Genomic DNA, 115,343 nt, shown 5'->3' with positions numbered 1-115,343 from the left:
GCGGCGCGCGGCCGACATGCTCGACCGGCTCGGCGTGCCGAAGGCCGAGGAGCGGCTGAGGGCCTATCCGGGCCAGTTCTCCGGCGGCATGCGGCAGCGGGTCGTGATGGCCGCCGCCCTCGTCGCCGAGCCGCGCCTGCTCATCGCCGACGAACCGACGACGGCCCTGGACGTACGGGTCCAGGAGCAGGTGCTCGACCTCATCGAGACGATGTCACGCGAGATGAGCCTGTCGGTGCTGTTCATCACGCACGACCTCGCGATCGTCGCCGGGCTGGCCCACCGCGTCGCGGTGATGTACCGGGGCCGCCTCGTGGAGTGCCGGCCCGTCGACGAGCTGTTCGAGAACCCGGAACACCCGTACACCCGCGGGCTGATCGGCTCGATCCCCCGCCTCGACGCCGACCCGGACGTCCGGCTGCGGACGGTCGAGGACTTCATGGCGATGGAAGGGCCCACGGCATGAGCAGAGTGTTGTTCCAGGTCGACGGCCTCTCCAAGCGGTTCGGCTCCGGCCGCCGCGCACACCAGGCGCTGGACGACGTGAGCTTCGAGATCGCCGAGGGCGAGATCGTCGGCCTCGTCGGCGAATCCGGGTCGGGCAAGTCGACGATCATCCGCTGCCTGATCGGCCTCGAACGGGAGGACTCGGGCAGCATCCGCTACGACGGCATCGATCCGGCCCGGCCGGGCCGCGGCGAGCTGCACCGCTACCGCCGCGAGGTGCAGATGGTCTTCCAGGACCCGTACTCCAGCCTCGACCCGCGGATGACCGTGAAGCAGCTGCTGGAGGAGCCGATGCTCGTCATGGGCGGCTTCTCGGCCCGCCACCGGATGGAACGCATCCTCGACCTGCTGCACCTGGTCGGGCTGGACGCCGAGCATCTGGGCCGCTATCCGAGGGACTTCTCCGGCGGCCAGCGGCAGCGCATCGCCATCGTGCGCGCGCTGGTGGTCGGGCCGCGCGTGCTGCTGTGCGACGAGCCGGTCTCCGCGCTCGACGTCTCGGTGCAGGCCCAGGTGCTCAACCTGCTCAAGGACATGCAGAAGCAGCTCGACCTGACCGTGCTCTTCGTCTCCCACGACCTCGCGGTCGTGAAGTACCTGTGCAGCCGCATCGTCGTGCTCCATCACGGCCGCGTCGTCGACTCCGGCAGCGTGGCCGAGATCTACGACAGCCCGCGCGCCGACTACACGCGCGCGCTGCTGGAGGCCGTGCCCGTCCCCGACCCCGGGTACGAGCGCAGCCGGCGGGAGCTGCGCAGGCAGCGGGCGGAGGCGGCGCGATGACCCGGATCGGCGCCGACGTCACGTTCTCCGGCGGCTCCTCCCGGCTGGGCGCGGACCCGTTCGCGACCCTCGACGCCGTGGCGGAGCTCGGGTTCGAGGGCATCCTGGTGCGCACGGCCGACGAAGCCTTCCCCGGCCTCGACCGGGACGTGATCGGCGCGTTCGCCCGCGCGGCCCGGGACCGCGGCATGTTCGTCCAGCTCGGGCTGGGCAAGGTCAACCCGTACATGACCGCGGAGCTGCCGGGCGTGCGGGATCTCGGCGGCGGCAGCTATCTGGCCGGCATGGAACGGCTGATCCGCCTGTGCGCCGAGCACGGCTGGACCGAGGCCTGGACGGCCACCGGCGGCTTCAAGGACTACCCGGGGCTGCTCGCCTTCGACCGGTTCCGCACCGACGTGGACTGGGCCGACCAGCTCGACGCGACCGGCGACTTCCTGCTCGCGCTCGCGCCGGTGCTCAGGGAGCACGGCGTGCGGCTCAACGTCGAGACCCACGAGGAGATCACGACCTTCGAGATCCTGCGCCTGATCGACCGGGTCGGGGACGACGTGGTCGGCGTCTGCCTCGACCCGGCGAACCTGGCCGTCCGCGGCGAGCTCGCCGGGCCGGCCGTCGAGCGGGTGGCGGCGTACACCCACATGACGCATCTGCGCGACGCGATCCTCGCCGACGCCGGGGAGGGGCTCTCCCGGTTCCTCATGCCGATCGGCCAGGGGATGACCGACTGGCCGCACCTGCTCGGCACGCTGCTGCGCGCGCAGCCGGACATCGACCTCGTCGTCGAGGGCGTCGGCGGCACGCGGGCGGAGATGTCGCTGCTGCCCGGCGACCCGCGGTGGTGGCCGGCCCATCCCGACATGACCCGGGCCGACCTGGCGGCGCTGCGGTCGCTCGCGGCCCTGCACACGGCCAACGCCGCCGCCGGCGTCTGGCCGGACCTCGGCGAGCTGCGCGGCCGCGGCCCGGAACTGCGCGCGTTCCTCGGCGAGTCGCTCACCGAGCTGCGCGCGCTCCTCGACTCCCTCGACCTCCCCAGCTCAACCCTCGCCAGTGAAGGAGAAGGCACCACATGCACGAACCCGAGGTCCTGAACGGCCTGGCCTCCGCCGTCGCCTGCGACGTGGTGTACCCGGGCCGGCCGGGGTACGAGTCGCTGCGCCGCGTCTGGAACGCCGACATCGACCGGCGTCCGGCGGCGATCGTGCGCTGCACCCGCACGGCCGACGTCGCGGACGCGCTGCGCTGGTGCGTCGAGAACGCCTTCCCGCTGACCGTCCGGGGCGGCGGGCACAACCTCGCCGGGACCAGCGTCGCGGACGGCAGCGTGCTGATCGACACCGGCCTGATGCGCTCGGTCTCCATCGACACGCAGGCGCGGACGATCACCGTGGGCGCCGGCTGCCGCTGGGGGGACGTGGACCGCGCGGCCGAGCCGTACGACATCGCGCTGCCGGCCGGCGTCGTCTCCCACACCGGCGTCGCCGGTCTCACCCTCGGCGGCGGCATGGGCTACCTGTCGCGCATGTTCGGCTCCACCGTCGACTTCCTGCGCGAGGTGGAACTCGTCACCGCCGACGGCCAGGTGCGCCGCGTCGACGCCGACAGCGACCCCGACCTGTTCTGGGCGCTCAAGGGCGCCGGGCACAACTTCGGGATCGCGACCGAGTTCGTCTTCGATTACGTCGACCTCCCCGGCCTCGCGACCGTGCGCCTGGCCCTCTACCCGGCGCGGGCGCGCAAGGAGGTGCTGCGGCTGTTCCGCGAGCAGGGCCCGGCGATGCCGGACAACGTCGGCACGTACGTGCGGCTCTACCGCAGCCCGGAGTACTGGTCGCAACTGCCGCGCGAACACCGCGGCGAGCCGATCGTCTCGGTGGCGACCGTCACCTACGGCGACCCCGCCGACGAACCGGCGCTCAGCGCGCCGATGTTCCGGACCGGCGAGCCGATCTACCAGACGGTCCGCTCCATCCCGCACGTGACGCTGCAACACGCCACCGACGACGAGTTCCGCTACGGCATCGCGCACTACTGGCGGCACGTCGCCTTCGGCGAGCTCCCCGACGAGCTGCTCGACCTGGCCATCGAGCACGTCGACGCCTACCCCGGGCGTTCGCTCAACTCCAGCTCGTTCATCACGCACCAGACGATGTGCCCGTTCGAGCTGATCGCCGGCCGGCTCACCCCGCGCGACCACGCCAACGACTCCACCTCGGGCATCCACTCCCGCTGGGCGGGCAACATCGGCGCCGACTGGGAGCACCCGGACGAGCGGGCGGAGCTGGTGGCGTGGGTCAAGCGGTTCTCGGCCGCCGTCTCGGAGTGGGAGAACGGCAGCTACGTCAACTTCACCTCCGAGCAGGAGGACGAGGGCGGCGCCCGCGAGATCTACGGCCCCAAGTACGACCGGCTGGTGGAGCTGAAGCGCCGCTACGACCCGTTGAACGTGTTCGCCAACGGCCTCGTCGACCTGCGGCCCGCCGGCGCCGGCCGCTCGGCTGCGAAGTGACGCGACCATGCTGAAAGTCGGCGTCGACAGCACCAAGTTCCCGCACGCCCCGGGCAAGGAAGCCGTCCGGCTGCTGGAGCGGGCGGCGGCGCTCGGCCTGGACGGCGTGTTCTTCCGGTCGGTGCTCGAACTGAGCGGGCGCCTCGACCCGGCGGAACTGCGCGACGCCGCCCAGGCCGCGCAGGCGCTCGGCCTGCGGGTCGAGGCGGGGGTGGGGAAGGTGAACCCGTTCGCCAACCCCGAGTCGCCCGCGATCCGCGCGCTCGGCGACGGGGACTACCTCTTCGGCCTGCGACGGATGATCACCGCCGCCGCGGACGCGGGCATCCGGGAACTGTGGACCGCGACGGCGAACTACCAGTTCCGCCTGAACGGGCTGTACGCCTGCGACCGCTTCCGCACCGACGTGAGCTGGCCACGGCAACTGGCCGCCATCGAGCGCTTCCTCGGCAAGGTCGCGCCGGTCGCCCGGGACGCCGGCGTGCATCTCGACATCGAGACGCACGAGGAGATCACGACGTTCGAGCTGGTCCGGATCGTGGAGGCGGTGGGCGCCGACGTGCTCGGCATCACCTTCGACACCGCGAACGTGCTGGTGCGCTGCGAGGACCCGGTGCGCGCGATGCGCCGCGCCGCGCCCTACGTGCGCGCCACCCACGTCCGCGACGCCGCCCTGGCCTTCACCGACGAGGGCATCGGCCGGTTCCTGCTGCCCGTCGGCCAGGGCGTGATCGACTGGCCCGCGCTGCTCGCACCGCTGGCCGGCCGCGACGTGATGCTCTCGATCGAGGGCATCACGGACAGCCGCGCCGAGATGTCGCTGCACGTCGACGACGAACGCTGGCTGCGCGGGCATCCGGATCTCACCGCCGCCGAGGCGCTGGAGGTCGTCCGGCTGACGCGGGCGTACGAGGCTCGGGCGGCCGCCGGGTCGGCGCCGGACCTGCGGCGGCTCAGGGCGCCCGTCACCCCGGACGAGCCACTCGAATTCATCAGGGAGAGCGCGCGTCGCCTGCGCGAGCTCGTCGCGGCCCTCCCGCCGTCACCCACAGAGAGCGAAGCACGCACATGAGCGACACCCTGGACGAGATGACCGCCACGTACCCCACCCTGAGCCTGCGCGAGCGCGACCGCCGCTGGGCCTCGATCCGGGCGCTGCTGGAACGCTCCGGCCTCGACGGAGTGGTCGTGTTCGGCTACGGCCGGGACTCCGCGGACTCCTACATCACCAACGAGGCCACCCACTCGGTCGTGCTGTTCCCCCGGACCGGCGACCCGCTGCTGCTGGTCGGCGACGTGCCCCTCGGCCGCTTCGACGAGCCGGGCGCCCGCTGGGAACGCTGGGTCGAGGACTGGACGCCCGGGGACCGGCTCGCCAACCTGGCCGCCGCCGTGCGGGACCGCGGACTGCACGGCGCGGCGCTCGGCGTCGTGGGGCTCACCAGCCGATTCGTCGGCGACTGGTCCGGAGTGATCCCGTTCGGCGAGTGGACGCGCGTGCTCTCGCTGCTTCCCGACGTCACCTGGGTCGACATCTCCGGCGAGTACGAGTCGCTGGCGCTCGTCAAGAGCCCCGAGGAGCAGGTCCTGCTGCGCCGGGCCGCGGCGCTGGGCGAGGCCGCCTGCGCGGCGTTCGTCGGCCAGGCGCGCGAGGGCGCGAACGAGCACGAGATCGCCGCCGCCTCCTTCCAGGCGGTCATCGCCGGTGGCGGCTGGATGCGCTGGCCGTTCATGCTGGAGCGCGCGGGACGGTCCGGCTTCGCCTGGAACATCCCCGAATGGTTTGGCATGGGCGGCGCCCCGCACGTGCTCCGGCGTGGCGACACCATCGCGGCGGAGATCTTCGCGTTCTACGGAGGCATGGAGTCGCAGCAGCAGATCGACGTATGCGTCGGCGAGCCCGACGCGCTGCTGCGGGAGCTGGAGGAGGTCTGCCGGGAGTCCTACGAGGCGGGCCTGGCCGCGCTGCGCCCCGGGCTCCGGTTCGCCGAGCTCGCGGCGGTCATGGAGGAGCCCCTGCACCGCTCACGCACCTGGAACACCGGCCCGATGGTGCAGACGGTCTCGCCGCTCTACAACAGCGCCACCCGCCTGCACCCCGAGGTGGACCCGGCGCTGTCACACCTGGAGAGACTGCCGGGCGGCATGGGACTCGACGGCGACTTCGAGATCACCGAGGGCCACGCCTTCGCGTTCGAGCCCAACGCGCTGCGGGACGGCAGGCGCGTGTGCATCGGCGGCACCGTGCTGCTGACGGCGTCCGGCCCGGAGGAGCTCAACACCATCCCGAACCGGCTGAACGTGGTCGACTGACAGCGCCGGAGCGTCCGGCCTCGATTCGGAGGCCGGACGCCGCCGGTCCTGTCGCGTCAAGGACGCAGGGCGGGCACGAGCCGCCAGTCGCGCTGGAACACCAGGTTGTGCAGGTCGGCGGTGGCGATCGCCCGCAGGACGGGGACCAGCTCCGCCGCCTGCCCGGCGTCGGTGACGTTGAGCGGCCACTCCCCCACGGTGGCTCCCCGCAGGTGCGGGTGGTGGAAACCGGCGCCGTAGTGGGCGACCAGCGTGATCGGCGCGACGGCCGCCGCCCGCTGCTCCGGCCACGACAACGACCAGGTGGCGAAGCTGCCGCCCGCGGCGTCGTCCTGCGCGCCGGTGGCCTTGACGGTGCCGGAGCCCAGCAGGAGGTGCCGGTCGAACTCGGCCAGCACCTGCCGCGCGGGCGCGTCGAGGAGGGTGGCGGCCTGCCGGAAGGCGTCCTGCTTGCCCTGGCGGGTGGCGTGCCCGGCGTGGGTGCCGTCGCGCAGGTCGGCGAAGTGGCGGACGAGAGCCTCAAGCGGGGCGGGCGGAACGTCGAGCTTCATCGGAGGTCCTTTCGCCGGTCGGACGGGGTGAGCCCGCGCAGGGCACGGGCGAGCAGAGGGAGAAGGGGACGGTCGGGGCGCAGCACGTCGCCGTGGACGGCCCCCGGCGGGCGCAGGAGCCGTACCGGGACGCCGTCCTCGCGCAGCCGGTGCGCGTACGCCTCGACGTCGTCGTGCACGGGGTCCTCGCGCCCGACGGCGAGGACGGCGGGCGCGACCCCGGCCAGGGTGGGCGCCTCCCAGTGCGTCGCGTACAGGCGGGTGCCGTCGGCGTCGCGGACGGCGGCCGGCCGGTCGCCGCGCCAGGCGCGCCAGGCCCGGCGCAGCGGCTCCGCCTGCGGGAAAGCGGCGGGCGACCGGTGGTAGGACGGGCCCGCGCAGTCGGGATCGAACGGCGGGTAGGCCAGCACCTGCGCGGCCAGCGGCAGGCCGCGGTCCCGGGCGGCCAGGGCGGCGCCGGCGGCGAGCGTGCCGCCCGCGCTGTCGCCGCCCACCGCGAGCGGCACCCCGGCCGCCTGTCGGTGGGCCCAGCCGAGAGCGGTGAGCACGTCCCGCACGGCGTCGGGGTGGCGGTGACGCGGCGCGAGCCGGTAGTCGACGCTGATCACCGACCAGCCGGACCGTTCGGCGAGGGCCTCGGTGGCGTGGTGCCACGCGGCGGCCGAGCCGCGCTGCCAGCTGCCGCCGTGCGCCCAGACCAGCAGCCCGGCGGGCGGACGGCCCTGCGGCAGATGGACCCGGACCGGCACGGGAGGCGAGCCGGGCAGGACGAGCCTCGACCAGGACGACTCCCGGAGCTCGGCGCGGACGACCGGGCCGCTGCCGCCGGCGGCGTCGGTCACGGGGGTCGCCGGGCCGGTGAGCTGAAGATCCATGATGTGCTCCGTGACGACAGGGGAAGGGCGGGTCAGGCGTGCGCGCGGTCGCGCCGGCCGCGCAGGAAGAGCGCCGCGACGAGCACGCCGAGCAGGACGAGGGCGGCGTTGACCGCGATCGCGACGGTGACGCCGTCCAGGACGGCCGCGCCGGTCACGGCCCCGGCCGTCACGGCGGTGACGATCGCGGACATGATCGGGGTGCCCATGGTGATGCCGATCTGCTGGGACATCGAGGCCAGCCCGGTGGCCAGGCCCTGCTCGCGGTCGGGCAGGCCGGTGGTGGCGGTGACCATGAAGCCGACGATGACCAGCATGTTGCCCACGCCGCCCAGGAAGGTGGCCGGCAGCAGCAGCCCCATCGAGGCCGAGGTGCCGCCGAGGAGCAGCAGGGCGGCGGTGCTGACCGCCTGCAACAGCCCGCCGCCGACCAGCACGGTCATGGTCGAGGTACGGCTGATCGCCCTCGGGGCGAGCAGGCCGCCGGCCACGGTGCCGAGACCGAGCACGCCGAAGGACAGCCCGGCGGCCAGGGCGGTGAAGCCGAGGGTCTTCTGCAGGTAGAGCGTGAGCAGGTACACCAGGGACGTCTCGGTGACGAAGGCGAGCAGGCCGATCAGGTTGCCCCAGGCCACGGTCGGCTTGCGCATGACGTGCAGCGGCACGAGGGGCTGGGCGGAGCGGCGTTCGACCAGGTAGAACAGGCCGAGCAGGACGGCGCCGGCCAGCAGCCCGGTCAGGGCCAGGGGGTCGGTCCAGCCGCGCTCGCCGGCCTGCGTCAGGCCGTAGACGACGCCGAGCAGCCCGAGGGTCACGCTGAGCGCGCCGGGCAGGTCGATCCGGGGACGTTCGGCGGGCCGGGACTCGGCGATGACGGCGGGCGCGACGAGGAGCACGGCGAGGGCGACGGGCACGTTGATGAAGAACGCCCAGCGCCAGGAGAGCAGGTCGGTCAGGACGCCGCCGAGCACGGCCCCCGCGGTGAACCCGGCGGACATGAGGGCTCCGTTGAGGCCCAGCGCCTTCTGCCGCAGCGGCCCTTCGGGGAAGGACGTGGTGAGCAGGGCGAGCCCGGCCGGGGTGGCGGCGGCGGTCGCGAGGCCCTGGGCGATCCGGGCCGCGATGAGGATCTCGGGGGTGGGGGCGAGGCCGCCGGCCAGCGAGGCCGCGCCGAGGAGCGCCAGGCTGCCGAGGAAGATGCGCTTGCGGCCGATCAGGTCACCGATGCGGCCGAAGAAGAGGGTGAAGCCGGCCGCGCTGAGGGCGAAGGCGGTGGCGATCCACTGGAGGCCGCCCAGGGAGAAGCCGAGGTCGTCGCCGATGGCGGGCAGGGCCACGTTCAGGATCGAGAAGTCGACGGCCAGCATGAACTGGGCGACCAGGAGCACCGCGAGGACGAGGCGCAGGCGGCCGGTCAGGTGTCGTGGCGGGGTCTGCCGGGCGGATGCCGGCAGGGGTGTGGTGGTGGTCATGGCAGGGCTTTCTCTCGGGCGCGCCGGTCGGCACGCCGCCGTAAACGGTTCCGTAGTTCCGTTAAGATGAGAGGAGAGTAGCACCACAATCCGCGTTAAGGGAACTGTGGTGCCGATAAGAGGTCTGCGAGAAGGAGTGCGTCATGGCCGCCGTTCCACCGCCCGGTGCCGTCCGTCCTGGTGGGCGTACCGCCCGGGTCCGCGAGGCCGTCCTCCAGGCCGCCGGCGACACGCTGGCCGAGAAGGGCTTCTCCGGGCTCGACCTCGGCGACATCGCCCGTCTGGCGGACGTCGGGAAGACCACCGTCTACCGGCGCTGGGGCACGCCCGGCGCGCTCGCCGCCGACCTGCTCAAGGACATGGCCGAAACCTCACTCCCCCGCGCCCGCAACGGCAGCGTGGCGGAGGACCTGCGCGACAACGCCCGGCTGGTCGTCAAGACCCTCACCGACCCCCGCCAGGGGCGCCTGTTCAAGGCGCTGATCGCCGCCTCGCTCTGCGACGAGGAGGCCGCGCGGGCGCTGCACCGCTTCTACGCCGTCCGCATCGAGGAGTGGTCCGGGTGCGTCACCGACGCGATCGGGCGCGGCGAACTGCCGTCCGGCGCCGACCCGCGCCGGGTGATCGCCGCCGTCTCCGCGCCCCTGTACTACGCCCTGCTCAACACCGGGGAGGCCCTCGACGAGGCCGCCGCCGACCGGGCCGCCGCGGCGGCGCTGGCGGCGGCCCGCGCCGGGGCCCTCTGACCCGCGGCGGCTGCGCCCCTCCCGCGCCCGGCCCGGTCAGAAAGGAACGCGCCTCAGCGCGGGGCGCCGAGGACGCAGAAGTCGTTGCCCTCCGGGTCGGCGAGGACGATCCACGGGACGTCGCCCTGCCCGACGTCGGCCGGCGTCGCGCCGAGCGCCCTCAGCCGGGCCACCTCGGCCGCCTGGTCGTCGCCGCGGTACGGCAGCAGGTCGAGGTGGATCCGGTTCCACACGGTCTTCTCACCGGGCGTCGTGCGCAGGAACTCCAGGTACGGCCCGACCCCCTGGGGTGAGCGCAGCCTCGCGTGGTCGTCGGTCACCTCGTGCACGGTCCAGGCGGCCGCCTCGCCCCAGAACCGGGCCATGGCCCGCGGGTCCGCGCAGTCGACCACCACCGCGGCGATCGGGCCGGTGTCCCGGTAGATCTCCCGGGGCTCCAGCACGCAGAACACGTTGCCCTCCGGATCGGCCAGAACCGTCCACGGGACGTCGCCCTGGCCGACGTCGGCGGGCCGCGCGCCCAACTCCTTCAGGCGCGCGACCAGCTCCGCCTGATGGGCCTCGGAGGTGGTGGCAAGGTCGAGGTGCAGGCGGTACCGCACCGTCTCGGGGTCGGGGACGGCGACGAGGTCGACGCAGACGGCGGCCGGGTCGGGCCAGGAGAAGCCCACGGGTTCCACGTTGGTCACACCGGGGCTCTCGCTGGAGAGTCCCCAGCCGAGCGCCTGCGCCCAGAACCGGCCGAGCGCCGCGTCGTCCCGAGCCTTGACATTCACCTGAACAAGCCGCAACCCCATGCGGCTCACCCTATGCCCGACGACTCAACCCGGATGAACCACGGCAACCCGGGACGCGCGGGTCGCGACGACGGCGGCCGCCGTGGCCATGAACACGCAGAGCGGCGTGTAGAGGAACAGGTTCAGCCAGTAGAACGGGGTCGCGGTGTCCGCCCCGATGCCGAGGATCCAGACCAGGCCGGCCACCGCGCGCACCAGGGTCCCGGCGGCGACGGCTCCCGTGACCAGACGGGCGGGCAGACCGCCCCGGCCCCGGGAGCAGGTGAGCACCGCCGCCGCCCCGGTGCCGAGCACGACGACGAGCGGCACCAGGACGCGGGCGGTGAAGGGCACCTCGAAGTTCAGCACCGCCAGGGAGAGTGATCCGACCTCGCGGGCGGGCCAGGTCCGGCCGGTCAGCCAGTACAGGTGGGCGGTGGCGTCGGCGAGCAGGACGGAGGCGGTCAGGGCGCCGAGGCGTGAGGTCTTCATACCCGGCAAGAGTCGGCGAATCCGGCAATGGTTCCATGGAACCTTTCGCGCCTCGCCCGCCTCTGGATGGACATGAGCTGGCCTGTTTCCGACCTGGACCCCGTACGGCGCCTGCGCGCGCTGGCCGCGGCCATCCCCGGGGCGTCCGTCGCCGAACGCGTCATCCCCGCCCCCCTCGCGACGGTCTGGGCCGTCGTCAGCGACCTGGAGAAGGAGTTCGGCGCCTTCGAGCCCGACATGCGGCACATCACCGTCGAGCCCGCGCGTCCGGACGGCCGCCTCGTGGCCAGGGCCCGCAGCCGGTACGGCATGCGCGCCCGGTTCGACGTCGATTTGCGGCCGGGCTGGTGCTGGATGCAGAGCCGGTTCCTGCTCGTCGGCGTCGCCGCGACGGCCGTGCCGGAGGGGACCCTGGTCGCGCAGACGGGCGGGGTCCGCGTCCCGGGCCGCGCCGCGCTGCTGCCCTGGGGGGTGCGGGCGGCCGGGGAAAGGGCGCTGGCCAGGCTCGCGGCCCGGGTCGCCGGGGACCGGTCATGACGGCCGCCCTGGTGGCCGCCGCCCAGCGGGGCGACACGATGGCCATGAACGACCTGCTCGCCGAGCTGACGCCGTACCTGGGCCGGATCTGCGGGCCCATCGCCCTGGACAGCGGGCCCGACGCCGTCCAGGAGGCCCTCATCGCGATCTTCCGGCATCTGCGCGACCTGCGTGAACCCGAGGCCCTGCTCGGCTGGGCCCGGGCGATCGCCGTGCGGGAGGCCGTCAGGATCGCCCGGCGCGACGGCCGCGCCGGCCCTGCGGAGCTGGCCGAACCGCCCTCGCCGCACGACGTCGAACGCGCCGTGGACGTCCGGGACGTCCTGGAGCGCCTGTCGCCGGAGCACCGGGCGGTGCTGGTGCTGCGCGACCTGGAGGGGGTGCCGGAGGAGGTCGCGGCGCGGATGTTGCGGGTCCCCTCAGGGACGGTCAAGTCGCGGCTGCATCGGGCGCGGTCGAGCTTCCGCCGGGCCTGGCAGGGCTGAGCTCGACGCGCCGCCGGGATCGGGGGTCGGGCGCCACCGGTCACGGCCGTCCGCGGAACACCGTGTCACCGGGGCTTCTGGACGTCGAAAACCGTGTCACCGGGGCCTCTGGACGCGGAATACCGTGTCACCGGGGCTTCTGGATGTGGAACTCGTTGTCGTCCGGGTCGAACATCAGGAGCCGGCCGCCGTCGTCCTCGCCGGAGGCGCGCTTCGCCCCGAGCGCGATCAGGCGGTCGACCTCCGCCTCCCAGTCGGCGTCGGCGGGCAGCGCCAGCTCGAACGACAGCCGGTTCGTGCCCGTCTTCGGGGCCACGGGAGGGCCGCCCCAGGTGAGCTTCGTGCCGCCGTCCGGCGACTGGATCGCGGTCTCCTGGTCCTGGTCCCAGACCAGCGGCCAGTCCAGCGCCGCGCTCCAGAAGTAGCCGACCTCCTGGGTGCCGTCGCCGGCCAGCGCTCCGATGACGCCGGTGCCGGCGAGGAACCTGTTGCCCGCCTCGATGACGCAGAACTCGTTGCCGTCCGGATCGGCGAGCACGACATGCCCCTCTTCCGGGAGCTGGCCCACGTCGATGTGCTTCCCGCCGAGTTCCAGGGCCCGGGCCACCGTCCGCCGCTGGTGCTCCGGGGAGGTGCTCGTCAGGTCGAAGTGCGCCCGGTTCTGGCCGATCTTCGGCTCTTGACTGGGCAGGAATCGCACGCGGAACCCGGCGGGGCCGGGAGGCAGGATCGCGCTGTCACCGTCAGGACCGTCGGCCTGCTCCCATCCCAGCAGCCCGGACCAGAACCTCGCCAGATCCGCGGGACGGGTCGCGTTGAAGCAGATCGCGAACAGGTGACTGGTCATGCCGCACGTACCTCCTGATCCGCCGACGGCGCCGCGCCCTCGGCGCGCACAGCCTAGGCGGGGCCGTGCGGCACCGCATCCGAGTTTCCGGCGAGCCCCTTTACAATGTAGATCATTTGCTGCGCCGCCAGGCCGTCCCCGTGCCGGGCGGGGTTCCTACCGCCAAAGTTGACGATCTTCTCAACCCATGGGCTGACGCCACCGTCATGCCGCGGGTCCTACCGTCTTGGCAGCTCTCGGCATCGCCGCGTCCCGGGCCGTCCCGGGGCCCCGTTATGCCTCCGATCAGGGCCGCAACCGAGGAGCACCCGTGAGAAGACGTTGGAACGCGGCACTCGCGAGCGTGCTCGCGTTGTGCTTTCTGACCGTTCCGTCCAGGGCCGACGCCGGTCCGGCCGGGCGGGCCGCGCCCGAGCCGGGGCCGCACGTGACCGAGACCGAGGCGGCGGCCGAGGCCGTGCGCGGTGGCCGGCCCGTCGAGGTGCTCGGGCTGCGCGGCGAGGCCCGCGAGGTGTACGCCCAGCCGGACGGCGGCTTCGTCGCGACCGAGCACCTGTTCCCCGTCCGCACGCTCAAGGACGGCGCCTGGGTGCCGGTCGACACCACCCTGGTCAAGGCGGACGACGGCTCGGTGCGCCCGGCGGCCTCGCCTGTGGGCGTGCGGCTGTCGGGCGGCGGCGACGACGCGATGCTGGCGATGACCAGGGCGGGCCGGACCATGTCGCTCACCTGGCCGGGGACGCTGCCCGCGCCCGAGCTCCAGGGCGACACGGCGCTGTACCGCGGCGTGCTCGGCCCGGACGTGGACCTGCGCGTGCAGGTGACCGCGAGGGGCGCCTCGCACGTCCTGGTCGTCAGGACCCCGGCCGCGGCCCGCGATCCCCGGCTGCGGCGGCTGCGGTTCGGGCTGGTCACGCCCGGCCTGCGGGTGTCGGCCGACGCGCGGGGCCGCCAGTCGGTGACCGACGCGGCCGGCGGCGGCGAGCTGTTCACGGCCGCGCCGCCGCGCATGTGGGACTCCAGCGCTCCCGCCGGGCTGCTGGCCAGGTCCGGAGCGGTCGACGACGGCCTGCGCGCCGCCTCGGCCGCCGCGCCGGGCGACACCTCCAAGGTGGCCGTGATGCCCGCCGCCACCGGTGACGGCGCGCTGACCCTCACGCCGGACCAGGGCATGCTCACCTCGCCCGGAACGGTCTTCCCGGTCTACATCGACCCGGTGTGGTACTCCCCCGGCGAATCGGCCAACCTCATGGTCTCCAGCGGCGGATGGGAGGACTACGGGTTCAAGGAGGAGGGCATGGGCCGCTGCCCGATCAGCCTGCCGCCCGCGGGCGCGTACTGCGGCAGCTCGTTCGTCAAGCGGCTGTTCTACCGGATGCCGACCAGCCGGTTCTCCGGCAAGCAGATCATCTCGGCGGAGTTCTCCGTCAAGGAGACGTTCGCGCCCTCCTGCGACGGCCGTTCGGTGCACATCTACCGGGCCACCGGGTTCGGCACCACGTCCACCTGGAACTCCACGAAGGACAACTGGGCCGACTACCTGACCTACCGGGACGTGGCCAAGGGCCGTACCGGCTGCCCGGCGGGCGACGTGGTGTTCAACGTGCTGAGCGCGGTCAAGGCCGCCGCGTCCAAGGGCTGGTCGGCCACCACGTTCGGGCTGCGGGCCGGCCACGAGGACGACGAGTACGGCTGGAAGCGCTTCGACGGCGACGCCGTCCTGCGCGTGTACTACAACACCCCGCCCCCGCAGCCGAAGATGAGCCAGCTCCGCTCCAGCCCCGGCGGCCCGTGCGCGGTGTACGGCAAGCCCACGGCGGTCAACCGCATCCCGATGATCTACGCGGACAACCTGACCGACGCCGACAACAGCGGCACCGAGGGCGAGAAGCTGAGCGCCGAGTTCGCGGTGGTGTGGACGGACGCGCAGGGCGTGGAGAAGAACTGGCACACGACGACGCCGAAGAAGCAGTCGGCCGCCGGCTCGAAGAAGTCGTCGTTCTCGGTGCAGATCCCGTCCGGGCTGATCCCGGTCGGCGCCGGGTTCAGCTACATGGTGCGCACCTACGACGGCGCGGCGTGGAGCCCGTGGAGCTGGGCTGGCTCGGCGACCGCCTGCTACCTGCGCTACGACCCGACCGCGCCGCGCACGCCGCAGGTCAGCTCGTCGGAGTACCCGGCGCTCAACCCCGACGATCCGGACGCCGTCGCCCGCGACGGCGTCGGCCGGTACGGCGGCTTCTCCCTCGCCTTCGACCCCGAGGTCGTCAAGTTCGCCTACGCGCTCAACACCACGCCGGACCCCGCCTCGGCCCAGGCGCGCACCGCCAACCCGCAGGTCGTCCGGCAGGCGCCCACCAGAGCGGGGATCAACACCCTGTATGTGACCGTGTGGGACGCCGCCGGCAACTTCTCCATCGGCGACCACAGCTTCTGGGTCAGCGAGGGCGCGCCCGAGCAGGTCAGGCTCAAGCTCGACGAACCGGCGGGCGCGACCGCGCTGACCGGTGAGACGCCGGGCGTGGCGGCGCTGACCGGGGCCGGCGCGACGCTCGGCGCCGAGGGCCGGACCGGCCGCGGCCTGCGGTTCGACGGCCTGGGCGGCGGTTACGCGGCGACCTCCGTCCCGCTGGTGCGCACCCGTGAGGGCTTCACGGTCTCGGCGTGGGTGCGGCTGCGCAGGAACGACGGCTACTACAACGTGCTGGCGCAGGACGCGATCACCCAGAGCGGGTTCCAGCTCGGCGTGGACCCGGCCCCCAACGGCTGGGTGTTCAAGACGCCGGCCGGCGACGTGCGCGGCGGCAGCGGCCCGTGGACCAGGGCCGGCGCGCCCGTCCTGCCCGAGCTGGACACCTGGACCCACCTGACGGGCGTCTACGACGCCACGGCCAAGGTGCTGCGCCTGTACGTCAACGGCACCCGGGTCGCGGAGACCCCGGTGACGTCGGTGCTGGACGCCCAGGGCGCCTTTCAGCTCGGCCGCAGCCTGTACGACGGCGGCTACGCCAACTGGTGGCCGGGCGACGTGGACGAGGTCGCCGTGCTGCGCAGGGCCGTGTCCGACGAGGAGGCCGCGGGCCTGGCGGCCGGGACCGTGCCGCAGGGCGCGGCGGCGGTGTGGCGGATGGAGGAGCCGGCCGGCGGCTCGCGCGTCTACGGCGAGAGCGCCCCGCCGACGGCCGCGGCGTCCGGCCTGACCCTGGGCGTGCCCGGCCAGGTCGGCACGGCCGCCCAGTTCAACGGCTCCACCGGCTACGCGGCCACGGCCGGCCCGGTCGTGGACACCGGCGGCACGTACTCCGTCTCGGCGTGGGTGCGGCTGCCCGCCACGCTGCCCGCCAAGGACGTCACCATGGTCAGCCAGGACGGGATCACCCAGAGCGGCTTCTACCTGAAATACCGGGCGAGCACCAACAAGTGGGGCTTCATGGTCACCGCGGCCGACGCGACGTCCCCCACCACGGCGACGGTCTACTCGGCCGCCGCGGCGGTCCCCGGCCAGTGGACGCACCTGGTCGCCGTGCACGACGCGGTCTCCAGGAAGCTGCGCCTGCTCGTCAACGGCGTCGACAGCGGCAGCGTGGACATGGCCGAGCCCTGGCGCTCCACCGGCGGCCTGCAACTCGGCCGGGCCAGGTGGAACGGCGTGATGGGCGACTACTGGCCGGGCGCGCTCGACGACGTGCGGCTGTTCGACCGGGTCGTCTCGGCCGAGGAGGCCAGGACGTTGTTCACCGTCAAGTCCGACGTGTCCGGACGCTGGCGGGTCAACCAGGCCGCCGGGACGCCGCCGGTCAGCGCGGACTCCGCGCCGGTCGCGGCCGGGCACCCGCTGACGCTGTCGGGCGGCGCGCGGATCGTGACCGACCCGGGGCTGAGCGTCGTCACGCCGCCGTCCGGGCAGGTGGCGGGGGCGCTCGACCTGCCGGGCGGCGACGGCGACTACGCCTCGGCGTCCGGGGCCGTGGTGGACACCGCCGCGAGCTTCACCGTGGCGGCCTGGGCGCAGACGGCGGGCGTGCCGGCCAGGTCGATGACCGTGCTGAGCCTGGGCGGCGCCGCCAACAGCGCGATCACCGTCCGCTTCGACGCCGCCAAGGGCCGCTACGTCCTGGACGTCCCGAACAAGGACGGCACGGGCGCGAGCGTGGCGACGGTCGAGCACTCCTCCTTCCACCAGAGCGGGTTCGGCGACTGGGACCACCTGGCCGTGGTCTTCGACGGCTTCGACAGCCGGGTCTCGCTCTACGTCAACGGCGTGCTGGAGGCCGCGGCGGAGGCGCCGACGGTCTCCTACCGGGAGGGCACCCGCGTCTTCGCCCCGATCTCCTCGCTGCAACTGGGCCGGGCCAGGAGCGGCGGCGCGTACCCGGCGGGACAGAACTGGGCCGGCCAGATCGACGACGTGTGGGTGCTGCGCGGCGCGGCGACCGACGACGAGGTCGCCTACCTGGCCAATCCGACCGAGATCGACGAGCTGTGAGGGAGGGCGCCGTGACGAGGTCAAGGCGTGCCGTCGGCATCACGACGGCGTTGACGCTGGCGGCGGGCCTGCTGGCCGCCTTACCGGCCGCCCCGGCGGCCGCGGACCGGGCCGCCGCCCCCAAGGACCCGGACAGGGTCGTGGCGGGCGGGCCGGTCAAGGCCAGGCCGCGCGTCCTGGACGCGTCGGTCGCCCGTCCCGCGCCGCCTCCGGTGGTGCGCTGGCCCGAAGCGGGCGTGGTGGAGGGCTCCCCCCAGGCGTCCCCGGGACTGTCCGCGGGGGCGTCCCGGGACGCCGGGGGGAAGGGTCCGCTGCGGATCTCCGGTGCGGCGCGGGCGCGGGTGCTCGACCGCGCGGCCGTGGCGGGGACCGGGCTGGACGGCGTGGTCTTCGCGCTGGAGCAGCCCGCCGGCGACACCGTGGACGTGCGGCTCGACTACTCGGGCTTCGCCGCCGCCTACGGCGGTGACTACGGCTCCCGGCTGCGCCTGGTCGGCCTGCCCGCGTGCGCGCTGACCACGCCGGGCCGGGACGAATGCCGCACGGTCCGGCCGCTGACGGCCGTCAACGACACGGCGGCCGCCACGCTGAGCGCCCAGGTGCCCGCCGCCGAGACCGTGCTGGCGGCCACCGCGCAGAGCGGCGGCGAGAAGGGCGACTACAAGGCGACCTCGCTGGCCGCCTCCGACACCTGGCAGGTGGGCGCCCAGTCGGGCGACTTCACCTGGTCGTACCCGATGCGGATGCCGCCGGTGCCGGGCGGGCTGACGCCGTCGGTGGCGCTGTCCTACAGCTCCGCCTCGATCGACGGCCGCACCTCCAACGGCAACAGCCAGCCGTCGTGGGTGGGCGACGGCTTCGAGCTGTGGCCCGGCTACATCGAGCGCCGCTACAACTCCTGCGAGGACGACAAGGCGCCCAAGAACACCACCTGGAACATCTACCCCGGCGACCTGTGCTGGGGCTACGACAACGCCACGCTGAGCCTGAACGGCAAGGGCGGCGAGCTGATCCCGGCCGGCGACGGCACCTGGCGCACCAAGGGCGACGACGGCACCCGCGTCGAACGGCTGACCGGCTCGGGAACCGCCAACGGCGACGACGACGGCGAGTACTGGAAGGTCACCACGACCGACGGCACCCAGTACTTCTTCGGCCTCAACACGCTGGCCGCCGGCAAGCCGCAGACGAAGTCGGCCTGGACGGTCCCGGTGTTCGGCGACGACGACGGCGAGCCGTGCCACAAGTCCGACTTCAAGGACTCCTGGTGCCAGCAGGCCTGGCGGTGGAACCTGGACAAGGTGGTCGACACCGACGGCAACGCGGTCGTCTACTTCTACGAGCAGGAACGCAACCACTACGGCCGCAACCTCAAGGCCGAGGACGAGACCCCGTACGTGCGCGGCGGCCACCTGCGTTACGCCGAGTACGGCCTGCGCGCCGGCGACCTGTTCCCCACGCCGGCCCCGGCGCGGGTGGAGTTCACCACCGCCGAGCGGTGCATGCGCGAGACGGCCTCCGACTGCGCCGAGGCGGAGATCAAGGATCATCCGGACTACTGGCAGGACGTGCCCTGGGACCTGCACTGCGACGAGGGCCAGAAGTGCGAGGAGGACCACGGCACCGGCTCGCCCACGTTCTGGTCGCGCAAGCGGCTGGTCAAGGTGACGACGAAGGTGGCCAAGGCCGACGGCAGCGGTCACCGCGCGGTGGACTCCTGGACGCTCCAGCACGCCTGGGGCATGGCCGACGTCGACCGCCAGCTGCTGCTGACCTCCGTCGTGCACACCGGGCACGCGGGGGCCGCGCCGGTGACCCTGCCGCCGGTGTCGTTCGTGTACACGCAGCTGCCCAACCGCGTCGACAAGCTCGGCGACGACCTCGGGCCGTTCGTGAAGAACCGGCTGGGCACGATCTACAACGAGTACGGGGGCGTGCTCGACGTCAACTACTCGGCCGCCGACTGCACCACGTCCGACCTGCCGTCGCCGCAGACGAACCGGCGCCGCTGCTTCCCCGTCTACTGGATGAAGACCAGCGGCGTGGACGACCATCCGACGCTGGACTGGTTCCACAAGTACGTGGTGACGCAGACCGTGCAGACCGACCTGACCGGCGGCGCGCCCGACCAGGTCACCGCCTACGACTACTCGATCGGCCGGCCCGCCTGACACTTCGACGACGACGACGGGCTGACGCCGGAGAAGTACAAGACGTGGTCGCAGTGGCACGGCTACGACAAGGTGCGCGTCATCTCGGGCGCGACCGGCCCGAACCCCGGCCAGGTGGACCACTGGTACTTCCAGGGCATGGACGGCGACCGGCTCGGCCCGGACGGCGGCCGCAAGGACGTCGACGTCTCCGACGGCGAGGGCGGCTCCTCCCCCGACAGCGAGGCGTTGCAGGGCTTCGAGGTGCGGAAGGTCACCTACGACCGGGCCGGCGGCACGCCGGTGGAGAAGGTCGTCACCTCGCCCTGGTACCAGCGGACGGCGAGCCGTACGCGCTCGTGGGGGACGGTCTCGGCCTACCTGTCGGCCCCGCGGACCACGCGGACGCTCACCGCGCTGGACGGCGGCCGCTGGCGGGAGTCGAAGACCGCCAACCTGTCCTTCGACGACGTGACCGGCCGGGTGCTGCAGGTCGACGACCAGGGCGACGTGGCGCTGGACACCGACGACGTGTGCGCCACCACGACGATGGCGGCGCGCAACACCGGCGCGTGGCTGGTCGACGCGGTCGCCGAGGAGCTGAAGGTGGCCAGGCGCTGCGGCGCGGCCGTGGACTACACCAAGGACCTGGTCTCGGCCACGCGCACCGCCTACGACGGCGGCGCGTACCGCCAGGCCCCGAGCAAGGGGCGGGCGACCTCGGCGGACAAGGCGTCGGCCGGCGGCACCACGGCAGCGGCCCTGGCGTACGTCTCCGACACCAGGACCTCCTACGACGCCTACGGCAGGCCGACCGCCGTCGTCAAGGTCGACCACACCTCCTCCCCGGCCGTCGAGCGGCCGACCACCACCGTGTACACCGACACGCAGGGCCTGAACACCCGCACCGCCGAGACCGGCCCGCCGGCCACGCCGGGGGTCCCCGGCTCGGCCATGACCACCGCCAAGGACCTCGACCCCGCGTGGGGCAGCGCCGTCACGACCACCGACGCGGGCGGCAAGACGGTCACGATGGCGTACGACGCATTGGGCCGGCTGGTCAAGGTCTGGACGCCCGCCCGCGGCACCGGCCAGGTGCCCGACCGCGAGTACGCCTACCGGGTGGCCGCCGGCCAGATCACCGCCGTCACCACGAAGAAGCTCGACCAGGACGGCGGCCAGGAGACGTCGGTCTCGCTGCTGGACGGCTGGCTGCGCGCCCGCCAGACCCAGGACGCCGGCCCCGGCGGCGGCCGGCTCGTCTCCGACACCTTCTACAACGCCCAGGGCGCCGTGGACCGCACCTACGCCTCCTACTTCGCCGACGGGCCGCCCGCGCCCGCGCTGTTCGGCGTGGCCCAGACCGGCCAGGTCGAGACCCAGACCGTGTACACCTACGACGGCCGCAACCGCAAGACCGCCGAGATCCTGCGGGCCGGCAACAGCGACACCGGCGAGCTGTGGCGCACGACCTTCGCCTACGGCGGCGACTGGTCGCGGGTGACACCGCCCTCGGGCGGGGTGGTCACCACGACCGTCACCGACGCCCGCGGCAGGCGTTCGGAGCTGCGCCGCCACCGCCCGGACGGCGGCTACGACTCGACGTTCTACACCTACACCGGCGGTGACCGGCCTGCCGAGGTCAAGGGGCCGGGCGGGCACGTGTGGCGCTACACCTACGACGTGCGGGGCCGCAAGACGAGCGAGCTGGACCCGGACAAGGGGCTGACCACGTTCGCCTACGACGACCTCGACCGGCTCGTGCAGTCGGTGGACGCCCGGGGCCAGAAGCTGACGCTGACCCTCGACGGCCTGGGGCGCAAGACCGCCCAGTACGACGGCGCCGGCGTCAAGCTGGCCGAGTGGACGTACGACACCGTGCGCAAGGGCCAGCAGGCCAGTTCCACGCGCTGGTCGGGCGGCGCCGCCTACACCAAGAAGGTGGACTTCTACGACAACCTGAACCGGCCGACGCGGACGACCGTGCTGGTACCCGCCGCCGAGGGCGCGCTGGCCCCGGTGGGCGGATACACCTTCTCGACGGTCTACAACCCCGACGGCACGCTGCAGTCCACCGGCAGCCCGGCCGCGGGCGGCCTGCCCGCCGAGGTGATCGCCGCCTCCTACGACGAGCTGGGGCGCCCGCTGACCGCCTCCAGCAACCTGTCGTCGTACGTGGTCGGCACCGACTACAGCAGGACGGGCAAGCTGCTCGCCCAGCGGCTGGACACCGGCGCCGACGGCAAGCAGGTGGACTTCACCTACTCCTACGAGTTCGGCAGCCAGCGGCTGCGCACCCTGACCACCGTCCACGAGGGCGCGGCGGGGGTGGACCGCAGCGAGACCTACGGCTACGACGACGCCGGCAACGTCACGCAGATCGCCGACGCCTCCAGGGACGGCGCCGACAACCAGTGCTTCCGCTACGACCACCTGGCCCGCCTGACCGAGGCGTGGGCGCAGGGCTCCGGCGGGTGCGCGGCCGACCCGGCCGCCGCCGTCCTGGGCGGGCCCGCGCCCTACCACGACGCCTACACCTACGACGCGGCGGGCGACCGTACGGGCGAGACCCGCTACGACGCGGCCAACCAGCCGTCGGCCACCCGCGCCTACACCTACGCGGGCGACGACGGCGCCGCGGCGGGGCTCAAGGGGCACCAGCTCGGCGCGGTCACCCAGACCGGACCGGGGGCCCGCGCCGAGAGCTACGCCTACGACGCGGCCGGCAACACCACCACGCGCCGGATCGGGACCTCCGCCCAGACCCTCACCTGGGACGCCGAAGGCGAGCTGGCCAAGGTGTCCGACCCGGGCAAGGGCGAGACCTCCTTCGTCTACGACGCCGACGGCGGCCGGCTGCTGCGCCGCGACCCCGGCGGGACCACGCTGTACCTGGACGGCATGGAGGTGCGGCTGAACAAGGGCGCCACGGCCACGGTGGCCACGCGCTACTACACGCAGGGCGACCAGGTGGTGGCGGTCAGGAGCACGACCGGCGTGACGTTCCTGGCCGCCGACCGGCACGGCACCGGCGAGGTGGCCATCGACGCCAGGACCGGCGCGGTCGTCAAGCGCCGCCTGACGCCGTTCGGGCAGCCGCGCGGGAGCGCCGCGGCGGGCTGGCCGGGCGACAAGGGCTTCGTCGGCGGAACCGTCGACGTCAGCACCGGCCTGACCCACCTCGGCGCCCGCGAGTACGACCCGGACACCGGCCGCTTCATCTCGGTGGACCCGGTGTTCAACGCCGACAACCCGGCGCAGCTCAACGGCTACGGCTACGCCGAGAGCAACCCGGCGACCAACAGCGACCCCTCGGGCGAGTGCAGCCCGGAGGGCGGCTGCGCCACCAACCCCTGCCACCCGACGGGCGGCTTCTGCGGCGGTTTCGACGGCTGCGGCGGCACGTGCCCCCACCACCCCGACGTCTCCGGCGGCGGCAACTACGTCCCCCGCTCCCCCGGCGAGCCCGAGCACGGCGGCTACCGGACGTGGAAGAGGACGCTCAAGCGGGTGCTGAAGATGATGAAGGTGCTGGCCGAGTACGACGCGTTGACCGAGGGAGCCTGCGTGGCGGCCTGGACGCTGACCTGCGACACCTGGCGCCACTACCGCGGCAAGAGCGGCAAGGACTTCATCGTGGACCCGTACCAGATCTACTCCGACAACGAGGGCATCGGGAAACGGGTGGACCAGGTCATGCGGAGCATGGCGAAGAAGGCCATCGCCAAGTGCCGCGCGGCGACCTGCGAGCTGACGTTCGACTCCTTCTGGAAGAGCGCCCACGTCAGCGGGAAGGACAAGGACACCTACTACACGCTCGGCGGCAGCATGTTCCGCGCGGACGGCAAGTTCCTCATCGAGAACGGCGACAACCCCAAGAAGCGCGTCATCACCGCGCAGTACACGCTGCGCATGCACAAGGACTGGAACTTCGACCCCAACGACGCGGCGTCCGTCCCGATCCTGAACCGCAAGGCGAACTTCCGGGGCTTCTACGAGATGCACCTGCTGGGTTACGCCCGTGAGTTCGTCCTGCGGGGCAGCACGTCCATGAACCAGTCCTGGCATCAGTAGCGGGCGGGACTGCAACTTCCGCGGCAGTCGATGTCCACCCCCGGTTTGATGCGCCGGGGGTGGCGCCGGGGTTAGCGTGACGGGTGCCCTTCACCCCCTCGTCCCTTCTCCGGCGGGTGGTCGCGGTCCACCCGCTGCTGCTCGACGGCGCGGCGGCCCTCACGCTGGTCGTCGGCACCTGGCTGTGGGAGGTGTTCGAGCCGGGCCGGGGCCGGCCCGGCGACGGCCTGTCGATGGGCCTGACCCTGCTGGTCAACGCGCCGCTGGCGCTGCGCAGGGTGGCGCCGGTGCCGGTGCTGCTGGTGTCGGTGGGCGCGTCGCTGGTCTACCACGTGCTCGGCTACCACCACGGGCTCAACAGCATCGGCCCGCTGGTGGCCCTCTACTCCGTCGCCGCGCACCGGTCGTGGGCCTGGTGCGTGGCCGGCTCGGTGCTGGTCGTCACCGAGTGGACGTACGCCTCGGGGCAGCAGCCCGGCCTGGCGATGTGGTCGGCTCTGGCGCAGTCGGTCCTGGTGGCGGCGTGCGGGGTGGGCGCGGGGGCCAGCGTACGGCTGCTGTCGGAGCGCACCGCGCAGCTGGCCGACCTCGCCGCGCAGCTCCGCGCCGAGCAGGGGGCCACCGCCCGGCGGGCCGTCACCCGCGAGCGGGTGCGCATCGCCCGCGAGCTGCACGACGTCGTCGCCCACCACATGTCGGTCATCTCCGTACAGGCCGGGCTGGGGCGTTACGTCGCGCTGAGCGACCCGGCCACGGCCCACGCCACGCTGGGGGTCATCGCCGACACCAGCCACGAGGCGCTGACCGAGATGCGCCGGCTGCTGTCGATCCTGCGCATAGAGGCCCACGACGACGACGAGGGCCTCTACGCCACCGCGCCGGGCCTGCTCGCCCTCGATCCGCTGGTCGAACGCATGCGCGCGGCGGGCGTCGGCACCGAGCTCACCGTCGAGGGCCGCGCCCGGCCGCTGCCGCCCGGCCTCGACCTGTGCGCGTACCGCATCGTCCAGGAGTCGCTGACGAACGTCCTCAAGCACGCCGACCCCGGCCGGGTCGAGATCCGCATCGGCTACGGTCCGGCCACGCTGACGTTGCGTGTCAGCAACGACGGCGCCGCCGTCGAGGCCGGGGGCCGGGGTTCCGGTGGCCACGGGTTGATCGGCATGACTGAACGTGTCAGGCTCTACCAGGGTTCGATCACCGCCGGGCCGCTGCCCGAGGGCGGGTTCGAGGTGCTGGCGACCTTCCCGCTCCCCACACCCGGTGAGGGCGATCGGCCGCCGTGACGACCGTGAGGCAGGTGCGAGATCAAGGTTCTCGTGGTCGACGACCAGGTGCTCATCCGCGCCGGTCTGGCCGCGCTCCTGCGCGCCGCGGGCCTGGAGGTGGTGGGCGAGGCCGCCGACGGCGAGGAGGCCGTGCGCCTGGCCGCCACGCTCAGGCCCGACGTGATCCTCATGGACATCAGGATGCCGGGCATCAACGGCCTGACCGCGACCGAGCGCATCCTGGCCGCCGCGCACGACCCGCGGCCCAAGGTGCTCATCCTGACCACGTTCGACCTCGACGAGTACGTCTACAACGCGCTGCGCCTGGGCGCCGGCGGCTTCCTGCTCAAGGACACGCCGCCCGAACGCCTGATCGCCGCCATCCACACGGTCGCGGCGGGCGACATCCTGCTGGCCCCGGCCGCGACCAGGCGCCTGATCGAGGCGTTCACCGAACCGCCCGCCCCGCTGCCCTCCCCCTCCCTCGACCGGCTCACCGGACGCGAGACGGAGGTGCTGCGGCTGGTCGGGCACGCATTATCGAACAAGGAGATCGCCGAACGGCTGTCGGTGAGCGAGGGCACGGTCAAGACGCACCTCAACCGGCTGATGGCCAAACTCGGGCTGAGCAGCCGCGCGCAGGTGGTAGTGGTGTCGTACGACTCCGGCCTCGTCCGTCCCGGGCAGTCCTCGCCCCGCCGGACGACCCCCGAGGCCCAGGGGCCGGCGGATCGCACGGACGGCCGGTAGGTTGCGGACCGCGACAGGACGCGCCGCCGGTCTTGCGGCCGAGGCCGGGGTTGTGGACCCTTGGACGGTGGCCGACAGCGTCGACGCGGTGTGCGATCACCCGTACCGGAGTTCCTGGATCCACCGCATGGCCAGACCGAGCCCGGTGGTGTCCGCGTCCACCGACGCGATCCCGAGGAAGGATCGCCTGGAGTGGTGGGCGCACCTCGCCGCGCACGAGGTCGTGCCCACCGCGCTGTCCAGCGAGCACGCCGACGACTTCCACGGCCGGGTGCAGTCCATCGACCTGTCGCAGGTGCGGGTGGGCGACTTCACGATGTCGCCGCTGAAGGGCCGGCGCACCCCGGCCCACATCAGCCGGCACGATCCCGAGGGCTATGAGCTCTTCCTGCTGCACGGCAACGCCAACCGGCTGCGGCAGCGGGGCAACGAATCCCTGTTGCAGGCCGGCGACATGTCCTTGTTCGACACTTCCTCGCCGTACGTGACCGAGTTCCTCGACGGTGACCGGCCGACCCGGGTGACGCTCCTGTTCCTGCCACGCGAGGCGCTGCCGCTGACCCGCGGCCAGCTGGAGCCGTTGCTGGCCACCAGGCTCCGGGCGGCCACCGGCTCAGGGGCGCTGCTGGCCCGCTACCTCACCGGCCTGCTCGAACACGCGAGCGGCTGCCACCCCGCCGAGCTGCCCCGCCTCGGCACCATCGGCGTCGACCTGGCCGCCGCCTTCCTGGCCGGACGCCTCGACGCCGGCCGCCAGCTGCCGGCCGAGAGCCGGCACCGGATGCTGGCCGCGCGGATCGACGCCTTCATCGACCAGCATCTCGGCGATCCCGACCTGGGGCCGTCGAGCATCGCCGCGCACCACCACATCTCCGTACGCACCCTGCACGCGCTGTTCGAGCAGCGGCACGAGACCGTCGGCGCCACCGTTCGCCGGCGCCGGCTCGAACGTTGTCACGCCGACCTGGCCGACCCGCGGCTGCGGGACCTTCCGATCGGCGAGATCGGCATGCGCTGGGGCTTCAGGAACGGCGCCGAGTTCAGCCGCGCGTTCCGCACCGCCTACGACCTCAGCCCGCGGGACCACCGCCGCCGGTCGCTGGCGGGCCACGACGACCACGACGGCCGGCCCGCCGGGGAAGCTCAGCGGTCGGCGAGCTCGCGGTAGGTGTCCCGGACGACCATCAGGCGGTCGCGGCGGAACCGGGGAGGCTCGGCGGCGCGCACCTCCCGCCCGCGGGCGGACCAGAAGGCCTCCGCGGGGACGTCGTCCTGCCCCTCGGGGATGAACTTGAGCACCTCGTCCATGGCCGAACGAGCCATGGAGAGCGCCCGGCGAGCGTCCTCCGGATCGTCGGGGACGTTACCGGCCGTGAGGTCGGCCAGCCACATCCACTCCCCGGCGTCGAGCAGCTCGGACGGCTCCGCGCCGCCGAACGTCGGCCAGCCGACCGGCATGACCTCGCGCCTGGGCAGTGAGAACAGGTACTCCCGCGCCGCGCCGCAGTCGTCGCAGGCACCCGACCAGCACGTGGCCAGCGAGCCTTCGACGCTGACCACGCCGCTGTCCCACTCGGTCTCCACCGAGCCGCACCGGCAGGGATTCAGGTCGAGGTACACGAGAGCCTCGTCGCGGGTGCGGGCAATCGGCCGATCCGTCACACGGGCAACCTACAGGGAACGCGGATCAACCCACTAGGGTGTCGCCATGCAGGCACCGACCGCGTTCGAGGAGCGGCTCAAGGAGGCGCACGACCGGCAGGACCTGTCCACCTGTCTCGCGCTGCTGCGGTACGCCGACTTCGCCTGCCCGGTCGGCGACGCCGCCGCCAGAGGTGACGAGCAGGTCGCCTGGCCGACGTTCGCGGGGGCCGATCGTGTGTGGGTGGCGGTGTACACGTCGGAGGAGGCGATGCGGGAGGCCACGGGTGGCGCCGTCCGGCACTGCCGGGTGCTGTCGCTGGTCGAGCTCGCGGCGGGCTGGCCCGACCCCCGCTGGGGGCTGGCGGTCAACCCGGGGCTCGAACCGTCGTTCCTGCTGGAGCCGGGCACGGTCGCGCGGCTGGCGGTGCCCACGCTGGAGCAGGACCTGGTCGCCGAGCCCGGCCACGGCGTCCCGATCGTGCAGAAGCTGCTGGAGGTGGCGCAGATCCAGGAGTTGCTGGACAGCGAACGGCCGCGCGTGTCCGGCTACTGCCACCACGCGCTCGACGTCGAGCACATCGCGACTCCGTCCGTGCTCGCCGACGCGCTGCTCCAGGACGACGCCCTCACCGCCGAGGGCGCGGTCAACCTGCTGCGCTGGCCGGCGGTCGGGGTGGAGCTCTACCGCACCCCGTACGGCGGGGTCGACGAGAGGGGCCGGACGGCGATGGCCGGCTGGGTGGTCGAGGAGCCGCCGTTCGTCGGCACGGGCCTGGTGCCGAACCCCGCCGAGACCATCAGGGAGTACAAGATCGACGGCATCGGCCTGCCGCACGGCGCCGAGATCGTGGAGCTGGCCGCCGACGGCAGGGAACGCACGCGGGCGCGGTACGACGCCGACCGCTGCCGGTGGCTGATGGTGGAGGACGAATGAACCCCGGCTCCTACCGCGTCCGCTGGGCGGGCGCCGACCACGAGGCGTCGCCGGACCTCGTCGACGGCGTGCTCTTCATGCGTCTGTACGCCCCGGAGCCCGCCGACGGCTTCGAGGAGGTGGCGCCTGGCCGGTACGTACGCGCGGTCCCGGCGGCCGACTGCGCGGCGATCTGGCACCTGACCGTCGTCTGCGAGTGGCGTGGCGCCCCCTTCCTGGTCCGCGCGGCGCGCCAGGAGGAGTTGCTCATCGAGTACCTGGGCGCGAACGCGCCGCACGCCGCGGAGCTCGGCCTGGAACGCGTCGAGCGCGGAGTGCACCGTGCCTGGGTGCTGCGGGACGAGGTGTCGGCGCTCAGCGAGAAGGCTGTGGCACTTGTCGGCATCTGATGAACAACAAGGCTGTTGATCTCTTTCAGGCCAGATGATGTTGTTGTTATATTCACCCCAGTTAGGGGGTGGGCCTGATGGAAGACGCGGACGTGGTTGGCCTCCAGGCCTACGCCGACGAGTTACGCGAGACCTTCATGCGCATGCAACGCGAGGCGAGCGATCTCAACGCCAAGGCCCAGGCCATCCGGGTCACCGAGAAGTCCGACGACGGGCTCGTCTCGGCCACGGTGAGCGTCCGCGGCGAGCTGATCAGGCTCGATCTCGACCCCCGGCTGTACCGCCGGCCCAACGCCAGGGGGCTGGCCGACTCGATCACCGACACCATCCGGCGGGCCACCGCCAAGGCCCTGGAGGAGCTGGTCGAGCTCTTCGAGCCCGTGGTGCCGCCCGAGCAGTTGCGCGCCCATCTGGAGGGCGACCTGGAGGCCGTGCTCGATCAGTTCTCCGGCCCGCTGCCGGGAGAGAGACGCCGCCGATGAGCGCCGACGACCGGGCGGACGTGCACATCCGCGAACCGATCAGCAACAGCCTGAACCAGTGGGACGCCATGGCGACCGACCTGAGCACCGCCTGGCCGGCCATCGCGGCGCGGATCCGGGCGTTGAACGCCGCCCACCCCCAGGGCGACGGGCCGGACGGCCAGTCCTTCAGCAAGCAGTACCTGGCGGGCGGGGGTCCCGAGAGATTCCTGCGCGACACCGATGACCTGATCAAAGAGATCTCCGGCTCCGGGCCGCTGCTGCGCGCGACGGTCTCCAACACCCTCACCACCGAGCAGGCGATCGACGTGGGCCTGTCGAACGCCTACCGAAAAGCATGATGGCGGGCAAAGGCGACGTCACCACCGCGACCGACGAGGCCCGGAAGCCGGCGGGCGGCACCGGCGCGTTCGACGGCGGGATCGCCACCAAGGACGTGGAGCCCGTCTGGCAGACGGAGGCGCTGCCCGGCTGGGTGGTCCACCACCTGGTCCCCCTGCTGACGGCGGGCCAGAGCTGGCCGGAGGGCAGCGAGAGCAAGCTCTGGGAGTTACGCGTCGAGTACGTCAAGCTGATGAACCTGCTCATCAGCACCCTGGACCCGACCTCCGCCACGGTCCAGACGTTGAACGGCAGCCTCCAGTCGCCCGCCAAGCCGGCCATCTTCAAGCGGCTCGCCAAGCTCTACGACGACAAGGCCGGCGTGGTCGCCAAGGCCCAGGAGTCCTTCTCCTACGCGAAGATGGTCGACAACTTCGCCCGCGAGACCCAGTACACCAAGCTGTCGATCAACGTCGCCTTCTGGATCGCGGTGATCGCCGCGTTCATCGCCCTGATCGCCGCCGGCTTCTTCCCGCTGGCCAGCCTCATGCTGCGCAGCGTGGGCGCGGCGGGCGGGTCCAGGATCGCCCTGATCATGGAACGGCTGGCGCTGGTGGCGGCCAGGTCGGGCCCGGTCGCCGCGAGCGGCCAGATCTCCAAGCTCGCCGGAGCCGGCGCGGGCCGCTTCTTCAACGCGGCGCTGGCGGCCGAGCTGTTCGAGGAGATCTCCGAAGAGCTCGTCATCGACCTCACCACCCAGTACCAGCAGATCAGGATGGGCACCCGCGACTCGCTGGACTGGAAGAAGGTCAAGGCGGCGGCGATCGGCGCGGGCGCCGGCGCGATCGCGGGCACCAAGCTCGGCGATCCGATGTCGCGCTTCGCCAACGACCTGCCCGGCATCTCGCGGCTGAACCGGATCGCGGGCGACAACCGCGGCGTCGGCAACGCGTTCCTGCGCTTCCCCGGACGCGCGCTGAACACCGGCCTGAACAACATGGTCGCCTCGCCCGCCGGCAGCATCGTCGCCAACTACGCCGTCTACGACCAGTTCGCGCTGCCGGGCGCGGAGGGCTTCTACGGCGGCTTCCTCGGCGGCGCGGGACGTACGAACACCCTCAGCCCGACCAACCTGGAGGTCCTGCACGCGGCCGTCACCCCGGTGACCTCGCTGAGCGGCGTGTTCAACGAGGCGATGGCGGCCCAGCGGAACGCGTCCACCATCACGACGGCTCCCGGCCTCGGGGACCTCTCCTCCGTCCCCGGCCCTCAGACCGGTTCGCCCGACGCCGGCGGGAGCCCGGTGTTGCCGCAGGGCGACCTCTCCGGCGGGGGCAGGCGGGACCGTACGAGCACGGTCACCGAACCGGCGGCGCCCCAGCAGCCCGCACCGAAGGCAGCCCGAGCCGTCCAGACGCCGGACGCCGCCCCGGACACGCCGCAGGCCCCCCGCCCCCAGCACACCAACGACACCAAACCCCGCCAGGACGCCCCCACCCCTCAAGTTCAATCCCAACCGCAGGCCCAGCCGCAGGACCAGCAGGACCGATCGCAGGACCCGCGCCCAGACGCGCGACCGGCGTCCCAGCCGGCCGCGCAGGACGCCTCCCCCGCCGCCGATCAGCAGGCCGCGCCCACGACGGACCAGGCGCCCGCCGAAACGCCGCACACCTCCCCCGGCTCGGACACCGCCGCCTCCCAGACGCCGGCCACCACCCCGGACACGACCACCACCCCGGACACGACCCCCGCTCCGGACACGACCACCACCCCGGACACGACACCCGCTCCCGACCGGACCAGCGGCACCTCCGACACGTCCGGCGCCCCGGCCGAGAACACCACCCCGGCCGAGAACACCACCCAGGACAGCACCGGCACCCCCGAGACCGCGCGGACCGGGGGCCCGCAGAGCGTCGGGGAGCCCCGTACCGCCGAACCCGCTCCGGTCCCGCAGGACACCGGCACCCTCACCACGGCCGAGACGGCGGCCGCCCCCGGCCCCACCCCGCAGACCCAGGCTGACCCCACCCCCGCACCCGCCCAGCAGCCCGCCACCCCCGGCCCCTCCCTGGTCACCAGGCTGATCGGCGCCGTCCGCCGTACCAGGGACGCCCATGCCCTCGTGAGCGGGCGTCCCGTCAAGCGCACCAGGTTCGTCGCGAACGGCCGCGAAAGCGGCGTGCCGGCGCTCACGGTGGCGGAGGCCAGGGCGGCGTTCGAGGTCGAGGTCCTCGCCTCCGACCTCGGACCTGAGGTCACCGGCATGCGCTGGACCGCCGCCGACACGCTCGTGGTCGAGGTCACCGGTCTCCCCGACCAGCGGTTCACCTTCACGGTGGGCCGCGTCACCCGCAGCCGGCTGGGCCGGACCGTGCTGTACGCGAACGGCGAGAACAGGGTGCGGCTGGCACCTGGCGTGGCCCCCGACCAGGTCGCCAGGCTGGTCCTGCACGAGATCGCCGACACGTTGCACGCCAGGAACCAGCCGCGCCAGGGCCTGATGCGCCGCCTGATCACCCAGCCGAACGAGCGCGACGAGTGTCTCACCGCCCGCCGTCGCGAGCTGGTGTTCCTGACCCGCCGGATCGGCGAGACGAGCGGCATCGAACGGTCCGTCATGGAGGCGGAGCGGGACGCCGTACGCAGGATTCTGGAGGCTCACGGCGAGCTGGAAGTGGGCGAGTCGCGACCGGCGCCGGCCCGTCAGTCGACGAACGACCTGATCGACCTGCTGATCCGCCACGACCAGGCCGTCGCCCAGCTCGAACAGGATCTCGACCAGGTGCTGGCGCAGCAGATCGACCGGCTCCTGCGCGTGGAGTCCGACCTCCGGCTCCTGGCGATGACGGTCACCGACATGGGCACCTCCTCGCTGCTGACGGCGGCGTCCCAGGCGAGGGCCGCGTACGAGAGCGCCCAGTCGCTCGTGCACACCGCGGGCGCTCCCGGCAGGAAGGGCACCGAGTTCGCCAGGGCGCTGCACGCGGCCCACCAGCTCCGCCTGCGGTACGAGGAGCAGGCCGACCCGGCCGTCTTCGTTCCCGCGCTGCCCCAGGCCGCCGAACCGGACGTGCTCGGCGCCCACATCGCCGCGCTGCGGGCGGCCGCCGACGAGCTCACCAGCCCGGCGCGACGTTCACCGGGCACGGCGGCGGAACGCCGGAGCGCGGCCGACTCGGCCGTACGGGCCGCCGAGACGTACCAGTTGCTCCTCGACGAGACGGTTCAGGCGCGGCGCATCCTGATCGCCCCGCCGCACGAGCTCGCCTCGCAGCTGCTCCGCCTGGGCGCCACCCACGAGGGGTACTACCGTAAGCTCACGACGCCGGACCTGCTGACGAACACGCGCGACGCCCAGGCCATCGACGCCACGCTCGGCGACCTCCTCCAGCGCGTGTCGGACCGGCGGGCCGCCGCCACGGCGCTGCGTACCACCATCGAGGGGTTCGACGGGGTCGTCAGGGCGCAGCGCGCGGCGGTACGCGCCTACAACCAGGCGGCGAGCACGCCGTACGTGCTCGCCGCGGAGGCCCTGGCCGCGCGGGACCTGGAGGGCGCACGGAGGTGGCGGGCCATCGCGGCGGAGCTCGCCCGGCTCGGCGCGCTGCACGAGGCGGCCGAAGGCCTGGCGATCGCCGCCCGCGACGCCCACGAGGTGCTCGCCGACTTGCTGAAGGGCGTGGCCTCGGGAGAGCCGGTCGACCACGCCGCGCTGAACGCCGCCGCGCGAGCGGCCGCCACGGCCATGGAGGCGTACCAGGATGCGGTAGCCGCGCTGCCGCCCGCGACACCGCCCGCCCTCTCGGTGCCCGAGCCCCCGCCCACCGCGCTGTCGGAGCTGAGGGCGGAGGTCGAAGCGGAGGAGAGGAGGCTGGAGGCCGCCTGGGCGCACAACCTCGAACTCAGCAGCCGTCACCGGCACCATGCCGAAGAGTCCTGGGATAAGGCTCGGGAGGCCTGGAATCACGCTTTCCAGCACGGCCTGGACGAGGACGACGGCGCTCCCGAGCGCGCGCGTCGGCAGGTGCTGGCCGCCGAGCAGGCGGAGTCCGCCGCCAGGTACCACACGCGGGCAGCCGAGCGGTACGCGGCCGCCGCGATCGCCGCGAACCAGGCACTTGACGCCACCGACGCGACACTGACCGCCCTGAACAGGGTGAACAGGCCGGACAAGCCCAGAACGCTCCAGGTCGAAGTCGCCCTCCAGGAGATGCGGAGCCGATCGGACGCCTACGACTCGGCACACCGGGAGGCACTGCCGCCGCCGCACGCCCTGCTGGCCGCCTACACCGCCGGCCCGATCGCCAACCTGGCCCCGCTGACCGAGCTGGTCAACAAGCTGCTCACGGACCAGGGCCTGTCCGCACGCTTCTCCCAGGAGGAGCTGAGGCGGGCGATCCGCCAGGCCTTCCAGACCGCGCTCGCGCCGGACGGCCTGCTGCTGCGCCTGAACGGGACCGCGGGCGCGGAACTGCGGATCCGGTTGACGCTTGACGACCTCATGGAGGTGGTGAAGCCGGCCGCATCCCACTCCGAGACCATGCTCGGACAACTGCCGCAGGGTGGCGGCAGGGCATCCGCCACCGGCCGCCGCTCCAGGGGGTTGACCTTCGACCGGGACATAATGGACCTGGGCCGGCATTGGATGCGGAGTACGCCCTGGGAGACCCTCCACCACATCGCCGACCACGGTGTCATGAGGCTCAAGTGGAGCAGGAGCGGCGCTCACTCCGTCTCCACCTCGGCTCAGGACAACTGGCTGGGCGGCAACGTCGAGGACAATCGCGGCACGGCCACCATGTTCACCGCCAGGGCGAGCTGGAGCGTGGAACTGCGCACCGCGTCCGGCACCCCGGTGACCGCCTCACCGCCCGCCGGGGAGACCACGCGTCAGAGCCTGTGGCTCTCGCACGCCTATCTCCTCGATCCCAGTGACCAGCCCCTCCAGCTTCCCGAGGCCGACCGGCGGCGCTCCCCCTTCCCCGAGCACGTCGTCGTCAGCATGACCGGCCTGCTCGATCTGGCCGAGCGGGTGACCGGGCGGCTGCCGAAGGTCATGCGCAGCCCCGTCGCCCGCGACCAGGTCGTCACGGCGATCACCGAGGACCTGCCCGGCAACCTCGGCACGGCCGTCAACGATCCGGCGGGGCTGCGCCGGACCATCATCGTGAACGGCCGGATCCACGGCGTGATGACGATGCGCACGACCGTGTTCCCCGGGGACACACGTGTCGGCGGCCCCAGCACCAAGCACCACCAGGAACGGCTGCGCGTCGGATCCTCCCACGCGGGCCAGAGCCATTCCGACAGCCACGACACGGCCCTCGGGGGTGCCGTGGGGTGGACCTCGCAGACGGCCGACCAGACCGGTCAGCACCACCCTGCATGGGAAGCCACCCTCCGCGGCGATGTGGACAGAGCGGCATCCGCGTCCACCGGCGTGACCGGCGTGGCCATCCATCCGAGCGTGCATCGATGGGCGGGTGAGACCCAGGGCTACCTGCTGAACATGGTGCACACGGTGACGATCCAGATGGACGGTCAGGACCCGGTCACCCTCGTCTCCGACCCGAGCACCGGACTGTTCCGCATCCCCGAACCGGACGCCTACCGCTACGGCCTGCCGGTCGACCCGGCAGCGGAGATCGGGCGCGACGCGGACGGCAACGTCGTGCTCAGAGGCGATCCCGCCAAGGTCGATCCGCCCGGCAGAGTCGGCGCGCTGCCCACCTGGTACGGGACGGGCGAGAACCAGACGCGCGGCGCGGGCCCGGCGCTGGTTCAGCGGATCACCGGCATGGACTCGGTCCGGGAACAGGTCGAGAAGTATCTGCGCCGCGAAGGCGTGTTGCCGAAGCTCAGGAACGGCGTCCCCCACTACTCCCTCGACGCCTCGGTCAGGGCGAGTCAGATGGCCAACGAGCAACTGGTCGCCGAGCAGTTCTCCGCCGAACGCCTGGAGACCGGCTACGACCAGGCAGCCCAGGCGGGCCTGATCGTCAACCTGGTCCACCACAGCCCCCTCGGCCCGGCCGAGCACTACACCCTGCGGATCAGCCTGAGGCAGGACTTCGGCAACGCCGTCTACGAGGGGGTGACCGGCGCCGAGCCGGTGGTGAACCTGGACATCGGCTCCGACACCTACACCTCGTCCCGGAACCTGACCGGGTCGTGGGGAGCGGGACTGGGAAGCGGCCTTTCCCTGAAGGACGACCCCGGCCTCGATCTCGGGGGATCCAACCTCTCCGCCGGCCTCGGCCGGAACCGCCAGGTGGAGCTCACGACGGGCAGCACCGTCAACCAGGTGAAACTCCTGGAGGGCACCGGGCAGAGCGCGGTCTTCCGCATCCCGCACGTCGTCCAGGTCGAGCGGCTGACCGGGGCGAACCCCGTACCGATCGTGACGGAGGGACGGGCCGGGGACGCGCGGATCGTGCTCCCCTCCGACCTGCTCCCGCTCGCGCTGTCGTCCGACGGGCACCCGCGTCCGCCGGGGCCGCGGCACCGCACCTCGACGTCGGTGCTCCGGCGGGCCACCGTCGCCCACCTCGACGTCGGCGACATCGCGACGACCGTCGCGCATCTCGACGGTTCGCTCGACCGCGGCTCGCCCGCGTTCCAGCACCTCGCGGCGTTCTTCAACGTACGCAGCCTGGTCAGCCACCCCGAGGTGTTCACCACCGGCCACCGGACCGGGGTGGACCGCCAGACGGCGAAGGGGACGGCGCGGCACCAGCCGGTCAGCCTCCGCCTGACGCAGGGCCAGTCGCGCTTCCTGTCCGCCACCGACATCCTGGTCGGCGACATCAACCTCACCCTCAGCTCCCAGAGCAGCACCACCCGGATCTCCAGACCGCGGGACGTCGAGGGATCCATGGGAGTGCCGGCGCCCGGTGAGCGGGCGGAGGAGGGGAGCGGCACCACCTCATGGGGGCGTACGACCTCCAACGAGCGGAAGCTGATCTCCGGCCCCGAGCGACTGACCATCGACACGGGCAGGCACTACGCCTTCGTGATGGACGTCGCCGCGGAAGTGACCGTGGGTTCCGGCATCGGCGCGAAGACGGTCACGCGGAACGACGGCACCGCCGTCTACCTGGTCGCCGAACGTGACGCGCTCGACCTGTACGCCAACGAAGAGGTGGAGCTGCCGCTGCACCAGCTCGCCGACGCGGCCGAACGGGTGATGAACGGCGACCTGAAGCTCGGCCGCCGGGTGGCGGTCAGGTTCATCACCCGGTACCTGCAGGACCTGGAAAGCGCGAGGACCGCCCATCCGTCGGGTGTCCCGGGCCTGACCACCCTGCCCGGCGTCCCCCTCAGCCGGGGGCACGACACCGGCAGGGCCCTCGCCGCGCTCCTCGAACTGTTCTCCTCCGAGACGCTGGCCGAGATGATGCCGCCGGGGGTTCCGCCGGGCCGGCCCGGCGAGACGGACGCCGAGACCATCGACCGCATGCTGAGCCGGCCGGAGTTCCACCACCACGTCAAGGCGCAACTGGAGGCGGCCGCCCGGCGGCTGGAGAACGGCGAGGTGGCCGCCGTGCTCGCGCCGCCGTACCAGGACGCCATCGGCATGAGCACCGTCAAGGGGGTCAGCCTCCATCCGGAGGACCGGCCGGGCGCCGAGGTCGAGCTGCTGGAAGAGATCAAGGAGGCGGTCGAGGCGGTGGCTCCGGGCGCGCTCGCCCAGGACACCGAACTGTGGCGCGCGCTGTCGGCCGACTTCTCCGGCAACAGCTGGCTGGGCAAGATCGACACTCTGCTCGATCCGGACTCCCCGCCCGCCGAGTACACCGTCAGGGGCGACGGGCTCACGGACACCCTTGAGGTCACCGTACGGGCCGTGCTCGGCGATGACGTCCAGTATCGGGGCGAGGTCTCCGACGTGGGGCAGATCCTCCAGCTCTACACCATGCACGAGGAGAACGTCTCCGAGTCCTCGGCGCTGACCGGCACCTTCGGCGGCAAGGACACGGAAGACGACATGGAGTCGGGTTCCGTGGGCACCGACCGCGGACGCGGCGCCTCGGCCGCGAGCAACCTGCAAGAGACCCGGGTGCAGCGGGCGGCCTCGTTCGAGGGGACCAGGGCGGAGGTGCGGCAGGGCATCAGGCTCGTGGTCGACGTACGGCGGGTGAGGTCCACGTCGCCTGTGGCGGACGCGTCGCTGGTGGCAGAGGTTTCCCGGCGCGTCTCGGGAACCATCGACCGGCTCGTCCCACCCGGCATGGTCGCGCGCGCGGGCACCGCTCCGCAGCCCGCCGTGGCCGATCCGCGCCCCTTCCCCGTGCCCGAGAACTTCATGGTCGAGAGCACGCGGGTGAAGGACCTCGCCAAGGCCGTCGAACGGCACCTGAAGGCGACGACGGGCCGCGACCTCTCCCTCCGGGAGTCCCGTGCGCTCGCCCGGATCCTGACGGGCAGCAACCGGAACGTCAACTTCGAGCTCATGACGGCCGAGGACGGGCTCATGGTGCTCGAAGTGCCGCTGGCGCACCGCAGGGTGGCGCGCGTGCACGTCGGAGCGGTCTTGTCCGAACCCGTGACCATCGCCCAAGGTCACAAGGACTTCGAGATCGGGCAGGTCGACCGCAGGCAGTGGGGTACGTCCGCGAGCGCGGACCGTACCCGGTGGTTTCCGGCCGGGTTCTCCGGCGGGAGCAAGGACATAGGGAGGTGGCTCCCGTTCGGCCTCAAGTTCGGCATGGGCGGGAGCTACCGCAGCCAGGGCGTCGACGGCGCGTCCGTCGGCGGCGGCAACCGCAGGGAGACCAGCGTCTTCGAGAAGGCCGACAGCAGCTCGGTCAGGTTCCGGGTCGACTACACCGTACGCGTCGAGGTCTCGCCGGCCCAGAAATCCGGGCAGAAGCCGCCGCAGGAGGCCGTCCGCGTCGCCACGGGCCACGCCGATGTGATCGTCTTCGACGAGGTCATGCGGGAGCTGGCCGGACAGGCCGAGAACCCGCCGCCGGTCGCCGGCCACGAGGCTCCCGGGCCGGTCGCCCCCGCTGCCGCCGCCCTGCCGGGGCCGGTCGGCTCGGGGACCGGGCGGCCCGTTCGTTCGTACGGGGAGCTCAGGCAGGCGCAAGTGGACGCCCGCGATCGGAACGAGACCGTCCTGGTCACGCTCCGGCCTCCGTACGGGCCGCCCCTGACCTACGTCGCCACCCCCGACGGCCGCCTGACGGCGCAGGGGGACGACGGAGGATTCGGGCGGCGCTTCGCCGGACTGCCGTCCTCCCTGATCGCGGTGGCCGAGCAGCACGGCATGGACCTGCTGGCCCTGCACGAGCGCACCACGCCGAGGACGGACACGAACCCCGCCGCCTCCGTCGACCCCGCCGACCCCGCCGGACGCCCCGAGCGGCAGGCGGAGGCGGATCAGGCCCCCAGCCTCGCCGAGCACCTGAGGAACGAGCTGAGCAGGCGCGGCATCCTGCCGGCCGCGGATCCGGCGGCCTGGCCGGCCAAGAACAAGCCCGACGACGCGGAGAACGGGCCGGGCGGCGCGCCCCGTCACACCCACGCCTCCCCGCTCGACTCCGCGTTCGTCGCCGACGGCCGCCCGGCCGACGAGGGCGACCTCACCGTCGACGAGGCCAGGCAGGCGTTCAACAACGAGCTGCTGCTGGAGGACTTCGGCGGCGTCGCCGGCGCCTGGCGGGTGATCTGGGACGGCGGCGACACCCTCGTCCTGGACTCCGCCCTGCTCGGACAGGTGCACTTCAAGTTCCAGGTGGGGCCGGTCGAGGGCGGCTACCTGGGCGAGACCACGGCGACGAACACCGGCGAGCGGGGCGATCCGCACCTGGTGACCCTGGCTCCCCGCGTCGCCTCCGACCAGGTGGCCCGGCTCGTCCTGCACGAGATCAGCGACGTGCTCCAGTTCCGTACGGCAGGCGAGCACACGCACCCGCACACGCCGGGAGAGGCCACGCGCGACGAGTGCGTCACCGCCCGGCGCAACGAGCTGCGCTTCCTGGAACGCAAGCAGCGCGAGGCCCTGGCGGCGGGCGACACCGCGGCCGCGGACCGGCTGGCCGTCGAGATCGCCGCGGTGGAGGCCGACCTCGCCGCGCGCACCGGCCCCTCGCACCCCATCGACGCCCTGATCAACTGGACGGAAGAAACCGACACCCAGGAAGCTTCAGACCCCCGAACCGCCCCGGAGACGGAGTTCCTGGGCATGCCGAGTGATCCGGAGCTGGCGGCTCTGGGTGTCCGGGGCGAGCCGGAGCCCCTCGGCGCGAACGTCTCCAAGGTGATGCTGGCCGACGGCTCCCCCGCCCTTCTCCTTGAGGAGTCCACCCCCCAGAGCAGGAACCTGACCCTGCTGATGACGCAGCTGGCCCACCGCCTGGGCCTGGTCGGCCCCGCCAGGGCGGCCGGCGACCGGCACATCCTGATCGACTGGACACCCACCGCCACCTCCGCCGGCTTCCTCGGCACCCGCGAGGCGGTGCTCGCCGGATACCTCGCCGCCCTGGCCGACATCACGCCGCTGGTCACCAGACCGGCCCTCCACGTGCTTCCGACCAGCCGCCCGCTGCTCGACCTGTTTCTGCGCGAGGACGCCTCCGGCCGCCGCGACTGGGCGAGCAACCCGCTGTCCCCCTCGGACGTGCGGGTGCTGGGAGCCATGCTGGAGACCGCACGCGAGGACTTCGCCCGGATGGGCTTGGAGTCCCACTACGACGAGATCGTGCGACGGCACCAGGGCCTCGCGGGCGGGCCGTTCGCCGGGAACGCGGTCGGCCTGGAGAGCGTGGTGGCCGCCGTGCCTGGGGCCGAGCTGCCCCTCGCCCGTGTCGCGCCGCTCAGTGCCATGGACCAGGGCCCGTCCGCCTCGCTGACGGGCCTGGGCCCGGTTGCCGAGGGCCGGGCCATCAACGCGGCTCGCCGCCTCCGCGTCAACGTCGAGCAGACCGTCAAGCAGGGCGTCCCGTCGGAGCGGGCGTCGGCCCTGGGCGACGTGGTGACGTTCGCCGACGGGTCCCGCGCTCTCAGGATCCCCCTCAGCGACGCCCCGGAGGTCCTCGTCCGCGCGCTGGCCAGACAGGCGCTCGGCCTCGCCGGCCCGGCCCTGCACCTCGACGAGGACGGGTACGTGTGGCGTACGTTCGGCAGCGACGCGCTGCGGGCGAGCGTCGCCACGGGCGTCTCCCGCGTGCTCGACGTGCCGGGGTCACACGGGCGGACGACCGAGGTGGTCTTCGGCGACGGCCGGCGGGCCCTGCGCCACGAGTTCCCGACCCGCGCGGCGGCGGACGAGCACGAGGCCAGGCTGGAGGAGGCGTACGAGGCCGGTGACGGCCTGCCCGGCGCGCATCGGGCCACCCCCTACGTCCTCTACGAGGAGCTCCGCCGGCCGGCGGAACCCACTCCCGAGACGCAGGCCCGCCTGGCCACCCGGGCGCTGTACACCTTCCTCGCCCACGGCGAGCCCTTGGACCACGCGACACTGCGACGGCTGCTCGACGTCAACCCGCTGCTCGTCCTGTTCGGTGAGGCGGGCGACTGGGAGTTCCGGGGCGGCGCCCCGGTCCTGGCCCCCGGTGACGTCGCCCGGGTCACCGCCGCCTTCGAGGCGCTGCGTGACACCTTCGGCGCGCTCTCCCTCGGCGACCGGTACGAGCGCTTGCTGAACATGCTGAGCGAGTTCACCGGCTCCGACGACGCGAGGCTGATCCCGCTGGCGTTCTCCGAGGACCGGACGACCGTCGAGTATCGCGCGCCCGCGTGGCGGCCCGCACCGGGAACGGGCCCGGTCCTGGGCGACCTCCTGCGGAACGATCACCTGGCGCGGGTGATCGCGGAGAACCGGACCGACGTGATCTCCCGGGCCGACGCCGAGCTGGCGGCACGGGCGAGCGCGGAAGGGCACGTGTTCGCCCGGGTTCCCGCCGGCCTGGTTCCCCGGGGCATCCTCGCTGGGGAAGAGTTCACCGTGGACACCTTGATCGACGGTGTCGACGACGCCGGCCATCTGGCCGAGGGCCCCCACGGCACGCGAGTGACCATCCTGGCGTCCGACTACGTACCGGTCGCGGACGTGTCGGGCAAGCCGCATCACGCGCTGTTCAGGTCCGGCGCCCGGTTCACCGTGACGGCGGTGATGACCGCCGACAACGGTGAGGTCCATTACTTCCTCAAGCAGCACCGGGCCCAGGAACGAACGGGACCGGTGGTCACGCCGAGGATCGGGCTCACCGATGAACTGGCCCGGGACATTGCGCACCATCTCCGGCGGAACGCGGTCACCCCGACCGCGGCGGGCCTGCGCGTCCGCAGCGGCCTGGCCGACGGCGCGGCGAAGCGGCACACGGTACGGCCCGTCGAGGGCGCCTTCGTGGTCGAGGGCCGCTACTCCCGGCGGGGGTTGATAGTCGACGACCGGCTCCTGCGGGCCGAGGTGGTCGCGGCGATGCTGCTGTGCTCCCCCGACCTGCCGCAGGACGCCGCGATCATACTGGCCGGCCCCCATGACGGGACGACGGCCTTCGCGCAGGAGCTCGCCTGGTACACCGGACGGGTCGTGCTGGCCGCGGATGGAGCCGTGGAGACCACGTCTCTGGGCAACCTCCATGTCGGGAACGCCGCCCAGCCATCGGCGCAGTTCCGGTTCTTCCTGCCCGGCGACACCTCGGCGGTGGTCGGGGAGCAGCTCAGGGCCTGGCTCGGTCCCGAGCTGGCAGCAATGCCGGAGGATCCGCGGGCCAGTCGTACGGTACGCAAGGGACACGTGCGTCCCGTCCCGCTTCTGGCGGCCGTCAGGCCCGTCGAGTCGCCCGGCCCGGTGTCCGCGCCACCGCTGAGCGCCCGGCACCGGGACCTGATCTCCGAGCATCGCCGCGAGGTCAACGCGGGCATCTGGTATCGCGACGAGAGCTCCGCGGTCATGCCCACGGCCGATCCACGCCTGCTGCGACGTTCCAACGGCGTCATCGACGTCGCGATCGCCGGTGACGGCACCGGTTTCTTCATAGGCCCCGAACGACTCAGCGCGGCCGACCTGGGCACCATGCTCGCCCACGACCCGCGCGTGCTCGCGCAGCCCGACGCGTGGATACGCATCCTGGGCTGCGAGACGGCCCGCGACCCGGCGGTGCTCCAGGAACTGGCCGACCTCACCGGCCGGTCGATCCTGGCCGGCAACGAGATCGTCTACATCGGCGCCGACAGGCAGGCTCACACCGCGACCGTGCAGGGATACGACGCGGACGGGCGGCCGGTCTTCCCGTTCAACGACGACGGCCAGTGGTTGCAGGCCCACCCGTCCAGGAGGGTGACGCCCGCCACGCCCTTCGCCGTCCCGGCGCCGTCGCCCGTCGTCGAACAGCGTCGCCTGCCCCAAAGCGCCGTCGACGAAGCGCTCGCGGCCGATCCGCACGAGTGGGAGTTGTTCGGGGAGCAGGGCAAAGACGGCACCGTGGAGCACCTCACTCTGCGGGACGGCACCAAGATCGTACGGAAGCGGACAGGCATCCCCGAAGCCAGGGCCGAGATCCTCGGGTCACTGGTGGGACGACTCATCGGCGCCACAGTCCCCATCGTCGTCGCGCACCCGACGGACCCACGCACGGTCTTCATGGAGTACATCCACGGCACGCACCCCGCCGTCGGCAGGACGGACACGCGCGCCAAGCGCAACGCGATCCTGCTCGAACTCCTCGACCTGTTGATCCTCAACAACGACCGGCACCTGAACAACCTCTACGACACGGGCTCCGGTCTGGCCGGCGTCGACACCGGACGCGCCTTCATCGTGCCCCGCGTCGATCCCGCACGCGCCGCCTTGGTGACCGGCACCGACACCAGCTCCGTCCCCGCAGTCGGCAAGACTCTCCGCGGCAACTTCGTCGCGACCGGACCCGACAACCGTCCCGTATGGGTCGACAACCCACTGAGCCGGCAGGACGTGGACTTCCTCACCGACGTCATGGTGTCGCTGGCTCCCCATTACCGGGACAGCGGCTTCATTCCCGCCTACGAAGAGGCGCTCAAGAGGCTGTACCACATCGGGATGCACGCCAAGGGCGAGATCTCGCTGCTGGTGCCGCCGGCGCCGGCGCCGGCCCGGGTCCAGAGCCATTTCGGCTGGGACTTCGACGACCACGACGAGGTCGTCGAGGACGTGACCCGGCGGCTGGCGGCCGGCGAGGACGTCGCGTCCGTCGTGCCGTACATGACGCGAGACGCGATGGCCACGGACGTGGCCTTCGGGCTGGAGCTGGAGTTCGCCCACGCGGGCGAGACCATGGACGTCCGGGCCGACGACGTGCGCCTGATGGCCGCCGAGCTCCACCGGGCGGGGCTCGCCGCGAGCCCGGAGGTGTTCGGTCACCACAAGGCCCCCGACTCGATGAGCGGCCGGCCGTACATGGAACGGGAGGCGAACCCGCGTCTCATCGCCGGCGAGTTCGTCTCCGGCATCCTCCGGGACACCGAGCGGACGTGGGCGGAGCTGGCCCGGATCACCGAGATCATCAAGTCCCACGGCGGCGAGATCACCCTGGCGACGGGCGGGCACATCCATGTCGGCGCCCCGGGTCTCGGCACCGACGTGAGGGCCATGCACCGGCTGCTCACGCTCTACTACGGCTACGAGGACATCCTGTTCCGGCTCGGGCAGGACCCCAGGGAGCCCTTCGGCATGCACCGGCCCTACCGGCACTGCGCGCCCAACGAGGTCACCGGCGGCACCGAGCGCTCGACGGAAGAGCTCCGCGAGGTCCACCGCCGCCCCTCCGCACTCAACCTGGCCCATGTCATCGGCACGGCCGACGATCACGTGGAGTTCCGCCACAACGACGGGCACCTGGATCCCTCGTTCATCCAGGCCCGGATCAAGCTCGTCGCCGCCATCGTGGACTACGCGCGCAACGGCGAGGAGCACCTGCCCGCGCGGGAACAACTGGGCACCCACCTCGAACACGACCGGGACCCGCGGCGGGACGCGGCCTCCTTCATCGAGATGGTGAACACCCTGTTCCCCCGCCAGGCCGACAAGGAACAGCTGACCGCCCTGTTCGCGATCACGACATGGCAGCCGGCCTCGGACGACGGACGATGGTGAGCGAGATGAGCGTACGCGTCAGGAACACGTCGGCGGCCGAGGCGCCGCCGACACCCCCGGCCAGGGCCGACGGCACGCCGTACGCCTACGAGGTCATCGACGGCTGGTGGCGGATCTACGGCGACGAGCCCGCCGAACTGATCACGGAGCTGATCCCCGGCTATGCCGGCACCCTGGAGGACAGGGAACGTTACGCGCTCGCCGCCGCGGCGCGGCTGCAGGCCGGGCTGGCGGCGGCAGGACGGTTCGGCGACTGCACGGACGGAGAGCGTGAGGTGATCCTGACCGACCGCGCGCGGATGCCCCTGGTCGAGCACTGGACCGCGGCCGTGCCGCTCGTGCTCGTCACCACGCTCTGCCCGCCGCCAAGGCCCACCGGGGAGATCGTCTGGATCGACCCCACGGACGACCTCTCCTTGTTGTCGAGTCTCGGGCAGGCGGGGTTCGTCCAGGTGAGCGGCGCATGAGCACGCTCAAGGTGGTCGTCATCGCCTCCGGCACGGTCATCGGCAGGGTGACGCGGGCCGGGGACCAGGTGGAGTACAGCTCGGCCGACGTCCGGTCGTTGATCGAGGCGATGGCCGCCGCGCGGGAGTGGAGCCCGGCCGAGGCGTTCGACGGGTTGCGCGGCTGGAGCGACGGCTACGTGGAGATCGTTCCGGAGATCTCGGTGGCCAGGGTCTTCGACGGGGTCAGGGACGGCGTGCCGTACTTCCTGCCCGACCGTCCGCGGGTGCGGGACCCGCGGCTGGTCGACTACCTGAGGGCCGGCGCGGCCGTTCTCTCCACGGCGAATCTCGACCTCGATCGGCTCGACCCGGCGCGCGGCGCGGTGGTGCCGCTCAGCTTCCGGACCGACGGCACCTGGGTCTGGACGGACACCGTCACCTACTACCTGGAGGAGCACGGCATCCGGCCGGACGAGGAGCTCTGCGCGCACATCGTGGCACAGGACTTCCGATGTCCGGCGGTGAGCCAGGCCGTCGCCGCACGCACGCTGCGGGAGCTGCGCCGGTCCTCTGCGGGTTAGCCGATTCTGCCGGAGACGGCATCGCCCGGGTCGTTGCCCCAGACGTCGTCGTCCTCGTGCAGCCAGGTGCTGTTCTCCTTGTCCTCCGACTCGTGCGCGCCCCCGCCGGACATCGGCATGAACGGCATGCCGCTGCCGATCGCCGACGCGGACCTGGAGGTGAGCGGAAGGCCGCCCGGGCCGGTCAGCAGGTTGCCGCCGACACCGGCACCGGTGCCGTTGCCGCTCCCGGTGCCCGTGAACGGGTTGGGGGAGCCCCCCTTCGGGACGGACGTGTCCGAGCCCCAGCCGGCCGGGCGCTGGAAGTCCTCCAGGGTGGTCGTCGAACCGGGAACGTCCGGCAGGCCGCCCATGCCCGGGGTCCCGGCGGCGGTGTCCGGGCCGGCGCCGCCGCTCGGGTACGCGCCGGTCCGGTCGACGCCGTCCGGGCCGCTGCCGCCCGGACCCGCGACGCCGGGGTAGGTTCCGTCCGGATCACGGCCGTCCGTGCCGGGAACGTCGGTCCCGGACTCCGGGGAGCCGCCGCCCGTGTCGAGGGTGTCGTCTGGCACGCCGGACGGGCCCGTGTCGTCGGACGTGATGTCGTCGAAGTCGAAGTCGTCGGCCCCCGGGTCGCCGCCCGGATCCTTGTAAGGGGTCGGATCGATCTTGTAGTCCTCCTTCTCACCGCCCGGACCTTCGTCGGCAGCGGGGACGGTGGGCGGCTTGAGGTCGGGCACGACCTTGCGGAGGCTGGCCGGCAACTCCTCGAAGACCTTGCGCAGGTCATTGTTGAGCAGCCGCAGGTGCTGACCGGCGAGGTGGTTCTGCGAGCCCAGTTCGAGCCCCTTGTCCATCGTCATGTACACGCCGGGGAAGTCGTCGTCCCAGGTTCTTCCGTCGGATTGGCTCCAGGCGCCGAACTTGTGGTTCACGAAGTTCTGGTGTTCCTTGAGCCGCTTGGCGAGCCCCTCCAGCGGCCCGCTCATCGCCCTGAACTTCGCCGCCAGCTCGCGGATGGTGGCGTGCAGGGTGCGCAGCGACTGCTGCGCCTCCACCGACGAGGCCCCCTCCCAGTACTTGGCCATCTGGGTCGCCCCCGAGACCAGGGTCTCGTTCATCGAGGTGAGCCGGTCCGCGGCCATCCGGTAGGTCGCCGCCGCGGTCTCGAGGGTCTGCGGGGTGAGGTCCGTGATCAGGTCCTTGACCGCCGCCACGCTTTGGTGGGTGTTGACGGAGAAGGACACGCTCCCGGCGGGGCGCATCGCGTGGTCGGCTGTCAGGTCTCCTGCCATCCCATGTCCTTGCTCACCGCGATCGCCGCGTCCGCCCGCTTGTAGTTGCCCGCGCCGGCGTCGATGAGCGCGAACGCGAGCGCCAGCTTCTGGTTGACCTCGTGGTACACCTGGGTCAGCCCCTGGTGGCTCTGCTTCAGGGTCGCGGCGAAGTTCCTGCCGCCGTCCCAGCTCTGGATCCTCTCCAGTGGCTCGGCGAACGTGTTCAGCAACTGGCCGAGCTGAGCCACGTCAGGACTGGACCCCTGGCCGGCGTTCCTGGGCGACCGTTGTCCGGTCGGGTCGCTGCCGTAAACCTCCGGCAGCTTCTCCCAAAAGGCGTTGGCGACCTTTTCGAGTTCGGTGGAACTGTATTCGACGCCGTCCCTGTCGGCGACCAGACCCGGCCAGCTCTGCTCCAAATGCCAACCATTGTCGGTTGGTGCCATGACAGCCTCCCGCATGTGGTTGATCAAGGAGCCTACTAGTCTCCTCAGCCGTATAAAAGCGTGATATCCACCCTCGTTAAATTTCTTTCGGAACCTGCGTAACATTGTCCGTCATGCAGACCCGAAAGGATCTCTATCAGGCGCACAAACTGATGACCCAGCGCCTGGGACTGGCACTGCTTCAGGGCGAGCCGGACCTGCCCGAGTCCCCCATGCGGCGGTACAACGTGGCGACGTTCGCCGGCATCCTCCTGCTGGTGCTGATCACGGCCGGGTTCGGGATCTGGGGCATGCTCAGCCCCGGCGGCGCCACCAAGCTCAAGGAGGCGGGCCAGCTGCTGGTGGAGGAGGAGACCGGCGCCTCCTACGTCTACAACCAGAGCGACGGCAAGCTCCAGCCGGTGGAGAACTACGTCTCCGCCAGGCTCCTGCTGGACAGCCAGGAGATCAAGGTCCGTACGGTGTCGGCGGAGTCGCTGGCCGGCTTCGCACGGGGGCAGAAGGTCGGCATCTCGGGCGCGCCCGACTCGCTGCCGAAGCCCCAGAAGCTGGTCAGATCTCCCTGGACGGTCTGCGTGGTCGAACAGCAGGACGCGACAGGGGTCCGCCGTCCGTACGTCACGCTGCTGGGCGGGATCGACGTCGGTGGCACGCCGGTGGGCACCGACGCGCTGCTCGTCGACGACGGGCAGCAGAACTGGGTGTTGTGGAACAACTACCGCATGCTGGTCAGGAGCCCGCGCCGGCTCACCGACCAGGCGCCGCGCCGCGTGCCGATCTCCTGGGTGAACTCCATCCCCGCGGGCCCCGACTTCGCCGCGCCGGCGATCGCGCAGCGTGGCAAGCGGGTGCCGGGCCCCGGCGGCTCGCCCGCGCGGGTGGGGCAGGTCTTCACGCCGGCCGCCGTCCCGGGGGTGCCGGAACGCTGGTACGTGCTGCTCGCCGACGGCCTCGCGCCCGTCACCCACACGCAGGCGACGCTCCTGCTCCAGGACCCGGACACCAAGATCGCCTACGGCCGCGGCCGGGTACGCCCGATCGCCGTGGACGCCGCCACCGTCAACGCCGCCAAGATGTCGGCCCTCCGCCTCCTGGGCGGCGGGCTGCCGACCACCATGCCGCGCTTCCGCGCCCCGGCGGCGGACGCCCCTCTGTGCGCGGTGTACGCCGACACGGTCAGGGGCTCGGTCCGGGCACGGCTGACGACCGGGGCGACCTTGGCCATCCCGAAGCCGCCGAGCAGCGGCAACCCCGACCGCGTCGACCAGGTGCTGCTGCCGCCCGGCGGCGCGGCGCTGGCAGGTCAGCTCTCGGGTGAAGGCCAGATCGACGCCATCCACGAGTACTCCCTCATCACCGACGAGGGCAGACGATTCCGGCTGGCCTCCCCCGACCTCGTCGGCACGCTGGGCTACGACGCCGCCCAGGTGGCGCCGGTGCCCGCGCATCTGCTGCGGCTCATCCCGGAGGGCCCGCTCCTGGACCCCGCCGCCGCGCGGAAGCCCGTCGGGGAGACGTCGTCCGAACGCCTCCCCGGCCGGTCCTGAAGCCTGTCCGCTCAGGTACGGGGGAAACCGGCCTGCGTGTCCTGCTTGGGCATCAGCGAGTGGGTCTCCACGCTGTACTCGAGCGCGGCGGTGCTGAACTCCGGCAGGTCGCCGGACTTCAGGGTGTCGAGCTCGTTCGGTATGCCCTTCATCGTGGGGAACAACTTCCCGCTGGCCTCGGACTGCTGGACGGCCTGGTAGAACAGGGTGCCGAGGACGGTGACCGCGATGCCGTGCTTGATCAGCACCTTCTTCATCGACGTGGTCGTGGTCCTGCTGACTTTGAGGTCGAGCGCGTGGGCGATGAAGTTGCCGTAGACGCTGTGGCGAAGCACCAACAACGTCATGGCGTAGAGCACCAGGTATCCGGCCACGCAGACGCAGGTGAGCGCCCCCACGTGGTACAACTTCGCGGTCTGGTCGACGGCCTCGCCGGCGCTGTTCCGCGTCGACCTGAGAGTGTTCAAGGATTTGGTGAAGTCGTCGTACGCCTTGTCGAACTGCTCCCGTGCCGTGCCCTCCCAGGTGGCCCCCGAGCCGGTGAGCGTGGCCCGCAGCTCTTTGAGCTGCGCCTCCAGCGCGTCCAGTTCGGACGTCGTCCCGCCGTTGTCGGTGGTGCGCCAGGTCTTGGACGACGCCGACATCTGACCCGGGTCGGAGACCATGAGCCCGATCATGAGCACGATGTAGTAGGCCCATGGGCGCCTGATCAGTAACGCCGCACCCGAGGCGGTGGCGGCCGCTTTCCAGTAAAGGCCCTTGTCCGCCTCGTAGCTCATCTACGTCTCCTTGCCGATGATCTCGGGGGCGATGTCCTCGTCGTCCTCCCAGACGCCCTCGTCCTCCGACAGCAGCGAGCCTTCCTGCCGGTCGCGTTCGTCGAGGCCGTTGCCCGAACCGGCCATCGGCATCATGGGCATCATCGGCATGCCGCTGCCCATCCCCCCGGACGTGCCCATGCCGGGCACTCTCGGACCGGCGGCGCCACCGCCCGAGCCCGCGCCGTTGCCGGTCGGCGACCCCCATGTGGTCCCCGGCCGGGTGCTCAGGTCGGTCAGGTTCGGGTTCGGCTTCCCGTTCAGGGCCCTGGGGTCGTACGACGACAGGCCGGTCGTGTCCCGCGGCGAGTTGATCGCCGAGTCGATGTCGGGGACCTTCATGTTCGGATCACCGGCGCCGGACAGGCCGGAGTCCGGCCGGTCGATCCCCGGCAGGTCGGTGCCGGGAAGGTCGCTCCCGGGCCGGTCGGCGTCCGGCAGGCCACCGTTGGGCAGGTCCGTGCCGGGCAGCTCGGTATCCGGCCGGTCCGTGACGGGCAGGTCGGCGTCCGGAAGGTCGCCATCGGGCAGGTCGGCGTCCGGCATGTTCAGGTCCGGCGATTCGGGCATCTTCGGGGTCGGCACTCCGCCGCCGGTCGGGTCGTAGTCCTGGTCCTTGCGGTACAGGCCGGCGTTCTCCTCCTCGGCCTTGTGGTAGTTGGCGTCGGCCGCCTTCAGCGCGGCCTGCCAGCTCTGCAGCGCCTTCTTGCCCCGCTCCAGGGCGGTGGACTGGGCCGAGATCGCCCTGTCATGGGCCCGGGTGAGCCCGTAGCCGATCACGCCGAAAGCGGGGAAGGGCACCCCCATGTGGCCGGACTTGGCCCGCAGCGCGTCGATGATCGCGGTCTGTCCGTTGATCTGGCCGCTCGCCGCGTTGAGCGCGCCGTCCGTGAAGGAGATGCCCGACGACGGCAGCGGCACCTGGGTGCTCATCGGGATGCCGTACTGGCCGTAGGGCTGCTGCCCGGTCGGCTGCTGCCCGGTCGGCTGCGCGCCGGCGCCGTTCTTCTGCTGGTCGCTCACCTGATCACCGGATCCGTCACGTCATGGTTGCCGTTCCAGGCCGACCTGTCCTCCGACAGGTACGTGGTGCGCTCCAGGTCTCCGCCCGCGTCCCCGATCGGGCCCGCGCCGCCCGTCATCGGGAGGAACGGCGTGCCGGACAGGCCCGCCGCACTGCCGCCGCGCATCACCCCGAGCCGCCCGCCGGGTGTGTACGCGCTGTTCGGCGAACCGATCACCGACGGCACGGGCTGGTTCGTCGCGACCGGCGCCGCAGTCGTGTTGGGGGTCACCACGAGAGGAGGACGCTCGCCGACCGTGGGCTGGTAGGCCGAGCTCTCGGTCCGGACCGGGTCGGCCTCGGGCGTGGCGTCGTCGAGCTCGGTCCTGTCCTGGGCGCCGATCACCGGCGGGGTGGTGCCGTCCTCCGTGCCCGTGCCCGTGTCTGTGCCTGTGCCGGTGTTGCCGGCCTGGTCGCCGGGGTGTTGGCCAGGTGCGTCCCCGCTGGCGGGCTGCTCGCCGGGGGGCGTCCCCGGAGCGGCGTCGTCCTCGCCGTCCGGGGGGATCTGGTCCGGCGCGCCCGGGTCGCCGGCGCCTGTCGTGCCCCCCTCGCCCGTGCCCGTCCTGTCCGGGGCGCCCGCGCCGGTCGTGGGCGACTCGCTCCCGCCCGTCCCGCCGTAGGCGACGCTCGTCGTGGCGAGCGGGCCGCCCGGGACCGTGACGGCCGGCAGCTCGTAGGTGATGTCGTACGGGACCGAGCCGAGATGCAGGTCGCGGATCTTCTCGTTGAGCTTCCGCAGCGCCGCCTGCGCCCGCATGTTCTCCAGCAGGGCGACGGCGTTGGCCTCGTCGTCCCCCTGCCGGTCGAGCCCGTACAGCGCCCGGTGGACCCGTACGACCTCCTGGACGTCCGGGTCGTTCTTGTCCAGTTTGATGCCTTCGACCTCGGCGATGGCCACGGGGATGGAGTCGGCGTAGCCCTCCAGGCTGCGGCCCATCTCCGCGAGTTTGTGTGCCAGCTCGTTGCCGGTGGCGTACAGGAGTTCGAGCGCGATGCGGGCCCGGTCGGCGTCCGGCCCCTTCCAGATGGTGAGGATCCGGCCCGCTTCGTCCTCGATCCCGACGACCGCGTTGAGGACCGCCTCGGCCGTGCTGATGTAGGTGGATCCGGCGAGTTTGACCAGGTCCGGCTGTGACGTCGCCAGCAGGCGCTGGATCTCCGCCTTCGGATGGACCTCCGTCTCGCCGGAGGGGACCTGGTCGCCCCGGAGGACGAGCGTCTTACGCCTGGAGCCGGCGCCGGCCATGGTCACCCGCCCTCGTTCCGGGTGTCCGCCTCGGCGTGGTTGCCGGCGCTCGCCTCGATCGCGGCGATGACGCTCTTGTACGCCTCCACGAACTCGGCGTAGACCTGGCCGAACTTCTGCCCCGCGCCGTCCCTGCCCGCGGTCGAGCCGAACACCTTGGCGTCGATCCACTCGCCGAACTGGGCGGCGCCGGGCTGGACGTCGGCCAGGGTGCGCCCGCTGACGCCCGGCTTCTCCATGGCCTGCAGATTCTTCGACAGAGCCTCGGCGATCGACCGCATCACGGAGGGTTCGTGCACCCTGCCGTCGCCCTGGAACTTGTCGGCCGTGTGCGCCGGGATGCCCAGCGGGTCGGTTCGTGGTTCGGGTTCCTGGTTGCCCATCGGCTCACCCCTGCTGATACGAGACCCCGGTCACCACGTGGCCGCGGCGACCGGGAGGCGTAGGCGCGTCAGTCCGTCCAGATGGCGATGTTGCGCCGCTCGGCGGCCTCGTAGTTGCCCTTGGCGATGTTGACCGCGGTGGCGGCCTCGAAGAGCTGCCTGCCCATGGCCCGTTCGTGGGCGTCCCACTGGTCCTTCTTGGTGTTGAAGAACTGCTCGGCCTCGCCTTCCCAGCTGGCGGCGAGCTCCTTCTTGATGTCGGCGAACAGGTCGTCGGTGACCTTGTCGAGCTCGGTCACGACCTTCTTGAGCTCCTCGTAGGCCTGCTCCATGCTGCCGAACTTGACGTATGTGTGATCATCGGGAACGGTCACTGGGATCTCCGTGGCGTCGGCCGGCTAGTTGCTGTTGATGACGTTGTCGATCCGGCCCGTGAAGCCGTCCCTGGCCAGGGACCCCGACAGCTCCATGTTCTCGTCGGCGGCGTTCCGGTAGACCCCGGCGCCCATGTTGAGCCGGTCGTGGATGTCCTCAAGGATCTTGATCACGGCTTTGAACTCGACGTCCCACTCGTCGAGGGCGTGGCTGAACTTCTGGGCCGCGCCGCCCCGCCACCCCTGGGTGGTCAGGTCGCCCTTGATCGTCTGAACGCGCTGGCGCATGCCTTCGATGTACTGCGCGGTGTCCTCGCAGTACCCGGCAGCGTTGGTCAGCTGCGTCGGACTTGCTCCGTACAGTGCCACTGGACCTCCGAGTGGACATTTCCTTGTCTCGCATACCGGTTGGCCGACATGAAAAAGGCGAACCCTGCGAAACAACATCGACTCGCATGTTAACCACCACCCGTCCCAGCGATCACAACCGTCCGGTCGCCGAGAAGAAATCTGCGCTCAATGCCAAAACATTCTGCGCTCTGTGCTAAAGACGCGAAGAACCCGGCATCACAGGATTGCCCCTCGGACAAATCGCCTTTCGACTCCTTCGGAGCTGAAGAACGTGAGAATCACGAAGAGAATGGCCGGTGCGGTCATCGCGACCGTGCTCGGCACGACGGCGGTCCTCACCGCCACCACCGCCTCGGCGTCCCGCCAGGCGGCCGAGACGCCCGCCGTCGTCTGTGGCCCGGGGTACACCGTCCAGCGCCAGGCCGCGTTCGCCGGCGGCGTCGCCTACCTGCTGTACAACCCCGGCAAGCAGAACGCCTGCGCGGTGACGTTCAAGACCAAGGACGTGGGCACGCGCGGCATGGTCTGGTCCGCGGTGGACGTGAAGGGCGCGGGCGTGGTGAAGAACGAGGAGATCACCCCGCTGCACACCGTGCCGGTCTACCACGCCGCGCCGACCGGGTCCTGGGTGAAGTTCTCCGGCGGCGTCAGGACCGCCGACTCCGGCGGCGCGTACGAACGCATCGGCTGAGACCCGCGGGCGGGCCCGCGACGGCCGACCTGTACGGCTGACCGTTCACGCGGTTAGTGTTTCTGATCATTTGGGCGGGTCACAGGCTTTGGGGGCGCGGATGGCCGAGTTCGGAAGCATCGACAGCCTTGTCAACTGGACCACGGCCGAGGACTCGGCGGTGACCGAGCGCATGTCCGCCACGGTCGTCACGAGCGACGGAGACACGGGTGAGCCCGGACAGGTCGCTCCTCTGACGGCCGTCGCCGGCCTCGGACGGGAGCCGTACGTCCAGGAGGTCGCGGACGACGGCGAGCACCGGCCGGACGACGGCGCCGTGGAGCCGGGGAACCCGGGCGACCTCGTCGAGATCTCCGGCGACGGCACCCCACCCGAGCCACACGATCCGCCCTCCACCGACCCGACGGACCCCGCCCGCGAGGACACCCCGGCCACCGAGGACGACCCGGCCACCCAGAGCCCGCCCATCCTGGAAACCAGACCTTCCGACTCCACCCCCTCGGATCCCTCCCCCGACCCCGAGACGCCCACCCCACCCGGCGACTCCGAGACACCCGGATCGACCGCGCCGGGGCCGCCCGCCGACTCCGAGGGCGCCGGCACCCCCGACGCCGAGCGCCCTCCGTCGCCCACGACCCCCGACCGGCCCGAGGGGACCCCGTCGTCCGGAGAGCCGACGCCCGACCGGCCGGCCGCGACCACCCCCGAGGACACCGCGAAGGCGCCCGACGTCGCGAAACCCCCCACGGCCACCACCCCCAAGGCGGACGACCCCGAGAAATCCCCCAAGGCGACCACCCCGGCGGGCGGCGGCGGCGGGATGCCGAGCGGCGCGACCCCGGACCCCACCGCCGCCACCCCCACCACCCCCGCCGCCGCCGCGAACAAGGACGGCTCAGGCAGGGAACGCCCCCAGGACCCGAAGGCGACCGCGCTGAGCGACGGCGGCGTGTCCGGCGACTGGCGCAAGGCCCGCCCGGAGGCCATGGAACGGCTGGGCCAGAGCCTCGCCCCGACGCAGGCGGGGGGTACGCACACGCCGGGAGACCGGTTCAGGGCGGTGGAACGCATGGTCAGAGGCGCCACCCCCGGCTTCCCGGGCTTCGGCCTGGTCGGGAAGTTCGCCTTCGACGGCGCCTACGACGCGGCCCGCAACTCCGCCGCCGACTACCTCAAGCACGCCAAGAACCAGCTCGGCCGCTGGCAGACCCAGCTCAACGAGGGCGCCAAGGTCATCAGGGACGCCAACGCCAAGAGCACGCCGAAGAAGTAGGGACCATGGACCAACACCGCAACGGCACGAACCTCTACACGATGGCCGTGGCCTTCTGCAACGCGGGCGCCATGATGAAGACCAACGTGGCGCTCTCCGTCGTCTGCAAGATGTGCGCCGCGCTGATCGGCACGATGTTGTCCAGCCCCGAGGACATCCGCGGCACGGCCCACGAGGTGCGCGCCGCGACGCACGAGGTCGAGCAGGCGAAGGAGAGCGTACGGCAGCTCATCGCCGGGGTCTCCAGCCAGGACTGGGAGCAGATGGCCCGGCCCGAGATGGAGAAGGTGGCCGAGAGGTTCACCCTTGAGGTGGCCAAGACCGGCGGCGTGTACAAGGAGCTGGCCCACGCCCTCGACCAGCTCGCGAAGCTGTCCCAGACGGGTGCGGTGTCGTCCGTCACCCTGGGCGGGTTGTTGCTGGGCCTCTCGGCCGCCGGGCACTTCTTCCCGGGCAGTCCGCTGGCGGCCTCGGCGGCCGTGCGGGCGCAGGGGGCGCTCAGGCGGTTCCTGTCCAAGATGCTCGTGGCGTACGGCGCGGCCGCCACCCTGGCCTGGGTGGCGAGCGGGCTGATGTCCGCCTTCAAGGACACGGGCATGTCGGAGGCGGTCACGCTCACCGGCAAGGACGCGCCCGCCTTCGAGCAGGTCGTCATCGCCGACCTGCCCACGCAGCGCCCGGCCTAGCTCACAACTCCAGCCGCCGCCGGATGCGGTCGAGTTCGCCCATCACGTCCTCGAACGTGCGGTTGTAGGCGGACTCCGCCTCCTTGATCTGGTTCAGCGCGGCGTCCGGGTTCCTGAGGTACGTCATGGGGTTGTCCTCGGAGTCGCCGAACGTCTCGCTCATGCCCTCGGCGACCTGCCGCTGCAGGTCGGCGGTGGCGTCGTTCAGCGCCGTCTTGATGAGGTCGGCCAGCTCGCCGGACGACAACCGCAGGCCCTTGGGGTGCAGTTGCAGCTCGCGGACGCCCTCGTGGCCGCACTCGACGGTGACCAGCCCCTGCTCGTCCTGGGCCCGTCCGACGAAGGAGTCCATCTTCTCCTGGAACTCCTCCATGCGGGCGAACTGCTGGTCGGCCCCCTTGAGCAACTTCTCGATGTCGATGTTCGCGAAGTCTCCGAATTCCTGCACAGCCTCACTCCTCCGCTCGAAACGGCCAGCAAAGTATCAGCCCGACAACCCCCGTACCCAGGTGTAGAGCTCCAGCACGCCGGCCGCGAGCGGGAAGAGCTCGACGATCAGCAGCAGGTCCAGGATGTCCCCGGCCCGTCCCCAGAACGGCGACGGCTTGCCCGAGGCCAGCCCCCTCCCGACGCCCACCATCAGCAGGGACGCCCACAACACGCAGACCGCCACCGCCAGCGCGCCGATGACCCCGCCCTTGGAGCTGAGCGCGAAGGCCGTCATGGCGAGCCCCGCCATGCCCGACCCGACCAGCCAGAGCCGCTGGCCGACGCCGGAGAACACGCGGGCGCGCATGATGAGCGTCAGCGAGATCGCGACGGTCATGATGTACGCGATCAGGCCGTCGTGCAGCACCAGCAGCGCCTGGGCGACCAGCGCGGCCAGCCCGACGGCGACGATCTGCGCCGTGGCGTAACGCTGGGCGATCACGGTGCGCTCCTGGATCGCCGCCGCGTCGAGCCGCTGGTTGTCGGCGCGCAGTTCCTCGGCCGTCGTGGGCATGGCCGGCAGCGGCACCCGGGCCAGCCGGAACGACAACGTCGGCACCAGCGGGCTCAGCGCCAGCAGCACGGCGATGGCCACGGCCGCCACCCCCGCGGGGACGGTTCCGGTCAACATGACCACCGCCGCACAGACCGCGCCACAGGACGCGGCGATGGACGTGCCGAGAAAGCCGGGAATGCCATGCGAGATCATCATCCCGGCGACGGCGGCGGCGAGCGCGGTGCAGGCGAACGCGGCGAGCAGGTGGGGAGCGCCGACACCGGCCGGGCCGCCGGTCCCGGCGGGCGTGACCAGCCCGGCCAGAAAGGCGTAAGGCAGCGCCGCGTGACCGATCAGCGCGCTCGCCATGGAGTCGCCCATGGCCCGCGACAACACGGTTCCGGCGGCGATGAGCAGCAGTGCGAGCGTTCCGAAGACGACCGGCCCGACCAGCGGGGGCAGGCCCGCCGAAGCCAGGCCGACGGCCCCGAGGACCAGCAGCCCCGTGGCTCCGGCCGCGCCGAGACCTCTGGTGTGGGCCGCCGTCCACTTGCCCGGCCCCTCGCGCACGCCGGTGGCGACGACGTCGGCCACGTCGTCGAAGATCGCGGCCGGCAGGACCGACTCACGGGGGCGCAGGTAGAGGATCTCGGCGTCGAGCACGCCGAGCGCGCTGAGGCTCTGCTCCAGGTCGAGCGGGGCGCCGCCGAGCCGCTGCAGCGTCCATCCCGGCGACGAGGCCGCGTCGCCGCCCACCTCGCCGAGCATGCGCAACAGCCCCGGCAGCACGTGCGGCAGCGGGATGTCGGCCGGCAGCGTCAGGTCGGCCTTGCGGCCGGGCCCCACGATCGTGAGGTTGCACAACGTCGGCAGCGGCAACGGCAGTTGCGCGAGCGCACCCTGCTGAAGCGGCCCCGACGGCGCCTGTGCGGGCCCGGCGGTCTCCCCTGCGGGGGGCCGGGACTCGGGCAGCGGCGGCTTCTGAACCATCGATCCCACGGTCCACTCCGTCCCAAAAGGATCACGGACAGCACAGACCATAGCGGGTCGATTCTGGTAAGAACGTCGCGTGAGCAAAGTGGTTGTCCGGCGCCCGGAGCGTCGTCCCGGCCCGAAGCCACCTCGCGGAGAAGTCATGCTGGAGTCTCCGCCGGAGATCCCCGAGGTTCAGGGCCAGGGTTTCATGGCGGTCCTCACCTACCTGCCCATGGTGGCCGGGGGCGCGGCGATGGCGCTGATGTTCACCGCAGGGGGCGCCAACACCAGCCCGGTCATGTACGTGGCCAGCGGCCTGTTCGCCGTCTCGATGGTCGGCATGAGCGTCGGCCAGATGGGACGCCAGTCGGGCGAACGCAAGCACCGGCTGAACGGCGCCCGCCGCGACTACTTCCGCTACCTCGGCCAGATCCGCAGGAAGGCCAGGCGCGCCGCCAAGCAGCAGCGCGAGGCCCTGGAGTGGAGCGGCCCCGAGCCGGACTCGTTGTGGTGGATCGCGATGGGCCCCCGCCTGTGGGAACGCCGCCCCCGCGACGAGGACTTCAGCACGATCCGCCTCGGCACCGGCGTGCAGAAGCTGGCCATCCAGCTCTTCCCGCCCGACTCCAAGCCCGTCGAGGACCTGGACGCGCTCTCCTCCGGCGCGCTGCGCAGGTTCATGCGCGCGCACTCCACCCTCGCCCGGCTGCCCGTCGCCGTCGCCCTGGCCTCCTTCGCGCGCATCCGGCTCACCGGCGACGTCGCGGCGATGCGGGACCTCGTCCGTGCCGTGATCGGCCAGGTCGTCACCTTCCACTCCCCCGACGACATGCGGATCATGGTCTGCGCCGACCAGGAGCGCATGCCCCACTGGGAATGGGTCAAGTGGCTCCCGCACGCCCACCATCCCGACATGGCCGACGCGTCCGGGCCCGTCCGCCTGATGGCCGGGAACCTCGGTGATCTCGATCGGCTCGTCGGCGGCGACCTCAAGGAGCGGCCCAGGTTCCAGCCGGGCTCACCGGCCGGCGAGCTGCCGTACCACGTGGTGATCGTGGACGGCGGGCACATGCCGCACGACTCCCAGCTCGGCAGCGACGCCATCCAGGGCGTGACCGTCATCGACCTGACCGGCTCCACCGGCGCCGTCGAGGAGGGCAACACGCTGCGGCTGGAGGTCCAGCGGGACGACCTGCACATGGTGAAGGTCGACCACGCGGGCAAGGAGCGCAGGACGCGGCTGGGCGCGCCGGACCGGCTCTCCTACGTGTGCATGGAGGGGCTGGCCAGGCAGCTGTCCCCGCTGCGCGCCTCGTCCAGGAGCGGCGGCGACGGCGAGGACATGTTGTCGATCAACACGACGCTCACCGACCTGCTCGGCATCAGCGACCCGCGCGCCCTGGACCCGGCCGTCACGTGGCGGCCGCGTGCCGGACGCAACCGGCTGCGCGTGCCGATCGGGCTCGGGGCGGACGGCCGCATGGTCGAGCTCGACATCAAGGAGTCGGCCCAGGGCGGCATGGGCCCGCACGGCCTGCTGATCGGAGCCACCGGCTCCGGCAAGTCGGAGCTGCTGCGCACCCTGGTGCTCGGGCTCGCCGTCACCCACTCCTCGGAGATCCTCAACTTCGTCCTGGTCGACTTCAAGGGCGGCGCGACCTTCCTCGGCCTCGACTCGCTCCCCCACGTCTCGGCCGTCATCACCAACCTGGAGGACGAGCTCCCCCTGGTCGACCGCATGCACGACGCGCTGCACGGCGAGATGGTGCGCAGGCAGGAGCTGCTGCGCGCGGCGGGCAACCACGCCTCGCTGCGCGACTACGAGCGGGCCCGCGAGCAGGGCGCCAACCTGTCGCCGCTGCCCACGCTGTTCGTCGTGCTCGACGAGTTCAGCGAGCTGCTGTCCACCAAGCCGGAGTTCATCGACCTGTTCGTGATGATCGGCCGGCTCGGCCGCTCACTGGGCGTGCACCTGCTGCTGGCCTCCCAGCGGCTGGACGAGGGCCGGCTGCGGGGGCTCGACACGCATCTGTCGTACCGGATCGGGCTGCGCACGTTCTCGGCGATGGAAAGCCGGGCGGTGCTGGGCGTGGCCGACGCGTACGAGCTGCCCTCGGCGCCGGGCAACGGCTACCTCAAGTTCGACACGAGCGGCATGACCCGGTTCAAGGCCGCCTATGTCTCGGCCGCCTACCATCCCGACCCCAGGCACGTGACCGACAGCGGGCAGCCCGCGGCGCGCGAGGTCATCGAGTACGGCCACGCCTACGCGCCGCTGCCCGCCGCCGAGACGCCCCCGGAGGAGACGCCGGAGGAGCCGGAGCAGGGCGGCGCACAGGCGAGCCTGCTCGACATCGTGGTCGGCCGGCTGGAGGGACGCGGCCCCGCGGCGCACCGCATCTGGCTGCCGCCGCTGGCCGAGCCGCCGACCCTGGGTCACCTGCTGCCCGCGCTGTCGGTGACCCCGGAGCTCGGGCTGTCCACGCCCGGCTGGGACGGCCGGGGCCGGCTGCACGCCGTCGTCGGCATCATCGACCGGCCCTTCGACCAGCGACGGGACCCGTACTGGCTGAACCTGTCCGGCGCGGCGGGGCACGTCGGCATCGCGGGCGGCACGCAGAGCGGCAAGAGCACGGTGCTGCGCTCGCTGATCGCCAGCATGGCGCTCACGCACACGCCTCGGGAGGTGCAGTTCTACTGCCTGGACTTCGGCGGCGGCACGCTGTCGGCCCTGGAGGGGCTGCCGCACGTGGGCGGCGTGGCCAACCGGCAGAACGCCGACCGGGTCCGCCGTACGGTCGCCGAGATCTCGGGCATCCTCCAGCAGCGCGAGCGGGACTTCGCCGACCACGGCATCGACTCGATCGCCGCCTACCGCAAGCGGGTGGCCGACGGCAGCGTCGAGGGCGACGGCTGGGGCGACGTGTTCCTGGTCGTGGACGGCTGGCTGACGATCCGGCAGGAGTACGAGAGCCTGGAGCCGGTGATCACCGACCTGGCCACGCGCGGGCTCGGTTACGGCGTGCACGTCATGGCGACCACCAACAAGTGGTCGGAGTTCCGGCCGGGCCTCCGCGACCTGTTCGGCACCAGGATCGAGCTCAAGCTCGGCGACGCCTACGAGTCGGAGGTCAGCCGCAGCGCGTCGCTCGCGGTGCCCGAGGGCACGCCGGGGCGTGGGCTCACCAAGGACGGCATGCACTTCCTGTCCGCCCTGCCGCGCATCGACGGGGTGCGCGGCGCCGACGACCTCGCCGACGGGCTGCGTTCCCTCGTGGAGGTCGTCAACGAGTCGTGGCAGGGCCCGGCCGCCAAGCCGGTCCGGCTGCTGCCGTCCCTGCTTCCCGCGGCCGCCCTGCCCGGCCCGGAGGAGACCGGCGGGAACCGCATCGCGATCGGCATCGACGAGGCGACGCTCTCCCCCGTCATGCTCGACTTCGAGGCCGATCCGCACTTCGTCGTCTTCGGCGACACCGGGTGCGGCAAGTCGAACATGCTGAAGCTGATCATGGAGGGTCTCGTCGCGCGCAAGACCCCCAAGGAAGCCAGGCTGGTCGTGATCGACTACCGCCGGTCCTTGCTGGACACCGCGGCCACCGAGCACCGCATCGGTTACGCCGTCTCCAGCGCGGCGGCCGCGGAGCTGGTGCAGGAGGTGCGCTTCGCGCTGCTCAAGCGCCTGCCGCCCGCCGACCTGACCCCGGACCAGCTTCGCGACCGCAGCTGGTGGCAGGGGTCCGACCTCTACATCGTGGTGGACGACTACGACCTGGTCGCCACCTCGAACAACCCCCTGCAACCGCTGGCCGAGCTGCTGCCGCAGGCGCGCGACATCGGGCTGCACCTGATCCTGGCCCGTCAGATGGGCGGCGCCAACCGCGCCATGTACGACCACGCGGTGCAGCGGCTCAAGGAGATGGCCAGCCCGGCGCTGATCATGTCGGGCAACCGGGAGGAGGGCGTGCTGTTCGGCAAGGTGCGACCGCAGCCTCTCCCGCCCGGCCGCGCCTTCTTCGTGGACAGGAGATCGGGAGACCGGCTGATCCAGACGGCGTCGTTGGAATCGGAGGAAAACGGGTCTCTCCAACCGTGATGATCTCTACTATGCTCGATCTTCATGAGCAAAGGCGTCGTTGATGTTTCCTACACAGCGCTCGACGAGTGCCGGACGCGCATCCATGTGGCGTCGAAGGACTTCGCCCTCGAAGAGATCCTCAAGGTCAGCCAGTCGAAGACGCCCGCCGAGGTGACGCCACCCGACCTGTTCGGCAAGCTCGACGGGGCGGGCGACCTGGCCGCCAAGATCAGCGCCACCTGGACCGCCGTCCGCGTCGAGCTCGGCAGCGCTCAGCGCAGGCTGGAGAACGTCGAGCGGGCGCTCGACGAGGTGGAGACCAACCTCCGCAAGGCGGCGACGGCCTCAGGCGCATGAGCGACTCCATCGCCGTCCTCGCGCCGGACATCACCGAGATTCCCGGCGGGGGAGAGTTTCTGACGCTGCTCACCAAGGTCACGGGCAACCCCCAGGGCATCAAGGACATCGCCTACACCTGGGAGTCGTGCGGGTCGCACGCCGCCATCGAGACCGCCGCGCTCGTCAACAACCTCAACGAGGTCGACCGGAAGTGGGACGGCGACTCCGCGGACGCCTTCACCCGCTACATGCAACAGTTCCCCAAGGCAGGCGGCGAGTTCAACACCGACGTCCACGCCTGCGCCGCGGCGCTCAAGAACGTCGCCACGGCGCTGGAGAAGGCCGTTCCGGAGATCACGACCCTTCGCGACGACACGGTCGGCCACGCGCAGCGGTACATGGTGAACTATCTGATCAACCATCCCAACACCGTCGAGGCCGACGCGAGGGCCGCGATGTTCGCCGACCCCTGCTTCACCGACGTCGTGAACGCCAACCTTGAGCGGGCCAGGAGCCTGGTCAGAACGGCCCAGGACGCCGTCGGGGCCGCCGCCACCACACTGCGTGACCACGTCCGGCCTGGCTCTCTCGACGGGTTCGGCCGGTTCACCCACATCCCCGACCCCGGAGGCCCGGACTTCGACCCGGGCGACAAGAAGGTCGTCTGGACGAGGGCGGACCACCAGGACGAGACGCGGGTGTCGGGCGGGGGCCCCGGGTCCGGCAACGGATCCGGGGCGGGCGGCGGCTCCGGGGCCGGCGGCGGTGGCTCGTCGGCGACGAGCACGCCCGCGCCCAAGGCCGAGGTGGTCGAGTGGATCAAGCAGGCGCTCACCGTCATCAGGTCACCCGAAATGGCGGAGGTCATGCGCCAGCGCGGCATCGACGTCAACGACCTGGACCCGAACGACCCCAAGGACGTCGAGCGCATCTGGACGATCATCTACCACGAGTCCGGCGGCAACCCCAATTCCATCAACACCTGGGACATCAACGCCAAGAACGGCATCCCGTCCCAGGGCCTGATGCAGACCATCCCGCCGACGTTCAACGCGCACGCCCTGCCCGGCCACGGCAAGATCCTCGACCCGGTCGACAACATCATCGCGGGCGTGCTGTACACCTACAGCCGCTACGGCAACCTCGCCAGACACCCCGGCATCGCGTCCCTGGAGCAAGGCGGCGGCTACCGGCCCTACTGACCTTCAGTGGACGCCCCCGCCCGGAGGTTCCCGGGCGGGGTACGTCCGTCGGTTCAGCCGCAGTTGGCCCAGCCCGCGGCGGTGCTCCCGGCACCGACGCTGCCGGAGAACTTCACGCACCTGCCCGGGGCGGCCAGCTTGACCGGCCCCGCGTAGTACTTGTAGTCGCCGCTGTCGGTCACGCTGTCCCCGTCCTGGACGTCGAGCGTCGCGCTCACCGGGCTCTCCTTGCCCACGCCCGCGTACTTCATCGTCACCACGCAGTTCTGCTTGGTGCCGCTGTTGTACAGCTGGAAGGTCTCACCGCCGTTGAACGACTGCGACCGCTGCACGTAGAAGCCGGACCCGCACACCTGGGTGGGCGTGTAGGGGTTCTTCGGCTCCGGCTCCGGCTGGGCCTCGCTCTTGGGCTGCTCCGGCTCGGGGGCCTCCGTCGTGGGCGGCGGGGCCTGCTGGGTGCTCTTGGCGGGGGCCGGAGCCTCGGTGCTCTTCTGGGGGGTCGGGGTCGGCTCCTGGGACTGCTCGGGCGTCCTGGTGTTCCTGGCCGTCGGCGTCGCCGTGACCGTCCTGGTCGCCTGCGGGCTCTTCGGCTGTGAGGCCGTCGGCTGCGGCGTGGTCGGCTGCGGGGTGGCGACCGGCTGGGTGGCGACCGGCTGCGTGGACGGCGGCGACGGCGTCGGCACCGAGCTGTACACGGGCGCGGTCGGGACGCCCGACGGCTCCTCGGTGGGCAGGATGAGCGGGCCCACCCCGTACGAGTCGGCGTCGGACGGCGTCGCCCACGGCACGTCCACATCGGCCTGGTCGGTGCCGGGCTCGCCCGGTTGCGGAACCGTCCCGTCGCCGGGACCCGTCGTCCCGTTCGCCGCCGCGTCGGCGGACCCGGTGGCCCCGTCGGTGGACCTGCCCTCGGCCGCGACACCGACCGAGTCGATCCGGTCCGCGTCCGTGTAGCGGCTGGCTCCCCACAGGCCCACCCCTGACAGCACCATGAGCGCGGCGACCGAAGCGGTCAGGCCGACCGGGAACTTCCGGCGCGGGGAGGCCGGGTCCACGACCGACGCCTGCCACACCTTGGGGCGCTGCGGCGTCTCCTGGATGGGCTGCTGCAGCCTCGGCGGCTCCCACGTCTGCTGCGGCTGCCCCGGCTGCTGGGCCGGCTGCTGGGGCTGGGGCGGCTGAACCGGCACGCCTTCGAGCGGTGCGGCGCCGTCCGCCGGCGGCAGGGCGGGAGGGGCGAACAGCGGGGTGAGGCCCGGGGCGTCCGCGGGCGGCAGCTTCGCCGTGACCTCCTGGTCCGCCGACGGGCCGCCGAGCAGGCGCAGCAGCGCCGCGTACGCGGCGGGCCGCTGCCTGGCGTCCTTCGACAGCGCCGCGGACACCACGGCGCGGAGCGGTTCGGCCAGCGTTCCCAGCTCGGGCGCGCCGGTCAGCACCTCGTCGGCGTCCTGACCGAACGGCGCCTTCCCGGTGGCGGCGAAGACCACCGTGGCGGCCCAGGCGAACAGGTCGGCGGAGGGGCCGTACGGCTCGCCTCTCAGCTGCTCGGGCGAGCGGTAGCCGATCTCCCCGGCGGCCTCGCCGAGGTCCAGGTCGGTCACCCGGACGCCGTCGGCGCCCATGATGACGTTGCCGGGGGTCAGTGCCCGGTGCGTGACGCCCGCCAGGTGCGCGGCGGTCAGCGCGGTCAGCGTCCCGACGGCCACCCGTTCCACCCCGTCGGGGTCGAGCGGCCCGTCGGCGGCGACGATCTCGGCCAGGCCGCGCCCCTCGACGTGCTCGCGTACGACGTACAGGTGGCCCTCGTGCAGGCCGGCGTCCAGCGTGCGCGCAATGGACGAGCTGGAAAGGCGCCGGACCTTGGCGAAGCGCGCGACGCCTTCCGCGTCGGCGTCCGGCTTCGCGGCCAGCAACTTGATCACCCGGAGGGGCGCGTCCTTCGACTCGCGGCCGAGGAAGGCCGCCCCGCGCGGCCCCTCCGGCAGGCGTTCCGACAGGTCGTGGTCGCCCAGCCTCTGTGGATCGTCTGGCTGTAACGGGTGCATCGTAGGTTCCCTTCGTATCCAGGCGCTGCGCTGCGGGCAGCGCCTGCATCAGCGGTCAACTGACGTCATTGGGCGGGCCCGTGCGCCATCCGCGGCTTCTGCCGAGCGGCAGCACCAGTGCGAGGGCGCCGGCCACGGCGGTGAGGATCAGCGCTCCCGCGGTCACGGCCAGCGCGGTGTTCCGGGCCCCGGCGTTCTGCGGGGGCACCTTGGCGATCGCGTCCGCCGCGATGGGGGCGGGCGGGGGCGCGGCGACCATGGGCCGTCCCGCGGGCTCGAAGGGCAGCACGGCGCTGACCGCCTGCACCGGGTTCACCATGCCCGCCCCCGTGCCCTTGCCGACGGATCCGTCGGCCGTGGCGATGATGCGCCGCCGTACCTGCTCCTGGTCGAGCTGCGGGAACCGGGCGCGCACCAGGGCGGCGGTCCCGGACACGTAGGCGGCGCCGAAGCTGGACCCCTCCAGATCCAGCTTGTACGACCTCCCCGGCCACGGGGCGATGATGCCGACCCCCGGCCCCAGGACGCCGACGGGCGTGGCCGTGTTGGAGGAGTCGGCGCGCCGCCCGTCGGGAGTGGCCGAGCCCACGGCCAGCACCCCCTCGTAGGAGCCCGGATAGGCGGGCACGTCCTCCTTCTTGTCGGTGATGTTCCCGGCGGCGGCGACGATCACGACGTCCCTCGCCAGGGCGTTGCGGACGGCCGCCTTGAGCGCGGGATTGTCGGCCGCCTTGATCGAGATGTTGATGACGTCGGCCTTGAGCTGGACCGCCTTGTCGATGGCCGCCGCCAGGGTGGCGACGTGGCCCTCGGCCTGGCTGCTCTGCTTGAGCACCATGACGGTCGCCCGCGGGGCCACGCCGTGGAAGGCGACGCCCGGATAGACGCGCCCGGCGATGATGCCCGTGACGGCGGTGCCGTGGCCGACGCAGTCGGTGTAGCCGGTCCCGGTGAAGTCGACGAAGTCCGACAACCAGGGCAGTTGCGGGTGCTTGACGTCGAGGCCGCTGTCGATGATCGCCACCCGGACGCCGGCGCCGGTGCTCAGCCGCCACGCCGTCTTGATGTCGAGCCGCTTCTGCGCCCAGGGCTCTCCGCCGGGCAGCTTCACCACGCCCGGTTCGGGGTTGCAGTCGCCGTCCGCCGACGTGGCGGCCGCCGGGGCGGCGGCGACGCCGAGTCCCAGGACGGCGGAGAGCAGCACCCGGCCGAGCGCGCCCGCGCGTCTCCGGCCGCCGCGCCCCGGGCGTGCCGCCGAGGTCCGGGGCATCACGGAGGCGTGGCCCGCGTTCGTACGCGATCGCTCCACCGCTCCACCAGGGTCGTCTCAGCCATCCGGATCGAACCGCGTCCGAGCGCCGAACGCGGCGATCGACAGGACCAGCGGGGCGATGGGGAACGCGGGCGTCCGCGCCCGGCCGCACATCTGTCCCGATCAAGTCGATTCGTTCGAGAGGCAATCCTGCGACGCCGGGTGATCTGTGTCGTTAGCGGAGAGTGCGAGATATCTTGGCGAGGAGCGCAGGCCGGCCGGACGTCCTCGCCTCGAAGGGTTCAGGCCGCGCCGTTCATTACGCGATTCCCCGTCTCGATCCCGTCGCCTCGGATCAAGATGAGAGACGTGCTGAGCATCCAGTCCCACGAGGCCGCCCCGGGCAAGCCGCGAGCCCGGAACGATGTGATGACCATTGTCCAGCCTTGACGCGCTTCTCGATCTTGAGCGGCGATTCACCGTGCCCGGTGCTCCGGAGAACGCCGTCACGGCCGAGGAATGCTCCCGCCGGCTCATCGACGCGGGCCTGTGGTGGGACGCCTGCGCCGAAACGGCCCGCACGCACCCGGAGCTGCTGCATGCCTGGGTTCGTGATGGTTGCTGGGCGCTCGGCGCCATCGACGACGCCGACACGCTCGACCTCGCGGAGCCGGGCGTCGACGGCTGGGGACGGGCCGCCACCGGCGCCTGGCATGTGGCCCGCATGGCCTGGCTGTCGAGCCGGACGTGGCCACCGGGCACCGAGGAGGCCGACACCCTGCTGGCCGCCGCCGTGCGACGCTGGCGTGACAGCGGCCTGCTGCCCGGCCATGGCCTCAGCGGGCTGCCGTCCCGGGCCGCCGCACGCCATCCGCACCTCATGAGCCGCCTGGACGAGCTGGGCGGCGGACCGGCCCGCTCGATGGTCGCGCTGGAGATCTGGTCGCCGGCCGCCCGGTCACGCCTGAGGTCGCGCCGGGAACACCTGATCAGGGTGTTGTTCGACGACGGCGACACCGGCCTGCTCGGGACCCTGCGCCTGGGCGTCCTGCGGGGCGGCCCGCCCGGGTTGTTCCCCGACCCGCGGACGATGTTCGACTTCCAGGCGGATGCGGCCTTCCAGGACGCGATCACCACGTCCTGGAAACGCCAGAGCGGCGGCGGGCGCGACATGCCGTGCGTGTTGTGGCGGTTGTCCATCGACGACGTGCGGTTGCGGCGAGTGTCTGGATCGTCCCTGGGAGCGGCGTTCGCGGTGCTGCTGGAGGAGACTCTCGGACCTCCGGCGCGGACGTCCTTCGCCGTGCCCGCCATGCCCGCCGTCCCGCGCGTGCGCTGGGCGCTCGCCCGCCCGCTGCGCACCCCGCGCACGCGGCAGGCCGTCACCGGGCGCATCGAGCCGACCGGACGGCTGGGCAGGGTCGGCGGCCTGGCCGCCAAGCTCACCCGGGCGTCCCAGAGCGAGATGAGCGTCGTCGCGCCGAAGGCCAACGAGGACTCCGACGGCCATCTGGCCGACGGCGTGCGGATCTCCTGGGCCGATGACGTGGCGGCCGCCCGGCGTCACCTGTACCGGCTGGCTCCGCAACGGGTCGGCGTCCTGGCGGGGCTCGCGCTGCTCGTCCCGCTCGCGGTGCTGGGCCTGGTCGTGTGGCGTGACGACACCTCCGAGCAGCTGCGGACCGCGTTGTCGCGCCGCCTGGCGGAGGCCGGCTCGCAGGTGTCCGCCACGGACCCGCAGCTGGCCGCGCTGCTCACGGTGGCGGCCGGCAACGCGGCGCCCACGGCCGAAGCGCGGCAGAGCATGTTGTCCGTCCTCGCCTCGCCCGCGCGCGCCGTGCTCGACGGGCACATCCAGGCGTCGCTGCACTCCGTGGCGCTGTCCCCGTCCGGCCGAACGGTGGTGACGGGCAGCGACGACGCCCGGCCGATGTGGTGGGACGTGCCGAGCCGCGCCCCCGCCGAACCGGCCAACAACGACTTCTTCTCCGGACGGTCGGTCGTCAAGGTCGTCTTCAGTCCCGACGGCCGTTACGTGGCGGCCACGCACAACCACGGGGGCGCGAGCCTGTGGGACGGCCGCACCCGCAAGCCCCTGCACGAGTTCGGCCAGGGCAGCAGCACGACCGCGATCGCCTTCATGCCCGACAGCGAGCGCGTGCTCTTCGCCGATTTCAGCGGCCGCCTCTCACTGTGGGACATCGCCGGGCGCCGGGCGGTGGACGCCGGCTTCCCACGACTCGTCGGGTCCGGATTCCTCAAGTACGACGAACTCGTCCTCAGCCCCGACGGCACGACGCTCGCCGCGGTGTCCTCCGACGTCCGCGGCGAGGCGTCCGTCCAGCTCTGGGACGTCCCGACGCGTTCACGGCGCGGCCCGGCGACGCGCGTGGACGACGTGCGCCCGGCCTTCAGCGCGGACGGGAGCACCCTGGCCGTCGCGGACGCCGAGGGCAGGCTCGTGCTCCTGGACGCCGGCCGCGGCACCCGCAGGACGACGCTGCCGGCGGCCCGCGTCACGGCACTGGGCTTCGACGCCAGGCTGAACCTGTGGATCGCCGGGGACGAGGAGGGAGTCGTCCGGCTGTGGGACCCCGAACTCAAGGAGGCGGTCGGGATGGCGCTGACCGGCCACGACGGAGCCGTGCGGGCGATCGACGTGGACCGTGCGGGCACCACACTCGTCTCCGGCGGCGAGGACGGCAGGACCCGGCTGTGGGACCTGTCGTACTCCCACCCCCTCCAGGGCCCGCTGACCGCCGGAGACGACGAGGTCACTTTGCTGGCCTTCTCCCCCGACGCGGCCACCTTGTGGACGGACGCAGGCTCGTCGTTCCGGCGGAACGGCGGCGGCTGGACGTCCAGGCGCGACACCGAGCCGGTACGGGCCGTGTCCGGTGACGGGAGGATCTGGGCGTCCCAGCGGCAGGGCGGCCTGACGGCGGCGGGAATCGTCGGTCCCGGGCCCATCACCCTCCACTCCGCCTCCGGCGGGAAGCCGCTGCGGACCATCGCCCGGGTCGACGGCCGCGTGCCCGAACTGCGAGCCCTGAACCGCGACGGGACCCGCATCGCGGTCACGCTCGAAAGGGACACGTTCGGCGCTTCGACGGTCGGCGTGGTGGACGCGGCGACAGGGAAGACGGCCGGGAAGCCCGTCGAGACGCCGCTCGGCATCAGGCATCTGGCGTTCGGCGGCGACGGGAACTCGTCGATGGCGATGAGCTACCGGCCCGTCCCCGAGAGCCTGGACGAGCGCGTGGACCTGTGGGATCTCACCGGCCCTCGCTTCCTGCGCCGCCTGGAGGGCGACGCGGGCGTCATCGACGCCCTGGCGTTCAGCGGCGACGGAACCCGGATCGCCGCGGCCACCTCCGACGGCTCCGTCCGGCTGTGGAACGCCGCGACCGGGCGGCCGTCCGGTTCCCCCGTCCCCACCGGCCAGGGCATCGTCAGCCTGCTCGCCTTCGCGCCCGACGGGCGGACGCTGATGTCCAGCGGCGGACGCGGCGCATGGCGAGCCGCCGACCACAGGACCATGCGCCGGTGGGACATCGCGTCCGGGCGCGCGGTGGGCCCGCCGATCGAAGGCGGCTTCAAGGCGGTGGCCTTCACGCCGGACGGCGCCCGGATGGCGACGGGCGGCAGGAAGGGCCGGGTCTGGCTGTGGAATGTCAGCGTCCCGGCCGAGCTGGACGAGGCGTTGTGCGCGATGGCCGGGACGCGCCGGATCACGCCGCAGGAATGGCTGACCCACGCGCATCAGACGACCGCTCCGAACACCTGTACGCCATGAATCCGGCCTCCTCCGGCATTTTCCGTTCGCGCCCTGTGACGAGTGGCTACCTTGTGCTCATGCCCCCGTCCGTCCCCCCGGGATTCGGAGTTCCCCCGCCTCCTCGCGAGCGGATCCGGCATCGGCTGCGCCGCTGGTGGCTCTCCCTGGGCGCCCACCACGGGGTCCGCTACTGGATGTGGACCCGCGGGCTGCCGATCATGGTCGCGGTCGGGGCGCTGTTCGGGGCCAACGGCCTGGTGATCGGCTGGCGCACGGCCTACGACGTCACCCTGGGCATCACCTCGCCCGCCGACACCGCGCTGCCGGTCCTGGCCTGGTTCCTGTCGATCGTGGGGTGGTTGCTCGTCCCGGCCGCGGTGGGAGGGGTCGCCGGGTTCATGGTCAGCCACGCGATCACGTCCCGGCGGACCAGGCCGGCCGAGGAACTGCTGGGGAAGAGCGAGCCCGTGCCGGTCGAGGGCGAGGCCGGATGATCCCGCTGCTGCGCGATCTGTGCTTCGCGCACCGGGAGTTCCGCGTGCCCGACGGCTTCGCCGTCTCGTTCATCAGACACCATGACAATGACTGGGAGCAGGCCGAGAAACACTGGGAGTACTCCGTCCGCCGCGTGCTCGACAGCAAGGACGTGCCGACCTGGGTCTCGACGGGCCAGGCGATGAGGATCGCCGTCGCCGGCGCCTCGACCCTGCTGCACGAGGCGGGCGAGAACGGGCCGGTGTGCTTCATCTGTGTCGAGGAGGCCCACAAGAGCGGCAGGAGGCGGCCATGAACGAGCGGCAGGGCGGTGAGTCCCTGGAGGACATCTGCGCCGGATACTTCGGTCTCGCCTTCCCGGACGCGGACGACGGCTGGGTCGGCGAGCGGGCCGCGTCGGTGGCCGGGCTCGCACGTCAGGCCATGCGCGCCGCGCACCCGCCCGCCGCCCCCCGGACGCATGAGGACCTGACGCAGGCGTTGCGGCAGCTGAACGACCATGGGCTCTCCGCTCGCGCCGGCTCCGTCGGCGTGCGTCATCTCGACCTGACGATCACGGCCGAGGCGGGCGTGGGCGCGAACGGCCGCGGCGAGCTGACGCTGACCGTGACCGGGCCGGGGGCCGGTGACGCCGGGACGTGGCTGTCCCTGACGGCCGGGCGCCCCGACCTCCGGTACCTGGCGAGCGTCGGCGGCGACGGACGGGCGGCGTTCACCGGCCTCCCGGACGCCGACTGGACCCTCGACCTGGTGGACGACGTGCCGCCGACGTCGGCGGTGATCCCGCTGCCCGTGGTGCGTCCGCTCTCCCGGGCGGCGGCCGCCGCCCCCCACGACTTCGTGCTCGTCCTGCCTGGCGGGGCGCTCTTCCAGGTGAACCGCTCCGGGCCGTCGGCCTCGTACGTGCTGGAGATCATGGCTGCTCCGGCCGGACCGCTCGTCTACGTGATCCGGTACGTGTCGGACGGGACTCCGTCCGACCTCCTGGTTCCGGTGACCGCGCACACCCCGGCCCGGCGCTCGCGCGTCATGCTGCCCGGCTTCTCCGGCGACGGCAGGTGGGAGACCACCGAACCCCTGAGCCCGGCCGCGGTGCCGCCGGACGACGGCCTGATCGCCCGTTCGATCGCGGCCGCCGTGGACAGGGCCACCCTGCGCGCCTGGCACGGCCTCGTGCCCCAACTGCCGCCCGACACCGCCGAGATCGTCACCACTCGCCTCCGGCGACGCTGACCTTCCGTCAGCGTTCTCCCGGGGCGTACCAGATGGAGCTGTGCAGGTCCGAGCCTCTGATCACCTGGATGCGCCACGGCTCCAGGCGCAGGACGTGCAGTTGCGGATCGCCGGGGCCACCGTGCCAGAAGTTGCCCAGGTCGTACCCGGCGCCCTTCGGGCTCGTGCGCCGGTACAGGTCCCACACGTGCCGCTTGGTCTCCAGGTCGCCGGTCCAGGCGGCGACGGCGTCGACGCTCACCGCGTTCTGCCGGGGCGTCCAGTAGGAGAACGTGGTGTGCGGGTTGCCCGCCAGGTGGGCGGCCTTGACCGGCGTCCGGTACGTGGCCAGCCAGCCCAGCGGAGTGCCGTCGACGGTCTCCCAGACCGGGATGAGCACTCGTGCGCGCGGCCGTCCCTTGGCGTCGACGGTGGTCATGGTGGCGTAGACGATGTCGCCGATGTAGGTGTCGAACTGGCTGGAGATGTCGGCGAACGAGGCGACTTGAGTGGCCATGGGGTTGTCTTCCCTTCTCCGGCGGTTCCGCGAGTGCCTGCCGGTTCTTTCTGGTGACTGACGGCATCGTCGGGCACCGCCCGTGACGACGGAAGACGGCACTTCCACGTCCCTCGGTCACCGCGCGGATACCGAGTCCCCGAGCGCTCCCGCTAAGATCATCCGCATCGTCGCCTTCCTCCGGGCCGCCGTCGCCCACCACCGTTTCGGACGTCCGGCCGCCGCCGCCGTCGCGCTCTATCTGACCGCCGCCGCTGTCGCCGCCTGGTACGACGGCGGGAGGTGGTTCACCGTCGTCGCGACGGCGCATCCGCGGCCGTGGGGCGACGGGGACCGGCTCCTGCTCGCGACGATCTGCGCGTTCAACATGTGGGCGCTGTGGCAGATCCTGCGCGGCCCCGCCACGCCGCGCGCCGCGACCTTGCCGCGCGATGTGGTGTGGTTGCGACGCCTGCTCTATGTGGACGTGGCCGGCGATCTGCTGCTCTGGGAGCTTCTGGATGGCCTGTCCGACGTCGCGAAGTCCGTCGCGAGCTGGGCCGTGTGGACCGCCACCGTGGTCCTGCTGGTGCGCGCGCTCACCGGGGTGTCGGTCCGGTTCCGGGTCCTCACCCTCGGGCTCGCCCTGACCGGGGGCCTGGCCGGGGTCCTGGCCGGGGCGCTGCGGCCGTTCGCCGAACTCCCGGTGCTGCAGGCGCTGCTGCTGCCGGCGCTGGCGACCGTCGGCTGCAAGGCGATGATCCTGGCCGGGCAGGGGCGCGACCAGCGGTTCGGCGTCACCACGGTCGCCGCCGGCTGGACCGCCCTGCTCGTCCCGGAGGTCTACGGGCTGTTGCAGGCCGGACGCATGTCGTTCGACGGTCTGTCGCTCGCCGTACAGGCGCTCGACGGGCTGGCCGTCGTGTGGGCGGCGCGCACCGCGCACGAACTCGCCGCCGCGCCCGTTGCCGGCGTTCAGGCGTCCGGAACCGGGCGCACGTACCGGTGGCTCGCCGCCGCCGCGGTCGTGTTCGTGCTGCCGACGGCGGTCGTCGGCGCGGAGAGGGACGCCCGGCTCACCTACACGGCCGCCGACGACGGCTGCCGCGGCCGGCTCCGTCCCGCGGCCGCCCTCGGGGCCGAGGAGCGGCGGCGGTCGTTCCTCTGCCTGGCCAGGGGCGAGACCTTCGCCGCGGCCGCGATGTTCCCCGAGGACCTGGCCGACCAGCGCGTCCTCGCCCACGGTGCGCGGCTTTGCGCGCTGCCAGACGTCCAGGAACGGCACGCGCTGCACAGACGGACGGGCGGCACGGCGGACTCCGTCGAGCTGGCCACGGCCCTGGAGTATCTGTGCCCCGGCATCGTCGCCCGGCAGAACGCCGACGCCGACCGCCGTCAGGCCGAACGCGACCGGGAGATGTCCAGGTGGAAGGCCGCGGCGAACGCCCGGTGCGCCGACCCGTGGCCCAAGGTGCGGGCCGGGCGGCAGGGCACGGCCGCGTACATGTTGTCCGAGGGGGGCGGCTACGCCGTCTTCGACGACCGCGACGACAGCGCGGGCGAGCCCGGGGACATCTACGGCGGCGGCCGCGAGTTCGCCGACATCTTCGACGCCGTCGAGGACGGGCTCATCGACGCGGTGGGCAGCGGAGCCGCCATCGTGACCGCGGAGGAGAACGCCGCGATGTGCCTGACGGTCAAGGCGTTCGACAGCGCCCCGCCGCTCCGGCTCGCCGGCTGGGACGCGGTCGTCGAGGTGGGCATCGCCAGCCGCAGCGGCCGCCTGGTCGTGCCGGCCTACCCCGAGGGCGGCGACGGCGGGGCGGCCGGACCGCTGCCGAACCTGGCCGTCGCCGGTCCGGGCCACTACCGCATGCGCGTCTACGCCCGCACGATGCCGTGGGACGAGAGCGACCCGGACGCGCCACTGGAGGAGCACCTGATCGTCGTCCATCCCGGCCGCTCGGCGGAGAAGGTCGTGCACCGCTCGCGCGGCTGACCTCCTGCGTGCGGGCGGCGGCGTCAGTGGGTGGCGGATTCGACGGGCTCCTGAGGGAGGCTCGTCGCCGACGGCTTCGTCCTGGTACGGCCGAGTTCGGGCAGGAGGGACACCATCCCCAGCACGGCCAGCCCGACGCCCAGCCAGAGGGGAGCCCGCAGCCCGAAGCCGTCGATGACCAGCCCGCCGACCGAGGAACCGATGATCACCCCGAGGGTGATGAAGGAGGCGTGCACGGTGTTGACCAGCGGCCCCGGATTGCCGACGCGCTGGACGCGTACGGCCATCGCCGGGTTCATGGTCACTCCGACCAGCCCGACGCCCAGCATGGCGACCACCGCCGGGACGCCGAGGTGGGCGAACAGCGCGAACCCGGCCAGGAAGACCGTGTTGAGGGCCAGGCCGGACCACAGGACGCCGATGGTGTGCTTGTCGGCCAGGCGTCCGACGACGTAGTTGCCGATCACGGTGGCCGCGCCGTACGCGACGAGCAGGAGGGGAACGGCGCGCGAGGTGAAGCCGGTGACCTGGGTGAGGATCGGGCTGAGGTAGCTGAAGGCGGCGAAGGTCGCGCCGATGATGAAGGTGCTGGTCGACAGCGCCAGCCACAGCCGGCCGTTCCTGAAGACGGCCAGCTCCCGCCTGAAGTCGCTGCCGCCGTCCGCGCGCCCGAGCCCGGGAACGCCCGCCGTGGTGGCGATCGCGGCGACGACGGTCAGGGCGCCGACGGCCCAGAAGGCGGCCCGCCAGCCGAGCTGCCCGCCGATGAACGTGGACAGCGGCAGCCCGAGCAGGGTGCCGAGCATCAACCCGTTCAGGACGACGGCGAGGGCGCGGCCGCGTACCTCTGGACGGCTCAGCTGGACCGCCACCGAGATGGCGACCCCGAAGAACGCCTGGGAGGCGACGCCGGTGACGACCCGCGCGACCGTCATGACCGCATACGAGGGCGCGACGGCCGCGAGCACGTTGCCCGCCAGGAAGACGGCGAACAGCAGCAGGAGCGCGGGCTTCGGGCGTATCCGTACCAGCGCGACGGTCATCAGCGGCCCGCCCGCCGCCATGGCCACCGCGAACGCGGTGATCAGATAGCCGACCTGGGAGATGGTCACGCCGAGTCCGCCCGCCATCTCGGGCATCAGTCCTCCGACGGCGAACTCGCTGGTCACCATGGCGAAGATGCCTATGGCCAGGACGTAGACGGCTCTGGGCAAGGGGGACTCCTTTTTGCATCAATCGGTGCAGAATTCAGGCATGAAAAAAGCCGGGGTCAGGCCAGGGCGTCCATGGCCGTGGCGGCGATGGCGGCGATGGCGGCGTCGTCGGCGCCGCCCTGGGCGGCCACCCGGATCCCGGCGATGACGGCGTTGAGGAACCTGGCCAGCTCGGCGGGATCGCGGGTGGAGCCGATGTCGCCGTCGCGCTGCCCGCTCCTGATGGCCGTGCCCAGGCTGACGAGCCGGCGCTCGGCGTCGCGGGCGAGCATCAGGCTGATCTCCGGGTCGCGGGCGGCGAGCTCCATCGTGGTGTTGACGGTCAGGCAGCCGAGGCCGTGACCGTCACGCCGGTTCTCCGCCTCCGTCCGGAGGATCTTGGCGAACAGGGCGCGAACGCGGTCGATCGCCGGGAGTTCGGGGTCGTCGAGGATGCGGAGCTGGTCGGCGGTGGTGGCGTCCATGTAGCGGGTCAGTGCGCGCTTGAACAGCTCGCGTTTGTTGGTGAAGGCGTTGTACACGCTGCTGCGGTCAAGGCCGAGCGCCTCGCACAGGTCTCTGGTCGAGGTGGACTCGTAGCCGTTCGCCCAGAACGTGCGCATCGCGGTGTCCAGGGCCTGGTCCTCATCGAATGATCGCGGCCTTGCCATACGAGCACGCTACCGGTTTTGCATCGGTTGATGCAATACGGGCTTCATGCGGCCGGGCCGGTGCTCCCCCAGGGTGAAGGGGGCACCGGCCGGTCAGGGAGCAGCGTCAGGTGGCGAGGGTGGCCACCGGGTCCACGTCGTAGATGCGGGCGTAGCCGTTCTCGGTGCCCACGAGCAGGTCCACGACGTCGAAGTAGCGGTCCCAGAAGGGGGTCTCGCGCAAGGCGTCGATCAGCAGCCGGTAGGCGTCGTGGTCGTCCGCCTCCCAGACCCAGACGTCGGTGACCCGCGCCGAGTAGAACTCCGTGTCGTAGAACCGGGAGCGGACGCCGCGGGTGCGGGCCTCGATCACCGGGACGACCTGGGTGGTGAAGGCCTCGACGCGTTCGGCCACCGTCATCGCCAGCCACTCGGGCGTGGTCTTGACCAGCATGAACGCGGTGACCGCGGGTTCGGTCCGGTCAGCGGGCATCGACGGCCTCCGGGGCGGCGAGAACGGCGGGCTTGAGGGTCTCCGCGCACCACTGCGCGAATCCGGTGGCCCGGCCCGCCCGCGGCGAACGGGCGACGTCCGCGTCCAGGCCCTGGTCCTTGGCGCGCTTCATGTCGACGACGCCCTCGACGAACGCCTCGTTGAGGCCGTAACCGAGCAGGGTGGACCGCAGTTCGTCGAGCGGCTGCCGCCGGTAGCGGACCGGACGCCCCAGTTGCTCGGTCATGATGCGGGCCAGGTCGCCGGGCGACAGGTCCTGCGGGCCGAGCACCGGAACACTGCCGACGCCGGTCCAGGACCGGTCCAGCAGCAGCCCGGCCGCCGCCGCGGCGAGGTCGGCCACGGCCACCAGCGGGGCCGGACGGTCCGCGGCGACGGTGTCGGTGAAGACGCCGTGCTCGCGGATCGAGCCGGCCTCCTCCAGCAGGTTCTCGAAGAAGGACGGGCTGGCCAGCGCGCGGTAGGCGACGCCGGAGCCGGCGATCAGGTCGTCCATGGCCAGGGAGGCGGTGACCAGCCCGGCCCGGTCGGCCTGCGGGGTGCCGCGGCCGAGCGCCGAGATGCCCACGACGTGGCCGACGCCGTGGGCGGCGAACGCGCGCGCGGCCGGACGGGTGAAGCCGCTGAACGCCTCCTCCGGCGTGGCCGAGGAGTCCGGCGGCACCAGCCAGAAGACGGCGTCGGCCCCGGCGAAGGCACGGTCGGCGGTCGCGGCGTCACCGTGCGAGCCGGTGACCACCTCGACGCGCCCGCGCACGGCCTCGGGGAGCCGGGCAGGATCGCGGACCACGACGCGCAACTCCTCTCCGTGTGCGGGCGCGGCCTCGACCAGCAGTGACAGCAGTCGCCGGCCGATGTTCCCGGTGGGGGCGGTAATGACGATCATGAGAACCTCGCGGTCTGTCGGATCGGTTCGGTCCCCAGATCGTGCCGACCCGCCTCGTGTTGCCACAATGGGAACATCAGCAAGCAATCATTGCCCGAAACGGAATAACGCCGGTGAGCAGCCCGATCCCGAACCTCGACGCCAACCTCGCCGTCGCCCTCGACGCCCTGCTGACCGAGCAGAGCGTCACGCGTGCCGCCGCGCGGCTGCGTACGTCCCCCGCGGCGATGAGCCGTACCCTGGCCCGGCTGCGCCGGGTGCTCCAGGACCCGCTGCTGGTACGGGCAGGACAGACGATGGTGCCCACCCCCCGCGCCGAGGCGCTGCGGGACGAGGCCGCCGCGGTCGTACGCCGGCTGGAGGCGCTGCTCACCCCGAGCGGCCGGATCGACCCCGCCGCACTGCGGCGCACCTTCACCGTCCAGGCCTCGGACCTGGTCGGCGCGGCGCTGGCGCCGGGGCTGCTCGGGCTGGCCCGGCGCCAGGCGCCGGGGGACGCGCTGCGGGTGCTGGCCGAGGAGTGGGAAGCCGGCCCCGCGCTGCGCGAGGGCCGGATCGATCTGGAGCTCGGGGCGATCGACCACGTCGACCCGGAGACCCGGGTCGAGGAGCTGGTCACGCTGCGGATGGCGGCCGGCGTCAGGGCCGGGCACCCGCTCACCGAGGGCCCCTTGACGCCCGCCAGGCTGGCCGCCGCCGAGCACGTGGCGGTCAGCCGCCGGGGACGCTTCACCGGCCCGCTGGACGTGGCCCTGTCCGAGCAGGGGCTCAGCCGCCGGGTCAGCGCCGTCCTGCCCGGACACCTGGCGGCGATGGCGCTGGCCGCGGTCGGCGACGTGGTGTGCCTGGTCCCGACCGCGCTGCCGGGCGAGCCCCCTTCCCCCCTCGGCGACGCGGCCCACGCGCTCGGCCTGCGCCTGCTGGAGATCCCGCTCCCGCTGCCACCATTGACGATCGGCATGGCCTGGCACCCCCGCCACACCGCCGACGGCGCCCACCAGTGGCTACGCGACGCGGTCCGCCAAGTCCTCCGCACCCCCCGGGAGCCTTAGCCACCGACGCAGCTCCGCGCTCTCGGTAACGCGGTCGTTCGCGATCAGGTACGCGTCGGACGGGGACAAGGCGATGACATCTGCATCTGTTGGGTGACCGCTCAGAGGGGCAAGGTGGGCGTGTTCGGGCAGGGATGATCGCGGACGGGAGCCGGGGCACGGGTGTCGAGAATGCGGTGCCGGATCCGTCCCGGGGATGCCCGTGGTCACGGGCTGGGTGTGTGATGGAGGAGATGCAGCATGACGGTTCAGCGGATGGACAACGTCCTCATCGTCGTGGACGACCTTGACGCCGCGATCGCGTTCTTCGTCGAGCTCGGCATGGAGCTGGAGGGCAGGGGTCCGGTCGAGGGAGGTTGGGCGGAGCAGGCGGAGCGCATCATCGGGCTCAGCGGGGTCCGGCAGGAGATCGCGATGTTGCGGATCCCGGGTGGGGGCGGCGGCATCGAGCTGGCGAGGTTCCACACGCCGAAGGCGATCAGCGCCGAGCCGGAGGTGGCGCCGGTGAACACCCTGGGCATTCGGCGCGTCATGTTCGCCGTGGACGACATCGAGGACGTCATCGCCCGGCTGCGTCCCCACGGCGCCGAACTCGTCGGGACGCTGGAGCAGTTCGAGGACAGCTACCGGCTCTGCTACGTCCGAGGCCCCGAGGGCATCATCGTCGGCCTGGCCCAGCAACTCGGCTGACGGTCCGTCGCGGCCTGCCAGGGCCTCCTCGGCCGGGCCACGCGGAGGTCGAGAGCATCGCGACCGCCGTGGTCGGGGGTGTCGGAGGGGCGCCTGCCGGTCGGGGTCAGGTGCCGACCGGCAGGCGGAGGGGCGTCGCGACGGGGTTCCCCGGGATCACGAGGGTTTCGGCGCGCGTCCCGGGGAGGTCGCCGGCGGGCTGCCGGAGGTCACTTCTCGGCGATGAACTCGTGGTAGCGGCCCATCCAGTACGGCAGCAGGTACGAGGTTCCGTCGTTCTCGCCGTACCCGTCGCCGCCCTGGTCCAGCTTGTACGGGTCGTGGTTCCAGTGGCTGATCACCCGCTCGTCGATCGGCAGCACGGTGCCGCTGCGGAGCATGCCGAGCTTCTTCGGGTCGGCGTCCGGGCGGATGTGCTGGTTGAGGTTGACGACGTCGAGGCGCCGGCTGTTGCTCTGCTTCCAGTCGATCATGTTGATCGGGAAGCGCTTGAGGGTGTCGATCGACTGCTGGAGCCAGGGTCCGTTCATCTCCAGCGGGAACGGGCCGTAGGCGTCGGTCCAGACCTGGTCCTTCAGGGTGAGGCCGGCGATGAAGTTGAAGAACGGGTTGAGCTCGTACTGCTCCAACTGCCAGTAGTCGTAGAGGGAGCGGGCCCAGGTGGCCTTGAGGCCGGCGTCCTGCTCGTAGCGGAGCAGGTGGTAGTAGTTCATGAAGGCCATCTCGTCGTCGGACTGGTTGCCGCCCCCGACTCCCGCGGTGACCTTGGGCTGCTGGGTGTTCAGGTCGTAGCCGTTCTCGTCGATGAGTTTGGCCTTGGCCTTGGCGTACTTTTCCGGATTTTTCGCGACATGCTCGGCGATGGTGAGGAAGGTGATGATCGTCTGGCTGTTGAGGCCGCGTTCCTCCCGCCGCCACGGGTTGCCGTTGAGCTCCTCCGGGTTGAAGAAGCCCCAGCGGGTGGGCCTGCCGTCATGGTCGGTCAGGGAGAAGTCGTGGTCGATCAGGTGGTCGGTGAGCCGGGTGACGACGCCCGCGACCTCGTCCTTCTCCGCCCCGGTCGCGACCAGGTCGTAGTAGAGCGCGTAGAGGAAGTAGTGGCCCACCAGCTCGTCGGAGCTGGCGTCGGTCTTCCAGAACCACTTGCCGTCGCCGCTCTTGGGCCAGCGCGGGACCAGGATCTTCCAGTACGCGTCGCCCTTCTGCTTGTCGCGGTCGTGCTGCTCGTTGTCCTTGATGTTGGGGTCGGTGGCCGTGGTCTCCAGGATCGTGCGGGCGATGAAGCCCTTGGGCGCCGGGTTGGTGCCGCTCTGGGTGACGTCCCCGAGGAACTTCAGGGCCTCGAACGCCTTGCGCGCGTTGGTCTTGGCCGTGGCGTCCTTGGTGGCGGCGTATTTGAACACTTCGGCCGCGCCGTACATGCCCGTCCAGAGGCCGTCGTTGTCGCTGGCGCCCTGGCCGTACTGGGTCAGATCGCCGGGCCTGGCCAGCCCGATGCCCTCGACGAAGCCGTACGGGGTGCGCTTGTGCCTGGTCTGGATGGCCTGCTCGTAGACGGCCGCCTTCTCCTCCAGCGTCGTACGGCGGGCCTCGATGACTCCGGCGGCCGTGGCGGTGCCGAAGTAGGCGTTGGCGTCGGCGTCCACGGCGATGGCGGCGACCGCGTCGTCCGGCAGCCAGCGGCGTCCCTGGCGGTACTCCCAGGTGGTGCCGTCGAAGTGCACGGCGCCCTTGGCCGTGCCGAGCCAGACGTCGCCGCCGGCGCCGGGGGCGATCGCGGTGAAGCCGAGCATGGGCAGACCTTCGGCGGGACCGTACTGCTTGACGGTGGCGCCGTCCCTGAGCCCGAGGCCGGTGGCGCCGGCCAGCCAGAGGCGGCCCTTGGAGTCGTAGGCCAGGTGGGTGGTGCCGACGGCGGGCGAGATCTGGGTCCACGACCGGCCGGTCTGCTCGAAGACGGCGGTGGCGGTGGCGACGGCGACGGCACCGGACTCGGCGCGGGCCACGGCGGTGGCCTGACCCGGGAGCCGGTCGGGACGCCACGAGCCGCCGGGGCCCTTGCGGTAGAGGCGGTCGCCCTGGACGAGGATCAGGTCGTCACCGCCGACCAGCAGGGCCGTGGCCGGGTCGACCCCGGACGGAAGCCGATCGGCCCCTCCCTTGGCGGCGTCGGCCGGCTCGCCCTCCCCCGCCTTCCGGGCGGAGTCCTTGGCCGCGTTCCTGATCGTCAGCAGGCCGTCGGCGGTGAGGGCGACGAGGTCGTCGCCGCGCCAGACGACCTTGTAGGCGGCCGTGGCCGACAGGGAGGTCCAGGCGCCCGAGGCGTACAGGGCCAGGCCCTTGTCGTGGGCGGCGGCGATCACTCCGCCGGGGCCGGCGGCGAGTGCGGCGATCTTGCCTGACAGGGCGGGCAGCGTCGCGCCGACCTGGAGGACGAAGGGGTCGACGACCGTGGCGGCCTCGGCGGGCACGGCCGCGGCGGCCGGTCCCAGGGAGAGCGCGACGGTCGCCGCGAGCAGGAGGTTGTGGAGTCGTGCCATGAGGGTTCCTCCGGATGAGGGGGCTGCGAGATACAGTAAAGAGTCTTTATTGCATTCGGGCAAGAGTCTTTACTAGAATTCACGTCATGTCCCAGCATGCGACGCTCACCACCCTGCGCGAGATCAACGCCTCCGTGGTCCTGGAGGCCATCCGGGCCGACCCGCCGATCTCGCGGGCCGAGGTGAGCCGCCGCACCGGCATGACCAAGCCGACGGTGGCCAACGCCCTCGACCTCCTCGTGTCCGCCGGCCTGGTCCGCCAGGCCCAACCGCCGGGCGAGATGCACTACGGCGCGGTCTACTTCGAGCCGGTGCACTCGTTGGCCCACGTCCTGGCCCTGGACATCGGCACCCGTTTCGTCCGCGGCGCGCTGTGCGACCTGAGCGGCACGATGCTGGCCAGGCACGACGAACGCATCGACGACTCCCGTCCGGCGACGATCCTGCGCGCCGCCGTGGCCGTGCGCGACGCTTTGGCCCCTGACACGGGTGGGGGGATCGAGCTGGTCGCGGCCGGGGTGCCGGGTGTCGTCGATCCCGAGGAAGGCGTCATCCGGCAGAGCAACCGGCCCGCGCTGGAGGGCATGGCGATCCGGGCCGGGCTGGAGGACGCGCTGGGCGTGCCCGCCGAGGTCGAGACCGACGCCAACCTGGCGGTCATCGGCGAGCACGCGCTCGGGGCCGGGCGGGGGGTCGCCGACTTCGCGTTCCTCTCCATCGGCGCCGGCGTCGGGGCCGGGCTGATCCTGGGCGATCGGGCGCATCGGGGTCACCGTGGGGCGGCGGGCGAGGTCGACGATCCGGCCCCCGGCGAGGACGAGCTGCCCGACAGCCCCTCCGGGGACGCCCTCATGAACCTCGCCCGCGCGTGGATCGCCACGAGCCTGCGCGACGGGGACACCGTGCTGCGGCTCGACGCCACGCCGGAGGCCATCTTCGCCGCCGCCTCCCAGGGAGACGGACTGGCCTCGGCCATCGTCGCCGAGGAGGCCCGGCGGATCGCGTTGCGGATCGCCACCATCTCGCGGGTCGTCGACGTCGAGCTGGTCGTGCTCGGCGGTGGCATCGGGCTGGCCTGCGAGAGCATCCTGCCGCAGATCAACGCCGCGCTGGCGGGCATGCTTCGGCATCCGCCCGACGTCGGGATCTCGGCGCTCGGCAACGCCCCCGTGCTGACCGGCGGCCTGGCACACGGCACCCGCCTGCTCAGGGAGTCGGTCGCCACCCGGCGCATCTCGGCCGCCGCCAAGATCTCCGCTACGGCGAAGGCCGCCGGGACGGCCAAGTCCGCCACCACAGGTTCAGGGGCGGAGGGGCGATGAAGGTCACGGTCATCGGGGGCGGCTCCACGTACACGCCCGAGCTCGCCGGCGGGCTGGCCGAGCTGGAGCTCGACGAGCTCGTCCTCATGGATCCCGACCGGGAACGCCTCGACATCGTCGGCGGCCTCGCCTCCCGGATGCTGCGCGACAGGGCGGGACGCGTCAGGCTCACCACGAACCTCGACGACGCCGTCGAGGGCGCCGACGCCGTGCTGCTGCAATTACGGGTCGGCGGGCAACGCGCGCGGCACGGCGACGAGACCTGGCCGCTGGAGTGCGGCTGCGTCGGCCAGGAGACCACGGGAGCGGGCGGCCTGGCCAAGGCCCTGCGGACCATTCCCGAGGTGCTCCGCATCGCCGAACGGGTCCGCGTCCTCGCCCCCGACGCCTGGCTGATCGACTTCACGAACCCCGTCGGCCTCGTCACCCGCGCCCTGCTCGACGCCGGACACCGCGCCGTCGGGCTGTGCAACGTGGCCATCGGGTTCCAGCGGCTCTTCGCGCGGCTGCACGGATGCGAGCCGTCGAAGCTCACGCTGGGACATGTCGGGCTCAATCACCTGTCGTGGGAGCGGTCAGCGTGGGTGGACGGGGTCGACGTGCTTCCCGGGCTGATCGAGCGGCACGTCGCCGAGCTGGCCGGGGAGTGCGAGCTGCCCGCCGAGCTGATCACCGCTCTGGGCGTCGTGCCCTCCTACTACCTGCGCTTCTACTACGCGCACGACCAGGTGGTGGCCGAGCAGCGCGGACGCCCGACGCGGGCGCAGGAGGTGCTGGAGCTGGAGCGGCGACTGTTGGCGATGTACCCGTCGCTGGACGACAAGCCGAAGCTCCTGGAGCAGCGCGGCGGCGCGCACTACTCGACGGCCGCGGTCGACCTGCTCTCCTCGCTGCTCGCCGACCGGGGGGACGTCCAGGTGGTCAACGTCCGCAATGACGGGACCCTGCCCTTCCTGCCGGCGTCCGCGGTGATCGAGGCGCCGTCGCGGATCACCCGCGCCGGGGCCGTGCCGCTCGCCGTGCCCGAGGTGGAGCCCTTGCAGGCCGGGCTGATCGCGCACGTCAGCGCGTACGAGGAGCTGGCCGTACGGGCCGCGGCCCGCCCTGATCGGGCGCATGTGGAGGCGGCGTTGCTGGCGCATCCGCTGGTCGGGCAGTACGACCTGGCGCAGGGGCTCGCCGACCGCCTGCTCGCGGCCCACCAGGCTTGGGCCTCATGACCGCACCCGCGGTCCTGGCGATCGACGCGGGCAACAGCAAGACCGACGTGGCGCTGGTCGGCGGCTCGGGCGAGCTGCTCGCCTGGGTTCGCGGCGGCGGTTTCCAGCCGCACGGCCCGAAACTTCCCGCCGCGATCGACCTGCTCGCCGACCTCGTGGCGGCGGCCGTGCGCGAGGCGGGCCGAAGCCCCTCGGACGGCGCCGGGCCCGGGTACGTGGCGCGACGGGTGTCGGCCTTCCTGGCGCACTGTGATCTGCCGATCGAGCAGGAGCTCCTGCAGGCGGCCGTCGAAGCGCGGGACTGGGCCCCCGAGGTCACCGTGGACAACGACACCTTCGCGATTTTGCGCGCGGGCGCGGACGTGCCGTACGGCGTGGCGGTCGTGTGCGGCGGGGGGATGAACTGCGTCGCGCGCGGCCCCGACGGGCAGGTCGCGCGGTGGCCGGCGCTGGGACGGCGCTCGGGCGACTGGGGCGGCGGGGAGTGGCTGGGCGAGGAGGTGCTGTGGTGGGCCGTGCGCGACGAGGACGGCCGCGGCCCGCGCACCCTCCTGCGCGAGGAGGTCGCCAGGTGGTACGGCCTGGCGGACGTCGCCTCGGTGTGCGTGGGCTTCCACCTCGGGCACCTGCCCGAGGAACGGCTGCACGAGCTGGTGCCGGTGCTGTTCGAGGTCGCCGGACGCGGGGACGCCGTCGCCGTCTCGCTGGTCGAGCGGCTGGGCGACGAGGTCGCCGCCTGGGCCGCCGCGGCGATCGCGCGGCTGGACTGGGGCGAGGTGGGCGTGCCCGTCGTGCTGGGGGGCGGGGTGCTGACCGGCCGGGACGCCCGGTTGATGGCCCGGATCGGCGAGGGGCTGCCCGGCGTGGACGTCCGGGTGCTGGACGCGCCGCCGATCGTGGGGTCGGCGCTGCACGGGCTGGACCGCCTCGGGGGGACGTCCGAGGCGGTGGAACGGCGGCTCAGGGCCGGGTTCGCCGGCCGGCGGCCGTCGGCACCTCGTGCTTGAGCCCGGTTGACGCAGAGTTTGGTGTAGAACGTGGTGGCCTGGGTGTTTCGCACGGCTATGCCCAGGCGATCGCCTCCCTAGGCAGACTTCATGCCGGCTGCCCTGTCGTTCCGATTTTTGAGAGTTCTGGTAAAGACTCTTGCCTAGATGAAATAAAGACTCTTTACTGTCTTCATGAAGTCAGCCGGCTTTGCCGTCCGTGGAGTCATCGAAGGGTTCTACGGGCGTCCATGGAGTCACGAGCAGCGGCTCGACCTGCTCGGCTTCCTCGGCGCGCGAGGCATGAACACCTACGTGTACGCGCCGAAGGCCGACCGGCCCTCCTGGCGGGAAGCCGGCGTCCAGGGGCTCGCCGAGCTGGCCGCACGCGACAGGCAGGCGGGCGTCGACGTCGTCCACTGTCTCTCCCCCGGCCTGTCGCTGCGCTACTCCGACGGCAAGGACGTCCAGGCCCTGTGCGTGGCGTTCGAGCAGGCCATGGAGGCCGGGGCCGCCGGGGTGGGGCTGCTGCTCGACGACATCCCCATGCGGCTGCGGCACCCCCGGGACGTCGCCGCCTTCGACGACCTCGCGCAGGCCCAGGTCGCGCTCATCGACGCCGTCTTCGCGCGCACCGGACGGCTGACGGTCTGCCCCACCGTCTACTGCGGAACCGGCGACCACCCCTACCTGCGGGCCCTGGGCCTGATCGACGCCCGGATCGACCTGTTCTGGACCGGCCGGAGCATCTGCTCCCCCACCATCGACCTGGCCGACGCCGCCGCCGTCACCCGCACGCTGAACAGGGCCCCGCTCTACTGGGACAACTACCCGGTCAACGACGTCGCGATGAGCCACGAGCTGCACGTGGGGCCGTACCAGGGCAGGGACAGGCACCTGTACCGGTTCGCGACCGGCGTCGTGGCCAACGGCATGGAGCTCTACGAATCCTCGAAGATCGCCTTCGCCACGGTCGCCGACTACCTGCGCGACCCGGAGGGCTACGACCCGCAGGAGAGCTGGGAGCGGGCCCTGGCCGACGTCGTCGGCGACGGCCAGGACCTGGCCGCCTACCGGATCTTCGCCGACAACGTGCGCGGCTCCTGCCTGGAACCGCACGACGCGGCCGGGCACCTGCTGCGCGGGCCGGTGGAGGAGGCCCGGCCCTGGCTGGAGGAGTTCGAGCGGGGCGCGCAGGCGCTGCTGGCCGCCGCTCGTCACGACTTACGACCGCACCCCCGTCGCCCCGCCCGCAAGCGGGTGTTCGGCGACTGTCTTGAGGAGTTCCCATGGTGAACAGGACGGCCGGGGCGCTCGCCCTGATGCTGCTGGTGTCGGCCTGCGGCGGCGGGCAGAGCCCGGCCACCGACAAGGTGTTACGGATCGCGATGAGCTCCCCGGGCGAGGAGCAGATCAAGGTGTGGAAGGACGTCGCGGCCCAGTACGAGAAGGCGCACCCGGGCGCCAAGGTCGAGCTCAACTTCCAGGAGGACGACCTCTACCAGAGCATCGGCCTGCAGAACCTGCTCAACGGCCGGCAGGCGCCCGACATCTACTTCGAGTGGGCGGGCGACCGGCTGCGCACCCGGGTCAAGGACGGCTTCGCGGCCGACATCTCCCCCCAGGTCACCGCTGGCCCCCTCAAGGGCCTCATCCCGGACGAGGCATACAAGCGCACCACCATCGACGGCAAGACGGTCATGGTGCCCTTCGCGGCCGACGTGACCAACGTCCTCTGGTACAACACCAAGATCCTGGCCGACGCCGGGGTGCAGCCGCCCAAGACGTTCGAGGAACTCCTCACGGCCTGCGACACGCTCAACGCCAAGGGCGTCACCCCGATCGCCTCGGGCAACAAGGACCTGTGGGCCGCCGGCAACTGGCTGTCCCACCTTGTCTCCCGGGTCGTCGGCGAGCAGTCCTACCAGGACGTGCTGTCGGGCAAGGCCCCCATGTCCAACCCCGACTGGGAACACGCGCTCGGCTACGTGGCCCAGCTCCGCGACCACCGGTGCGTGAACAAGAGCGCCAACGCGGCCAACGACAACGAGGGCGCGCAGCTGTTCTTCCAGGGCAAGGCCGCCATGCACCCGATCGGTTCGTGGCTGGTCAGCTGGGCCCTGGACGAGGCGCCCAAGCTGGAGTTCGACTACGTCAACCTGCCGGCGATGACCGGCGGCGCCGGTGACCAGGAGAGCGTGATCGGCGTCGTCACCGGCTACGTGATCAACGCCAGGAGCGCGAAGGTCAAGGAGTCGGCCGAGTTCCTGGCGCTGCTGAACTCCCCGGCCAACGCCGCCGCGTTCGTCAAGGCGGGCACCGTGCCCCAGGCCAGGGCGGAGGGCGCCGAGCAGGTGGACGCGCGCAGCACCCGGCTCAACGACCTGCTGGCCGACGCCAGGACTGTGGTCTCGCCGCCGGACACCGGCTACGACCTCAAGCGCGCCGACGCGCTCTACCGTGCTCTGGCGGCGGTGCTCGGCGGGGCGAAGTCTCCCAAGGAAGCGCTGGCCGTCGCGGGATGAGACGCAAGCTCACGCCGTACCTGTTCGCCGCCCCGGCGCTGCTGGTGTTCGGCTTCGCGGTGCTCGCGCCCGCGCTGGCGACCGGGGCGTTCAGCCTGACCGAGTGGACCGGTTTCGGGCCGATGACGTTCGTCGGCTTCGACAATTTCCTCAGAGCAGCCCAGGACACGATATTTCTGGACTCGTTTGTTCATGTCGGTGTCTACATCCTTGTCACCATCGTTCTGGAGGTCGCGGTCGGGCTCGTCCTGGCCGGGCTGCTGGTCACCCGGCGCGGCGGGGCCCCCTGGTTCCGCGTGGCGCTGTTCACGCCGGTGATGCTGCCGATGGTGGTCGTGGCCGTGTTGTGGGCGTTCGTCTACAACGCCGACTTCGGCCTGGTCAACGCCCTCCTTGACGTCGTCGGCCTGCCGGGCAAGGTCTGGCTGGGCGACGAGGGCACCGCGCTGCCGGCCGTCTGCGCGGTCTCCGGCTGGGTGTACGCCGGGTTCTACATGGCGATCTTCTACGCGGCCTTCGCCCAGATCCCGTCGGACGTGGTCGAGGCCGCCCGCCTCGACGGCGCCGGCGAGCTGGCCATCTTCCGCCGCATCAAGGTGCCGATGATCAGGGACGCGGTCGAGGTCTGCCTGCTGCTCTGCGTCACGGGCGGTTTCCAGACGTTCGACCTGTTCTACGTCATGACGGGCGGCGGGCCGTACAACGCGACGGAGATCCCCACCACCTACCTGACCCGCGTGGTCTTCCGCGACGGCGAGGTCGGGTACGGCTCCGCCATGGCGGTGCTGATGACCGCGGCCGTCGTGCTCATCGGGCTGGTCTTCATGCGCCTGCGCAGGAGGACGGCCCGATGAGAAGGCTCTCGACCGTGCTGCTGGCCGTGGTGTCGGCGGCGTTCTTCCTGCCGTTGTTGTGGATGGTCGCCTCCAGCTTCAAGTCCAACGCGCAGATCTTCGCCGACCCGTTCGCCCTGCCCGAGGCGCTGGACTTCGGCCGCTGGGCCGAGGCGTGGGAGGTCGGCGGCATCGGCGGGTACGCGCTCAACAGCGTGATCGTGACCTCGGTGTCGGTGCTGCTGATCCTGGCGTTGTCGTCGGCGGCGGCGTTCGCGTTCAGCCGCTTCGAGTTCCGCGGGCGCGGGCTGCTCATGGGCCTGCTGGCGCTCGGGCTGCTGCTGCCGCTGCAGTCGTACTTCATCGCCCAGAGCACGATGTTCACCGAGCTGGCGCTGAGCGACACCCGGTGGGCGTTGATCATTCCGTACACGGCCATGGGGTTGCCGCTGGCCACGTACCTGATCAAGGTCTACCTGGACGCGCTGCCGCGCGAGCTGTTCGAGGCCGCGCACATCGACGGCGCCTCCGACCTGCGGGTCTACCTGCTGATCGCGCTGCCGTTGCTGCGGCCCGGGCTGGCCACGGTGGCGGTGTTCTCGGCGCTGTCGTGCTGGAACGAGTTCCTGCTGGCCCTGCTCTACATCCAGGACGACTCGCTCAAGACCATCCCGACCGGCCTGCTGGCCTTCTCCAACCGGTACGTCACCGACTACGGGCTGCTGTTCTCGGCCCTGTCGATCATCACGCTGCCGATGATCGCCGTGTACGTGGTGTTCAACCGCCAGGTGGTGAGCGGGATCACGGCGGGGAGCCTCAAGTAGACGGGTACCCGTACGGCCGGGCGTGCCGGCCGTACGGGCCGCGGGTCAGGGGTTGTCGTAGCCGATCCACTGGATGAACCAGCCGAACTGCTGCGCGGCGGCCGGGGAGAGCGGTGAGGCGTCCCGCCACTGCACGTACACGCGGAACTTGGTGGCGGTGGCGTCGTAGACGGCGCTGGGGCCGACCAGGTTCCACTGGTTGCCGCCGGTGCTGCCGATGGAGGTGACGTAGACGGGACGGCCGGTGAAGTGCGCGGATGAGGTGTCGACGTCGATGTAGATGCCGTTGGGACCGTAGGGCTGCCATCCCTGTCCGGGGGTGGTCTGACCGGAGGCGATGCGGGCGGTTGGCATGAGGGGACTCCCTTCACCCAGAACTTTGTCGCTTTGAGTATTTGATCCACTACTGTTCGTGTCGAGCCATGAAGCCCTATCCCTCCGGGCGCAAAATTCGAGCCGACGGGACGCCCCGCCCCCCGTCCCCCACGAGTCGGCCCGGCGGCGGGCGAGGCGTGGGCTACTGGCACAGGGCGGCGTCGAGGGCGGCGAACAGGTGCTTGTCGTCCTTCGGGGTGCCGGTGACGTAGACGGTGGCGGCCCGGCCCTTGCGGTCACGGCCGCTGAGCACGCGGACTCCCGGCAGCCCGCCGTCGTGCATCCAGACCGGCCCGCAGCTCAGCGGGTACGTGTACACGCCGAGCCCGTACCGGCTGCCCTTGGGGTCGGAGGCGGGGACCGCGCCCGTGAGCATGCCGCGCAGCGTGCGCTCGGGGACGGCCTGCCAGAACCGGTTGAGGTCCTCAGGCGTGGAGACCAGGCCGCCGCCGGCGCCGAAGGCGTGGCCCGGAAGCCGGGTCATGTCCGTCTCGCCCTTTCCGGGGGAGGTGGGGTCGATGCCGTAGGTGTGGGCGTGCCGCCCGCGGAGGTCGAGCTCGCCCTGCTTGGGCCAGTACGTGCCCGGCAGCCCCTTGAGGACTCCCTCTTCGGTCACCCGGCGGAAGTCCTTGCCGGTCACCATCTCGATGATCATGCCTGCGACCAGGTAGTTGGTGTTGGAGTAGGACCAATGACCGCCCGGCCTGCCGGTGAGGGGGCGGGTGAGGGCGAGCGCGAGGTGATCGGCGGGGGTGGCGGGCTTGGTCCAGTCGACCAGGTCGAAGTACTCGGGCAGGCCACTGGTGTGCTGGAGCAACTGGCGGACGGTGACGCGGGCGCCGCGCAGCGAGCCGGGCAGGTAGTGCTCGACCTGTTCGTCCAGGTTCACCTTGCCGTCGGCGACCAAGCGCATCACCGTCACGGCGATCACCGGCTTGGTCACACTGGCCGCGCGGAAACGCCCGTCGCCGCCGACCATCGGCCCGCCGGTGCCGCGCTCGGCGGTGCCGGAGGTCCAGGTGGTCGTGCGGCCGTCGCGTTCGCGCACGGAGACCACGGCTCCGGCCAGGCCGTCCTGCCGGGTCAGCCGGTCGATCTCCCGCTGCGCGCTCCGGCCGGAGGCGGCCATGGCGGGCGAGGCCGCGCCGACCAGAACGGCTGCGGCGGCTGCGGCGGCAAAGTACTTACGCATCGGGGACATCTCCTCAGTGGGTGGCGATGTCCCCATCCTTCGGCGTTCCGCTTCCAAGATCAGTCACGTGGACCGGTTTGTTGCGGTAGGGCCTGCCCTACCCCGTGGCTTGGGGTCCTGCGCGTCGCCCCTCAGGTCACCAGGCCCCTGCGGTAGGCGTAGACCACCGCCTGGACGCGGTCGCGCAGGTCGAGCTTGGTCAGGATGCGCGACACGTACGTCTTGACGGTCTCCTGGCTGATCACCAGCGTGGCGGCGATCTCGCTGTTGGATCGGCCGTCGGCGATGAGCCGCAGCACCTCCAGCTCGCGCGGGGTCAGCACGGTCTCCTCGGACGCGGCCGGGGCGGGGCGGATGCGGGCCGCGTACCGGCCGACGAGCTGCCGCGTCACCTCGGGGGCCAGCAGCGCCGCGCCCGAGGCGACGGTGCGGATGCCCTGCAGGAGCTGCGCCGGCGGGGCGTCCTTGAGCAGGAAGCCGCTGGCCCCCGCGCGCAGCGCCTCGTAGACGTACTCGTCGAGGTTGAACGTCGTCACCACGAGCACCTTGACCGGGTTCTCGACCCCCGCGCCGGCCAGCAGGCGGGTGGCCTCGATGCCGCCGAGCACCGGCATGCGCACGTCCATGACGACGATGTCGGGGCTCAGCCGGCGGGCGAGGTCCACCGCGGCGCGGCCGTCGCCGCACTCCCCCACCACCTCCAGGTCCGGCTGCGCGTCGATGATCGTCGCGAAGCCGGTGCGGATCAGCGCCTGGTCGTCACAGACCAGCACCCGGACGGGCGCGCTCACGACGGGCCGCCCGCGGGGATGCGGGCCCGTACCACGAAGCCGCCGCCCGCCTGCCGGTCGGCGCCGAACTCGCCGCCCAGGGCCTCCACCCGCTCGCGGAGCCCGGCCAGGCCCCGCCCGCTCCCCCCGGGGGAGGCGGCCCCGGAGCCGGGGCCGTCGGTGCCGACCACCACGCTGATCTCCTTCTCGCCGTAGCGCACCTGAACCACGGTCGGGCTGCCGTGGGCGTGTTTGAGGGCGTTCGTCAGGGCTTCCTGCACGACCCTATAGGTGACGAACTCGGCGCTGCCCGCCGATTCCGCCCGGCTGCCCGCCTCGGCGAACTCCACCGGCTGCCCGGCCCGGCGGGTCTGCTCCACGAGGGTGTGGAGCTCGCCGGCGGACGGCAGGCCGACGTCGGTGTCATGGTCGGCCTTGAGCAGGTCGAGCATGTGCCGCAGGTCGGCGATGGCCCGCCGGCCGGTGTCGGTGACGGCGCTCACCGTCGCGTCGAGACGCTCGGGGACGGCGGTCAGGTACCGGGCGGCCTCGGCCTGCACCACCATCGCCGTCACGTGATGCGTCACGACGTCGTGCAGCTCGCGGGCGATCCGGGTGCGTTCGGCGGCGCGGGTGGCCTCGGCGAGGTGGCGGCGGCGTTCCGCCTCGGCGGCGCGGGTGGAACGCAGCCACGCGCCGATGCCCCAGGCGAGGACCAGGGCCAGGTAGAACACCACGTACCCCTCCACCCGCTCGGTCGCGCCGAGCCGGTCGAGGGCGAGCGCGAGCGGCACGTACGCCACCGACAGCAGGACCACGGTGACGCGCCGGTGGCGCTCCAGATGGGCGCCCGCGCTGATGAGCGCGATGGGCAGCACGTTGCTCGCGAACAGATGGTAGGCGCGGAGCTGGTCGAGGACGAAGCCGAGCGACACCAGGGCCAGGCACACGGCCGGCCACCGCCGGCGGACGGCGAGCGGAAGGCACTCCAGGGCGATCACCGCGTACGCCAACGCGTCGAACGGGCGGGCCGGCAGGTCGCCGACCTGCGTCCCCTTGCCGTGGAGCGCCGGCAGGAGGGACGCGACGGCCAGCAGCAGCCCGAACAGCAGGTCCCGGACCACGACGTCGCACCGCCGCCACAGGTCCGTGGCACGCCGCAGATCGATCACCGGGCGAGCGTAGCGCTCGTGCCGCGCCGGAACGGGACCACGGTGCCACGGCGGCGGGCCAGCCACATGAACCCGGCCATCAGCAGCAGACCGGCCACGACCGCGTACGGGCTCGCCTCCGGACCGAACGCGCCGCCCGTGAGCAGGGCCGGGCCCGACGTCACACCGTGCAGCAACCCCTGCGTCGCGCCGTTGCCCGAGACCTCGGCGCTGAAGATGCCGGCCGCCGCGAAGTTCCAGCCGAAGTGCACGCCGATCGGCACCCACAGGGTACGGGTGGCGGCGTAGGCGGCGGCGAGCATGCCGCCCGCCTCGATCGCGACGGCGATCGCGCCCCACAGGTCGGCGTGCGGGTTGAACACGTGCGACAGGCCGAACAGCAGGCCGGTCAGCACGAGCGCGAGCCACGTCCCCATGCGTTCCTCGGCGATCCGGAACAGGATGCCGCGGAACAGCAGCTCCTCCGAGACCGCGGCGGCGGCCATGAAGCCGAACAGCCCGGCCGCGCCCGCCGGCGAGCCCAGGCCGTCGACGCGGTAGCCACCGACGAGGGCGAGGTTCAGGATGACGGCCGCGAACAGCGCGACGCCGAGCAGCGTCCCCCGTGCGAGGGCGCGGGCCGCGCCGCGCGTCGCCACCTCCGCCGGCGCGCGCCGCTCGGACCACCGCACCACGCGGGCGTACACGAACAGCGCCAGGGCGGCCGTCCCCAGGCCGAGGAGCAGGGTGAGCGGCGGGCTCCCCTGTACCGCGCCCACGACCGCGCCGCCGGCGAAGGCGACCACCGCGACGGGCACGAGCTGTTTCAACAACCGCATGACGACTCCCTCACCTGACGGACGGCTCCACGGCGGAGGCCGCCGCGATGCCGGAAACGCTAGAGACGCGGCGGCCTGGAATCGTCCCCGTGCGGTGGACACTCTCGGGTAGCTCGTACGGGGGACGGCGGCCCTTCCCCGCGGGCCGTGCTTGTCCCCCGCGCGAGCTACCGGTGAATGTCCACCGTGCGGTGAAGATCCAGACACCGCACGGTCCGTAGCGTTGCGGGCGCAGCCACGGCGTTCCGGTCGCGTTCTTCCGCTCGCGCCCGCCGTGCGCATCACCCCGGCGTCGACGCTCACTGGAGGACCTCGTGCTCGGCAAGATCAAGACACCCGTTGTGGCCGTGCTGTGCTGCGTGGGGCTCGGGGCGGGGGTCGCCGGTTGCGACGGCGACGCGATGGACAACTGGGACCCCTTCGCCCCCTCCTCACCGACCTCCGGGGCCGCTGCGATCTCCGGCACCGAGAAGATCACCGTGGCGGGCCGGTCGGTGAACGTGTCCTGTTCGGGCGAGCCGGCGAAGGACAGGCCGGTCGTCGTCCTGCTGCACGGCGGAGGCGACGGGCTGGACAAGATGGCCGCCCTGCAGAGGACCCTGAGCGCGAAGGACCGGGTCTGCTCCTACGACCGGCTCGGCGCGGGCGCGAGCGACCAGCCGGACGGCCCGCAGGACTTCGCCGGCACCGGCCGGATCCTGACCGGGGTGCTCGACCGCGTCGCCGGTGACCATCCGGTCGTCCTGGCCGGTCACTCGCTGGGTGGCCTGATCGCCGCCAGGTACGCCCCCGACCACCAGGACCGGGTCAAGGGGCTGGTCCTGTTGGACGCCACCCCGCCCACCATGACGAACGACATCGAGAAGGCGATCCCCGAGACCGCCGAGGGCCCGGCGGGCGAGCTGCGCGCGCAGAACCTGGCGATCTTCCAGGGGCGGAACCCGGAGAAGCTCGTCGTCGCCGACGGCGAGGTCCGCTCCGCCGGCGACATCCCCGTCGAGGTCGTCCGGCACGGCAAGCCGTACCTGGAGGCCCTGCCCGAGTACGGGCCGCGCCTGGAGCGGGCGTGGGCCGCGGGCCAGCGCAAGTGGCTCGCCCTGTCCAGCCGCGGCAGGCTCAGCACGGCCGCGGACAGCGGGCACTACATCTACGTCGACCAGCCCGACGTCGCCGCCCGGGCCATCGACCGCGTCACCGCGGAGGCCGCCCGTCAGGCGACGCAGGGCGGATGACCTGCGCGACGCTCACGGCCCCCTCAGGTTCTGATACAAGACTGGATCATGACCGCAGTGTTCGTCAGGTTCGCGCCCGAGGATGTCGATGACCTGGTCGCGTTCCTCAGTCCCCTGGCAGGACGAGCCCGGCGCCTGACGGTTCCCGCCGGACAGGGCGGCAGCACAGGCACCCGGCCGCGATGAGTTTCGGCGCCCCGCCGGGTCCTCACCCCGGACGACCCCTACGACCAAGGAGGAGTTTCATGGGCCAGGTCTTCTACTGGATGAACACCTCGATCGACGGCTACATCGCCGATTCCGACGGCGACATGGCCTTCATGGACCCGCCCGAGGACTTCCGCCAGGAGGCGAACGACCATGTCCGCCGGACCGGCGCGTTCCTGTTCGGGCGGCGGCTGTACGAGGCGATGGAACAGCCCTGGACGCAGGACCTCGGCGGCGACGGCGCCTCGGCCGTCGAGCGGGAGTTCGCGGAGCTCTACAGGAAGACGCCGCGGTACGTCTTCTCCGACACCCTCCAGACCGTGCGCGACGGGGTCACGATCGTCCGGCGCGAGGACGCCGCGTCCGTGGTGACGCGCCTGAAGCGGGAGATCGACGGCCCCCTCCAGCTCGGCGGCCCCGAGCTGGCCGTCTCCCTGCTGGACCTGGTCGACGAGTTCTGGATGTACGCGTTCCCGGTGATGGTCGGGGGCGGCAGGCCGTACCTGCCCGTACGGGAGAACCTGCGGCTGCGCCTGGCCGAGCACCGTTCCCTGGCCTCGGGAGTCACGTTCCGGCGCTACGTGCGCCCCTGACGGGCGGCCGGTTCCGGCGGTGGCGTGCCGCCCGGCCGCGACGACGGGCCCTCCTCATGGCCGCCGAAGGAGCGACGGTAGGCGGCGGGCGTCGTGTGCACCAGGGAGTGGAAGCGTCTGCGGAGGTTGGCGGCCGAGGACAGGCCGACCTTGGCCGCGATCGCCTCCACCGGCAGATCGGTCTCCTCCAGCAGGGCGCGCGCCGCCGTGACGCGTTGCTGGAGCAGCCATCGTCCGGGGCTGACACCGAGCTGTTCGGCGAACCTGCGGGCGAGGGTCCGCGGGGAGACCTTGGCCCGGGCGGCCAGGTCGTCGAGGGTGAGGGGCGTGTGCAGCCGTTCGCCGGCCCAGTCGAGGACCGGCGCCAGGGACTCCGGCAGGCGGTCGGCAGGGGGCACGGTGCTGTACTGCAGCTGGCCGCCCTCGCGGTGCGGCGGCATGACCATGTGGCGGGCGACGTGCGCGGCGTAGGCGGCGCCGTGGTCGGCTCGGGCCAGGTGCAGGCACAGGTCGATGCCCGCGGCGGTGCCGGCGCTGGTCGCGAGGTCGCCCAGGTCGATGTACAGCGTGTCGGGTTCGACCCGGACGTCGGGGAAACGGGCCGCGAGCTCGGCGGCGAGCCGCCAGTGAGTGGTCGCCCTGCGGTGATCCAGCAGCCCGGTCTCGGCGAGCAGGAAGGCGCCCGAGCAGATCGCGACGAGGCGGGCGCCTCGCCGGTGGGCCCGCCGGACCGCGTCGATCACCGCGGGCGGAGCCGGGTCGTCGCGCCGGTGCCAGCCGGGGATCACCACCGTGTCGGCGGCCTCCAGCGCCGACAGGCCCTCGCCGACCGCCATGTCGTATCCCGCCAGGGTCGGCACGACCCCCGGACGTTCGGCGCACACCTGGAACGCGTACCGGGGCGGCAGGCCGGGACGGCGCACGCCGAAGACCTCGGCGGCGCACGCCAGCTCGAACGTGGACTGCGGCGGCAGGACCAGCGCGACCACTCGCTGAACACTCATGGCAAGAAAATACCCGCAGACGTCAATCCAGACACTGGGCGGGGGCCGCGTCCGCCGGGACGATGGCGTCATGACGCAAGAGACGAGTGACGTACAGATCCTGCATGTCGACGAGGTCGACCCCGTCGAGGTCGTTCCCGGGATCATCCGGCGGCGCCTGCCCGCCACCGAGTGGGCCCGCGGCTGGATGTACGACTTCGCCCCGGGGACCGAATGGCCCGAGGTGGACGTGCACGAGGGCGAGGAACGCTATTACGTGATCTCGGGCGAGTTCATCGACCGGGGGCGGCGGCTCGGACCGGGCAGCTACGTCGTGTTCGCGCCGGGCAGCACGCATCGCCCGCGTACGGAGACCGGCGCCCGCATGCTGGGCATCAGCATCCTCACCCGGTAACCGTCATTGAAAGTGAGACGTGCGCGCGTTTCCCTCCGTACGCGAAAAGACAGAATAATCCTTGCGCCTCATGACGGGACGGGTAAAGCTCTTCGGGGCGAGCCGCCGCCGGATCGCTCTGGAACTCATTATCCTTCGGTGAGGGCAACGAGTAATGGAGAACCTGAGTGCCGAACTGCGTCTGCGACGTGAACAGGCCGGCCTGACCCAGCAGGAACTCGCCGCCCGGTCCGGGGTGAGCGTCGCCGTGATCCGCGACGTCGAGCAGGGCCGCACGCGCCGTCCGCGCGCCGAGACCCTGCGTCGCCTGTCGGACGTCCTTCCGCTGGTCACGTCCGGGTCGGGCGATCCCCTCGGCGGTCCGGCGGCGTCGTCGGCGGTCTGGCTGCGCATACTGGGCCCGCTCGAAGTGCGGACGCACGGATCGTCGGCCGCGTTGGGCGGTGAGCGGCAGAGAGGCATTCTCGGACTGCTCGCGTTGTCCGCGAACCAGGTCGTGCCGATGGAATCCATCGCCGACGCATTATGGGGTGACGCGGCCGGCGACGGTCATGTACGAGCGGTGCACGGCCATGTCAGCAAGCTTCGCCGCACATTGCATCACGGGGCCCGGGACAAGAAACTCATCATTTGCCGTCAGCACGGTTATCAGCTGTCCGTGACGGACGGCGAGGTGGACGTCCTGGCGTTCCGGCGGCTGGTTCGCCAGGCGCGGGAACATCGCGACAGGGCCGAGCTCGACGCGGCCGCGGTGTCGTTCGGGCAGGCGATGGACCTGTGGCGGGACAGCCCGCTGCTGGACGTCCCGGCGCTGCACAACCATCCGAGGGTGTCCGCGTTGAGCGCCGAGCGGGTGACGGCCGCGCTGGAGTTCGCTGAGGTGGCCGACTCGCTCGGCCGGCACGAGCTCGTCCTGTCGCCGCTGCGTGCGATCACGCAGGTGGAACGGCTGCACGAACGGGCGCACGCGCGGCTGATGATCGCGCTGGCCGGCTGCGGCGAGCAGGCCGCCGCGCTGGAGGTGTTCAGCGGGATCAGCCGGCGACTGGTCGACGACCTGGGGGTGTCCCCGGGCCCGGAACTCGTGGACGCGCAGCTCCACGTGCTCCGGCAGGGAGTAGGCGACGCCGTGGAGCTCCGGACGGCGGAGCCGGGCACCGGCACGCCCGCCGCTCCTCGCGAGCTGCCCCCCGTGGTGCCGGGTTTCGTCGGGCGGTCGGGGCTGATCGACGCGCTCGTGCGCGACGTGGTCGGCAGGCGTCCGCAGCCGATCCTGATCTCCGGCTGTGGTGGCATCGGCAAGTCGGCGCTGGCGGTCAAGGTCGCCTGGCAGGCCGCCCGCCATTTTCCCGACGGGCAGTTCTACCTCAACCTGCACGGCTCGACGCCGGACCTCGAACCGCTGGAACCCCTGCGCTCCCTCGGCCGCCTGCTGCGGTCGCTCGGCGTGGACCGGGCCGCCGTCCCCACGGACGTGGACGAGGCCGCCGCCCAGTTCCGGTCCCGCACCGCCGGTCGCCGCATGCTGTTCGTCTTCGACAACGTGCTGGACGTCCGGCAGGTACGCGCGCTCCTCCCGGCGAGCCCGACCTGCGGCGTCATCGTGACCAGCCGCAGGACGCTCGCCGCGCTGGAGGGCCGCGTCCCGTACGAGCTGGAGGTGCTGCCCGAGGAGGACTGCCGCGCCCTGCTGACCCGCCACGCCACCGATCCCTCCACCGATCCCTCCACCGATCCCTCCACCGGCCCCTCCACCGGGCCGGGCGACATCGAGGCCCAGAACGCCGTCGCCCGGCAGTGCGCCTACCTGCCGCTGGCGCTCTCGATCGCGGCCGCCCGGTTGTCGGTGCGGCCCTCGTGGACCTGGCGGACGCTGGCCGAGAGGCTGGCCGAGGAGGGGCGGCGGCTCACGGAGCTGGAGCTGGAGGACCGCGCGGTCAGGGCCAGTCTCATGGTCGGCTATCGGGATCTCGACCCGGCGCAGGCCCGCATGTTCCGGTGCATGAGCCTGCTCGGCGTCACCGAGCTCGGCGTGGACACCGCCGCCGCCCTCGCCGGCCTCCCGGTCCCGACCGCCGAGGACCTGCTCGACCAGCTCACCGAGGCGCATCTGGTGCAGACCGCCGCCCCCGGACGTTATTGCGTGCACGACCTGACCCGGCTCTTCGCCCGGGAGCTCGCCGCGGAGCACGACCCGCCGGAGGAGCGGCGACATGCCGTCCTGCGCGCGCTGCGCAGCCGGCTGGCCGTCGCCAGGGACGCGAGCAGGCAGGTGATCCCCGTCGCCGTGTGGCGTACGACGCTGGGGCCGGCGACGCCCGGCGCGGGACCGGGCTTCCGCGACCGCCACGAGGTGTACGCGTGGGTCGACGCGGAGGCCGCGCAGCTTCCGGCGGTGCTGGGCAGCGCGGCGGCGCTGGGCGCCGACGACCTGGTCACCGCCCTGTCGGCGGCGCTGTTCTTCCCGCTGTACGAACGAGGGCGGTGGCGGGAGCTGTGGGAGGTCAGCGAGATGGGCGCCGCCGCGGCCGACCGCCTGGGCGACCCCCACCACCGGGCGGTGACCCACGGCGACCTCGGTTACGTGCTGGCCGACCTCGGCCGGCTGGACGAGGCGCTGGTCCACCTGAAGGTGTCACTCGCACAACACCGGCTGACCGGCAACCGCCGGGGAGAGGCCGCCCAGCTCGACCGCTTGGGGGTCGTCCACAGCAGGCTGGGCCGGTTCGCGGAGGCCGTCGGCCACTTCCGCCTCTCGGTCGACCTGGAGAGCGGCCAGGGCAACCGGTACGGCGAGGCGATCACGCTCACCAACCTCGGGGTCACCTACCTGCGCAGCGGCGACCCGGAGGCGGCCGTCACGGCCTTCGGCGACGCCCTGTCCGGCACCCGCGAGATCGAGGACCTGGTGGGTACGGCCATCGCGCTCGGCTACATCGCCGAGGCCCACCGGCGCATGGGCCGCCACCAGGAGTCGGAGCGCTATTTCCGGATGGCGCTGGACGCCGACCGCGCGGCCGACGACCTCGGCAGCTGCACGGAGGCCCGCCACTGGTGGGGCCTGGGCCTGGTCCACCGTGCGCTCGGGGCGGAGGACCGTGCCCGGGAGTGCCGGCGCAACGCCGTGACGATCCTGCACGACCTCCGCCTCATCAGCGCCGGCGAACGGTCCCGCATCGAGACCGGCGACGACCCGGGCACGCCGGACGTCATCCTCAGGAACCTGTGAGCGCGGCGGCCGTACTCCTTCCCGTACCGGGGGCCGCGTTCGGCCGCAGGGCCGACGTCGTCGCAGGTCACCGCGCCTTTCGGGTGCGGGATTCCGCGTGCCGGCGGCCGCCACAAAATCGCAAGATCCGCCGTTCAGGATGGAGTGATCCATCGAGGAACGGCGAGCCCGGGCCTCGCTGACGACCAGTTGGTGAAGGAGAGCGGAACCATGATCGCGACGATCACGAGAATCAGCGACCGCCTGCTGGAGCGGGTCGTGCCCAAGGCCGAAGCGTCGGCGACCGCGGCCGGCTGCACCTGGCGGTACATGTGCTGCACCATGGGCGGCCAGGTCGTCTACGGCAAGAGGCTGTACGACCTCGTCCACGGCACGAACTGCTCCGCGTGCACGGTCATCTCCAGCTACTGCTAGCCGTTGAGCGCTTGTCCGCCCGGCCGGGCGGACAAGCGCGTTTTGATCTCCGTATCGAGGAAATCTGGTGGAGTTTGTCGCTTTTGGCGGCCAGTGTCTGATCGGTGTCGTCTTCGCGATGTCGGCGCTGAGCAAGGTCCGCGGCCGCACGGCCTTCGCCGAGTTCGTCCGGGCGACCGGCGCCCTTCTCACCGCCCTGCTGGGCCGCGGCACGGGACCGCGGACCGCCCGCCGGGCCGCGGTCGTGGTCGTCGTGGCCGAGTCGGCCGTCCCGGTGCTGATCGCCGCGCAGGTTCTTCATCCGCTCGCGTCCGTCGCGGGGTCGGCCGCCGCAGCCGTCCTGCTCGGCCTGTTCAGCGCGGCGATCGTCCGCGCCCTGCGTCGCGGCGTGCGCACGTCCTGCCGGTGCTTCGGGACGTCCCAGGCCCCCTTGGGACGACGCCATCTGGCCCGCAACCTCGGCCTCCTGGCGGTGGCCCTGACCTGCGGAGCCGCCCACCCGCAGGCATGGTCGCAACCGGCCGGCACGGCGGTCGCGGGCGGCGCGGGACTGGTGCTGGCCGTGCTCGTCAGCCGGCTGGACGACCTGGTCGAACTGTTCGTGTCCCCGGCGGCGAACGCCGGACCGGTGCCGAAAGGAGAACGTCATGTCGATGCTCGTCACCGGGATGATCCTGGTGGGGGCGCTGTGCCTCTTCGACCTGGTGCTGACGCTGGGAGTGGTCAGACGGCTGCGGGAGCACACCGACCAGCTCCAGAGCCTCCTGTCCCAGGGTGATCGTTCGCCGGGGAGGGTCCGCGGGAGCGTCGGCGACTTCCTGGCCACCACCGTCGACGGCGAGCCGGTCTCCCGCGACCTGCTGACGGGCGAGACCCTGGTCGCCTTCTTCAGCCCCGGCTGCACGACGTGCCGGGAGACGCTGCCGGAATTCGTCGAGTTCGCCCGCGGCCTGCCGGGCGGGCGGCGGCAGGTCCTCGCCGTCCTCGCCGGTGACCGGGAGGACAGCGACGAGATGGTCCGCACGCTCACACCGGTGGCCCGCGTGGCCGTCGAGGAGTTCGACGGCGAGCTCAGCCGGGCCTTCGCGGTCGACGGGTTCCCCGCGCACTACGTCGTCGACAGCACCGGCGCGCTGCTCGCCACCGCGCCCGACGTCGCCCTGCTGCGGGCCACGAGGGCTGCGTGAGCCGGGAGCCCCGGACATCCCCCGGCGCATTCGCGGCCACCGCGGCGCGCGCCGTGGCGCTGACGTTCCGTTCGGCGCCCCTGCACGGCCTGGCGTACCTGGTGTGCACGGCGGCGGTCGCGGTGGTCCCGATCGCGGTGGCCTGGCTGACGAAGACCGTCCTGGACCGGTTGACGTCCGCGCCGGGCTCGCCGTCCGGGCTGGTGGGGCCCGCGGTCGGGCTGGCGGCGGCGGGGGTCGCGCTCGGGGTCGTGCCGCGCGCCGCCCAGTACCTGCGGGCCGAGATGGAGCGCAGGGCCGCCCTCCGGGCGCACGACGAGCTGTTCGCGGCGGTCGAACGGGTGGCGGGGGTGGCCAGGTTCGAGGATCCGCACTTCCAGGACCGGCTCCGGCTGGCCCAGCAGAGCGCGTCCGCGCCGGCCAGGACCGCCGACGCGGTGTTCGAGGTGGTACGCGGGGCGCTCACCCTGGGCGGGTTCCTCGGCTCGCTGACCGTGATCAGCGCGGAGTTCACCGTCGTCGTGCTGGCCGCCGCCGTCCCCACGGTGGTCCTGGAGCTGCAGCTGTCCCGGCGGCGCGCCGCGATGATGTGGCGGATCGGCCCGATGGAACGGCGGCAGATGTTGTACGGCGACCTGCTGGCCAGCGCGGCGGCGGCCAAGGAGATCCGGCTGTTCGGCCTCGGCGCCTATCTCCGCGGCCGGCTGGTCGCCGAGCGGCGCGCCGCCGACGACGCCCGGCGGCGGACGGACCGGCGGGAGGTCGTCGTCCAGGGGGCGCTGGCGGCGCTGTCGGCGGTCATCGCCGGTGGCGGCCTGGTGTGGGTCGTCGTCGCGGCCGGGCGGGGGCAGGTCACGGTGGGCGACGTGTCGATGTTCGTGGCCGTCGTCGCCGGACTGCAGGGGGCGCTCGGCGGGCTGATCACGTCGATGGCCGGGGCGCACCACCAGATGCTCCTGTTCGGCCACTACGTCGCGGTGGTCGACGCCGGGCCGGACCTGCCCGCGCCGGACGATCCGGCGCCGCTGCCCGCGCTCCGCCACGGCATCGAACTGCGCGACGTCTGGTTCCGCTACAGCGACGACCATCCGTGGGCGCTGCGCGGCGTCACCCTCTTCCTTCCCCATGGCGCCTCGACGGCACTGGTCGGCCACAACGGCGCGGGCAAGAGCACGCTGGTCAAGCTGCTGTGCCGGTTCTACGACCCCACCCGGGGGGCGATCCTCTGGGACGGGGTGGACCTGCGCGACGTGCCCGTGGAGGAGTTGCGCCGCCGCGTCGGCGCGGTGCTCCAGGACTTCATGACCTACGACTTCAGCGCGGCCGACAACATCGCCATGGGCGACCTGACGGCGCTCGGCGACCTGGAACGCATCCGCGGCGCGGCCGTCCGGGCCGGGATCGACGGCACCCTGTCCCGCCTGCCTCACGGCTACGGGACGCTGCTGACCCGCCTGTTCTTCGCCGACGACGAGGCCGACGACCCCGGGAACGGGGTGATGTTGTCCGGCGGCCAGTGGCAGCGGGTGGCGCTCGCGCGGGCCTTCCTCCGCGAGGACCGGGACCTGATGATCCTCGACGAGCCGAACGCGGGCCTGGACCCCGAGGCCGAGCACGAGGTGCACGAGCGGCTGCGGAGGATGCGCGACGGCCGCAGCAGCCTGCTCATCTCCCACCGCCTCAGCACGATCCGGGACGCCGACCTCATCGTCGTCCTGTCCGGCGGGCTGGTCGTCGAGCAGGGGCGGCACGCCGACCTGCTCGCCGCCCGGGGCACGTACGCCCGGCTGTTCACCGTTCAGGCGGCCGGTTACGCCGAGGAGCCGGTGGAGCCGGTGACGCGATGAGTGGAGGGGAACGCCGTTGAGACCCGCCTTCGCCCTGCTGACGGCGGTGGGGTGTGTGCTCGGGGCGTCGGCCGCGGTCGCCGTCCGGCTGCGCCGTCGCTACCTCGTCATCACGGTGGCCGGCGTGAGCATGGAACCGGCCTACCGCGACGGCGACCGGGTGCTGGTCCGGCGGGCGTCCCTGGACGCGGTCCGGCGCGGCCAGGTGGTGCTGCTCGCCGGCAGCCTCACGGAGATGTGGCCGGAGATGGCGGCCGAGGCCGCGCTCACCACCGACCCCCGCGCGCCGTCGGGCCGACCCGTGAACGGCCGGGAGCCGTCCGGCAGGCCCGTCGCGGCGCGGGAGCCCGTGGACGAGCCGTTCCGGGTGGTCAAGCGCGTGGCCGCCGTGCCCGGCGACCCGGTCCCCCATGAGGTCGCCTCCTTGCCGGACGCTCCCGGCCGGGTCGTGCCCGACGGATGCCTGGTCGTGCTCGGCGACAACGCCGCCGCCTCACGCGACTCGCGGCACTTCGGCTACGTACCGGCGGACTGGCTGCTCGGCGTGGTGGTCCGGCGCATCGCCCCGGCGCCCGGAGTCAGGCACGAGGACGGCGGACGCGCGGCACGGGCTGGCCACGCCGGGCCGCCTCGGCCGCCAGCCGCTTCCTGAGCAGCCTCCCCTGACCGAGGAACGAGCGGCCGCGCTCGCGGCGGTCGCCCGGCAGGCTCCAGTCGTTCAGCGCCCGCTCGACCCGTACGCTCAGCCGGTCGCCCGCTCCGGCCGCGCTCCCGACCAGCACCACGTTCTCCTGCCACTCCATGGCCGGGCCGTGCCGGTGGAAGGTCAGGCACACCGGCCCGTCGGCCGCCTGGACGCCTGCGGGCAGCCGCAGGTCGAAGCCGTCCCCGGTCCGTACGGCCGATCGGGTGCGCACGGCCAGCGGCATGCCGTCGGCGACCATGGTGACGACGGGCCCGCCCAGGCGGGCGGCACGGTCGGCGAAGGGCCGCCAGTCCACCGGCGGCGCGGACCGGCTCGGCAGCCGGGGGCCCGTGGGGGCGGGGTCGGAGGCGGGCGCCACGACCCGCGCCGGGCTCGTCCAGATGTCGGGCGTCCTGGACAGGTCGCCGTCGGGCCACCGGACGATCCGCTCGGGGGTCACCTCCACCCAGACGCGGGCGAAGTACCATCCCAGCCGCTTCACCACGAACCACGGCATCCCGGCGAACCCGGCGCCGGTCTTGGCCATCGACTCGCGGACGTACCGGTCGGTGCCGGCCTGCAGGTCCGCGTCGCGGACGGTCGCCTGGCCCTGCACGAGGACGACGGGCGCCCGGTCCGGCCCACCGTCCCCGGAGCAGAGCAGCGCGACGCGCGGGTCGCGGCGGGCGCGCTCGGCCTTGTCCGGGTAGGTGAGCCCGGTGCTCACGTCGAACGTGCCGCCCGCGCCGACGTACGGCGTGACGGGCCAGGTGACGGGCCGGCCGTCGCGGGTGAGCGAGGCGTACTCGCAGACCAGGGCGCGGTCGAAGATCTCGGCCACCTCGTACGCGGTCGGTGCGGATGTCGGTACGGACGCGGTCATCACGGCTCCAGGATCGTGATCGCGGGGACGGGGGCGGCGTACAGGCGGGCGAAGCGCCGCCGGTAGGCCGGCCACCAGAACAGTCGGAACATCAGCCGGGCCACCACCGGCAGGTCGGCGTACGACGCCGCGAGCAGGCCGGCGTCCGCGCTGGAGGCGAGCCAGCCGAGGATGACGGGGACCCGGCGGCGGCCGAAGTCGTCCATCGCCCGGCGTCTGTCGGCCTCGACGTCGGCGGGGGTGAGGTGGCCGAGCATGAGCGGCACGGCGGTCCGCTCCTCGTGGTCGAGGTGCTCGTTGACGAGCTCGTGCAGCCGCCGCAGCGTGGGCGCGCGCTCGGCCAGGGGCGTCCGGCGGTCGGCGGCGGCCTCGATGAGCGGGTCGAGCAGGGAGTGCTCGGACTCCAGCTCGGCCAGCGCGTGCGCCGCCTCCGGGGCGCGGCCGGCGAGCTTGGGCCACAGGGTGGCGTCCTCGTGCGAGTGGTGGGCGTGCAGCATGTCGAGCACGAGCGCGAGCTGCTCCTCCAGCAGCTCCTCGTGCGCGTCGTCACGCGGGTCGCCGCACGCCTCGGCCAGGCGGCCGAACTCGGCGCGGAAACCGGCGTGCATCATCAGGAAGCCGGTCAGGTGTTGTGGTGTGATCATCAGTCTGTTCCCTCACGTGTCGGGAACAGAGTGCGCGGCCCGTCTCTATGTGCACTTGTCGAGGGCTTGGCGGGCCCTTGTCAGCCAGTAGGCCGCGCCCGCCCGTTCCAGCAGGCGCACCGCCGCCCGCAGATGGGCGCGTGCCCCGTCGTGATCGCCGACCGCCAGCAGCGCCTCCCCCAGGTGGCCGTCGTACGCGCCGTCCACCGTGGTGCAGGTGCCGTTCACGTGCAGCAGCCCGGCGAAGGGGCGGAAGGCGTCGTAGACCTCCCGCACGACGTCCGCCTCGCCGAGCCGGATCGCCGCGTGCAGCCGGCACATGGTGGCCATCGCCCAGTGGTAGTCGCGCGGCGGCGCAGGCGTCTCGCGCAGGAGCCGGCGGGCGCGTTCGTGCTCGCCCAGGTCCGCGAGCCCGCTCGCCAGGGCGTAGGCGGGCCCCGCCAGGCCGGTGCGCCGGGCCGCCTCCTCGATCCAGGCCACCTCCTCACCGAGGCGGTCCTGCTGGATGAACGTCTCGGCCCGTTCGGCGAGCATGGACACCTCGAAGTAGGCGAGGTCGGCGAACGACAGCGTCGCCCTGACGGGCTCGACGTGCCGGGCCGGTTCGGGCACGCCCTGGAACAGGTCGAGCCCCACGTGCGCCACCGCCGCCTGCAACGCCAGCGTGGGATTGTGCAGCTCGCGCAGCGGCGTGCCGAGCTCCGCCAGCAGCTCCCGGGCCTGCGCGACCCTGCCGTGCACCGTGAGATGGACGACGAGGTGGAGCTGGGCGATCACCCGGAGCTGGACCGACAGGTCCGGCTCAGCCAGCAGCCGCCGGGCGGTCCCGGCACGTTCCTCGATGAAGTCCTGTCCCTGCATGGCGAGCAGCCGCAGGTGGAGCACGCGCCGCAGCAGCTCCCGGTCGCCCAGCCGCTCGGCCGCCGCCACGGCCGCCGACGACACCGCGCCGACCTCGTCCTCGCGACCGGTCTGCGCGAGCACGACGGCCCGTACGGCCTGCGCCGTCGCCCAGGCCGGCGAGGACGGCGGCAGCTCGCGCACGGCCCGGTCCGCCGCCTCCCGCAGGGCGGCCACGTCCAGGCCATACCGGAAGGGCACCCAGACGCCGTGGCCCATCGCGATGTCGGCGGCCCTGACGGCCCGGTCCAGGTCGTCGCCGGCCATGGCGAGCGCCTGCTCGACCGCCTCGTAGCCCTCGTCGTACCGGCCGGCGGCATAACGGCTCTCCGCCAGCCCGACGGCCAGCTCGAACCGCTCGCCCGCGCCGGCCCCGGCGGGCTCGGCCGCCGCCAGCGCCTCCTGCCAGGACACGGCCGCGTCGTCGGGCGCGTGCCGCCGCAGGGCCGCCCGCGCGGCGCGGGCGGCGTAGTCCATCGCCATGCGGGCGGGCTCGGCGCCCAGCTCCGCCGCCGCCAGCCAGTGCCGCGCGATCACCGCCGCGCGGTCGTCCCGGTCCCCGTGCAGCTGGGTCAGGACGCTCGCGACCTGCTCGTGCACCCGCGCCCGCCACAGCCGCGACCGGCGCGACGACAAGGCGTCGGTCACCAGGGCGTGCGCGAACTCGTAGCCGCCCAGCCGGTAGGCCGACTCCCGGATCAGCCCGGCGGAGAGCGCCGCGTCGAGCGCCGGCAGCAGGTCGCCGACCGTGCCGCCGGCGACCCGGGCCAGGACGACCACCTCGAACTCGTCGCCCATCACGGCGGCGAGCTCCAGCACGCGGGCCGCCTCCTCCCCCAGGCCCGCCACCCGGTGCAGCACGACGTCCAGCACGCCTCGGGGCAGCTCCTCGCCCGCTCGGGCCAGCTCGGCGAGGAAGAACGGGTTCCCGGCGGTACGCCGGCGCAGCTCCTCGGCCCCGCCGCTGCCCGGGTCGCGGCCGGACAGCTCCCGGACCAGCGTGCGCACCTCGTCGGCGGCGAGCCCGTCCAGGCCGAGCCGGCGCGCGCCGAGCCGCGACAGCGCCGACAGCGTGGCGGTGAGCGCCGACGCCTCGTGCCGCCGGAAGGTCGCCACCACCAGCAGGCCCGGCCGGGCGGTGGAGGCCACGTGGACCAGCAGCCGCAGCGTCGCGTCGTCGGCCGCGTGGACGTCCTCCAGCACGACGACCGCCGGGCCGACGGCGGCCAGGAACGTGCCGACCGCCTCGAAGAACCGCAGCCGCGCCCCCTGCGCGTCGGACGCCGGGACGGCCGCCGGCCCGCCCGACAGGAACGTGCCGACCTCGGCGGGCAGGGCGGCCCGCGGGGCCGCGGCGGCGAGGTCGCGCAGGACCCGTTCCCAGGGCCACAGCGCGGGCGCGGTCTCGTGGTCGGGGCTCGCCCCCCATCCGACGGGCACGTCGGCGGTCGCGCGGAAGCGCTTCAGCAGGCTCGTCTTGCCGACGCCCGGCTCGCCGTCCACCAGCACGACCTGCCCGGCGGCGGACGACGCCTTCGCCGCCTCGGCCAGGAGCTCCAGCGCGCCCTGCCTGCCGACGAAGGGCGGCCCGTCCGCGGGAGGCTCGGGGGTCCCGGCCGTCCGTGCCCGCGGTCGCTGCGGGGAAGACGGGGAAGACGGGGTGGCGGGACGGTCCGGCGCGAGCAGTGCGGCGTCCTGGCGCAGCACCGCGCCTTCGAGGTCGCGCAGCCGCGGCCCCGGGTCGATGCCCAGCTCCCCGGCGAGCACCTCCCGCACCCTGCGCAGGCACGCGAGGGCCGCCGCCTGCCGGCCCGCCCGGTAGTGGGCCAGCACCAGCAGTTCCCAGGCCCGCTCGCGCAGCGCGTGCTCGCGGACGAACGGGTCCAGCCGCGCGACCACGTCCGTGTGGCGGCCCAGTTCCAGCAGGGCGGCGGCCAGCCCTTCCACGGCGTCCAGGCGTACCTGTTCCAGACGGGCGATCTCGGGCTGCGCCCACTCCAGTGCGCGCACGTCCGCGTACGGGTCGCCCCGCCACAGGTCGAGCGCCTCGGTGAGGGCGTCCGCCGCCTGCTCGTGCCGTCCGCCGGCCAGGTGGCCGGACCCGGCCGACACGAGCGTCCCGAAGTCGGCGGTGTCGAGGACGAGGCCGGCGGTCATCAGGCCGTACCCGTCGGCGGCGCTCACCAGGACGGCCGGGGTCGTGCCCGGCCGCCGGTCGGGCTCCAGGCGGCGGCGCAGGTTGGAGACGTACACCTGGAGGCTCGCCTGGGCGCTCGGCGGCGGGTCGCCGGACCACAGCCGGTCGGCCAGGAGGTCGGCGGGGAGCACGCGGCCGGCGTGCATGACGAGGAGGGCCAGCAGGGCTCGCTGCTTCGGCGGTCCGACCGGTACGACCTGCCCGGCCACGACGAGTTCCATGGGCCCGAGGACGTTCAGCCGCACGCGCCCATGGTAGGGGCCGCCGTTGAACCGGTCCAGATGCCGCATTTCCCACACTGCCCGGACCGGCTCGTCAGGGGAAGGACCGGTCCGGGCGGACCCGGCTCAGGCCGGGGCGGGCAGGTCGATCGCGGCGAGCCTGGCCGGGTCGGAGACGATGTGGATGCGGGTGATCCGGCCACCGGTGACGACGAAGGCGATGACGGACAGCGGGGTTCCGTCGGCGCGCCAGGACATGTGCCCGGGGATGCCGTTGACCAGCACGGGCCGCTGCGCGGCGACCTCGCCGCCGAACCTGCGGGCGCCGGTCGCGACCGCCGTGGCGCCGAGGGTGACGACCATGCCGCCGGGGGTGTCGACGGTCAGCTTCACGTCCGGGTCGAGGACGCGCAGCAGCGCCTCGAAGTCGCCGCCGAGCGCGGCGGCGCGGAACGCCCGGACGGCCTCCCGATGCTCCCGGCCGGAGCTCACGGGCCGGTCCGTGGCCCGTACCTTGCGGCGGGCGCGGGCGGCGGCCGTCTTGGCGGCGTCGGCCGACCTGCCGAGGATCTGGCCGATCTCCTGGAACGGCACCGCGAACAGATCGTGCAGGACGAACGCCAGCCGCTCGCCCGGGGAGAGCGAGTCCAGCACGACGAAGAGGGCCAGTCCGACCGAATCGGCCAGCACCACCTGCTCGTCCGGCGCGGGTTCGTCGGCGGGCGTCACCACGAGGTCCGCGAACTCCTGCCCGTAGGCCGTCTCGGGGTGGGCCCGGCGGGATCTCAGGAGGTCCAGGCTGATGCGGCCGACCACGGTGGTCAGCCAGGCCGCCAGGTTGTCGATGGCCGCCTCGTCCTGGCGGACCAGGCGCATCCAGGCTTCCTGGACCACGTCCTCGGCGTCGGCGTGCGAGCCCAGCACGCGGTACGCGACGGCGCGCAGCCGGTCGCGCTGGGCCTCGAACGCCTCGGTCAGCAGGCCGGACGGGTGGGCGTTCACGGCTTCCGCTGCTGCCGGAGCGAGACCCGGTTGCCGTCCGGGTCCACCGCCTCGACGCGCACGCCGAACGGGTAGTCCACGGGTTCCGGCTCCTCGAAGGTGACACCGCGCCGGCGCATGATCTCGAAATCCTTGCGCAGGTCGTCGGATTCCAGGATCAGCGGGCCGGGCGAGCCGTTGCGGTCCGCGCCGCCCGGTTGTCCGGCGGAGTCGGCGTGGGGCCACAGGAGGATCTGCACCGGGCTGCCGGGGACGCCCACGGTGAGGAATCGCCCGCCGGGCGCGGGGGCGTCGATGCGCTTCTCCAGGCCGAGGCCCTCGGTGTAGAACTCCAGCGCGCGGTCCTGGTCGGTGACGTAGACCGTCGTGTACATGATGGTGGTCAGCATCCTGCTCTCGTTTCACTCGTCGGTGCGACGACCGTTCGTTCTCGGTCGTCACCCCCATGACGAGCGCCGGCGGGAAAAGGTAACACGGCTGGTCCGTCCCGATTCGCCGGCCCGGCGCAGTCACGGCTTTACGCGGGGGGAAAACTCGTTCACGATCACTGCGAGGGGGTGCCGGCTCGATCAGAAGGGAGCCCCATGCGGCTCTGCAGACGGTCCTTGGGAGCGATTGGCCTCACCCTCGGATTCCTCACTCTGGCGTTGTTCCTCGCCGTGCTGGCGATCGGCCCGACCGGGGGGACGGCGCTGGCCTCCGTCCCGAAGGCGAAGGGCGTCCCTGTGGCGCGGGGCGTTGCGGCGAAGGGGGTCGCGGCGTCCGCCGACGCGCCGCCGACCCGTCCCGGCGGGCTGCGGCCCTGTCCGGTGCCGTTCGCCGCCAACCCCACCGGTTACGCCTCCATCTGCTGGTCCGCCTCCTCGGACGACACGGGGATCGCCGGCTACGACCTGTACCGCCTGGACCCGGGCGGCTTCGTCCTCGCCAACACCACGACCAGCACCGTCGGCGGCTTCTCCGGCGAGCTGAACCACCTGTACACGATGTACGTCGTGGCCAGGGACCTGGCGGGGCACCTCAGCCCGCCCTCCGCCCTGATCACCGTCCCGGCGACGCTCGGGATGACCCCGACCACCTCGCCGACCCCGCTGCCGGGCGACCACGTGCCGCCGTCCAAGCCGTCCGGGCTGCGTGACGCCTGCCTTCAGGACTATCCGGGCGTCACGTTCTGCTGGCAGCCGTCGAGCGACAACGTGGCGGTGACGGCGTACGACGTGTACCGCGAGACCGCGACGGCGTACGACAAGGTCGGCACGGTCCTGCCGCCGAGCCTGAACTTCGCCGAACCCGGCCTGGTCGTCGGGCAGCGCTACACCTACGTCGTGGTCGCCAAGGACGCCGCCGACAACCTCGGCGTGCCGTCGGACCCGTTGTCCGCGCTGGCCAGGGAGGGTCTTCCGTCGCCGAGCCCGTCGACCGGGCCGGCGTGCACGGTGACGTACCGCGCGATGACGGCCGGGCCTCGCCTGGACGCCGAGCTCGTCGTGCGCAACACCGGCACGGCCGCGGTCGACGGGTGGACGCTGACGGTCGACTACCCGGCGGCGGCCGCCGTGCGCCTCGTCTCGGGCTGGTCCGCGAACTGGACCCAGGCCGGTACGGGGGTGGCCGCCGCGAACAAACCGTGGAACAAGGTCATCGCCGTCGGGTCGGTGACCCAGGTCGGGTTCACCGCGGCGTTCAGCGGGGCGCCGCCTTCTCCGGCGAGCTTCGCCCTCAACGGGAAGCCCTGCGCCACCGGCTGACCTACGCCCGGCTTCGGGGCTGCACGTCGGGGCCGATCACGACGGTCAGCCCCGACGCTGCTCGCCGGGGCCCCAGCGAGCGTGCGCCCGCGGTGACGGGGGGCCGTGTCATCGTCGGCCGCAGCTCACGCTCGTAGTGCGTCGAGGAGGCGGGACAGGGCCGCCTGGGTGTCGGCCAGGTCGTCGGGGGCGGACTGCGCCAGCCAGAGCGCGGCCTCGTTCATCGCCCCCGACAGCAGGCGGGCCAGCGGCGCGACCGGCTGGGCGGGGATGGAGCCGTCCGCGACGAGGGCGGCCAGCGCCTCGGTCAGATGCCGGACACTGGTGGCCTCGTCGATCGCGCGCCACTCGTTCCAGCCGAGCACCGCCGGGCCGTCGATCAGCATGATCCGCTGCACCTCGGCGTCGGCGCCGGCCGCGACGAACGCCGCGCACCCCGCCTTGAGCTGCGCCCACGGGTCGCCCTCGGCCTCGGCCGCCGCGGCCACCCGGTCGGCCACCTCGCGCTGCACCTGTTCCAGCACGGCCCGGAAGAGCTCGGGCTTGCCGCTGAAGTGATGGTAGAGAGCGCCCTTGGTGACGCCGGACTCACCGACGATCTCCGCCAGGCCCACCCCGGCATAGCCCTTGGTCGCGAACAGGCGTCTTGCCGTGACGAGCAACGTACGCCGCGTGCGTTCCTTCTGCTCCGTCCTGGTCACTGCGTCCCCTTTGACATACCGACGGTATCCCAACTAGCGTACGCCCACATACCGTTGGTACGTGAAACTTGGAAGGAGCAGCGCATGGAACTGAGCAGCGTGTATCCGGTGGTGTGCACGGCCGATCTCACCGCGTCGAAGGACTTCTACGTCCGGCTGTTCGGATACGAGGTGACCTTCGAGGCCGACTGGTACGTGAGCCTGCGCCGCGGGCCGTACGAGCTCGCCCTGCTCGACCACCGGCACCCGACGCTGCCCGCCGCCTACCGCCGGCCGGTCGCGGGGCTGCTGATCAACTTCGAGGTCGCGGACGTCGACGCCGAATGGGAGCGACTGGTCGTGCGCGAAGGGCTGGCCCCGGAGCTGACGTTGCGCGACGAGGACTTCGGCCAGCGGCACTTCATCGTCGCCGACCCCAACGGCGTCCTCGTGGACGTGATCACGCCGATCCCGCCCTCGGGCGAGTACGCGTCCCAGTACGCGCCCGCCTGAGTTCGGCCCGGCGGGACTCGGGCTGGACCCGTCGCGCTCATGGGGAAATCATGGGAGGGTGCGCATGGCCTTCGCCCATGAGGCGACGATCGACATGGAGGCGCACGGTGACGTGCGCGCCCCCGGCGCGGCGATCACCGTGGCCCTGTGCGGGCACTGGGAGCACGAGCCGCCCTGCCCGATCGCCCCGCACCACACGACCGCCGAGCGCCGGGACGGCGCCGTCCACCTGCGCGTCCTGTTCGCGGCCGACGCGGAGGCGGCGGACGAGGTCCGGGCCCGCATCGACGCCGCGCTCGCCCGAGGGGCGCTGGAGGGCCCCGACGGGGTCACGACCCGATGGCGGCTCCTGGACACCCGCCCCGGACGCCCGCACGCTGAGGAACTTCCGCACGCCGAACGTCTCCGGAACAGCTGAATTCCACCGAATCCCGGCGACCCGAACCAGTACGCCGACCACGTTTTCCCGCGTCAGTGAAGGAGCGCCGATGACCGCCGATCCGCCGATGACCACCGATCCGACGATGGCCCGGATCGGCCAGGGGGTGGAGTTGCATCACCACCAGGGGCGACCCGAGGCCGCCCGCGACTTGTTCGCGCGGATCTGGGACGACATCGGCGGCGAGCAGGGCGACCCGCTGCACGTCTGCGTCCTGGCCCACTCGATGGCCGACGTGCAGGACGACGTGCGGCAAGAGCTGATGTGGGACCTGCGGGCGCTCGCCGCCGCCGACCGGGTCACCGACGAGCAGGTGGCACAGGCCGGGGTGGCGCTTCCGGTGGCGGGGCTGTACCCGTCGTTGCACCTGAACCTGGGCGAGTGCCATCGCAGGCTGGGCGAGCTCGACCGCGCCCGTGAGCACCTGCGGCAGGCCCGGGCGCGGATCGACGTGCTCGGCGACGACGGGTACGGGCGACTCGTCAGGGGCGGCCTGGACCGGCTGGCCGGATTGCTGGGCGAGCCCGCCTGAGCGGCCGATCCCGACACAACGGCTTTCTCGCCACCATTTTCCATCGCATTCAACGCCATTTCCGGCGAATATCGAGCACCCGCAATACTGGCTGAAATTCTCGACTGCGCGACGAACAGAGAATTGCGTTCTGCGGGAGTGTGAAAAGGAGTCCGAGCGGCGATATCACTTTGAGTCAACGAACGGTGCCACTCTGTCACGAAGAGCGCACCGGTCTCCACAGGAGGAGAGTCTTTGATCTCGAAGAGCAAGAAGAACGTCCGTTCCGTGGCGGTGGCGCTCGCCGCGGCCGCCGCCTTCACCGCCACCATCCCGATCAGTCCGGCCTTCGCCATCGATCACGTCGAGTGCCGCGGCGGGGAGAACTTCCTGAAGATCTGGTCCCACCTCAACGGCCGCGACAGCGTCGACTGCTACGCCAACCACGGAAGGACCGACTTCGGCGGATGGTGGGTCGACCGGATCTCCACCGGCAACAACGACCTGATCTACTACGACGCCAACGGCGACTCGGTGAAGATCGAGCGCTGGCACGACATCAGCTTCCCCAACCGCCCCCCGAAGGTCAGCTCCATCGAGATCCTGTGACGGGTTGACCTGCTGTGGCACCGGCTCGGCGAGCGGGCCGGGCCCAGCGGGGCCGTGACCACCGCCGCCTACCGCCGCCCACCTCGCCCACTTCGACAGGCGGAGTGACACAGCCGTGCGCCCACCCGGTGACGGATCACCGGGTGGGC

93 protein-coding genes and 1 pseudogene (1 of these 94 running past the window's edge) are annotated in these 115,343 nt (G+C 72.4%); 57 read left to right on the top strand and 37 right to left on the bottom strand.

Annotated elements, in window-relative coordinates; translation table 11 throughout:
• The 6 genes in view from ABZ815_RS25165 to ABZ815_RS25140 are tightly spaced (at most 7 nt apart) and all read left to right on the top strand, a layout consistent with a single transcriptional unit that may run on beyond the window.
• Window positions 1–466: the 3' portion of an ABC transporter ATP-binding protein gene (locus ABZ815_RS25165; protein WP_357701844.1), read on the top strand. The gene continues 410 nt to the left of window position 1, outside the view; only the last 466 of its 876 coding nucleotides appear in the window; the start codon falls outside the window, past its left edge; it ends in the stop codon at window positions 464–466.
• Window positions 463–1,290 (top strand): ATP-binding cassette domain-containing protein, encoded by an 828-nt coding sequence (locus ABZ815_RS25160; protein ID WP_357701841.1) that lies wholly within the window; start codon window positions 463–465, stop codon window positions 1,288–1,290. Before ABZ815_RS25165 ends, ABZ815_RS25160 begins: the two co-directional genes overlap by 4 nt.
• Entirely contained in the window at window positions 1,287–2,384 is a 1,098-nt protein-coding gene (locus tag ABZ815_RS25155) for a sugar phosphate isomerase/epimerase family protein (RefSeq protein ID WP_357701839.1), read from the top strand. Before ABZ815_RS25160 ends, ABZ815_RS25155 begins: the two co-directional genes overlap by 4 nt.
• A complete protein-coding gene (locus ABZ815_RS25150; RefSeq protein ID WP_357701838.1) occupies window positions 2,363–3,802 on the top strand; it encodes an FAD-binding oxidoreductase in 1,440 nt (479 codons plus the stop codon). The genes ABZ815_RS25155 and ABZ815_RS25150 overlap by 22 nt, the downstream gene beginning before the upstream one ends.
• Window positions 3,803–3,809: 7 nt before the next feature.
• A complete protein-coding gene (locus ABZ815_RS25145; RefSeq protein WP_357701836.1) occupies window positions 3,810–4,874 on the top strand; it encodes a sugar phosphate isomerase/epimerase family protein in 1,065 nt (354 codons plus the stop codon).
• The gene (locus ABZ815_RS25140; RefSeq protein WP_357701834.1) at window positions 4,871–6,115 is read left to right on the top strand and encodes a M24 family metallopeptidase; all 1,245 of its coding nucleotides are present in this window, start codon (window positions 4,871–4,873) and stop codon (window positions 6,113–6,115) included. The genes ABZ815_RS25145 and ABZ815_RS25140 overlap by 4 nt, the downstream gene beginning before the upstream one ends.
• Window positions 6,116–6,171: 56 nt before the next feature.
• Here ABZ815_RS25140 and ABZ815_RS25135 read toward each other — a convergent pair whose 3' ends face one another.
• The 3 genes from ABZ815_RS25135 to ABZ815_RS25125 are packed head-to-tail and all read right to left on the bottom strand — an operon-like array spanning window position 6,172 to window position 9,013.
• Entirely contained in the window at window positions 6,172–6,666 is a 495-nt protein-coding gene (locus tag ABZ815_RS25135) for a hypothetical protein (RefSeq protein WP_357701832.1), read from the bottom strand.
• On the bottom strand, window positions 6,663–7,541 hold the full coding sequence (locus tag ABZ815_RS25130) for an alpha/beta hydrolase fold domain-containing protein (RefSeq protein WP_357701830.1): 879 nt from the start codon (window positions 7,539–7,541) through the stop codon (window positions 6,663–6,665). Before ABZ815_RS25130 ends, ABZ815_RS25135 begins: the two co-directional genes overlap by 4 nt.
• Window positions 7,542–7,573: 32 nt before the next feature.
• Window positions 7,574–9,013 carry an MFS transporter gene (locus ABZ815_RS25125; protein ID WP_357701828.1) on the bottom strand — a complete coding sequence of 480 codons (1,440 nt, stop codon included), beginning with the start codon at window positions 9,011–9,013 and terminating at the stop codon, window positions 7,574–7,576.
• A gap of 143 nt (window positions 9,014–9,156) precedes the next feature.
• Here ABZ815_RS25125 and ABZ815_RS25120 point away from each other — a divergent pair, with 143 nt between their 5' ends.
• Entirely contained in the window at window positions 9,157–9,759 is a 603-nt protein-coding gene (locus tag ABZ815_RS25120) for a TetR/AcrR family transcriptional regulator C-terminal ligand-binding domain-containing protein (protein WP_357701825.1), read from the top strand.
• A 53-nt stretch (window positions 9,760–9,812) separates the two neighbouring features.
• Here the strand turns inward: ABZ815_RS25120 and ABZ815_RS25115 are convergent, their stop codons facing one another.
• Both ABZ815_RS25115 and ABZ815_RS25110 read right to left on the bottom strand, forming a co-directional pair.
• Entirely contained in the window at window positions 9,813–10,556 is a 744-nt protein-coding gene (locus ABZ815_RS25115; RefSeq protein WP_357701824.1) for a VOC family protein, read from the bottom strand.
• Window positions 10,557–10,580: 24 nt separating this feature from the next.
• Entirely contained in the window at window positions 10,581–11,027 is a 447-nt protein-coding gene (locus ABZ815_RS25110; protein ID WP_357701821.1) for a DUF3995 domain-containing protein, read from the bottom strand.
• A gap of 72 nt (window positions 11,028–11,099) precedes the next feature.
• On the opposite strand from ABZ815_RS25110, the gene ABZ815_RS25105 reads away from it, so the two are divergent.
• Both ABZ815_RS25105 and ABZ815_RS25100 read left to right on the top strand, forming a co-directional pair.
• Window positions 11,100–11,564, top strand: coding sequence for a hypothetical protein (locus tag ABZ815_RS25105; RefSeq protein WP_357701819.1), 465 nt, complete (start codon window positions 11,100–11,102; stop codon window positions 11,562–11,564).
• Window positions 11,561–12,049 carry a sigma-70 family RNA polymerase sigma factor gene (locus tag ABZ815_RS25100; RefSeq protein WP_357701817.1) on the top strand — a complete coding sequence of 163 codons (489 nt, stop codon included), beginning with the start codon at window positions 11,561–11,563 and terminating at the stop codon, window positions 12,047–12,049. The genes ABZ815_RS25105 and ABZ815_RS25100 overlap by 4 nt, the downstream gene beginning before the upstream one ends.
• A gap of 127 nt (window positions 12,050–12,176) precedes the next feature.
• Here ABZ815_RS25100 and ABZ815_RS25095 read toward each other — a convergent pair whose 3' ends face one another.
• Window positions 12,177–12,896: a VOC family protein gene (locus ABZ815_RS25095; protein ID WP_357701815.1), complete on the bottom strand. Its 720-nt coding sequence runs from the start codon at window positions 12,894–12,896 to the stop codon at window positions 12,177–12,179.
• 310 nt (window positions 12,897–13,206) lie between these two features.
• On the opposite strand from ABZ815_RS25095, the gene ABZ815_RS25090 reads away from it, so the two are divergent.
• From ABZ815_RS25090 to ABZ815_RS25065, 6 genes are all read left to right on the top strand, one after another.
• Window positions 13,207–17,382: a LamG-like jellyroll fold domain-containing protein gene (locus ABZ815_RS25090; RefSeq protein ID WP_357701813.1), complete on the top strand. Its 4,176-nt coding sequence runs from the start codon at window positions 13,207–13,209 to the stop codon at window positions 17,380–17,382.
• Between the two features lie 11 nt (window positions 17,383–17,393).
• Window positions 17,394–19,553 carry a hypothetical protein gene (locus ABZ815_RS25085; RefSeq protein ID WP_357701811.1) on the top strand — a complete coding sequence of 720 codons (2,160 nt, stop codon included), beginning with the start codon at window positions 17,394–17,396 and terminating at the stop codon, window positions 19,551–19,553.
• 72 nt (window positions 19,554–19,625) lie between these two features.
• A complete protein-coding gene (locus tag ABZ815_RS25080; protein ID WP_357701809.1) occupies window positions 19,626–23,606 on the top strand; it encodes an RHS repeat-associated core domain-containing protein in 3,981 nt (1,326 codons plus the stop codon).
• Between the two features lie 83 nt (window positions 23,607–23,689).
• A complete protein-coding gene (locus ABZ815_RS25075; protein WP_357701807.1) occupies window positions 23,690–24,892 on the top strand; it encodes a histidine kinase in 1,203 nt (400 codons plus the stop codon).
• A gap of 33 nt (window positions 24,893–24,925) precedes the next feature.
• Window positions 24,926–25,624 carry a response regulator transcription factor gene (locus tag ABZ815_RS25070; protein ID WP_357701805.1) on the top strand — a complete coding sequence of 233 codons (699 nt, stop codon included), beginning with the start codon at window positions 24,926–24,928 and terminating at the stop codon, window positions 25,622–25,624.
• A 67-nt stretch (window positions 25,625–25,691) separates the two neighbouring features.
• A complete protein-coding gene (locus tag ABZ815_RS25065; protein ID WP_357701803.1) occupies window positions 25,692–26,792 on the top strand; it encodes a helix-turn-helix domain-containing protein in 1,101 nt (366 codons plus the stop codon).
• Here the strand turns inward: ABZ815_RS25065 and ABZ815_RS25060 are convergent.
• Entirely contained in the window at window positions 26,768–27,286 is a 519-nt protein-coding gene (locus ABZ815_RS25060; protein ID WP_357701801.1) for a hypothetical protein, read from the bottom strand. The genes ABZ815_RS25065 and ABZ815_RS25060 overlap by 25 nt on opposite strands.
• 46 nt (window positions 27,287–27,332) lie before the next feature.
• On the opposite strand from ABZ815_RS25060, the gene ABZ815_RS25055 reads away from it, so the two are divergent.
• From ABZ815_RS25055 to ABZ815_RS25025, 7 genes are all read left to right on the top strand, one after another.
• Window positions 27,333–28,202 (top strand): SseB family protein, encoded by an 870-nt coding sequence (locus tag ABZ815_RS25055; RefSeq protein ID WP_357701799.1) that lies wholly within the window; start codon window positions 27,333–27,335, stop codon window positions 28,200–28,202.
• The gene (locus ABZ815_RS25050; protein WP_357701796.1) at window positions 28,199–28,591 is read left to right on the top strand and encodes a hypothetical protein; all 393 of its coding nucleotides are present in this window, start codon (window positions 28,199–28,201) and stop codon (window positions 28,589–28,591) included. Before ABZ815_RS25055 ends, ABZ815_RS25050 begins: the two co-directional genes overlap by 4 nt.
• 77 nt (window positions 28,592–28,668) lie before the next feature.
• Window positions 28,669–29,073 (top strand): YbaB/EbfC family nucleoid-associated protein, encoded by a 405-nt coding sequence (locus tag ABZ815_RS25045; protein ID WP_357701794.1) that lies wholly within the window; start codon window positions 28,669–28,671, stop codon window positions 29,071–29,073.
• Window positions 29,070–29,414: a hypothetical protein gene (locus ABZ815_RS25040; RefSeq protein WP_357701792.1), complete on the top strand. Its 345-nt coding sequence runs from the start codon at window positions 29,070–29,072 to the stop codon at window positions 29,412–29,414. The genes ABZ815_RS25045 and ABZ815_RS25040 overlap by 4 nt, the downstream gene beginning before the upstream one ends.
• Window positions 29,411–44,476 (top strand): hypothetical protein, encoded by a 15,066-nt coding sequence (locus ABZ815_RS25035; protein WP_357701791.1) that lies wholly within the window; start codon window positions 29,411–29,413, stop codon window positions 44,474–44,476. Before ABZ815_RS25040 ends, ABZ815_RS25035 begins: the two co-directional genes overlap by 4 nt.
• A gap of 5 nt (window positions 44,477–44,481) precedes the next feature.
• Complete coding sequence (locus tag ABZ815_RS25030; protein WP_357701790.1) at window positions 44,482–44,943, top strand: hypothetical protein; 462 nt, start codon at window positions 44,482–44,484, stop codon at window positions 44,941–44,943.
• Window positions 44,940–45,506, top strand: a complete 567-nt coding sequence (locus ABZ815_RS25025; protein ID WP_357701788.1) for a hypothetical protein — start codon at window positions 44,940–44,942, stop codon at window positions 45,504–45,506. The genes ABZ815_RS25030 and ABZ815_RS25025 overlap by 4 nt, the downstream gene beginning before the upstream one ends.
• Here the strand turns inward: ABZ815_RS25025 and ABZ815_RS25020 are convergent.
• Both ABZ815_RS25020 and ABZ815_RS25015 read right to left on the bottom strand, forming a co-directional pair.
• Window positions 45,503–46,780: a WXG100 family type VII secretion target gene (locus ABZ815_RS25020; protein ID WP_357701786.1), complete on the bottom strand. Its 1,278-nt coding sequence runs from the start codon at window positions 46,778–46,780 to the stop codon at window positions 45,503–45,505. The genes ABZ815_RS25025 and ABZ815_RS25020 overlap by 4 nt on opposite strands.
• On the bottom strand, window positions 46,765–47,235 hold the full coding sequence (locus ABZ815_RS25015) for a hypothetical protein (RefSeq protein ID WP_357701784.1): 471 nt from the start codon (window positions 47,233–47,235) through the stop codon (window positions 46,765–46,767). The genes ABZ815_RS25020 and ABZ815_RS25015 overlap by 16 nt, the downstream gene beginning before the upstream one ends.
• Window positions 47,236–47,321: 86 nt before the next feature.
• On the opposite strand from ABZ815_RS25015, the gene eccB reads away from it, so the two are divergent.
• Complete coding sequence (gene eccB / locus ABZ815_RS25010; protein ID WP_357701782.1) at window positions 47,322–48,755, top strand: type VII secretion protein EccB; 1,434 nt, start codon at window positions 47,322–47,324, stop codon at window positions 48,753–48,755.
• 11 nt (window positions 48,756–48,766) lie between these two features.
• Here the strand turns inward: eccB and ABZ815_RS25005 are convergent, their stop codons facing one another.
• The 6 genes from ABZ815_RS25005 to ABZ815_RS24980 all read right to left on the bottom strand — a co-directional run bounded on the left by ABZ815_RS25005 (window position 48,767) and on the right by ABZ815_RS24980 (window position 53,086).
• Entirely contained in the window at window positions 48,767–49,534 is a 768-nt protein-coding gene (locus ABZ815_RS25005; RefSeq protein ID WP_357701780.1) for a WXG100 family type VII secretion target, read from the bottom strand.
• Window positions 49,535–50,596 (bottom strand): hypothetical protein, encoded by a 1,062-nt coding sequence (locus ABZ815_RS25000; RefSeq protein WP_357701778.1) that lies wholly within the window; start codon window positions 50,594–50,596, stop codon window positions 49,535–49,537.
• Window positions 50,593–51,888, bottom strand: a complete 1,296-nt coding sequence (locus ABZ815_RS24995) for a hypothetical protein (protein ID WP_357701777.1) — start codon at window positions 51,886–51,888, stop codon at window positions 50,593–50,595. Before ABZ815_RS24995 ends, ABZ815_RS25000 begins: the two co-directional genes overlap by 4 nt.
• A complete protein-coding gene (locus ABZ815_RS24990; protein ID WP_357701775.1) occupies window positions 51,885–52,265 on the bottom strand; it encodes a hypothetical protein in 381 nt (126 codons plus the stop codon). Before ABZ815_RS24990 ends, ABZ815_RS24995 begins: the two co-directional genes overlap by 4 nt.
• Before the next feature lie 68 nt (window positions 52,266–52,333).
• Complete coding sequence (locus tag ABZ815_RS24985; RefSeq protein WP_357701773.1) at window positions 52,334–52,639, bottom strand: WXG100 family type VII secretion target; 306 nt, start codon at window positions 52,637–52,639, stop codon at window positions 52,334–52,336.
• A gap of 24 nt (window positions 52,640–52,663) precedes the next feature.
• The gene (locus ABZ815_RS24980; protein ID WP_357701771.1) at window positions 52,664–53,086 is read right to left on the bottom strand and encodes a WXG100 family type VII secretion target; all 423 of its coding nucleotides are present in this window, start codon (window positions 53,084–53,086) and stop codon (window positions 52,664–52,666) included.
• 175 nt (window positions 53,087–53,261) lie between these two features.
• On the opposite strand from ABZ815_RS24980, the gene ABZ815_RS24975 reads away from it, so the two are divergent.
• From ABZ815_RS24975 to ABZ815_RS24965, 3 genes are all read left to right on the top strand, one after another.
• A complete protein-coding gene (locus ABZ815_RS24975) occupies window positions 53,262–53,681 on the top strand; it encodes a hypothetical protein (RefSeq protein WP_357701769.1) in 420 nt (139 codons plus the stop codon).
• A gap of 100 nt (window positions 53,682–53,781) precedes the next feature.
• Window positions 53,782–54,954 (top strand): hypothetical protein, encoded by a 1,173-nt coding sequence (locus tag ABZ815_RS24970; RefSeq protein WP_357701767.1) that lies wholly within the window; start codon window positions 53,782–53,784, stop codon window positions 54,952–54,954.
• A gap of 5 nt (window positions 54,955–54,959) precedes the next feature.
• On the top strand, window positions 54,960–55,640 hold the full coding sequence (locus ABZ815_RS24965) for a hypothetical protein (protein WP_357701765.1): 681 nt from the start codon (window positions 54,960–54,962) through the stop codon (window positions 55,638–55,640).
• 1 nt (window position 55,641) lies between these two features.
• Here ABZ815_RS24965 and ABZ815_RS24960 read toward each other — a convergent pair whose 3' ends face one another.
• Together ABZ815_RS24960 and eccD are read right to left on the bottom strand one after the other, a co-directional pair.
• Window positions 55,642–56,088 carry a YbaB/EbfC family nucleoid-associated protein gene (locus ABZ815_RS24960; protein WP_357701763.1) on the bottom strand — a complete coding sequence of 149 codons (447 nt, stop codon included), beginning with the start codon at window positions 56,086–56,088 and terminating at the stop codon, window positions 55,642–55,644.
• Between the two features lie 36 nt (window positions 56,089–56,124).
• On the bottom strand, window positions 56,125–57,615 hold the full coding sequence (eccD, locus tag ABZ815_RS24955; protein ID WP_357702042.1) for a type VII secretion integral membrane protein EccD: 1,491 nt from the start codon (window positions 57,613–57,615) through the stop codon (window positions 56,125–56,127).
• A 145-nt stretch (window positions 57,616–57,760) separates the two neighbouring features.
• On the opposite strand from eccD, the gene eccCa reads away from it, so the two are divergent.
• Genes eccCa through ABZ815_RS24940 form a run of 3 tightly spaced genes read left to right on the top strand, consistent with a single transcriptional unit; the run spans window position 57,761 to window position 63,216 of the window.
• Window positions 57,761–61,693 carry a type VII secretion protein EccCa gene (gene eccCa / locus ABZ815_RS24950; RefSeq protein ID WP_357701762.1) on the top strand — a complete coding sequence of 1,311 codons (3,933 nt, stop codon included), beginning with the start codon at window positions 57,761–57,763 and terminating at the stop codon, window positions 61,691–61,693.
• Between the two features lie 24 nt (window positions 61,694–61,717).
• Entirely contained in the window at window positions 61,718–62,032 is a 315-nt protein-coding gene (locus ABZ815_RS24945) for a hypothetical protein (protein ID WP_357701760.1), read from the top strand.
• Entirely contained in the window at window positions 62,029–63,216 is a 1,188-nt protein-coding gene (locus ABZ815_RS24940) for a transglycosylase SLT domain-containing protein (RefSeq protein ID WP_357701758.1), read from the top strand. The genes ABZ815_RS24945 and ABZ815_RS24940 overlap by 4 nt, the downstream gene beginning before the upstream one ends.
• A gap of 53 nt (window positions 63,217–63,269) precedes the next feature.
• Here ABZ815_RS24940 and ABZ815_RS24935 read toward each other — a convergent pair whose 3' ends face one another.
• Window positions 63,270–65,261 carry a hypothetical protein gene (locus ABZ815_RS24935; protein ID WP_357701756.1) on the bottom strand — a complete coding sequence of 664 codons (1,992 nt, stop codon included), beginning with the start codon at window positions 65,259–65,261 and terminating at the stop codon, window positions 63,270–63,272.
• Between the two features lie 55 nt (window positions 65,262–65,316).
• Window positions 65,317–66,570 (bottom strand): S8 family serine peptidase, encoded by a 1,254-nt coding sequence (locus ABZ815_RS24930; protein WP_357701754.1) that lies wholly within the window; start codon window positions 66,568–66,570, stop codon window positions 65,317–65,319.
• 379 nt (window positions 66,571–66,949) lie between these two features.
• On the opposite strand from ABZ815_RS24930, the gene ABZ815_RS24925 reads away from it, so the two are divergent.
• From ABZ815_RS24925 to ABZ815_RS24910, 4 genes are read left to right on the top strand one after another with little or no spacing between them, the layout of a single operon-like run.
• Window positions 66,950–70,309: a WD40 repeat domain-containing protein gene (locus ABZ815_RS24925; protein WP_357701752.1), complete on the top strand. Its 3,360-nt coding sequence runs from the start codon at window positions 66,950–66,952 to the stop codon at window positions 70,307–70,309.
• A gap of 59 nt (window positions 70,310–70,368) precedes the next feature.
• On the top strand, window positions 70,369–70,785 hold the full coding sequence (locus ABZ815_RS24920; RefSeq protein WP_357701750.1) for a DUF6313 family protein: 417 nt from the start codon (window positions 70,369–70,371) through the stop codon (window positions 70,783–70,785).
• A complete protein-coding gene (locus ABZ815_RS24915) occupies window positions 70,782–71,081 on the top strand; it encodes a hypothetical protein (RefSeq protein ID WP_357701748.1) in 300 nt (99 codons plus the stop codon). The genes ABZ815_RS24920 and ABZ815_RS24915 overlap by 4 nt, the downstream gene beginning before the upstream one ends.
• On the top strand, window positions 71,078–72,019 hold the full coding sequence (locus ABZ815_RS24910) for a hypothetical protein (RefSeq protein WP_357701746.1): 942 nt from the start codon (window positions 71,078–71,080) through the stop codon (window positions 72,017–72,019). The genes ABZ815_RS24915 and ABZ815_RS24910 overlap by 4 nt, the downstream gene beginning before the upstream one ends.
• 7 nt (window positions 72,020–72,026) lie before the next feature.
• Here ABZ815_RS24910 and ABZ815_RS24905 read toward each other — a convergent pair whose 3' ends face one another.
• A complete protein-coding gene (locus ABZ815_RS24905) occupies window positions 72,027–72,515 on the bottom strand; it encodes a pyridoxamine 5'-phosphate oxidase family protein (RefSeq protein WP_357701744.1) in 489 nt (162 codons plus the stop codon).
• Window positions 72,516–72,597: 82 nt separating this feature from the next.
• On the opposite strand from ABZ815_RS24905, the gene ABZ815_RS24900 reads away from it, so the two are divergent.
• Window positions 72,598–74,493 (top strand): hypothetical protein, encoded by a 1,896-nt coding sequence (locus tag ABZ815_RS24900; RefSeq protein WP_357701742.1) that lies wholly within the window; start codon window positions 72,598–72,600, stop codon window positions 74,491–74,493.
• Window positions 74,494–74,516: 23 nt separating this feature from the next.
• Here the strand turns inward: ABZ815_RS24900 and ABZ815_RS24895 are convergent, their stop codons facing one another.
• The 4 genes from ABZ815_RS24895 to ABZ815_RS24880 all read right to left on the bottom strand — a co-directional run bounded on the left by ABZ815_RS24895 (window position 74,517) and on the right by ABZ815_RS24880 (window position 77,736).
• The gene (locus tag ABZ815_RS24895; RefSeq protein WP_357701740.1) at window positions 74,517–75,707 is read right to left on the bottom strand and encodes an MFS transporter; all 1,191 of its coding nucleotides are present in this window, start codon (window positions 75,705–75,707) and stop codon (window positions 74,517–74,519) included.
• Window positions 75,708–75,763: 56 nt separating this feature from the next.
• On the bottom strand, window positions 75,764–76,357 hold the full coding sequence (locus tag ABZ815_RS24890; RefSeq protein WP_357701738.1) for a helix-turn-helix domain-containing protein: 594 nt from the start codon (window positions 76,355–76,357) through the stop codon (window positions 75,764–75,766).
• 106 nt (window positions 76,358–76,463) lie between these two features.
• Window positions 76,464–76,829 (bottom strand): darcynin family protein, encoded by a 366-nt coding sequence (locus tag ABZ815_RS24885; RefSeq protein WP_357701736.1) that lies wholly within the window; start codon window positions 76,827–76,829, stop codon window positions 76,464–76,466.
• Entirely contained in the window at window positions 76,819–77,736 is a 918-nt protein-coding gene (locus ABZ815_RS24880; RefSeq protein WP_357701734.1) for an NAD(P)H-binding protein, read from the bottom strand. Before ABZ815_RS24880 ends, ABZ815_RS24885 begins: the two co-directional genes overlap by 11 nt.
• A gap of 113 nt (window positions 77,737–77,849) precedes the next feature.
• Between ABZ815_RS24880 and ABZ815_RS24875 the strand changes: the two genes are divergently transcribed.
• Window positions 77,850–78,788 carry a LysR family transcriptional regulator gene (locus ABZ815_RS24875; RefSeq protein ID WP_357701732.1) on the top strand — a complete coding sequence of 313 codons (939 nt, stop codon included), beginning with the start codon at window positions 77,850–77,852 and terminating at the stop codon, window positions 78,786–78,788.
• A gap of 240 nt (window positions 78,789–79,028) precedes the next feature.
• Entirely contained in the window at window positions 79,029–79,478 is a 450-nt protein-coding gene (locus ABZ815_RS24870; RefSeq protein ID WP_357701730.1) for a VOC family protein, read from the top strand.
• A 209-nt stretch (window positions 79,479–79,687) separates the two neighbouring features.
• Here the strand turns inward: ABZ815_RS24870 and ABZ815_RS24865 are convergent, their stop codons facing one another.
• Entirely contained in the window at window positions 79,688–82,018 is a 2,331-nt protein-coding gene (locus ABZ815_RS24865; protein WP_357701728.1) for a hypothetical protein, read from the bottom strand.
• Window positions 82,019–82,104: 86 nt separating this feature from the next.
• Between ABZ815_RS24865 and ABZ815_RS24860 the strand changes: the two genes are divergently transcribed.
• The 7 genes from ABZ815_RS24860 (at window position 82,105) to ABZ815_RS24830 (ending at window position 89,728) form a co-directional block, all read left to right on the top strand.
• On the top strand, window positions 82,105–83,340 hold the full coding sequence (locus tag ABZ815_RS24860; RefSeq protein WP_357701726.1) for an ROK family transcriptional regulator: 1,236 nt from the start codon (window positions 82,105–82,107) through the stop codon (window positions 83,338–83,340).
• A complete protein-coding gene (locus ABZ815_RS24855) occupies window positions 83,337–84,560 on the top strand; it encodes a 6-phospho-beta-glucosidase (protein WP_357701724.1) in 1,224 nt (407 codons plus the stop codon). Before ABZ815_RS24860 ends, ABZ815_RS24855 begins: the two co-directional genes overlap by 4 nt.
• Window positions 84,557–85,567, top strand: a complete 1,011-nt coding sequence (locus ABZ815_RS24850; protein WP_357701723.1) for a BadF/BadG/BcrA/BcrD ATPase family protein — start codon at window positions 84,557–84,559, stop codon at window positions 85,565–85,567. The genes ABZ815_RS24855 and ABZ815_RS24850 overlap by 4 nt, the downstream gene beginning before the upstream one ends.
• A 174-nt stretch (window positions 85,568–85,741) precedes the next feature.
• Window positions 85,742–86,842: a protein O-GlcNAcase gene (locus ABZ815_RS24845; protein ID WP_357701721.1), complete on the top strand. Its 1,101-nt coding sequence runs from the start codon at window positions 85,742–85,744 to the stop codon at window positions 86,840–86,842.
• Window positions 86,836–88,071, top strand: a complete 1,236-nt coding sequence (locus ABZ815_RS24840) for an extracellular solute-binding protein (RefSeq protein WP_357701719.1) — start codon at window positions 86,836–86,838, stop codon at window positions 88,069–88,071. The genes ABZ815_RS24845 and ABZ815_RS24840 overlap by 7 nt, the downstream gene beginning before the upstream one ends.
• On the top strand, window positions 88,068–88,925 hold the full coding sequence (locus ABZ815_RS24835; RefSeq protein ID WP_357701717.1) for a sugar ABC transporter permease: 858 nt from the start codon (window positions 88,068–88,070) through the stop codon (window positions 88,923–88,925). Before ABZ815_RS24840 ends, ABZ815_RS24835 begins: the two co-directional genes overlap by 4 nt.
• Entirely contained in the window at window positions 88,922–89,728 is an 807-nt protein-coding gene (locus tag ABZ815_RS24830) for a carbohydrate ABC transporter permease (protein ID WP_357701715.1), read from the top strand. The genes ABZ815_RS24835 and ABZ815_RS24830 overlap by 4 nt, the downstream gene beginning before the upstream one ends.
• A 45-nt stretch (window positions 89,729–89,773) precedes the next feature.
• Here the strand turns inward: ABZ815_RS24830 and ABZ815_RS24825 are convergent, their stop codons facing one another.
• The 5 genes from ABZ815_RS24825 to ABZ815_RS24805 form a co-directional block, all read right to left on the bottom strand.
• Window positions 89,774–90,082, bottom strand: a complete 309-nt coding sequence (locus ABZ815_RS24825) for a hypothetical protein (protein ID WP_357701713.1) — start codon at window positions 90,080–90,082, stop codon at window positions 89,774–89,776.
• 163 nt (window positions 90,083–90,245) lie between these two features.
• On the bottom strand, window positions 90,246–91,295 hold the full coding sequence (locus ABZ815_RS24820) for a serine hydrolase domain-containing protein (RefSeq protein ID WP_357701711.1): 1,050 nt from the start codon (window positions 91,293–91,295) through the stop codon (window positions 90,246–90,248).
• Between the two features lie 131 nt (window positions 91,296–91,426).
• A complete protein-coding gene (locus tag ABZ815_RS24815; RefSeq protein ID WP_357701710.1) occupies window positions 91,427–92,086 on the bottom strand; it encodes a response regulator transcription factor in 660 nt (219 codons plus the stop codon).
• Complete coding sequence (locus tag ABZ815_RS24810) at window positions 92,083–93,237, bottom strand: sensor histidine kinase (protein ID WP_357701708.1); 1,155 nt, start codon at window positions 93,235–93,237, stop codon at window positions 92,083–92,085. The genes ABZ815_RS24815 and ABZ815_RS24810 overlap by 4 nt, the downstream gene beginning before the upstream one ends.
• Complete coding sequence (locus tag ABZ815_RS24805) at window positions 93,234–94,055, bottom strand: CPBP family intramembrane glutamic endopeptidase (RefSeq protein WP_357701706.1); 822 nt, start codon at window positions 94,053–94,055, stop codon at window positions 93,234–93,236. The genes ABZ815_RS24810 and ABZ815_RS24805 overlap by 4 nt, the downstream gene beginning before the upstream one ends.
• Before the next feature lie 314 nt (window positions 94,056–94,369).
• Between ABZ815_RS24805 and ABZ815_RS24800 the strand changes: the two genes are divergently transcribed.
• Both ABZ815_RS24800 and ABZ815_RS24795 read left to right on the top strand, forming a co-directional pair.
• Window positions 94,370–95,287: an alpha/beta fold hydrolase gene (locus ABZ815_RS24800; RefSeq protein WP_357701705.1), complete on the top strand. Its 918-nt coding sequence runs from the start codon at window positions 94,370–94,372 to the stop codon at window positions 95,285–95,287.
• A gap of 245 nt (window positions 95,288–95,532) precedes the next feature.
• On the top strand, window positions 95,533–96,087 hold the full coding sequence (locus ABZ815_RS24795; protein ID WP_357701703.1) for a dihydrofolate reductase family protein: 555 nt from the start codon (window positions 95,533–95,535) through the stop codon (window positions 96,085–96,087).
• On the opposite strand, the gene ABZ815_RS24790 is transcribed toward ABZ815_RS24795, so the two are convergent.
• Window positions 96,072–97,091 (bottom strand): helix-turn-helix domain-containing protein, encoded by a 1,020-nt coding sequence (locus tag ABZ815_RS24790; protein ID WP_357701701.1) that lies wholly within the window; start codon window positions 97,089–97,091, stop codon window positions 96,072–96,074. The genes ABZ815_RS24795 and ABZ815_RS24790 overlap by 16 nt on opposite strands.
• A gap of 70 nt (window positions 97,092–97,161) precedes the next feature.
• Between ABZ815_RS24790 and ABZ815_RS24785 the strand changes: the two genes are divergently transcribed.
• From ABZ815_RS24785 to ABZ815_RS24755, 7 genes and pseudogenes are all read left to right on the top strand, one after another.
• Complete coding sequence (locus tag ABZ815_RS24785; protein ID WP_357701699.1) at window positions 97,162–97,485, top strand: cupin domain-containing protein; 324 nt, start codon at window positions 97,162–97,164, stop codon at window positions 97,483–97,485.
• A gap of 154 nt (window positions 97,486–97,639) precedes the next feature.
• Window positions 97,640–100,714, top strand: coding sequence for a BTAD domain-containing putative transcriptional regulator (locus ABZ815_RS24780; protein ID WP_357701697.1), 3,075 nt, complete (start codon window positions 97,640–97,642; stop codon window positions 100,712–100,714).
• 210 nt (window positions 100,715–100,924) lie between these two features.
• On the top strand, window positions 100,925–101,128 hold the full coding sequence (locus ABZ815_RS24775) for a hypothetical protein (RefSeq protein ID WP_357701696.1): 204 nt from the start codon (window positions 100,925–100,927) through the stop codon (window positions 101,126–101,128).
• A 118-nt stretch (window positions 101,129–101,246) separates the two neighbouring features.
• A pseudogene (locus ABZ815_RS24770) lies at window positions 101,247–101,555 on the top strand (MauE/DoxX family redox-associated membrane protein); the annotation flags it as partial.
• 220 nt (window positions 101,556–101,775) lie between these two features.
• Complete coding sequence (locus ABZ815_RS24765) at window positions 101,776–102,315, top strand: TlpA disulfide reductase family protein (RefSeq protein WP_357701694.1); 540 nt, start codon at window positions 101,776–101,778, stop codon at window positions 102,313–102,315.
• Entirely contained in the window at window positions 102,312–104,162 is a 1,851-nt protein-coding gene (locus ABZ815_RS24760; RefSeq protein ID WP_357701692.1) for an ABC transporter ATP-binding protein, read from the top strand. Before ABZ815_RS24765 ends, ABZ815_RS24760 begins: the two co-directional genes overlap by 4 nt.
• Window positions 104,163–104,178: 16 nt before the next feature.
• Entirely contained in the window at window positions 104,179–104,814 is a 636-nt protein-coding gene (locus ABZ815_RS24755) for a S26 family signal peptidase (RefSeq protein ID WP_357701690.1), read from the top strand.
• Here the strand turns inward: ABZ815_RS24755 and ABZ815_RS24750 are convergent.
• The 5 genes from ABZ815_RS24750 to ABZ815_RS24730 form a co-directional block, all read right to left on the bottom strand.
• Window positions 104,741–105,730 (bottom strand): hypothetical protein, encoded by a 990-nt coding sequence (locus ABZ815_RS24750; RefSeq protein ID WP_357701688.1) that lies wholly within the window; start codon window positions 105,728–105,730, stop codon window positions 104,741–104,743. The genes ABZ815_RS24755 and ABZ815_RS24750 overlap by 74 nt on opposite strands.
• Window positions 105,730–106,374, bottom strand: a complete 645-nt coding sequence (locus ABZ815_RS24745; RefSeq protein ID WP_357701686.1) for a hemerythrin domain-containing protein — start codon at window positions 106,372–106,374, stop codon at window positions 105,730–105,732. The genes ABZ815_RS24750 and ABZ815_RS24745 overlap by 1 nt, the downstream gene beginning before the upstream one ends.
• A 45-nt stretch (window positions 106,375–106,419) precedes the next feature.
• Window positions 106,420–109,716 (bottom strand): BTAD domain-containing putative transcriptional regulator, encoded by a 3,297-nt coding sequence (locus ABZ815_RS24740; RefSeq protein WP_357701684.1) that lies wholly within the window; start codon window positions 109,714–109,716, stop codon window positions 106,420–106,422.
• A 102-nt stretch (window positions 109,717–109,818) separates the two neighbouring features.
• Window positions 109,819–110,694 (bottom strand): sigma-70 family RNA polymerase sigma factor, encoded by an 876-nt coding sequence (locus ABZ815_RS24735; RefSeq protein WP_357701682.1) that lies wholly within the window; start codon window positions 110,692–110,694, stop codon window positions 109,819–109,821.
• The gene (locus ABZ815_RS24730; RefSeq protein ID WP_357701680.1) at window positions 110,691–111,083 is read right to left on the bottom strand and encodes a VOC family protein; all 393 of its coding nucleotides are present in this window, start codon (window positions 111,081–111,083) and stop codon (window positions 110,691–110,693) included. The genes ABZ815_RS24735 and ABZ815_RS24730 overlap by 4 nt, the downstream gene beginning before the upstream one ends.
• 216 nt (window positions 111,084–111,299) lie before the next feature.
• Here ABZ815_RS24730 and ABZ815_RS24725 point away from each other — a divergent pair, with 216 nt between their 5' ends.
• Window positions 111,300–112,442 (top strand): cellulose binding domain-containing protein, encoded by a 1,143-nt coding sequence (locus ABZ815_RS24725; RefSeq protein WP_357701678.1) that lies wholly within the window; start codon window positions 111,300–111,302, stop codon window positions 112,440–112,442.
• Between the two features lie 125 nt (window positions 112,443–112,567).
• Here the strand turns inward: ABZ815_RS24725 and ABZ815_RS24720 are convergent, their stop codons facing one another.
• Entirely contained in the window at window positions 112,568–113,143 is a 576-nt protein-coding gene (locus ABZ815_RS24720) for a TetR/AcrR family transcriptional regulator (protein ID WP_357701676.1), read from the bottom strand.
• An 84-nt stretch (window positions 113,144–113,227) separates the two neighbouring features.
• Between ABZ815_RS24720 and ABZ815_RS24715 the strand changes: the two genes are divergently transcribed.
• The 4 genes from ABZ815_RS24715 (at window position 113,228) to ABZ815_RS24700 (ending at window position 115,194) form a co-directional block, all read left to right on the top strand.
• A complete protein-coding gene (locus ABZ815_RS24715; protein ID WP_357701674.1) occupies window positions 113,228–113,635 on the top strand; it encodes a VOC family protein in 408 nt (135 codons plus the stop codon).
• 64 nt (window positions 113,636–113,699) lie between these two features.
• Window positions 113,700–114,053: a hypothetical protein gene (locus ABZ815_RS24710; RefSeq protein WP_357701672.1), complete on the top strand. Its 354-nt coding sequence runs from the start codon at window positions 113,700–113,702 to the stop codon at window positions 114,051–114,053.
• Window positions 114,054–114,123: 70 nt separating this feature from the next.
• The gene (locus ABZ815_RS24705) at window positions 114,124–114,606 is read left to right on the top strand and encodes a tetratricopeptide repeat protein (RefSeq protein WP_357701670.1); all 483 of its coding nucleotides are present in this window, start codon (window positions 114,124–114,126) and stop codon (window positions 114,604–114,606) included.
• 234 nt (window positions 114,607–114,840) lie between these two features.
• The gene (locus tag ABZ815_RS24700; protein ID WP_357701668.1) at window positions 114,841–115,194 is read left to right on the top strand and encodes a beta/gamma crystallin domain-containing protein; all 354 of its coding nucleotides are present in this window, start codon (window positions 114,841–114,843) and stop codon (window positions 115,192–115,194) included.
• The last annotated feature ends 149 nt before the right edge of the window (window positions 115,195–115,343 follow it).

This window comes from Nonomuraea sp. NPDC047529 (assembly GCF_040642995.1).
Classification (GTDB): Bacteria; Actinomycetota; Actinomycetes; order Streptosporangiales; family Streptosporangiaceae; genus Nonomuraea.
This window is presented reverse-complemented; position numbering and strand designations above follow the sequence as displayed.

Bases quoted from the DNA above. Each gene is read 5' to 3' on its own strand.
- ABZ815_RS25040 (WP_357701792.1), top strand. From the start codon at position 29,070: ATGAGCGCCGACGACCGGGCGGACGTGCACATCCGCGAACCGATCAGC.
- ABZ815_RS25105 (WP_357701819.1), top strand. From the start codon at position 11,100: ATGAGCTGGCCTGTTTCCGACCTGGACCCCGTACGGCGCCTGCGCGCG.
- ABZ815_RS25100 (WP_357701817.1), top strand. From the start codon at position 11,561: ATGACGGCCGCCCTGGTGGCCGCCGCCCAGCGGGGCGACACGATGGCC.
- ABZ815_RS25115 (WP_357701824.1), bottom strand. From the start codon at position 10,556: ATGGGGTTGCGGCTTGTTCAGGTGAATGTCAAGGCTCGGGACGACGCG.
- ABZ815_RS25050 (WP_357701796.1), top strand. From the start codon at position 28,199: ATGAACCCCGGCTCCTACCGCGTCCGCTGGGCGGGCGCCGACCACGAG.
- ABZ815_RS24775 (WP_357701696.1), top strand. From the start codon at position 100,925: ATGATCGCGACGATCACGAGAATCAGCGACCGCCTGCTGGAGCGGGTC.
- ABZ815_RS24840 (WP_357701719.1), top strand. From the start codon at position 86,836: ATGGTGAACAGGACGGCCGGGGCGCTCGCCCTGATGCTGCTGGTGTCG.
- ABZ815_RS24910 (WP_357701746.1), top strand. From the start codon at position 71,078: ATGAACGAGCGGCAGGGCGGTGAGTCCCTGGAGGACATCTGCGCCGGA.
- ABZ815_RS24905 (WP_357701744.1), bottom strand. From the start codon at position 72,515: ATGGCCACTCAAGTCGCCTCGTTCGCCGACATCTCCAGCCAGTTCGAC.
- ABZ815_RS25130 (WP_357701830.1), bottom strand. From the start codon at position 7,541: ATGGATCTTCAGCTCACCGGCCCGGCGACCCCCGTGACCGACGCCGCC.
- ABZ815_RS24915 (WP_357701748.1), top strand. From the start codon at position 70,782: ATGATCCCGCTGCTGCGCGATCTGTGCTTCGCGCACCGGGAGTTCCGC.
- ABZ815_RS25155 (WP_357701839.1), top strand. From the start codon at position 1,287: ATGACCCGGATCGGCGCCGACGTCACGTTCTCCGGCGGCTCCTCCCGG.
- ABZ815_RS24790 (WP_357701701.1), bottom strand. From the start codon at position 97,091: ATGAGTGTTCAGCGAGTGGTCGCGCTGGTCCTGCCGCCGCAGTCCACG.
- ABZ815_RS24980 (WP_357701771.1), bottom strand. From the start codon at position 53,086: ATGTTGTTTCGCAGGGTTCGCCTTTTTCATGTCGGCCAACCGGTATGC.
- ABZ815_RS24850 (WP_357701723.1), top strand. From the start codon at position 84,557: ATGACCGCACCCGCGGTCCTGGCGATCGACGCGGGCAACAGCAAGACC.
- ABZ815_RS24940 (WP_357701758.1), top strand. From the start codon at position 62,029: ATGAGCGACTCCATCGCCGTCCTCGCGCCGGACATCACCGAGATTCCC.
- ABZ815_RS24860 (WP_357701726.1), top strand. From the start codon at position 82,105: ATGTCCCAGCATGCGACGCTCACCACCCTGCGCGAGATCAACGCCTCC.
- ABZ815_RS24835 (WP_357701717.1), top strand. From the start codon at position 88,068: ATGAGACGCAAGCTCACGCCGTACCTGTTCGCCGCCCCGGCGCTGCTG.
- ABZ815_RS24880 (WP_357701734.1), bottom strand. From the start codon at position 77,736: ATGATCGTCATTACCGCCCCCACCGGGAACATCGGCCGGCGACTGCTG.
- ABZ815_RS25020 (WP_357701786.1), bottom strand. From the start codon at position 46,780: ATGGCAGGAGACCTGACAGCCGACCACGCGATGCGCCCCGCCGGGAGC.
- ABZ815_RS24820 (WP_357701711.1), bottom strand. From the start codon at position 91,295: ATGCGTAAGTACTTTGCCGCCGCAGCCGCCGCAGCCGTTCTGGTCGGC.
- ABZ815_RS24710 (WP_357701672.1), top strand. From the start codon at position 113,700: ATGGCCTTCGCCCATGAGGCGACGATCGACATGGAGGCGCACGGTGAC.
- ABZ815_RS24970 (WP_357701767.1), top strand. From the start codon at position 53,782: ATGGCCGAGTTCGGAAGCATCGACAGCCTTGTCAACTGGACCACGGCC.
- ABZ815_RS25160 (WP_357701841.1), top strand. From the start codon at position 463: ATGAGCAGAGTGTTGTTCCAGGTCGACGGCCTCTCCAAGCGGTTCGGC.
- ABZ815_RS24855 (WP_357701724.1), top strand. From the start codon at position 83,337: ATGAAGGTCACGGTCATCGGGGGCGGCTCCACGTACACGCCCGAGCTC.
- ABZ815_RS24945 (WP_357701760.1), top strand. From the start codon at position 61,718: ATGAGCAAAGGCGTCGTTGATGTTTCCTACACAGCGCTCGACGAGTGC.
- ABZ815_RS24865 (WP_357701728.1), bottom strand. From the start codon at position 82,018: ATGGCACGACTCCACAACCTCCTGCTCGCGGCGACCGTCGCGCTCTCC.
- ABZ815_RS25030 (WP_357701790.1), top strand. From the start codon at position 44,482: ATGAGCGTACGCGTCAGGAACACGTCGGCGGCCGAGGCGCCGCCGACA.
- ABZ815_RS25120 (WP_357701825.1), top strand. From the start codon at position 9,157: ATGGCCGCCGTTCCACCGCCCGGTGCCGTCCGTCCTGGTGGGCGTACC.
- ABZ815_RS24750 (WP_357701688.1), bottom strand. From the start codon at position 105,730: ATGACCGCGTCCGTACCGACATCCGCACCGACCGCGTACGAGGTGGCC.
- ABZ815_RS24715 (WP_357701674.1), top strand. From the start codon at position 113,228: ATGGAACTGAGCAGCGTGTATCCGGTGGTGTGCACGGCCGATCTCACC.
- ABZ815_RS24785 (WP_357701699.1), top strand. From the start codon at position 97,162: ATGACGCAAGAGACGAGTGACGTACAGATCCTGCATGTCGACGAGGTC.
- ABZ815_RS24745 (WP_357701686.1), bottom strand. From the start codon at position 106,374: ATGATCACACCACAACACCTGACCGGCTTCCTGATGATGCACGCCGGT.
- ABZ815_RS25150 (WP_357701838.1), top strand. From the start codon at position 2,363: ATGCACGAACCCGAGGTCCTGAACGGCCTGGCCTCCGCCGTCGCCTGC.
- ABZ815_RS24920 (WP_357701750.1), top strand. From the start codon at position 70,369: ATGCCCCCGTCCGTCCCCCCGGGATTCGGAGTTCCCCCGCCTCCTCGC.
- ABZ815_RS24965 (WP_357701765.1), top strand. From the start codon at position 54,960: ATGGACCAACACCGCAACGGCACGAACCTCTACACGATGGCCGTGGCC.
- ABZ815_RS25110 (WP_357701821.1), bottom strand. From the start codon at position 11,027: ATGAAGACCTCACGCCTCGGCGCCCTGACCGCCTCCGTCCTGCTCGCC.
- eccB (WP_357701782.1), top strand. From the start codon at position 47,322: ATGCAGACCCGAAAGGATCTCTATCAGGCGCACAAACTGATGACCCAG.
- ABZ815_RS24830 (WP_357701715.1), top strand. From the start codon at position 88,922: ATGAGAAGGCTCTCGACCGTGCTGCTGGCCGTGGTGTCGGCGGCGTTC.
- ABZ815_RS25095 (WP_357701815.1), bottom strand. From the start codon at position 12,896: ATGACCAGTCACCTGTTCGCGATCTGCTTCAACGCGACCCGTCCCGCG.
- ABZ815_RS24935 (WP_357701756.1), bottom strand. From the start codon at position 65,261: ATGCACCCGTTACAGCCAGACGATCCACAGAGGCTGGGCGACCACGAC.
- ABZ815_RS25135 (WP_357701832.1), bottom strand. From the start codon at position 6,666: ATGAAGCTCGACGTTCCGCCCGCCCCGCTTGAGGCTCTCGTCCGCCAC.
- ABZ815_RS25055 (WP_357701799.1), top strand. From the start codon at position 27,333: ATGCAGGCACCGACCGCGTTCGAGGAGCGGCTCAAGGAGGCGCACGAC.
- ABZ815_RS24805 (WP_357701706.1), bottom strand. From the start codon at position 94,055: ATGCGGTTGTTGAAACAGCTCGTGCCCGTCGCGGTGGTCGCCTTCGCC.
- ABZ815_RS24780 (WP_357701697.1), top strand. From the start codon at position 97,640: ATGGAGAACCTGAGTGCCGAACTGCGTCTGCGACGTGAACAGGCCGGC.
- ABZ815_RS25045 (WP_357701794.1), top strand. From the start codon at position 28,669: ATGGAAGACGCGGACGTGGTTGGCCTCCAGGCCTACGCCGACGAGTTA.
- ABZ815_RS24990 (WP_357701775.1), bottom strand. From the start codon at position 52,265: ATGGGCAACCAGGAACCCGAACCACGAACCGACCCGCTGGGCATCCCG.
- ABZ815_RS24870 (WP_357701730.1), top strand. From the start codon at position 79,029: ATGACGGTTCAGCGGATGGACAACGTCCTCATCGTCGTGGACGACCTT.
- ABZ815_RS25025 (WP_357701788.1), top strand. From the start codon at position 44,940: ATGAGCACGCTCAAGGTGGTCGTCATCGCCTCCGGCACGGTCATCGGC.
- eccCa (WP_357701762.1), top strand. From the start codon at position 57,761: ATGCTGGAGTCTCCGCCGGAGATCCCCGAGGTTCAGGGCCAGGGTTTC.
- ABZ815_RS24730 (WP_357701680.1), bottom strand. From the start codon at position 111,083: ATGCTGACCACCATCATGTACACGACGGTCTACGTCACCGACCAGGAC.
- ABZ815_RS24795 (WP_357701703.1), top strand. From the start codon at position 95,533: ATGGGCCAGGTCTTCTACTGGATGAACACCTCGATCGACGGCTACATC.
- ABZ815_RS25145 (WP_357701836.1), top strand. From the start codon at position 3,810: ATGCTGAAAGTCGGCGTCGACAGCACCAAGTTCCCGCACGCCCCGGGC.
- eccD (WP_357702042.1), bottom strand. From the start codon at position 57,615: ATGGTTCAGAAGCCGCCGCTGCCCGAGTCCCGGCCCCCCGCAGGGGAG.
- ABZ815_RS24705 (WP_357701670.1), top strand. From the start codon at position 114,124: ATGACCGCCGATCCGCCGATGACCACCGATCCGACGATGGCCCGGATC.
- ABZ815_RS25125 (WP_357701828.1), bottom strand. From the start codon at position 9,013: ATGACCACCACCACACCCCTGCCGGCATCCGCCCGGCAGACCCCGCCA.
- ABZ815_RS25140 (WP_357701834.1), top strand. From the start codon at position 4,871: ATGAGCGACACCCTGGACGAGATGACCGCCACGTACCCCACCCTGAGC.
- ABZ815_RS24885 (WP_357701736.1), bottom strand. From the start codon at position 76,829: ATGCCCGCTGACCGGACCGAACCCGCGGTCACCGCGTTCATGCTGGTC.
- ABZ815_RS24825 (WP_357701713.1), bottom strand. From the start codon at position 90,082: ATGCCAACCGCCCGCATCGCCTCCGGTCAGACCACCCCCGGACAGGGA.
- ABZ815_RS24845 (WP_357701721.1), top strand. From the start codon at position 85,742: ATGAAGTCAGCCGGCTTTGCCGTCCGTGGAGTCATCGAAGGGTTCTAC.
- ABZ815_RS25005 (WP_357701780.1), bottom strand. From the start codon at position 49,534: ATGAGCTACGAGGCGGACAAGGGCCTTTACTGGAAAGCGGCCGCCACC.
- ABZ815_RS24890 (WP_357701738.1), bottom strand. From the start codon at position 76,357: ATGGCAAGGCCGCGATCATTCGATGAGGACCAGGCCCTGGACACCGCG.
- ABZ815_RS24765 (WP_357701694.1), top strand. From the start codon at position 101,776: ATGTCGATGCTCGTCACCGGGATGATCCTGGTGGGGGCGCTGTGCCTC.
- ABZ815_RS25035 (WP_357701791.1), top strand. From the start codon at position 29,411: ATGATGGCGGGCAAAGGCGACGTCACCACCGCGACCGACGAGGCCCGG.